Source organism: Catenovulum agarivorans YM01 (assembly GCF_000281085.1).
Taxonomy (GTDB): domain Bacteria; phylum Pseudomonadota; class Gammaproteobacteria; order Enterobacterales; family Alteromonadaceae; genus Catenovulum; species Catenovulum agarivorans.
On record NZ_JH767522.1, the window covers coordinates 229,918 to 345,260 of the forward strand.

Below are 115,343 nucleotides of genomic sequence, written 5' to 3' on the forward strand. Positions count from 1 at the left end.
GGATACTGTGAAGTTTGCTGCTGTGATATTACCCAAGGCAATCGCATCTGTTTCATCTACATCAACTGAGCCAGTGCCAGCATTAACCGCTAAGCTATTTAAGCTGTGGGTTGCATTATCTAGGTCGATATTGCCGTTGGCGACTGATGTGTCTAAGTCGGTTGCACCTGTCACTGTTAATGCGCCTGCATCAGTAATGGATGAGGCTGCACTAACGGTTAAGCTCGACATTGAACCTGCATTTAAGGTTAATGCACCCACTGTATCGACTGTCACTGCACCTGCATTATCTACTTGCAGTGTTAATGCGTCGGTTTCGGCTACATCTAATGTACCTGTACCAGCATCCACCATTAAGGTGCCGATTGAATGGGTATTGTTATTTAAGTCAACGTTACCATTGTTGGCTGAGGTGTCGATATCTGCTGTGCTAGTGATACTTAACACACCTGCATCTGTGACTGAATCTGCATCTGTCACTGTTAAGTTGGCCATTGAACCTGCGTTTAAGGTTAATGCACCGACTGAATCGACTGTTACATCACCCGCACCATCTACTTGTAAGGTTAGTGCGTCTGTTTCATCTATATCTACATTACCTGTGCCTGAATCGACCACTAAGGTATTTAGGCTATGGGTATTGGTATTTAACGTAATTGCACCATTACCTGCTGAGGTGTCTATATCTGTTGTGCCTGATACAGTTAAGGTACCTGAATCAGAGACTTCACCGCCTGCAGTTATGGTTAATGCTGATGTAGTCGTATCACCTAAATCAAGTGCGTCTGTTTCATCTATATCAATTGCACCTGTTCCTGCATCTGCTGTGAAGGTATTTAGGTTATGTGTGAAGGTATCTAATACTATTGCACCATTGGCGGTTGAGGTGTCTAAATCGGTTGTACCTGTAACGGTTAACGCGCCAGCATCTGTAATTGATGTAGCATCAGCCACTGTCAGGTTCGCCATTGAACCTGCATTTAAGGTTAATGCGCCGACTGAATCTACCGTCACGTCACCCGCACCATCTACTTGCAATGTGAGTGCATCTGCTTCGTCTATATCGACCGCACCTGTACCTGCATCTACCACTAAGGTTGCTAGGCTGTGGGTGTTGGTATTTAACGTGATATCTGCATTACCCGCTGAGGTATCAATATCTGTTGTACCCGATACAGTTAAGGTACCAGAGTCAGATACCGCACCGCCTGCAGTTACTGTTAATGCTGACGCTGTGATATTGCCTAGGTCTAGTGCATCTGTTTCATCCACCATTACTGTGCCTGTACCTGCTGCGACAGTAAACACATTTAAGCTTTGCGTATTATTGCTTAAATCAACATTGCCATTGGCTGTTGAGGTATCAATATCTGTTGTACCTGTTACTGTTAGTGCACCTGCATCTGTCACGGATGCCGCTGCGCTAACTGTTAAGTTGCTCATTGAACCTGTATTTAAGGTTAGTGCACCAACTGAATCGATTGTTACATCACCTGCGCTATCAACTTGTAGGGTTAATGCATCTGTTTCGTCTATATCAACTGCACCTGTACCTGATTCAACAATTAAGGTGTTTAAGCTATGAGTGTTGGTGTTTAACGTGATAGCTGAGTTATTCGAGGCTGTGTCTATATCTGTGGTGCCTGATACGGTTAATGTGCCTGTATCTGATACCGCACCGCCTGCTGATACTGTGAAGTTTGCTGCTGTGATATTGCCCAAGGCAATTGCATCTGTTTCATCAACATCAACTGAGCCTGTTCCTGCATTTACCGCTAAGCTATTTAAGCTGTGGGTTGCATTATCTAGGTCGATATTGCCGTTAGCGACTGATGTATCTAAGTCGGTTGCACCTGTCACTGTTAAGGCACCTGCATCAGTAATGGATGAGGCCGCACTAACGGTTAAGCTCGACATTGAACCTGCATTTAAGGTTAATGCACCCACTGTATCTACCGTCACATCACCTGCATTATCTACTTGTAAAGTTAATGCATCGGTTTCGGCGACATCTAATGTACCTGTACCAGCATCCACCATTAAGGTGCCGATTGAATGAGTATTGTTATTTAAGTCAACGTTACCATTGGCTAATGAGGTGTCTATATCAGCTGTGCTAGTGATACTTAATACACCTGCATCTGTGACTGAATCAGCATCTGTTATTGTTAAGTTGCTCATTGAGCCTGCGTTTAAGGTCAAATCACCGACTGAATCTACAGTGACATCACCCGCACCATCTACTTGTAAGGTTAGTGCGTCTGTTTCGTCTATATCTACATTACCTGTGCCTGAATCTACCACTAAGGTATTTAGGCTATGGGTATTAGTATTTAACGTAATTGCGCCATTGCCCGCTGAGGTGTCTATATCTGTTGTACCTGATACGGTTAAGGTACCTGAGTCAGAGACTGCACCGCCTGCAGTTATCGTTAATGCTGATGTAGTCGTATCACCTAAATCAAGTGCGCCTGTTTCATCTATATCTATTGCACCTGTGCCTGCATCTGCTGTGAAGGTATTTAGGTTATGTGTGAAGGTGTCTAATACTATTGCGCCGTTAGCGGTTGAGGTGTCTAAATCGGTTGTACCTGTAACGGTTAACGCGCCAGCATCTGTAATTGATGTAGCATCAGTCACTGTCAGGTTCGCCATTGAACCTGCATTTAGGGTTAATGCACCAACTGAATCAACTGTCACATCACCTGCGCCATCTACTTGGAGTGTGAGTGCATCTGTTTCGTCTATATCGACCGCACCAGTGCCTGCATCGACTATTAAGGTTGCTAGGCTGTGGGTATTGGTATTTAACGTGATATCTGCATTACCCGCTGAGGTATCAATATCTGTTGTACCCGATACGGTTAATGTACCAGAGTCAGATACCGCACCGCCTGCAGTTACTGTTAATGCTGACGCTGTGATATTGCCTAGGTCTAGTGCATCTGTTTCATCCACCATCACTGTGCCTGTGCCAGCAGCGACAGTAAACACATTTAAGCTTTGCGTATTATTGCTTAAATCGACATTACCATTGGCTGCCGAGCTATCGATGTCAGTTGTGCCAGTAACTGTGATCACACCTGCATCTGTTACTGTGCCATTAGCAGATAAAGTTAAATTAGCTGCAGACGTTGTACCTAAAGTGGTATTGGTTGTATTGGTCAGGGTTAAATTGCCGGAAACGTCTGAGGTTACAGTGCCAGAAATGAGGTTATTACCAGATAAATCAGCATTACCTGTAGTTGTTACATCTAAAGCAACTGCAGTAACAACAGCAGAGCCAGCGTTGCTAATGCTCGCGGCGTCAATATCTAAGTCATCACCTGAAACTGTGCCGACGTTTAAGGCGTTGGCAATTGATACCGCGCCTGCAGATAAAATATCAACACCTTGATGCGTCGTTGTGGTGGCTAAATCAGCACCATCAATAGTGACGGCCCCTCCACTTGATTTACCAAAAGTGATGACACCAGTGCCAGCTTGTAATAAATCTAACTCACCTTGGCTAATACTGACATCACCAGCACCATTGCCTAAACCGATAGTATGGCTGTCAGATAAACCACGGATATCCATATCGTTATTGTTGGATGTAACATTCGCATTTAACGCTAAGCCACCTGTGCCAGCTTCAATTAAAATATCACCAGTTGAGTCTGTATTGCTGTCAGAAGTGACGGCAGCCAAACTAACTGTATCACCTTGTAAAGTAACATGATCTGTCGCGGTTAATGCACCTGCTACTGTTAACGAGCCTGAAGCGGATAAAGTTAAATCGCCAGAGGTCACTGTGATTGCGTCAGCCCCTGTATTTAAATCTGTAGCATTTTGAACATCTAAACCCGTGACAGTTAATACATCATCTCCACCACCAACAGCATTAGTGAAACTTATGGTGTTAGTATTTGCGTCTATGGTGATAGCAACACCATCCGATAAACTATTGAAAGTTGCGCCACCCGAGGTATTTACATCAATATCAGCCGCAGCAGTTAATGCAATTTCACCTGAGCTTGCTTGAATAGAGGTGCTATCGTTAGAGCTAATACCACCAGCCGTAGATGTAATAGCAACAGCTGTGGTGTTGGCACTTGTAGTAACTATATTGTTGAGCGCAATTGCATCATCTTCAGTTACACTAATGTCGCCAGAGCCAGCATTAATAGCGGCAGAATCAACCGCTGTAATTAAGGTAGCACCTGTTGATGAGGTCACGGTTAAATCAGCACCAGAAACTTTTGCTGTAGTGGTGACTGAGTTATCTGACGTGCTTATGCTGACATCACCTGTACTGGTTAATGCAGCATCAATAGTGACTGCACCTGTGGTTGTGCTGATGCTAGTGTCATTACCAGCTGTGATGGTTTGATTAGTATCCACAGCGCCATCTGCAGTAATAGTTAAATCGTTACCCGCACTTAAAGCACCGTCAGTGGTAACTGTGCCATCAGAATTGACTATGATGTCACCAGAACTCGAAGTGATAGAGCCTAATGCCGACACAGCAAAATTGCCGGTCGCATTAATATTTGTATCCCCAGTCGTGACAACTGCAGCGTTAACATCTGCCGTACCAGCAGCATCTGCATCTATGCTATTTGCGGTAACGGCCGAGCCAATCGTTAGATTGCCTGAATTAATATCTAAATTAACATTTGAATTACTGATAGCGGAATTGATTGTCACAGCACCAGTATTGCTGTCGTCGCCTATTTTAACGGTTTGACTAGCGGTGCCTGCGGTTAAATTGGTGACACTGGTTGCATCTAAATTTAGTGTACCAACGGCTGTACCCAAATCTATTGCGGCGTTGTCCGTTACTGTATCTAGCGTAACTGTGCCGGTAGAAACTGCTGCATTTAAATCAACATTGTCTGCGGTAATATTTAACGTGCCCGAAGCACCAGAAACAGCGCCGTTAACTGTTACCACACCTGTAGTATCGGCTGTGGTTAAGCTTAAACTAGCACTGCTCGCAACCGCGACTGCATTACCCAAGGTAATATCATCACCGGCGTTTTTAGTGGAAATAGCCGTTGTGCCATTGATGTTTGACACACCAACAACTAAATCGCCTTCATTGCTAATAGTTAAACTACCAGCTTGAGTCATATTTAAGTTGTTAACGTCGGTATCAAAACTACCTGAATTAGTTGTACCAGTAATGACTAAGGTATCAGCGGTAAAATCACTTGCCAAAGTGCCTTCCCCGGTAATAGTACCAGTGGCATTAATAGTTAAAGTTTGACCAGACACATCAATAGTGTCCGCAATGGTTAAGTCATTTGCCTTTATGGTTAAATTAGCAGCATTGGCGACGCTTGGATCTAAATCATCCACATCTACGCCGGTAAAATCTAATGAAATTTCTTGGCCTGCTGCTTTGTTTAAAGTAACTGTGCCCGTTTGGGTTAAGGTTGAGGTTGCGCCACTCGCTTCACTAATTTGAATATCACCAGATGAAGTAACATCACCTAAATTTAAATCACCATCTACCGTGAAGTATAAATTGCCAACTTTGGTGCCAGAGGTGGTTAAAGTACCACCAGAAGAATTGATTTCAATTGCATTGCCGCTGGTGCCAATTTCCAAATTGTTGCTTGCTGTGTCATCAGCAGTAATGGTAATAGTCCCATCAGTGATTAAATTAGCATCGTCCGAGAAGCTGGTATTTTGACCAGTTTGTGAGCCAGTCGTGGCTGTAATAGGGTTATTAATCTTAACCAAGCCACCAGACAACGACTGCAAACTAGTTAAACTAATACTCGAACCTTCGACTTGACCAATTTCTAAAGTTCCAGCAGATTGATTTACATTAACCGTACCCGTTGCATCTATGTAAATAACACCCGCTTTTACCGACTCAATATCAACATTACCACCGGCACTGATTGATATCTCACCGTCTGCAGCAATTGCACCTGCAGAGCCATCTACATTGCCATCCGCAGTAATGGTTAGATAGTTTGCACCTAAGGTGTCTGTACCTGTACCTGAGTTACTGATAATCACATCATTTTCAGAAACTATATTGAGCTTTTTATCATCATTAACCGTTGCTCGAATCGAGTTAATAGTTATATCGGCGTTATTGCCACTATCGGTTAGGGTTAATCCAAAATCAGCTGCACCTTCGCTATAGCCAGACAAGCTCGAAACATCTTTGGTTGAGATCATCAAGTTGCTATTCAGTGCACCTGTATTGTTAAAATTAGACCCAACCGTCACACCATTTGGATTAACAAAAATAAGTGTTTCAACATTGCTGGTGTTAACCGAGCCATCCATTAAACTCGCGTCATTACCTGTCACTCGGTTTAAAAATACCGAATCAGCCGTCCCAGTAAAATTAAGCGTTTCGTCGCTGGCTAAACCTAAAGTTTCCCAATCTATGATAGTATTTTGCGTATTTGCAGTAATATTAGCTGTTGTGGAACCATCACCAACACCAGTAATAGTTGCACCACCATCACTATTGACTGCACTATCGTTTAGTGACGATGTAGTCGCAGCAACAGCTTGGGATGCCCATAAAGCAGTTGAAACAGCAATAGCGATTGAAGATTTAGCAAGAGGTTGAGCGAGTGTATTTTTGACTTGAGTACGGTTATTAGTATTTTTCATCTTTTGGATCCTTGGTCTGGCCAAATATGTTTTTAATCTCAGCGGACGGATGACTGATCAATAAAAGAGCTTAGTACACAAGTACAATAAATCAACAAAACGATTACAAATAAATCAAAGATTGTTTATTAATTAACAAAGACTTGCCGAACCAAGATGTCTAAAAAACAACCAATTAATGATTTTACCCAAGCGTACATATTGAGCAAAACCAGCTTTGATAGGCAAGGACAAGGCATTATTGAACTTTGGTTAAAAACCAAAACCAATGTTGTTTGTATTCACTACACAGAGCAAAAAAATTTATTTTTTATTGAGCAAGAGTCATTAGACCAGGTTCAACAGCTACTCAATACACAAAAAATAGCATTTGAATATAAACAACTTGAACATAAAAACTTTCAACACAAATCTGTTAGCTTATTACAATTTAACAACCTAGCCGCCGGGCAAAAAGCCAGCCGTTTATTAACTAAAAACAACATAGTCTGTTTTGAAGATGATATTAGGTTACATGATAGGTATTTAATGCCGCGCAATCTAAAAGGTGCAGTTAATATTGCAGCAAGCGGTTTGCAGCATAAACATTTGTACAAAGACATCCCGCTCTGTGCCAACGAACAAATAGACATTAAACTCAGTTGCTGCTCATTAGATATTGAATGCAGTGAATACGGTGAGCTTTACTCAGTAGCTTTGCACATGCCGCCTGTTGAGATAGTCATTATGGTTGGCCCACAAGCAAACGACACAAATGAGCTCGACATCATTTGGGTAGCAAACGAAGCTGAATTATTACAGCAACTGATAAAACAAATTAATTTGCTCGACCCTGACATCATAATTGGCTGGAATGTGATTAACTTTGATTTTAGGTTGCTGCTAAAACGTGCGGAAAAATACCGCATCAAACTCACCTTTGGCCGCAATCATTCAGAGATGCGCTGGCGCAATCATCCAACTGAAAAAAACCAGGGTTATGTAACTATTGCTGGCCGTATGGTGATTGATGGTATAGACGCTTTAAAAACCGCCACCTATCAATATGAAAGTTTTAGCCTTGAATATGTTGCACAAAAACTTTTAGGTAAAGGGAAACTCACCCATGATGTTGACAACCGCATGGCGCAAATTAACTATGATTTTGAGCACAATAAAGTCGCGCTAGCAAAATACAATTTACAAGATACCAAACTGGTCACTGAAATATTTGAGCACACCAAACTCATCGACTTTTTAATGTTGCGCAGCCAACTTACCGGATTAGATTTAGACCGAGTGGGCGGTTCAGTCGCTGCATTCACTAATGTGTATTTGCCCAAACTACACAAAGCAGGTTATGTCGCACCTAATTTGCCAATGGGCGGTGGCTTAGCCAGCCCAGGTGGATATGTAATGGACTCCAAACCTGGCTTGTATTCCAACGTGTTAGTACTCGATTTTAAAAGCCTGTATCCATCCATCATTCGTACATTTAAGATTGATCCACTTGGGTTAATTGAAGGATTGCAAAATCCAGACGATGCAATAGAAGGTTTTAAAGGTGCCAAGTTTTCGCGCGATAAACATTTTTTGCCCGATATCATCACTCAGCTGTGGGCACAGCGAGACCAAGCCAAACAACAAAAAGATCAAGCGCGCTCACAAGCAATAAAAATACTGATGAATTCATTTTATGGTGTGCTAGGCTCTGGTGGCTGTCGTTTTTACGATACCCGCTTAGCCAGCTCAATTACCATGCGCGGCCACCAAATAATGCAACAAACTGCCAAGTGGATTGAAGAGCAAGGTTATTCAGTTATTTATGGTGATACCGACTCTACTTTTGTCTGGTTAGAACAAATAAACGATAGCGAGCAAGCACGTGAAGTTGGCCTGCAGCTGCAAGAACTAATCAATCAAAAATGGCAAACTTGGACCCAAGATACATATCAACTCGATTGCCATTTAGAAATTGAATTTGAAACCCTATTTAGTCGTTTTTTAATGCCAACCATTCGCGGCTCTGAAGCCGGCAGTAAAAAACGTTACGCAGGTGTGATTGCACAAGCAGATACCACAGAACCTAAGCTGGTTTTTAAAGGATTAGAAACCGTGCGCAGCGACTGGACAGATTTAGCCCGTGAATTCCAACAACAGCTGTATCTACTGGTGTTTACTGAAAAAGAGCCAAGCGAATATGTGCAAACTTTTGTTCAACAAACTTTAGCTGGTGAGCGGGATAGCCAGTTGGTCTATCGCAAACGTTTACGCAGAAATCTAGCTGACTATCAAAAAAACATTCCACCACAAGTGCGTGCCGCGCGTTTAGCCGATGAAGAAAACCAAAAACGCGGTAAAAGCCCGCAGTATCAAAATAAAGGCTGGATCAGATATGTATTAACCACAGCTGGACCACAACCAGTTGAATATCAATTTAATCCTATTGACTACCAACACTATATCGAAAAACAAATTAAACCTATCGCCGATGGCATTTTGCCCTTTGTAGGTTTGAGTTTTGACAAAATCAGTTCACAGCAATTAAGTTTGTTTTAATCCAGCCCTATGTTGTATAAATAAACAAGTTTAGAACCGTTTTTTATTTTGCAGTTCTAAAGCTATACTAAAATAAATTTAATAACATGCTGGATGCATAAATGTATATAAAAACATTAACTTATCTGATTGGTGTTGTATCCGTTACCATAATCTCACTACCTAGCTTCGCGGGTGCATTAAAAAGCAAAATCAGCTACCAATATTCGCACAATAACAATGTAATGAATGCCTATAAACAATCAGAGCAGTTAGGTGACCAACAACACAGTTTAAGCGCCAGTACTAGTTATGCATGGCAAATATCGCAGGGCAAAAAACTCAATTTATCAGCAGAAATCAGTCGAAATCAGCAACAAAAATATTCTATGTTGGACAATACCCAAGTTGAGTTGGGTTTGTGGTATGGCTGGCAAAATAACTTTTCTTACTTAGCGCCATTTTATATCGCCAGTGTAAAACTGAGTAAAATTAACAGTGAGAGTTACGCACGCGACGCCAATAAAATTGATTTGACCTTCGTCTGGAACAAACGAGTAACAGATTTAACTCAAATTAGGGCTGGTTTATCGCACAGTTACCAAGATGCTAAAAACAAAGTTTTTGAGCAAAATATTAGCCAATCATTTGCTCAATTAGAGTACCAATTAACCAATAGTTGGCAGTTACATAGCCGCTTTAATTACGCGATTGGAGAATTAATTGGCAGTAAATCAACCGCTTATTGTAAAGACGGAGAAGAAGTTTCAGCGGCAGATTACCAAGGGGACTATAATTACCAATGGTACGACTACCACATAAATCAAAATTTATGTGGCCACTGGTATAGTTACAATTACGACGGTCGCTATTATGCAGGACAACTAACAGCTCAGTACCAGCGAAACGCCCACAAACTTTCAGCTAAATTTAAACGTTATTGGGTTCATGCTGATAACTCAAACACTTCGTATCAAAAAAACGAAGTGTCGTTAAGTTACACATATAAATTTTAATGTTGCCACTCTGATTCAAGTAATTCAGCTTGGCCATTGGCATATTTAACTTCGAACTTGGCTTCTTTACCCGCTTTGTCGACTGTATAAAATTCGTAAATGACCTCACCTGTGGTTTGTTCACTTTCGATTATTCGCTTGGGGTTAATTTGTGGATGAATATTAGTTAATGCTTGCACCACTTCAGCTGGGCATTGAGCAAGGACTAAATCTCTTTGGATCTCCACTATTTGCCATTTGCCGTTTTGCTCTAGCATGTCAAATTCGATTTCATTACCGTCGGCATCTAAACCCTCTACATCAATATATACATGACCATGTTTAAATTCTTTTTCTGCTTGTTGTGCGGTAAACCCTGGCCGTGCCTGTACAATAATTTTCATCACCTCAGCTGGTATATCACTTACTGCTATATCCTCTTTATGATTTAAGCTAGCACCAACCTGTTTGCCTGCAGACATAACACTAAATGCACTGAGCAAGAACATAGATAAAACTAAACTTTTAAACATAATTGCCTCTATTTGATTAAATATTCCAACCCAATCAAATTAGCAACAAGTGTTAGACAACAAAACAAAATATCAATTACATTCATGTATTACAAAAATAACTAAGAAATATAGTTCGAGTTATTGCATTCGAATTCATAGCGCTATTTTTTTGCAGAATGAACAAGCTGATCCATACTCAATACTATTACGAACAATAACAACTAGTGGCAGCTTACTTATGACTTTGCGAGAAAAGCCGTATTTAAACTTTTGGCAAATCTGGAACATGTGTTTTGGCTTTTTAGGCATCCAAATTGGCTTTGCCTTGCAAAACGCCAATACCAGTCGAATATTTCAAACCCTAGGTGCAGATTACAATAATCTACCAATCCTCTGGCTTGCAGCGCCAATAACAGGTTTGGTCATTCAACCTATAATTGGCCATATGAGTGATAAAACTTGGGGCAAACTGGGTCGCCGCCGCCCTTATTTTTTATGGGGCGCTTTGCTCGCTTCCGCTGCACTGATAATCATGCCTAATTCACCGACACTATGGTTTGCCGCCAGTATGCTGTGGATTATGGATGCATCGATTAATGTTTCTATGGAGCCCTTTAGAGCTTTTGTTGGTGACATGATGCCACAAAAGCAACGGCCAAAAGGCTACGCGATGCAAACCTTTTTCATTGGTGTTGGTGCTGTCTCAGCTTCTATGCTGCCGTGGATTATGACCAACTGGTTTGATGTTGCGAATACAGCTCCGCCGGGTGAAATCCCTGACAGTGTTAAGTACGCGTTTTACGTTGGTGGTATTAGCTTTTTCTTGGCCGTCGCTTGGACTGTGTTCACAACTAAAGAATACAACCCAGAAGAAATGGCCGAGTTTGAGAAATTTGAAAAAATGCAACGCGGCTTAGCCGAAGATCACCAAGTGGTAGCGGATAGATCAATCAGTAAGTTTGTTGCACATGGCGTTTTGTGGTTCCTCGCCGGGCTCATTTTAACGGCCTTTTTTGTTGGGCTAAATCTAGACAAACAACTGTATATTTTGTCCGGCGGCTGCATGGTTTTCGCTTGTGTACAATGGGCAGTTGCTCTATTGAAATCGAAAAATTGCACCGAAAATGGTTTTGTTGAAGTGGTTGAAGATTTATTTGCTATGCCAACAGCTATGCGCCAACTTGCCGTTGTGCAATTTTTCTCTTGGTTTGCACTATTTGCAATGTGGATTTATGGCACGGCAGCAGTTGCCGAACATCATTTTGGTAGTGGCGACCCAACATCCGCTGCTTTTGCTGAAGGCGCTGATTGGTGGGGCGTTTTATCCGCCGCTTACAATGGTTATGCCGCGATTGCCGCAATTATAATTCCAATTATAGTTGCTAAAGTTGGCGTAAAACTTGGCCATATGATCAACCTATGGATTGGTGCACTGGGCTTTTTATCTTTCCTCGTGGTTGAAGATCCAGCTTGGTTATTGCTATCAACCGTAGGTGTCGGTTTTGCTTGGGCATCAATCTTATCGCTACCCTATAGTATGTTATCTAATGTTTTGCCATCACATAAATTAGGTGTGTATATGGGTATATTCAATTTCTTTATTGTGTTGCCTCAAATACTTGCTGCAGCCGTGCTTGGTTTTATTATCACCGAGTTATTGGACGCAAAACCAATCTATGGTTTTGCGATAGGTGGCATTAGTTGGTTTATTGCTGGCTTTACCGTGTTGTTAGTTAAACTGCCAAATGAGGATTAAGCTGAGTTTGTTTGCTTAAGTATATGGGGTGGAATACCTGCCTTCAGAGTTGAAGCCCCATATAGAATGAAGGAAATGTCAGTTTTAAAGGTTCTGTGCACCTTTGATTATGTGCAACCAAGCATACTCAAAGCATGATTTTCTAAAACTTCAAAAGATATGGATATCTTTTGGGAGCGGCCAGGGACTGGCGAAAAGCGTTTTTAGAAAATTATGCTTCAAATGGGCTTATGTGCACTAATTCACAGCGGTTTTGCGAAAGTTATGCTCTCGCTCTTTTGGCCATATTGCACATGCCGAACAGCGCTTTTAGAAAATTATGCTTCAAATGGGCTCTGTTGCACGTATTCACAGCGTTTTTGTGAATAATACCTCATTCACGTTTTGACTTCTCTGGCACAATTTTTCTAGCGATAAAACGGCCAACACCTACTTAATTTGATAAGTATAAACCCCATCCCAATTATCCGGCGGTGGTGACTGTTGATAACCACTTATGCGCTGCATAAAAAGCTGATACAGCGCATCAGAAACCAATTGTTTATCCAATAAACTGCGTAAATGCCTGACAGCCTCAGACCAATTTTGCTGCCGATAAGCCGACAAAAACTCGGCAAATTCAGAAACAATTCCTTTAGCATAATCCCCTTTATTCGATGGCAAACAAAGCTGATAAATAGCCACTGCTTGTTGTTTACCTTTAACCCTAACCGCATCAATTTCACGGATCATCCAAGGGCTGCTCGCCACTAGCTCAAAAGTATGTTCACCAAGCAAAATCTCACAACCATATTGCTTAGTTAACCCCTCTAAGCGTGATGCTAAATTAACTTCATCGCCAATCACTGTATAAGCCATTCTAAACTCAGAGCCCATATTGCCGACATGCATCAAGCCAGTATTAATACCAATACCAGTTTGCAGTTGTGGCCAATTTTTGCTGGCAAAATCTTTATTAACTTTATCTAATGCTTGCTGCATTTCAACCGCAGCAGCCACAGCTTCAAACGAATGATTAGGGTTATCCACCGGTGCACCCCAAAATGCCATAATCGCATCCCCCATATACTTATCTATGGTGCCATTGTGCTTGTGGATAATACGGGTCATCACAGTTAAATATTGATTCATCAAATCAGATAAATCATTGGCCGATAACTGCTCTGAGATGCGGGTAAAATCACGAATATCGGTAAACAATACAGTCAGCTGCTTTTGTTGACCCTGCAGTTGATATTTATCTGGCGATTTCGCCATATCCGCGACTAAACTTGGCGGCACATATTGACCAAACCTTCGAACAATAAAATCTTTTTGTCTATGCTCCATAATCAACTTATAGGCAATTAACAAAACAGCTGTTAAAAACCAATAACTGGTTTGACTCGCCAGTGGCATATATATTTTTTGCGACCACAAAACAAAACTGACCACAAATAAACCAACTAAAACAGACAAGGCGTAAACAATCTGCCAGCTTGGGTTATTAATGCGATACAACAAGATTAATAACAAAGACAATAACAAGAACAAACCAAGCTGCATCACCAAGGGCTGATGAATTGGAGCGACAATTTGTTCGGTTAATAAACCATGAATAATCGACGCATGCACCTCAACACCAGGTACAGCTTTAGCAAATGGCGTGGTTCGCAAATCTAATAAACCAGCTGAATCTGTGCCTAACAGCACCAACTTACCTTTAAGCTCCTCAACTGGAATTTGCTGTCGCAGGATATCCACTATCGAATAATAAGCAAATTGATACGCTCCACCTGTGTATGGCACTAACACAGCGGCTTGTTTATCTACTGGAATATCGTATCCGTTTAACTGAATACCTGCCAGTTGATTCACCTCAGTTCCATCCGTTTGTTTTACTTGTGCAAAATTAGCGATTATTTTTTGTTGTTTAGCCACTCTGGCCATTTCTAATGCAAGTGAAGGATAAACATAACCTTGATATTGCTGCAGTAAGGGTACGCGCCTAAATACTCCATCTTCATCTAACAATGAATTATCGAAAAAACCTGCACCAGAAGCGGCTTGGTGAAATATTGGCAAATTAGCAATAAAAGACTGCGCAGCCACCAAACTAGAATTTCGTGTTTGCGCCAAAGGCACAGGAAGATTGTTTTTATTCGCTTGTTTATTTTGTGCAAAAACCAAACCAGCAACCACTTTGTGCTCTGCCATTTGTTCTGCAAACATTTGGTCAAATTGCAGTTGAGGTTTAAAACTTTGGTAAGCTTGTTGAAATAACGCTTGTTGCTGCAACTCAGTTTGATTAAGAATATCCAACACTTCGATTGCTGTTGTATCTGAGCTTTCAGCAAACACAGTATCAAAGCCAATTAGGTTAATTTGATAATGGTTAAACAAGCTTTCGAGCAACTGCGCCAATACATCTCGCCGCCACGGCCATTGGCCTAATTCAGCTATGCTTTTTTCATCAATATTAGCGATCACGACTTGCGGCTTGCCTAAATCAGCTGCTTGATGAGTGATTTGCCAATCGTACAAAGCATGTTCGAGTTTGGACAATAAACGTAATGACGCAAACTCGCTAATATGGGTTAAATGGCCAAACAAACTCGCTAAAATACAAATCCAAAATAGCCACTTACGCATAATAATAATCTTTAGCTTGATGCTGTATGTTAATAGTCTAAATCAATATCCGAATAATCGTTTAACGCTGAAAAAGGGGTTGGTAAACCCAATATTGCATTAATTAGCATAATCTCGTCATCACCATGATTTAGCATAGGCGCAGGTTGAATTAACTGACCTTTTTCACCATTGGCAAGGACAAAACGAGGAGAGTCATGATGTGTTGTGCGGATCGCTTCAAAACTAGTTGAATCTTCACTGGCGGTTAAATCAACTTTACCATAACAAGTACAGACATAACTCCGATCATGCTCAGACTCGGCATAAACTGCTGTGCCGCGTATTCCGATTGTTGCTGTGGTTGTTGTGGTTGTATGCTTTTCAGCACCTTCACGTTTACCAAACACAGACATCAATTTACCTTTTAATAACTGAGCACCGGTTTCTATCTGCTGAGCGTCGGATGATAAAATAACTTCACTATTTTCACGTAACAAATGTGCATCTTTACCGACAACAAATATCAATTCGCTATTTTCACTGGTTTCTATTGCTGCATTGGTGGGAATTTTTGTTTGTTGATTGGCTAGCTCTCCGTTAACTCGTACTTTTCCTTTCAAACGAAAGATAGATTCACCTTCTTCCATAGGTTTTGGCACTTTACCTAATGCATAAACAATTTGTGAAAAAGCTAAATTAGAAAAAGTTCCAGCACCAGCAACCGCAATTAGCTTTTTTAATAATTGACGTCTAACCATAGACGTTTTAATCGCTGAATTCATCCCTACCCCTTGTAAATCTCAGATATTATTTTTAGATTAGACCAGATATGTGCAAAATGTATTTCAAATTCACTGCGGGTGAAGACTTTGGTTAATTTTTAAACAAAAGTCAATTTAAATATTAGCGGCAAACCAATCTGGGTACTATTGTTTGACTAGATAACATGAGTTTTTGCTTGGCGCTTTACCCTTTTTATAGGTAACCGGATGATGCTTGTTTACAGTCGAAATTAATCGGCCACTCTTATTCTCACGATATACATAACGCCCATTTTTTTCGCTAATAAATTTTCCTATTAACTGCGTATATATGTTCTCAGGTGTTTTAAAAGTAGACGCTACATCAGCAGCACATTTATTTTCCAGCGGATCGTGTAGATCAAATAACATTAAATCTATAGTTTCAACTACTGCATGGTTTAATGTTTCAATAAACAATTTTGCATCATCATCCGCCCAACGTCTTAAAGAGTCGTCTCGACCGCTGCCAGTCGATAAAGACTCGTAATAGAATTGGTTGTAGTAACTAGGTTGCGGCTGCTTATCCAAAGTCTTTGCGTTTTTCGTATAAATTCGTGCTTCAGTTACTAAAGTTAGGCTTTTAGCTCGGTTTACAAATCGATATTCTGACGACAGCAATAACAGAGCCTCACCCTCTTTTAACTCTGAAATTCGTTGCGATAAAGCTTGATTTGTTAGAGGTATTTTTGTTGCCTCAGTACCCTCTACACTCACCGAATATTTACGCGATATAGTAGTCATCAGTAGTTTCTGATGCTCTTTCCTAAAATCATACTCTCCAACATATCGATAAAGTTGCTGCATCGCTCCTGCTGCTGCATCCTTTTTATTAGCGTTGATACTACTTTCAACTATAGCAGACACTGCATAACCTAGAGCACCGCCATTCATCACTGCATATGTATGATCAATCCTTTCTAACTCTACGTCTGGGTAGATCTGATCTTGAGCCACAAAGTTATAGATAACCAGATTTTTAATGCTGTCGTTATTTGTCAAAGGCACATGTTTTGGGGCAGATGTATTAGCGCAAGCTTGCAATAATATTGCCATTGTAAAGATTACAAAGTATCGTTTATTCATCTCAAACCTTGATTTTTATAATATGTTCCGAGTGCAGCGCAAGCTATGCTGTTACGCACCAAGCAAAAACACAATATTATATTACTTCCAGATAACTTTTAACAAAATATCAACCAATGCCTAATTTGAATACGTATGCACCAACAATTAAATTAACTAAAAATTTACAAAACATAGCAATTTTAAGCCCAAATGGCGGTGGCAAACAGATGTTTGCTAAAACCCTCATAGAACAACTACAACTGCAAAATAAACAAGTTGGGTTAGTTTCGTTTGAAAGCCAGCAGCAAACTTATGAACATGAATTAAAAATAGATTTATCAGATATTACCAACGAAGTTGACCCTGGCACACTCGCCAAAGACTTTTTACCGGCAGATAAACTTAACCACCCGCTTATCAAAGCACTTCATTTAGAGCATAGACTCAACACAGGTTATCGTAGCTTAAGCTCGGGTGAAGGGCGAAAATTATTACTGCTAAAAGAAATATTTGCCGGCAGCCAAGTGCTGATTTGTGACAACCCGTTTGATAGTTTAGATACCAACTCATGCGATGCCTTATCCAGCGCCCTAGAACAAGTTAGCCACGCTGGCGTGCAAGTTATATTAATGCTAAGCAATCTGGTTGATTTACCCAACTGGATTGAACAACTAGCTTGGTTAAATCAACAACAATTTGAAGTATTGGGGGCAAACAACTCAAGCAATCAACAAATCATCAAAAACCACTTTGCTGATTTAGTTAAACAAGATGGGCAGTGGCCACAAAACTATAAACGCCTAGCTGATTATCCACATACTAATATTGCCGAGTTGATTGACTGCCAAGTCATTTACGACGGCCAAGCTATATTCCCAGCACAAAGTTTAACCATTAAACCACTGCAACATACCTTGATAACAGGTGCCAATGGCAGTGGCAAATCAACCTTGTTACAGCTAATAACAGGGGATTGCCCACAGTGTTTTAGCAATAATGTAACTGTGTTTGGTTTTAGGCGTGGCAAAGGAGAAACTATTTGGGACATTAAAAAGCACATTGGATTAGTAAGCGCCGACTTACACAGAAACTACCGAGTAAACTGCAATGTACTCACAGTGGTACTATCAGGTTTATTTGATTCTATTGGTGTGTATAAACAAGTTGAAGCCAGCCAAATACAAATAGCAAAACAATGGTTGAACAAAGTAGGCTTAGCCGATAAAAGCCAAATATTATTTAACCAACTGAGTTTTGGTGAACAAAGGTTAGTATTAATCGCTCGGGCACTGGTTAAAACACCACTTATGTTGGTATTAGACGAACCCACATTAGGTTTAGACGAAAGTAACCGTCAGCGCATTCTGCAGTTTTTACAAAGCATAGAGCAACAACAATACTCAACCATATTGATGGTCAGCCACAGGCAAGATGAACATTTAGCTTTATTTAAACAAAGAATCCATTTGGCGGCTGATAGCTGAATTTGTTATTATCCGCGCTTGATTTTCTTCCAACCAATGCAGGAATAAATAAATGAGCTTAGCGGACTCTGTTTTAGCGGTAAACGACGATTTACCAATACGTACCGACAAACCCGTACACAGTGGTAAAGTACGTTCGGTTTATTGGTTAACTGAAGCCGACTCAAAACGACTAATTGCCGAAAAAGGTTACGATGTGCGTGCAGATGCACCTTTAGCCATTATGGTAATTAGTGATCGTATTTCTGCATTTGATTGCATTTGGCATGGCGAAGAAGGTTTGCAAGGTGTGCCGGGCAAAGGTGCCGCGTTAAACGCAGTTTCAAACCATTGGTTTAAATTATTTAAAGAAAATGGTTTAGCCGACAGCCATATTTTAGATATTCCACACCCATTTGTCTGGATAGTGCAAAAAGCCAAACCAGTAAAAATTGAGGCAATTTGTCGCCAATATATCACTGGCTCTATGTGGCGCGCTTACAGCAAAGGTGAACGCGATTTTTGTGGTATTCAATTACCAGAAGGTTTACAAAAAGACCAAAAATTACCTGACTTGTTAATGACACCTTCTACCAAAGGTATCTTAACTGGCATTCCAAACGTACCAGAGCAAGACGACGTAAACATTACTCGCGAAGACATTACCAACAATTTTGCTGCGTTTAACTTTTCGTCAATTGACGATGTTGCATTGTACGAAAAATTACTCAAAGAAGGATTTGGTGTAATTAGCGACGCACTTGCGGCCATTGACCAAATATTTGTTGATACCAAATTTGAATTTGGTTACGTAGAAGATGCTAGTGGCAATGAAAAACTGATTTATATGGATGAAGTAGGCACACCTGATTCATCACGTATATGGGATGGCGCAGCTTACCAAGCAGGCAAAATTGTTGAAAACTCAAAAGAAGGTTTCCGCCAATTATTGTTAAACCACTTCCCAGATCCTGACATCTTATTAAACAAAGACAGAATGGATGAGCGCAGTGCATTAGCACGTGACAACGCATTACCGGTAGAAGTATTAATGCAAGTATCGAAAACTTACATTGATATTGCTGAAAAGATAACAGGCGAAAAAGTACATTTATCAGATAATCCAAAAGCAGAGATTATTCAAATATTGCGCGAGCAATATAGTTTGGTGGATTAACCACCAAACCCTGTAGCTTGAGTTAGCTAGCTCGCAGCTACACCACTACTCTCATCTTGAAGAATTTGGTCGATGACTATGCAAGTACATAGTATAGATACAATATCTTCACCTTCAGCAATATCAACTCCGTAGCTGTCGGTCCATCCCCAAAAATCTTTGCTAATTGTTGCAACTACTTTGCCCTCGCGAACAAATTTAAATTCGTGCTGCCAGAACGAACCTTCAATACTGTAATCATTTGGCCCTGGCACATCTAATGAAAATTTTTGTTTAAACCAAGACCACTCTTTAACAATTTCAGCAAATTGTTCGCCGTCGATAAATATCTGATATCTAGGTTTAAGTGATAGTAGTTTTTGCGCGATGAATGCTAGTTCATTTCTGTCAGCATCTTGAAAAGATAGTTTGTCGCCGAAACTAAAAGCTTTTCCATCAACATAAAAAGCAGGGTTGCCCGCTTCATCGGTAATTGAAAAGTCATTTCCCCAAGACCAAAATTTTTCTTTTATTCGATAAATCATAATTCCTCTGATTGTTTGTTTTTGTTCCTTATTTAAAGCTTATATGCAGACGACAAACAAAAACAAGCAGCAATCTAACTTAGCTCCGAAAAAACTCACAAAATTTTAAATATTTTTATACATCCCCTTTGATAAATAATACTACTATAGTATGTTATAAATACTTTTAGAAAAAGCTTTGCAACTAAATTGCTTTCACTCACACACAAAATTTGGAGGCTTTATGCTCTCAGCACGCAGTAAAATATTAGGTTTAGCTTGTGGATTATTATCATTAGCAAGCTGGCAATCATATGCAATAGACAGCGGCGTTTATACAATAGCTTCAAAACACACAGGGCAGTTAGTAGAAGTAGGTGGCGCAAATGCAAGCGACGGCGCAAATATCAATCAATGGCCAAGCAATGGTCACAACACGCAAAAATGGTTAATTACCCCAACTGACGACGGCTATTACTCACTGATCAACTTAAGCAGTGGTAAAGCAATGGAAGTGTACAACTTTGATACCGAAAACGGCGGTAACATCACGCAATGGGAATACTGGGGCGGCGATACGCAAAAGTGGCAAGTTAACGACCTTGGCAATGGCGAATATTATTTAATTAACAAACACAGTGGTAAAGCACTCGATTTATTAGGTTTTGATACTGCTAACGGCGCAAATATCGGCCAGTGGTCTTACTCAGGTAACAATGCACAGCGTTGGGCTTTCACTAAAGTTGCTAATATTGAAAGCGCACCTTGGGATCCATCTACTACTAATGGTGCTGCCAACCATTGGGCGCTAAGCGGAAATTTAGTAACCCATGATCCAACCATAGGTTACGAAAATGGTACTTGGTGGATTTTCCAAACAGGCCCAGGTATTTATGGTAAATGGTCATCAGACGGTGTGAACTGGAATGGCGCTGCAGCTATTTTCCCGAACGGCTTAAGTTGGTGGCAACAATACGTACCAGAGCATGATGGTATGGATATTTGGGCGCCTGAGTTAAAACATTACAATGGTCGTGCTTATTTATACTATTCAGTTTCTACCTTTGGTTCACGCGTTTCAGCTATTGGTTTAGCTTCAGCTTCTAGTGTTGCAGCAGGCGATTGGCAAGACGAAGGTGTAGTGGTAAATACTACTAACAGCAACAATTACAACGCAATTGACCCTGATTTAGTATTAGATAAAAACGGCGCACCTTGGTTAGTATTTGGTTCGTGGAACTCAGGTATTAAATTAAAACGCATCAATCCAATTGCTATGAAACCATATGGCTCGTTATATTCGTTAGCTAGCCGCTCAGGTGGTATTGAAGCACCTACGGTAATTTATCGCCAAGGTTACTACTACTTATTTGTGTCAATTGGCAAATGTTGTGCCGGTGTAGACAGCACTTATCAAATCGCTTACGGACGTGCAACTGACATTCGTGGTCCATACTTAGATAAAAATGGTGTGGATATGATGAACAGCGGTGGCTCTATTTTAGACGCAGGTAACAATGTTTGGGTTGGTCCAGGTGGACAAGATATCTTAAACACTGACGTAATTGTTCGTCACGCTTACGATGCAAATGACAATGGCACTCCTAAGTTATTAATCAGCACTTTGAACTGGGATTCAAACGGCTGGCCGCGTTACTAGCTTGTTGTTAGACGCAATTTTATGGGCGCTTTATGCGCCCTTTTTTGTATTCACTCTAGAGTTAGTTGAGCTTACTCACCATTTCTTTGATAACCAAATAGATAATTTCACGCAGCATTTTTAACTCGCCAGCTTTATACGATGCTGGAATGGTGCTATCGACTTCTACCTGTTTATATAACGTAATAGCCTCTGATTCGATTTTGTTTAACTGGTTCGTGATTTCTCTCTGCGCAACTGTTCTATGTATACCCAGCGATTTTGCGGTAACAATTAAATCGTCTTGAGTAACATCCGCTAAATACAGTTTGCCATTGAGTATTTGTGATAACACTGAGTCAACTGGTTGCCCATCTGAATAGATAGCGGTAGAGACTAAATCATACATTGGAGCTACTGTTACTCCAGTGTGATTATAAAATACTGAAATGTTCTTTAGATGTGCATCGGTATTACCAACCAAGGTATTAAAAATAATCCAGCGAAATATTGTTATTCTAGCTAGCGCAGACGCACGACAAGCTTGCGCGACCTGATTTAACCGCTCAATAGAACTTTCTCGATACTTATATGTATGGCTCAATCCAAGTAATTGACACGCATCTAAAGTGTGTATACGCCCTTGATCATCCCTATCAAATCTTTTAACTATGTACGCTGGTTGTGGGAAATAACACACTGAAACATCAGGTGTTGTTAGTCCTAATTTTCGTGCCAAACACATTACAAACCATTCGTTGCGCACTGTTTGCCAGTATAAATCTGGCTTTGAATGCTGTGGCTTAAGTATATGGGTAGAAATCGCGTTGTTTATTGGTTCAAAAATATTGCCATTGTTATCCAATGTCACCAACATTTTGTGTTGAGCTCCTGCCAATGACATACGTTTAGCATCACGTCCATTTAATGGAATATCCGGCAATAGACTAATTCTTTGGTTTATTTGTTGCTCGGTTAACGGTCGCAACTCAGCTTGTAGCGAGTTTAAATCTAAGTTGGTTAAGGTGATAGCCCCTGCAGATTCGGCACCAGCAGCTTCCAATAAACCAAATGCATCAGATATAGTTACCTTGGTGTCTTGCGCTAATAATTCTCTAGCCCCCTCTTCTGGTAATAGATTGTCAAAAAACCATTGAATCGGCCTATTTGTTGCGCCATCTATCTGAATTTGTTGACTAAGTGGAATATCGGGTGATAACGGATAATTGTCCTGAGTATTCAGCCAAAACTCTGTATATTTAAATTGCCAAATATTGTTCAGCTCAGATAAAATACCGATAAAATTTAAGTTAATGTAAACCTTTAATGTCCTCATCCATCAACCTTATTTAGCATGGCCTTGATAGCTGATTCGTCAACGCCGTCAGGCAAGTCTAATTGCACTTGAATACCAAGCGAGTGTAATAAATTTAACACTCGAGCAATTTCACAAGACGGTTTGCCATTTTCGACACTGCTCGCAAAATTAACTCCGTTGCCAGATAACAAACTAACGGTTTTTTGATCGAGCCTTTGTTGCTTTCTAACTGCTTTAGCAACTAAACCAATTGATTTAACAGATTGCACCTTAATCATACGCACCTTTATTTTTCACGCTATCGCGTAAAGACTAGCACAAAATGGTAATTTTAAAAGGCATTAACGCGAACGCGTGAAAAACAAAAGGGAGCGTATAATCTCGATAGAAATACACGCGAACGTGTGAATGGGGGGGAATGTCGAAATTTATATTTAGCTAGTTTGAGCGACAGTAGTTTCTGCGAAATGAATGCCAGTTCATTTTTATCTGCATCTTGAAAAGATAATTCATAAATTTTCTTTATTATTGATGGAATTTGTTTTCTGTTTCATCCCCATACGGCAAGACCTTTTGCTGTATAAGAACACACTTCCGATAATCAACTAACTAGCCTTGCTGTCATACCAAAATACTTAGCTTTCTCTGCAGCTAGACTTTGATGCTCTCTTTCGTCTTCAAGAATTTTTGAAACCTCGTTTGCAAGCTCTGGACGTATAGGCATTAGCGTTTGAATAGACAGAGTCATCTCTTTATCAACAATAGATTCAATTGTCGAAGTACTAACCCTAATGGCATTTCGTCCTAATATACCAACCACCAAACCGTATAAAATTCCAGTGCCACACCAGAGCGTTGGAAACAAAACAGATGAAAATTTTCTTTGCGCTATGTACTGCCCAAATATTTTATAATGCTCGACCTCATGACGATGCATTTCATCAAGTTCAGGGATAATGTCTTGATAAAGTAGTTTGGCAACAAGCCTATGTCCATAATAAACCCCAGTAGCGCCTTTTTCACAGGCATGCATTATTTTTAATTGTTTGTCGATTTCATCCACTAACCCTGACCCCTAATCTTACTTCCATTAAACACACGCTAGCGAATTCGAATCGAATCCAACTTACAGATACATTTTCTTAATCCACCTTAACCAACTGCAACACCTTATTGTCACTACCCTCTCTTACCGCGATAAATATCTCACCTGCTGGTGATACGGCAACATCGCGAATGCGGCCTTGGTCTTTAACCAATAGCTCGTCGCTAATTACTTGCTGGTCTTTGACCACTAAACGGCGTAATTCTTGTTTTGCAAGTGATGCTAATAACAGGTTATTTTGCCATTTTGCGAAGGTTTTACCTCGGTAGAATTCCATACCTGCAGTGGCGATGGATGGTACGTAATAATGTTTAGGTTGTTGCATACCCTCTTGATGGGTTTTATCTGAGATAGGTTGGCCGTTGTAGTTTATGCCATAGGTAATTACCGGCCAGCCGTAGTTTAAGCTTGGCTCTATTAGGTTAATTTCATCACCACCGCGCGGGCCGTGTTCGCTTTCCCAAATTTCATTGGTTACTGGGTGTAAAGCTAAACCTTGTGGATTTCTGTGACCATAACTCCAAATAGTTTGCAATGCGTCTTTAGTGTTGATAAATGGGTTGTCGCTAGGAATTTTACCGTCTTCAGTTAAGCGGTGAATTTTACCATTGGCTTTAGATAAATCTTGCGCCATGTGCATACGGCCGCGATCACCTATTGAGAAGTATACATAACCGTCGCGAATAACAATGCGCGAACCAAAGTGAGCGCCCGATGCTATGTGTAAATCATGTGGTGCACGGTAAATAACTTGTTGATTCACCCATTTGTTGTTGATGATTTGTCCACGCACCAGTGTAGTCATGCCAGCGTTTTTACCGTCTTGTTTTGCGCCTGTGTTTTCAGCAAAAGTTAGGTAAATCCACAGTTTTTTCGGATATTCTGGATGCACCAATACATCTAACAAACCACCTTGGCCGTTCAACCAAATTTTCGGTGTATCGGCTATTTTGTATTTTTCACCTGTGCTTTTTAACAACCAGACATCACCAGCTTTTTCGGTAATTAAACTGTCGCCATTTGGCAAGAAGCTCAAGCCCCATATTTCTTCGTCAAACTCACCGACTGTTTTCAGCGAATAAGCATAATCTTGGCTTTGCAATACCTCACCTTTTTGGGTTACTTGTTGTGGTTGTTGATTACCTTTTTGCTCTTGAATGTATATAGCTAAACCTTGAATCAATTCATCGGATAAAGCGTGTTTCCACGCCGGCATACCCATTTGTGGATTACCGTCGCTAATACTTTTGGCGATATCAGTTGCTGAGCTGCCGCCTTTCCATTCGTCATCAATTAAACTGGGGCCCATGCCACCTTGTAGTTGTTTGCCATGACAACTGGCACAGTTTTCTGCATATACATCTTCCACAGAAGTTGGTTTAGCTGTACACGCAGCTGAAAATGCAGCAACTGTAAGGGCGATTAACTTTAATTTCATGGGGTTCTCCTAATATTGATAACTCACCTGAGCAAATACCCTACTCGGCTGCCCAACAAAATACCTATCATTACCAAAGGCAAAATCAGCACGCTCGGCATAAGCTTTATCAGTAATATTCAACCATTGCACTGCCAAATGCCAATTGTCGGCCACAGCAAAACTCGCACGGATATTATGTAACAAATGGCCAGCATAACTATGCTGATTTTCAGCATCCGCGTAATAGTCTGACATATAAACAGACTCGAATTCCAAGTTAATTCTATCTGCCCAAGTATAGGCCAATTGTTGGCTAGCGATCAGCCTAGGTGCTGTATCTATATCATTGCCAGCAAATTGTTTTTTATATTTATGCCTAGCCCAAATAGCTTGCAGTGAATACTGCCAATTAGAGCTAAGTTGGTAGGCAAAATTAGCCTCTAAACCTGAATGTTGCGTGCGCTCGTCATTTACATACAAACGCTGTGAATTCTGCGCTATCACATTGTGTTTATGCATATTAAACACAACTGCAGTTAGCTTAAGCTTATCGGTTAAATACTCAATACCCAGCTGAGTATTGTAGGCAGTTTCGGCTTCAATCGCTTGTTGTTCGGCATTTTGTAAACGGTACAACTCCATAATATGCGGTGCACGGTAGGCTTTATCAAACTTAACATGTGCGCTGGTTTGTGCATTAAACTGCCATACAGGCATTAAACTAAAACTCACATCGGCAAAATTGTCATCGCGACTGGCAGGGCGATAATAACGACAAGGTGCCATGCCACATGGTTCACCGTTTTGTTGGTTATTGCCATCATCCAAGTAGTTAGTATATTGATAATTTATTTGTTCAAAACGAATGGCATTTTGCCAATAAAAATTATCCGACCAAATCCAACTCCAATCGGCCGCTAACGACAGTGTTTGCATATCCACGGCAAAATCATACTGCTGTCCCTGTGGCAAAATTGAGTTTAAAAATGCTGAGCTAGTTTCCGTCGGCCAAGGCTGGTACTGTTTAACTTCGCCTTGGGTGCTTTCTAACTGACTAGAAAAATCTATATGGTGATTACCCAACTCCACCAGCCAATGGCCTATTACACCTAAACTTGTGTGCTGATTATTTTCAATTGGTGTACCCGGCAAATAATGCATTAAGAAGTCCATTTTATTGTTGCGTAGATAAGGGGATAGTTTAACCAAGCTGCCATCCGCTAACTGAGTTTGCGCGTGCATAGTTAAACGCTGACTTTGTGCTTTGCGATAGGCATTGTCTAAACTATTTTGTTGGCTAAGTTCTCTGTTTAAATAAGCTTTGTCACCCGCTTGAATATAACCAGCAGTGATTTGATCTAAATCTTGCACTGATAAACTTGTATCTAACTGCCAATCACCTAACTGGCCTTGGTGTTTGGCCAGCAATTTATACTGTTGATAACCCGAATTCTGTTGGTAGCCATTAGTATCCACCCAATCACCAGCAAATAAAAAATCACCAATATTCGATGCTTGATTGTGCTTAATTTGTAATTTGGTTAGCTGATTTGCCCCCAAACCGAGTTTTACTTGATTAGCTTGCTCAAACGGCCTAGGCGTAACCACATTAATCATGCTGTGAATCGCATTACTACCGTATCTTGCTGAATTCGCGCCGTTAACCACTTCTATAGTGCTTGCCAGCTCAAAAGCAGAGTCAAATAACTGGTTAACATTACAAAAACCACTGGCGCGCAGTGGAATGCCATCTTCAAGCGTTAAAAACTCACCACATGCGCCCGCGCCAGTAAATACAGGTGAGCGCATAGCCAATAAGGATTCTTGACCATTTCCTCGGCTTAACCAAGTTCCAGCTGTGCGTGACAATACTTGGTTTAAATGTTGTGCTTGTAAAAGCTCTAAGGACTGTGAGCCAATTTGCTGATAATCCGCCAATTGCATAATCGACGCATTACTTTTTGATGAAATAACCTGAATGCGTTCAATTGGTTTTTCTGTAGTTTTAGCTGTGACTTGCTGACATAAGAGCAAACAAATTAAACAAGTTCTAAATATATTGAGCATGAACAAAGCGGTTTAGAAGAATTTGCGACATTCTGCCAGTTAAATGTCGATAAATGAAGGTATGAGCAGTAAGGGATTAAGGCGGAATAACATTCCGCCTTAGACAAAACTAAAGTTACTTAGTACCCCACACAGAAACACCTGCGCTAGACAAAGCACTAAAGGTTGGTACTAATTGGCTAGTTGCCGCATTGTATTGCCAGCTCGCAACACCATTGAAAGTACCTAAACCATTTAACGTGATTTGGAATTTATTCCCACTTTGGATCCACCAAGTACCAGATTGAGAGCCAGACACTGTGCCATCCGGATTTAACTGAATGTTAACTGACTGCTTAGCTGTGGTGTTGATATCTTTCTCGTGATTAACAAATTTAAAGCTGCCAACCATATCGTAGAAATCAACCTTATTTGCGCCATTTAATTGCGCGTATCTTTGTGGCGCAACCACCGGCCAACCGTCCGCATTCATAAACATTTCATGCACACGAACTTGGTGGAATTCACCAGAATTTGGGAAGCGAGTATGGAATACTAAGAAGTATTGGCCTGTATCTGAGTTATACACAGTTGATTGATGGCCTGGCGCTAAATAACCATATTCACCAGCAAACTCAAAACCGCCCATAAGTTTCATACCATATGGTGCAATTGAGTTGCGATCACCACGTACATTCGCCATGTTGTTGCCTTGCGCATCATAATATGGGCCGTCAGGCGAAGTTGCACGAGCAACACGTACGTTATAACCACCGTCTGATGCTAAACCACCAAACGAGCTAAACAAATAGTAGTAACCTGTTTCTGGGCTGTATTGAATAAATGCTGCTTCAATATGGCTGTGATCACCACCTAATAAGTGTTTACCATAACCTTGACCTGCGTATGGTTTACCTGTTGCTGGGTTAGCTTCTAAAATAAAGATACCACCAGAATACGAACCATAGACTAACCACATTTTGCCGTCTTTGTCGTAAAACGCGTGTGGATCTACTGCATTTGGATGAATAGTCGGGTCGTAAATTTCACCGGCATTTTCACTTTCTTGACCCCACATACCTGATTTTAAGATCAAGCCTGTGTTTGAATACGCACCTTCAACATTCCAGCTAGTCGCAACACCTGTGTAACCGCGTGGCTCTGTCATTAAACTTTGATTGTAATAATAAGCGTATTCACCTGTGCTAAGTTGTACAACATCCGCTGCCCACAAGGCTGTATTGTCGCCAGTCCAAGCAAAACCTTCAGCAAGTTCATTGGTGAGGTTATAGCCAAATAAAGGGTTGTTGTTATTCACGCCTTCAGATACTAAAGTCCAATTCATTAAATCGGTCGATTTAGCCGATGCTGCGAACGAGCCAAAAATGTAGTAAGTTTTTTGACCATTGACTGTGGTTTCAAAAATTGACGGATCGTGCACTGTAACATCAGTAAATTGCGAGCTAGCAAGGGTTGGGTTTGCATAAGTTGCATGCTCTAATGTCCACTGTTGTGGCGCACCAGCCCAATAAGTCCACTGGGCAATATTAGCGCTGTTAGCTGTTGAAAAATTATAAACTTCAGCCGCTTTACCTGAGTGTTGATTGATTAAACCGTAATTACCGTTAGACAAAGCATCTAATGTCCACAACTGTGTAGGTCCACCCCAGTAAGCCCATTGGACAATGTTGGCACCATCAGCTGAATCAAAGTTATATACTTCTAATGCTTTTTTGCTATAAACTGAAACAATCGAATAGTTACCATTTACATTGGTAACATCCCATAACTGGTTGTTTGCGTTGGTTTGAGTGTATTGAATAATGTTAGCGCCATCTGCTGTTGAACGACCCGAAACGTCCATAACCTTGCCACTATGGGCATTTTTTAATACATAAGTACCGTTAGTTAAAGCCGCTGCGTTAAAAGCGCTGCCAGCACCAATAGCTAATAAGATACCCGCTGCTAAATTAGAGTATTTCATAGACCTACCTTTTTGTTGTGTGTGTATAAACCAATTTGTTGTCGTGTTAGTGCAAAACAACAATACAGTAATATTATATTAATTTAAAAGGTAAATGAAACTCTTTTTTAACATTTCACAAACTAACAGTTTACCACAAGTACATCTAAACCCTGCTTGAGTAGTTTTTCGGCAAGTTGTTTGATTAATTTCGGCTCTGTTGAGCTTTTGCTATACACGGCAAATAAACTGCCGTGTTGTTTAATTTCAATGCCAATACTGAGCAAATCATCAGAAATAAAGGCTTTTAATCCTTGCGGAATATTACTCGCTTGTTTGTAAACAGCCAACTGCACCTTTTGGCAGCCGGTTTGTGCTGTCTTGATTTGTTGTTTAGGTAACAGTGGAATTTCTGCAACTATTTGTGTTTCGCTGGCAAAGTGCGCTTGCGTTTGGCTACAAGCAAACAGCAAACCCACCGCAGTTAATTTAGCTAAATTCATAACAACTCCTAAATTGAAAGTTAGTGTGCTGAATAGTTATGAAATCTAACTTGCGATGGCCCTGAAAACGCCTGATCAGCCACAAAATAAGGCACAAAACCTTTAGACGCTGCAAGTATTTGATTACTGTTTAAGTCGATGATTCTAGCGTTAATCACTAAACCATTTTGATGCCACACCATAGTGCCAGATAGTACATGCTCTATGCCTTGCATTTCGCGCAGTTCGCGAGCTTGACGGCTAAATACAAAATCACCTCCCTGACTCACTTTAATAAAACCCGTCGCTTTAAAATCAACAACTGGCAAACCGAGCTGACGCATTTCAGTAATAAATTCTTCGGCTATTTGATTACCGGCTAAATTACTCGATTGCAAAGTAGAATCTAAGTTAACAAAAGAAGTTACAGCCATGCTACGCACATAATAAGGTTGTAAATTCGCAACTAGCTCTTTGGCGATCCTTGAAATGTAATTGGTTAAAACTTGGTGATTCGCATAAGGGTTTTGCGGCCCAGCCTGCCAAACAGAATTATACGTTGGTACAGGCGCAGTACCTGTTGGCATTGTGTGCACATGGGCTGGCTCAGGTGCAGGTGCGGCTACTACTTGTTGACGCGTCATACAGTCAGCCGCACCTTCTTTTTTACCATAAATAGACATATCACAATCGTTAATACGTGAATCTTTAATCGTCATTGTGGTACAAGCAGACAATAACACAGAACAGCTTAGCAGTTGAATTAATTGGCGAGTTTTACGCATTTTATGAATCCTTCAAATCAATAGTCTTGTTATGATCTTCGACTCCTTCGCCAATATTTAAATAAGAAAAATTCCTAGTGTTTTTATTAGACATTGTGTTGGATATAGTGTTTTTAACATTTATAATCTGGCACTAACTATCGGATATATTTAAATAATTAAAGCTAAAGGGATTTATGCCGTACTCTGCGCGCCCGTGTTTTATCACCCTATTCATTCTACACATTTTCTACAACAACCAAGCGCTAGCCAACAACATTACTAGCCAGCTACGAGGCGTGGTTGATGATACAAATTGCCCATGTGAGCTGATATTAACCAATGCGCAGCAACAGCTTAAACTGCAAAAAGATGTTAATAGCCAACAAACCTTCAGCTTTAACAACTTAGCTGCGGGGCAAGAATATAAACTGACAGTACACAACCAACAGCATGTGATCTTTGAAGAAAGTTTTACCTTAGAGCTTAATCAGGATAAGTGGTTAACCATAGCTCCTGCTAACAACAAAGAAGTCATTCAAGTAGTTGGCCGACAAACAGTTAATCCAAACCAATTTAATGCCAAACAGCTACACAATTTAAGTGTGTTTAATCGCGACATCAAACAAGCATTAAATCAGTCGGTTTATGTCATTAAACAACTTGGCACAGATGCACCTTTATCTATTGCCGGGCAACATCCAAAAATGAATCAATTTTCGGTTGATGGTTTGGCACAAAATGACAACTTCGGCTTAAATTCCAACGGTTACCCAACACAAAGATTACCGATACCTTTTGCTGCGTTGGCCAACGTAAGTGTCAGCCCTGCACCATTTGATGTGCGCTTTAATAATTTCATCGGTGGTGATATTAATGTCACCACCAAATCGGGTGCAGAGAATTTTTCTGCGGGGGTATTTTATCAATATGGCAATGAACAATTATCTGGCAAATTAATTAAAGACGATGGCAGCAAAGCTGAGTTAGATCATTTCACCCACAAGTTTTTTGGCTTTGATTTTAGCGGCTCATTGTCCGAGCAATTTTATTATTTTGTCGCTTACGAGGCTTTTACTAGCCCGAAAACTTCAGTTTGGGTTCCCTTAGGGGAAAATGGCGCCAATAATGCTGATATAACACTCGAAGATGTGAATAAAATTCAACAAATCGCATTAAACACCTATCAAATAAACATTGGTGATTGGCTTACACAGCCGCAAGAGCAAGATGAAAAATGGTTAATCAAATTCGATTGGTTTGCCAACCAACAACATAAACTGTCTACCACTTTACAATATAACCAAGGCAACTTAACTCGCAATACAGGTTGGGGCGCAACTGATTTGTATTTGAGTAGCCATTGGTACAATAAAATTGAAACGCTCAAATCAGCTACCAGCTATTGGCATGCTGATTGGACAGATAATTTAAGCAGCGAGTTTAAACTGGCTTATAAAGAGGTAACGACAGAACAAACATCCTTGTCAGACTTCGCCGATATCACAGTTTATAGCCAAACCAACGGCAATCGCCCCACAGCTGCGGTTTCTTTTGGCTCAGATATTTATCGCCATGCTAATCAATTGTCAAATCAAACATTTATTAGCCAATTTAGTTTTGACTATCAGTGGCTTGAACACTCATTGTTAGCTGGTATTGAATGGCAGCAACAACAAACTAAAAACTTATTCGCGCCAAATTCTAAAGGCAGTTGGCTGTTTAATTCGATAGAAGATTTTGCTAATCAGCAAGCGAGCAAATTTAGCTACGCCAATGTTTACACTAACAATCCAGCAGATGCGGAAGTGGATATAAAACTAGCTACGCTCAGTTTATTTTTGGCCGATAACTGGCAAATAAACCAAGCACTCAATGTAGAACTGGGTTTGCGTTATCAGAAAATGTATATGGCGAATGCCCCCAAATTAAACCCTAAATTTGTCCAAAGATTTGGCTTTAATAACAACCACACACTTGATAGCCTTGATATTTTATTACCGCGTGCTCAACTCATTTGGCAAATTAACCCTCAACACAAATTGAGTTTAGGCGCAGGTTATTTTAGTGGTGGCCAACCTTTGGTTTGGCTGGCAAACAATTATAGTAACGATGGCATCACTTATACCCAATTTGATCCAGCAAGTGTCGATAGCGCCATTTATCTAACTTATGTCAACTTACAAGTACCCAACCAAGTAAAAGCCAGCTTACAGCAGGCAGATGGCTATACAAATTCACTATCACCTAACTTTAAATTACCTTACAGCGCAAAAAGCTCAGCAACTTATCAATACACACCACAAAACACTTGGTTAGGCGCGAATTGGCAACATCAATTAGAGTTTCTCTACCAACAAAATCGCCATGATGTTATTTGGCAAGAACAGATCCGTACCCCACAAACCAATACGGATGGCTCGGTAAAAACCACTCAAGATGGTGGTCGAATTTTGTATCAAACTTTAGATCCATTAACAGGCGAACACACCAGTAGATACGATATTGCGCTGACAAATTCAGGGCAAAATACCCATAGCCAGATATGGAGTTTATCCAGCCAAGCGAATTGGCTGGATAAACTAAAACTGTCTATGCTGTACGCTAATCAAAACATTGATGAAATTCAACCAGGTTACGGCTCAACCGCAGGCTACAACTATACAACGGCGCCAACGATCAACCGTAATAATCCACCTGTTGGTACCAGCACATATCAAGTAAAACATAAACTCGCGGTTAATCTAACCTATCAATTTAACTGGTTAAAAAACTATGCCAGCGAACTTAGCTTGCAGTTTGAACGCCGCAGCGGCACACCATATAGTTGGACGTTAGAAAGTTACTATTCAACAGACTTTGGCGACCAAAATGATCTGTCGTATTACTCAAGTTACCTAGCCTATATTCCAACAGAAAATGACACCAACGTGCTTTATCAAGACTTGAATTATGCTGAGTTAGCTGAATACATGAAGCAATTTAATCTTGAGCAATATGCTGGCGGCTACACAGCTAAAAACCAACATTTTGCGCCGTGGCAAAGTTATTTAGATTTAAATTTTCGCCAGCAACTGCCAGCCTTTAGCAGCAACCACCAAGCTGAAGTTTATCTGACTATCAAAAATCTACTTAATTTTTTCAACTCTGATTGGGGCAAAATAAAGAATAGAGGAGATTCCGACAGGCCATTAGTTGCATTTAATGTAGATGAGCAAGGGCGATATGTTTATCGTAAACCTTATTATGGATTTAGTGACAACTCATGGTTTTATGCCGACCTCAACGCATCCGTTTGGCAAATGCAAATTGGCCTAAGTTATAGGTTTTAAACTATGTTAGCCAATAAACAAGCCGTTACCAGAAAACTGCTTATATCAACTTGTTGGTTGATGATAATTATTGGAGTGGTTGAAACATTGCTGGGTAGAGTATTTTACCATACTCTGCGGCCTCACTTAGAAATAATCTCTTTTTTAACTCAACCCTGTTACGCAATACTCTGTTATTGGATTATGCCGCGTGTATTTTGGCCTCAGCAGCAAAAATTACTGCATAAACTCGCGACACTAAAACAAAACTTATTATCGAAATACACCTTAACAGCAGTCATTAAACAAATTGTGGTTTGTGTGCTGTACACAGCAAGCTTTTACCTACTGTATTTTTTTGCAAAAAATTGGTTTAGCTTTGAACACAAAATTACTTGGTTTTTTCCAAGCGGTTTACAATTTATTGCACTACTTTTATTGCCATATAGATACTGGTTTGCCGTTTATCTTGGTACTTGGGCAGGCTACCAACAAGTACATTATTTTTACCAAGGTGAATATTGGCCTTGGTATTCGTTACTCTACAACTTAGTCAATAACTTTGTATTCATCTATCTACCCATGTATATAGGTCGCAGAATAATAGCGCACAATTGGTTATGGTCGGTGCGTGGTTTATTAGTATTTTTTCTATTCTTAATTATCTATCGCTGTATAGACGCAGCTAAATACGTTTTTTGGGACAATTACAATGTAGAAATAGTTACTTTAGGCTTTTATTTATCCGCAGTCGTGGGTGGATTAGTGGCTATTTTGTTAATTACCCCAAGCAGTTTTTTAGTTATCTATCTTGTGCAGTTATGGCGTACTAATAAAAGTGCGCTTAAACACGTTAATTTTCAATCAATAAAAGTACCCATCTTGGTTGTAGCTAGCCTAGTTGTTGCCTCTAGTATTATCTACAAATTGCAGCCTAATTTAGTCAGCTTTTTATATTGTTTGTCGTTTTTACCCATAATTTGGTTTAGCTATCGTTATGCTTGGGTGGGCGCGGTTGTTACCACCAGCTTAGCCAATGTGCTTATCTTAGTTAGCACCTACCAACAAGCGCCAGAAGTTTTACAAAACGCGCAGTTTTATTTGTTGGCGGTTAACCTAACAGGTTTGTTTATCGGAGCGGTGATCACAGAACACAAACGTGTAACCAATGTCCTAACCCATAAACACTCACAACTATTGCAACACAGTGAAGACTTAAAAAAACTCGCAAGAAGCAATGCAAAACTGGCTGGCAAAGTAGTTGCAGTACAAGAGCAAGAGCGCAAACAATTATCGCAAGAATTACATGACGAAGTTGGTCAAAGTTTAATCGCACTAAAAACGGAACTAGAAATTATGGACAGACAATACAAACGTGGATTAATCCAACCCGAGCAAGTAAAAGAGTTAAATAGCAGTGCCGATAAAATTTATCAGTCTGTCTATCAACTCATGCATTGGTTGCGCCCTCGAGTGCTTGATGACTTAGGTTTGCATAAAACTATTGAAGGCAATTATTTTGCTGGCCGATTACACAAACAGAATGTGCAATATTGCCCAAATGTGGTTGGTGATATCAATCAACTAGCTGAGAAATATCAAATAGCTGTGTTTCGTATCGTGCAAGAAGCCATCAACAACTGTATTAAATACGCCAACGCCAACAGAGTACAGGTGTTTATTTGTTTGGAAAACAACCAACTACATTTGCAAATAAGAGATGACGGTGTTGGATTTCACCTAGATGATCAATCAGCGGGTTTTGGTTTAGAAGGTATTAAAGACAGAGTCGCAAGTTTACAAGGTAGTTGCGATATCAGCAGTAACAGCCAAGGCACACAAATAATTGTCCACTTTGATTTAACACAAGGGAATAACTAACTATGAATATCGCGATAGTGGAAGATCATCAACTGGTTTTAGATGGTTTTAGTCGGTTATTAACCAGCGAGGGTTATAAGGTAATTGCAGGCTTTATCGACTTTCATAGTGCCTTAGCACAATTGCCGAAAACACCAGCCGATATTTGCATTGTGGATATTTCACTACCTGGTGGTAATGGCATTAATTTAGTTAAACAGCTCAGTGCAAAAATGCCAAACTGCCAATTTATTATGGTAAGCATGTACGACTACAACCCATATATAAGTGATGCGTTAGCTGCGGGAGTTGCTGGCTATTTATCTAAACGAGTTGCCGCGGCTACTTTAATTGATGCAATTGAATCGGTTGCCAATGGTGATAATTATTTAAGCGCCGACATTCAAAACAAATTAGAAATATCCAGCCAACAACGTCCATCTCAGCTAACCAGCCTAACCGAGCGTGAATTTGAAGCTTTTATCTGTTTTGCCCGCGGCTTCAACCCAAAACAAGTTGCTAGCCAACTCGACATGATGCCTAAAACAGCGCATGTGCATCGCGCCAACATAATGCAAAAACTCGAGCTAAGAAATCAATTTTCCATGCTCAAAATGGCTTTAGAAGCAGGCTTGATTAGCTGCAATGAAATAGCTATGAGTTGATTTATAGCTCCAAGAAAAAGCTACAGCTTACAACAAACGCATAAGTTGGTGAGCTCAACGGATAAATCAGTTTTACTGAATACGTATTCATGATGTTGTCGCTTACCCTAGCCAAAATTAAAATGCCCCCGAAAGAATGGCCAATAAATTACACACAAAATAAAGGTAAAGGAAATCATGTTTAAAAAATCTCTTTTGGCGCTTGCGTTGTCATTAACTAGTATTGGTGCGAGTGCAAATTGGGTTGGCGGGATCAACTACACTTCTGTGAATGAAGATCTTGGTTATATTGGTGACGTCAATATAGATACTATCAATCTAGAACTAGGTTACAAATACAATACTGCTGAGCAGTTTAAGTTAATACCCAGCCTTAGATTCGGTTTTGGTATTTCCAACGACAGTGGCCGCTCTTATTGGTCTAGCGTCGAATTTTCTTTACCTATTTACTTTGCGCGGCCAATACGAATACGACAATGGTGTATATTTATATGGCGCTCCGAGTGTAGGCACCTACAACCTGAGTGTTAACGACACCAGTGACAGCAGTAACAAATTTGGTTTTGGCGCTGGCATTGGTTTTAAAGCCAACGATGCTATGGCTTTTGAATTGAGTTTAGAACGAGTTGATGATGCTGACCTCATCAGCGCCGGTGTTAAGTTCGGTTTCTAAAACTCTCAAAAACACTAGCTTATAGCGCGGCACAGCTGCGCTATTGCCCTACCTAATCCACAGCCAAAAAATTTCCATTTTTATGCAATTTTTTATTTGTATTTTGCAAAAATTGCGATAAATTTCGCTTCGCTAACGTGTGCAAAATCAGCCCTTCTGCATTTCTCTGGCCCACCACTTTAGCTTCCAATTAACACTTTGTTTTTATTTACATTTTGGAGATTTAGCGGTTGAACGATTCAGTTGCTTTATTACAGCTGCGTGGGCTGGAAAAGTCTTACGCTGGGCACTCGATCCTGTCTGGCTTCGATTTAACTATTTTTGATGGTGAATTTTTTACTTTATTAGGCCCGTCTGGTTGTGGCAAAACCACTATTTTGAACATGATCGCTGGCATGGAAATGCCTGATGCGGGCAGCATAGTATTACTGGGTAATGATATCAGCCAAGTGCCCGCCGAAAAACGCCCAATCAATACTGTATTCCAAAGTTACGCACTATTCCCGCATATGACGGTATTCGACAATGTTGCATTCGGTTTGCGTATGCAAGGTGTGGAGAAAAAACAAATTAAACCACGTGTGCTTGAAGCACTAGAAATGGTGCAACTCGCCCATTTAGCCGATAGAAAACCTGCACAATTGTCTGGCGGTCAGCAGCAACGTGTGGCTATTGCCCGTGCTGTAGTTAATCAACCTAAGGTATTGTTATTAGACGAGTCTTTATCTGCGCTTGATTATAAATTGCGTCAGCAAATGCAGTTAGAGCTTAAGCGTTTACAACGCAAACTCGGCATTACTTTTATTTATGTAACACACGACCAAGAAGAAGCTTTATCTATGTCTGATCGCATTTTAGTTATGCATCAAGGCAAAGTTCAGCAACTTGGCACACCGAGACAAATTTACGAAAACCCAGCCAACCTGTTTGTCGCGCGCTTTATTGGTGAGATAAATCAACTCGACGGTGAAATTGTTAGTGTTGATGGTGACCACACATACGATGTTAAAGTCGAAGGTTTGCAATGGACATTAAAAGCACAGCATAACTTCACTGCCGGTGACAAGGTGCATGTTTTGTTGCGCCCTGAAGATTTACGCGTTGAATATATTGATGATTTTCATGCTAGCCAGTACCTAGTCGGCACTGTGGTTGAGCGTAACTACAAAGGCAAAACCTTAGATTCATTAATTCGTTTAGGCTCAGGTATAGAGGTACTTGCCAGTGAGTTTTTCAACGAAGATGATCCATCATTTGATTACAGGCCAAATCAAAAAGTCGCATTAAAATGGGTGCCCGGCTGGGAAGTGGTTATGCCAGCTGAAAAAAGTGAAGCTGCAGCATGAAGCTGAATAACTTCACCTTCAACTGCGGCATCTTTAAATGCCTTGCTATTGGTTTAGCCAGTTTATGGTTAACCTTGTTTGTGTTTTTTCCAAGTGTATTGGTGATGATCACCAGTTTTTTAACTCGTGATCCACAAAACACAGTCGCACTACCAGTTAATATCGCTAACTACCAAAAAGCCTTTGATCCTCTGTATCTACAAGTGTTTCTCGACTCACTGACTATGTCGATACTGGCGACTATCTGCTGTTTGTTAATCGCATATCCGTTTGCTTTAGCAATCAGTAAGTTAGATAAACGCTGGCAAGCAATTGCGTTATTTTTGATGATAGTGCCATTTTGGACCAACTCGCTAGTGCGGACCTATGCCATTCAATTTATTTTGGGTAAACAGGGGTTAATCAACAAAGCTTTATTAGCGCTGGATGTGATTGATAAACCTTTACAACTTATGTACACCCAAGGCGCTGTGATAATTGGCCTATGTTATATCTTGCTGCCCTTTATGGTGTTGCCGCTGTTTTCATCTCTTGAAAAACTCGACAGCAAATTAGAGTTAGCTGCTCAAGATTTAGGTGCAAATGCATGGCAAAGGTTTTGGCACATCACTATTCCGCTAACTATGCCTGGCATAGTCGCAGGTTGTTTAATGGTGTTATTACCTTCAATGGGCATGTATTACATAGCTGATTTATTGGGTGGTGCGAAAAATTTATTGCTCGGCAATGTGATTAAAACCCAGTTTTTAAATACGCGTGATTGGCCATTCGGCTCTGCCTTTAGCGTATTACTTATGTTGTTATTAGCCTTTATGTTGTGGCTGTATTTTAGAGCGGCGAAGTTTGCCAACAAACAAGGAGGTTTAGGTGATGCGAATTTTTAGTAAATTGTATATCGCGCTCATTTTAAGCCTAATTTATCTACCTATGTTTGTGTTGGTGATCAACTCATTTAACCAATCTAAATACGGGGTTAAATGGGGGGGCTTTACTACCAGCTGGTATACAAAACTATTTAATAACGATGGATTAATTCAAGCTGCGCTTAATTCGTTAACTGTGTCAGTAATTGCAGCGACAGCCGCAACTGTAATTGGCACATTAGCCGCGGTTGCTTTGCATAGGTATCAATTTAAGGGCAAAGCTTTGTTGTCGTCTATGGTGTTTGTTGCCATGTTAACGCCTGAAATAGTTATGGCGATTGCACTGCTAATTGTTTTTATCAGCTTAGGTATCACTTTAGGTTTTGTCTCTCTGGTCATCGCACATATTACCTTTTGTTTACCTTTCGTCATTGTGGCTGTGTACGCGCGCCTTAAAGAATTTGATATGCGTATGCTCAATGCCGCGAAAGATTTAGGTGCAAGTGAGCTACGTATATTTATTGAAATTATCCTGCCATTAATTTTACCTGCGGTGATTTCTGGTTGGTTACTAAGTTTTACCCTGTCGCTAGACGATGTGATAGTCAGCGCATTTGTCACAGGGCCGGGCTATGAAATATTGCCGTTAAAGGTGTATTCCATGGTGAAAGTGGGTGTTTCACCCGAAGTTAACGCCATTTCAACGCTACTGTTGGTGGTGTCACTGACTATTGTCATTATTTCTCAACTACTTATTCGTAAGGATAAAACCCAATGAAAAAATTACTTTCAGTAATGATGGCAGCAGTTATCGGTGCAACTGGTTGCTCTGAAAAACCGGCTTCTGAACAAACTGCAGCTGCTAAAGCTAAACCACAAGAAAAAGTGGTTATTTACAACTGGACTGAATACATTCCGGCAGATGTATTGGCTCAATTTACCGAGGAAACAGGCATTGAAGTTGAGTATGCTACATACGAAAGCAACGAAGCTATGTATGCCAAAATCAAGTTGTTAAAGGGTGAAGGTTACGACATCGCTGTGCCTTCTACTTTTTACGTGGAAAAAATGCGTAAAGAAGGTTTATTACAGCCAATTCAAACAGCTAAGTTAAGCAACTATGCAAACTTAGATGAAAACATGTTGAACAAAGATTATGACCCAAATAATCAATTCAGTATCCCTTATTTATGGGGTAGCACAGCGATTGCTGTAAACAGTGAAGTAATAGACCCTACGTTAATTACCAGCTGGCAAGATTTATGGCGCCCAGAGGTAGCTGGCGAATTAATGTTAATGGACGACGTTCGTGACATTATGGGTGTTGGTTTAGCCGTTAAAGGTTTTGATGATAACACCACTAACGAAGCTGAAATTGAAGCAGCTTATATGGCGTTACAATCGTTGTGGTCAGGCGTGAAAATGATCAACTCTGATTCACCAAAAACCCCATTAATTCAAGGTAACGTAAATATTGGTGTTATGTGGAATGGCGAAGCTTATATGGCACAGCAAGAAATGCCGAGCATTGAGTTTATTTACCCATCAGAAGGTGCAATTGTTTGGGTAGACAGCTTTGTTATTCCTAAAGGTGCAACAAATGTTGAAAACGCGCATAAATTTATCGACTTTATGTTACGCGCACAAAGCGCTAAAGCCGCTATTGAAGAGTTAGGTTATGCTGCACCAAACAAAGCAGCTATGGAATTGTTAGCACCTGAGTTACGTGACAATAAGATCATCTTCCCTGATGCGGAAGATATTCAAAAAGGTCGTATTCACAAAGATTTAGGTGAATCAATTTTAGTATTTGAAAAATACTGGGAAAAATTAAAAGCGGGTGTTTAATTCTTACGTTGCTAAAAGCAGCACTAGTGCCTGATGAAGATGGGAATTGTGAGCAAGTGAACCAACCTTGAATTGCATGGATGCAATTCGAGAGCGCTCAGGGATGACTTGCAGCGTTTGGTGAACTGTTCACGATTTTCAGCTGATTTGCACCGTTAACTTGTGCCCTATAAGTCGAAGTCAAATGGGGTATTACCCACAAAAACGCTTCAAGGCTGTCCCTAGCTCGCTCGCACAAGATATCCCTCTCTTGTGAAGTTTTGTTCGCAACACACCCATTTACCTTCTCAGCTATTGTGTCGCGGCACTGTTTTAGGCGGCTTAAAGTTACTAACACAACCAAAATGTCTAAAAACAATCCTAATCAGCTTGACCTTCTTTGCCACAAACCTTGCTGCATTTGTAAATTATCTGTAAACCTCTATCCGCGCTAATATGCAATGCACAATTTCAATGATATAAATCGCACCAATAACCAAGCGCGATCACATCAATTCTGGTTAGATTTTTAATACCACACAAATAGGTAAATCTAATGAAAAAAGTAATTTCTAGTTTAATCGTGTTAACCGCTTTATTTGGCCAAACAGCTTTTGCTGGTGAAAAAATTAGCAAAGAAGAACGTCAGGCTTTATCAAAAGAATGCCGTGCTGAACTAAAAGCGGCAGGTACAGATTTAACCGATAAAGAAGCAGTCAAAACTTTGGTTAAAGAATGTGTCAAAGGCAAAATTAAAGCGAAAAGCTAACAAATAACTAAACCAGATTTCTACAGTCAAATTGCATTGGTGTAATTTGACTGTTTACTTACCATTTTCCAGCCAATTCGAAATTACAATTAAAACCTCCAACATCAACTGACAAATTTGCTGCAAAAAGCAACTATTTCTTGTCTGAGGGCCGATTGTATGCTATTTATACGCCCCTAAATGCAAATCGTCTCTTTTGCAGGTATCGAATTAAGATGAATTTCCGAATTATGATTAAATTAGTCGTCGTCAGCGTGGTGGTGCTTCTCACTTCACCGCGGGGGTATGACTCGGTTTAATTATAATTAACCAGACTAACATAAACCCTCGCGTCGCAAGACTCGGGGGTTTTTTGTTTTAGTCGTTATTAAAAGATAAAGGGTAAGTTATGACCGGCGCTGAACTGGTTTTAAAAGTTTTACAACAACATGGCGTTAAGCACATTTTTGGTTACCCAGGTGGTGCCATCATGCCAATTTATGACGCTTTGTACGACTCAGACGTACAACACTTCTTATGTCGTCACGAACAAGGTGCGGCATTCTCAGCTATTGGTTATGCACGCTCTACCGGTAAAGTTGGTGTCTGTATGGCAACTTCAGGCCCAGGCGCAACTAACCTAGTAACAGGTTTAGCTGATGCTATGATGGACTCAGTCCCTGTTGTCGCTATTACAGGTCAGGTATTCAGCAGCCTGATCGGCACTGATGCATTCCAAGAAATGGATGTTTTAGGCATGTCTTTGTCTATTACTAAACACAGCTTTTTAGTGCAAAGTTTAGATGAGCTAGCTGATGTATTACATCAGGCGTTTGAATTAGCTCAGTCTGGCCGTCCGGGTCCTGTGTTAGTTGATATCCCTAAAGACATTCAAATTGGCAGTGTTGATTTTGAACCTTACCCAATTAATGACAAAAAATTCCCTGCAATCGACCAAGATGCAGTCACTGCAGCACGCGATTTAATTGGCGCTGCGAAAAAACCACTATTCTACATAGGTGGTGGTGTTGGTTTAGCCGACGCAATTGACGAGTTACAAGACGTTTTGGAATATAGCCAAATTCCAGCAATTTCTACCTTGAAAGCTTTAGGTACAGTACCGGGTGATTATGCTTACAACCTAGGTTTTGTCGGTATGCATGGTAATCAAGCTGCCAATTTAGCTGTACAAGAATGTGATTTGTTAATTTGTACCGGTGCGCGTTTTGATGACAGGGTAACAGGTAAGTTAGATACCTTTGCGCCGAATGCGAAAGTTATTCACTTAGATATAGATCCGGCAGAAATCAGCAAATTGCGTACCGCAGATGTAGCGATTTTGGGTGATTTCAAACAAATTTTGCCGCAGTTAAAAGTTGCACCACATACACCAGAATGGTTAGAGCGCGTTGGCGGTTTAATCACTGAATTTGCTTGGCGTTACGACTACCCAGGCGAAAATATTTATGCGCCAAAATTGTTAAATCAATTAAGCAAAGCATTACCAGAAGATCACGTAGTTAGCTGTGATGTTGGCCAACACCAAATGTGGGTTGCACAACATATGCTATTTAGCTCACCACGTAATCACTTATCAAGTGGTGGTGCTGGTACTATGGGCTTTGGTTTGCCATCAGCAATTGGTGCACAAGTAGCGCGCCCTGATGCAACTTCAGTCGTAGTATCAGGTGACGGTTCATTTATGATGAACGTACAAGAATTAGGTACAATTAAACGCTTTAGCTTGCCAGTTAAAATTGTTCTATTAGACAACCAGCGTTTAGGCATGGTTAAACAGTGGCAAGAATTATTTTTTGAAGAGCGTTACTCAGAAACAAATTTAAGCGATAATCCCGACTTTATTACGCTTGCGAAGGCTTTTGACATACCAGCCATCAGCATAAGCAAAGCAGATGAAATTGACCAAGCAGTTGAACAATTTGTTCAAAGCAAAGGGCCAATTTTATTACATGTACAAATTGACGATAAAGACAACGTTTGGCCGTTAGTTCCGCCAGGTAAAGCAAACCACGACATGATAGAGGGCAACTAAGATGACACATACCATTAATTTGATCGCACAATCTCGACCAGAAACAATGGAACGTGTATTGCGAGTCGTCCGCCACCGTGGTTTTGCACTAAACGCTGTTGAAATGAAAAATTGCGATAAAAACAATACAGTCAATATTCAATTAACTGTATCGGGCGAGCGCCCTATCAGCAATTTAGAACATCAATTGAAAAAATTATACGATGTGACTGAGTTAGAATTAAACTCTGCACTTTCACAATCAGCCGTAGCAATGAATGCATAATTTTCAGGACATTAACAATGAGTAAATCTAATTATCCAGAACTAATTTGGTACAATGGCAAGGTTATTCCATGGCAAGAAGCAACAGTGCATATTGTTTGTCATGCAATTCATTACGGTTCATCAGTATTTGAAGGTGTGCGTTGTTACGACACGCCAAAAGGCCCAGCTATTTTCCGCTTAAAAGAACATACACGTCGTTTGTTCGATTCAGCTAAAATCTACCGCTTTGAAATTCCTTTCACCCAAGAAGAAATCAATCAAGGCTGTAAAGACATCATCAAAGAAAACGGCTTAAAAAGTGCTTATTTGCGTCCGTTCGCATTTATGGGTGCACACGGTTTAGGTTTAAACCCACCAAAAATGCCATTAGAAACTTCTATTATGGCGTTAAACTGGGGCTCATATTTAGGTGACGAAAGTTTAGAAAGTGGTGTTGATGCTGCGATTACCTCATGGAATCGTTTAGCACCTAACACTATGCCAACTGGCGCAAAAGCTGGTGGTAACTACTTATCTTCAATTTTAATCACCACTGAAGCAAAACGTCATGGTTATGTTGAAGGCATAGGTTTAGACCAAAACGGTTGTATCTCTGAAGGTGCGGGCGAAAACATCTTCGTAGTACGTGATGGCGTAATCTGCACACCACCATTAACCAGTGGTATTTTGCCAGGTATTACCCGTAATACCTTAATCACCTTAGCGGCTGAATTTGGTTACACAGTACGTGAACAAGCGATTCCGCGTGAAGCGCTATACTTAGCAGATGAAGTATTTATGTGTGGTACTGCGGCTGAAGTTGTACCTGTACGCAGCGTAGACCAAATTACTGTGGGCAACGGTAAACGTGGTCCAATTACTGAAAAGATTCAAAAAGCTTACTTCGACCTAGTCAAAGGTGTAGGCGATGACAAGTGGGGTTGGTTAGATTACGTAAACGAATAAGCGTTTATTTACAGTCAAGTTAACCCACTTATCAAGCAGGCTACTCGCCTGCTTTTGCATATATAAATTGAATAGAATTTGTTGTGTTGGCAATTAACCAACTCAACCCACCCAACCAAAAATGGGAGACAGAACAATGCCAAAATTAAGATCAGCCACTACAACCCAAGGCCGTAATATGGCGGGTGCACGAGCGTTATGGCGCGCGACCGGCATGAAAGATGAAGATTTCAACAAACCAATTATCGCAGTAGCTAACTCATTTACTCAATTTGTCCCAGGTCACGTACATTTAAAAGATATGGGTCAATTAGTTGCACGTAGCATTGAAGCAGCAGGTGGTGTTGCTAAAGAATTTAATACCATTGCGGTAGACGATGGTATCGCTATGGGTCACGGTGGTATGTTATACAGCTTGCCATCACGCGACTTAATTGCCGACTCAGTTGAATACATGGTTAACGCCCACTGTGCTGACGCAATTGTGTGTATTTCCAACTGTGACAAAATCACCCCGGGCATGTTAATGGCGGCTATGCGCTTAAACATTCCAGTGATCTTTGTATCAGGTGGCCCAATGGAAGCAGGTAAAACTAAGCTTTCAGATCAAATCATCAAACTAGATTTAGTTGATGCCATGATCCAAGGTGCTGATCCTACTGTTTCTGATGAACAAAGTGATGAAGTTGAACGCTCAGCATGTCCAACTTGTGGTTCGTGCTCTGGTATGTTCACCGCCAACTCAATGAACTGTTTAACTGAAGCTTTAGGTTTATCCTTGCCAGGTAATGGTTCAATGTTGGCAACTCATGCTGATCGTGAACGTTTATTTAAACAAGCAGGTTCACGCATTGTTGAGTTATGTGAGCAATATTACAAAAACGATGATGATTCAATTTTGCCACGCAATATCGCAACTTTCGAAGCGTTTGAAAATGCCATAGCCTTAGATATTGCTATGGGTGGTTCAACCAATACAGTTTTACACCTATTGGCAGCAGCGCAAGAAGGTGATGTTAACTTTACTATGGCCGACATAGACCGTATGTCACGCAAAGTACCTAACTTAAGTAAAGTTGCACCAGCAACACAAAAATACCATATGGAAGACGTGCACCGTGCAGGTGGTGTAATTGGTTTATTAGGTGAATTAAACCGTGCAGGTTTACTTCATGCTGATACTAACCACGTTTTAGGTGGCAAGTTAGCAGACGTTCTAGCTAAGTGGGACATTATGGTAACCGAAGACGAAGCGGTTAAAACCTTCTACCAAGCGGGCCCTGCAGGTATTCGTACTACTCAAGCTTTCTCACAAGATTGCCGCTGGCCTTCATTAGATAATGACCGTGAAAACGGTTGTATTCGCAGCAAAGAACACGCGTATAGCCAAGACGGTGGCTTAGCAGTGTTAGACGGTAATATTGCAGTTGACGGTTGTATTGTAAAAACTGCCGGTGTTGACGAAAGCATCTTAAAATTCTCAGGTCCCGCCATTGTATTTGAAAGCCAAGAAGATGCAGTAGACGGCATTTTGGGTGACAAAGTTAAAGCCGGTGACGTGGTAGTAATTCGTTACGAAGGTCCTAAAGGTGGTCCTGGCATGCAAGAAATGTTGTACCCAACTACTTTCTTAAAATCTAAAGGTTTAGGCAAAGCTTGTGCACTAATCACTGATGGTCGTTTCTCTGGTGGTACATCTGGTTTATCAATTGGTCACGTTTCGCCAGAAGCGGCAAGCGGCGGTACTATCGGTTTAGTTAAAGATGGCGACATCATTGAAATTGATATCCCTAACCGTGGTATCTCATTAAAAGTTGGCGAAGCTGAGCTTGCTGAGCGTCGTAAACAACAAGATGCAGTTGGCTGGAAACCTGTTAGCCGTGAGCGCGAAGTTTCTTTCGCATTAAAAACTTTTGCTATGTTTGCAACCAGCGCCGACAAAGGTGCAGTGCGTGATCGCAGCAAATTAGAAGACTAATAAAATGAGTGACAACCAAACTAAACATTTATCTGCGCAGGAATACCTGCGCAAAATCTTAGTCGCCCCTGTATATGACGTGGCCAAAAATACCGACCTCAATTACATGGGTGGGTTGTCGCAACGTGTACACCACGATATTTGGTTAAAACGCGAAGACCAACAACCGGTTAAATCGTTCAAACTTCGTGGTGCTTACAACAAAATTGCCAACCTTAGTGACAATGCCAAAGCACGTGGTGTTATTACCGCATCTGCGGGTAATCATGCCCAAGGTGTCGCGCTTTCAGCTAATCGCATGAAAGTAAAAGCAACCATAGTCATGCCAGAAACTACACCTGATATTAAAGTGGAAGCTGTGCGTAACTTTGGTGGTGAATGGGTTGATATCATTTTAATTGGTCGCAGCTTTGATGTTGCCAGCAACCATGCTCAAGAGCTGGCAAAATCAGAAGGTTATACATATGTACCCCCTTTTGATGATGAAGATGTAATAGCTGGCCAAGGCACAATTGCCAAAGAATTATTTGATGCTAAACGCGACTTAGATGTGGTATTTGTTGCTGTTGGTGGTGGTGGTTTAGCTGCGGGTATCGCTGTTTATTTAAAACAGCTTAAACCTAATATTAAAATTGTTGCAGTTGAATCAGACGAATCAGCTTGTTTAAAAGCAGCAATGGAACAAAACCAACGCGTTATGCTCGACCAAGTTGGTATCTTTGCCGATGGGGTTGCAGTAAAAATTATTGGTGAAGAAACCTTCAGACTATGTCAGCAATATGTTGATGAAATTATCACAGTTAACAGTGATGAAATATGCGCGGCAATTAAAGATATTTTTGATGATACTCGTGCAATTGCTGAACCTGCAGGGGCACTATCGGTTGCCGGTATTAAAAAGTGGTTAGCAGCCAATAAACCAACTGAAAAACTGCAATTTGCCGGCATTTTATGTGGCGCAAATATTAACTTCCACACACTTAGATATGTGTCTGAGCGCGCTGAGTTAGGTGAGAAAAAAGAAGCCATAATTGCTGCGACTATCCCAGAAGAAAAAGGCGCATTCCGTAAGTTCTGTGAAATTTTAGGTGGCCGCGCCATTACTGAATTTAACTACAGATACGCACCAAGCACAGCTGCACATATTTATGTGGGGTTAAAACTGCGCCGTGGTGAAGACGAGCTGCAAGAAGTATTAGCTGAGCTTAAACAAAACAATATAGATTGGTTTGATTTATCTGATAACGAAGTAGCTAAACAACATGTCCGCCATATGGTGGGGGGTCGCGCACCTGAGTTAACCAATGAAAGATTGTTTAGTTTTGATTTCCCTGAATATCCGGGCGCGTTACTCAACTTCTTACAAACATTAGGTCAGCGCTGGAACATCACTCTATTCCACTACCGCAACCACAGCGCCGCCAGTGGTATGGTGTTAGCGGGTTTTGATGTAAATGAAACCGAACTTGCAGAGTTCACCAGCCACTTGGATAAAATTGGTTATCGCTATAACGACCAAACCAACAATCCAGCGTATAAGTTCTTTTTGAAGAGTTAATTTAATTGCTGATTAGTGGTTATTTGGGTTTATTATCTTTTCAGGGTCAGCTCTAGACCCTGATTAAAATTCAGCCAAAAAACTGCGCTAATCTTTTGTTTTATTCCAGATTATCTTCTATCCTAAAAGGGAAAGGGTTATATGGATCAAGGATAAGATGACCGCACTTCCACTCAAAACCATAGCGAGAACCTTACATAGTTGGCAACAGCGTCTTGCTATTACTATTTCCATTTTTGTGATCTTTTTCGCCACTGTTTGGTGTTTTACCATATCGCAGAGCGCCAAACTGCATAGTGATGAACTTATAACCAGTGTGCTGCAGTCACAGCCCAACATCAAATTAGCTCAACTACCTAAATATCTAACTGCGAATAACTCGATTGTTGCGGTAACAAATGGGCAGAAACAACAGCAGATAAATATTCGCCCCAATGTCTGGTTAAATTGGACAGGGACAACCAAAGCTTACCAATTAAAAGACAACAGTCAATTTCAAGTTAAATACCTTATTTTGAGTGGCAAACACATCATTTTATTGGTCACTATAACCTGCTTATTCTGGCTAGTTGCATTATTACTAGCTTGGGCTGTCGGCAAAAATATCGAACATAAACTTTATCACACAGAACGCAAAGCTCGACGTTTATTCCAGAGTAATCGCAACCAGAACAACCTTAAACACCCTGATTTATTTGAAGTGTTAAACGTACTACTTGAGGAACTCGCGATAGCTCGGACAGAACAAAATAGAGTCGATAAATTTATTCGTGCACAAACCTTTTTAGATCCAGATCTGGGAATTGGCAATAGAGTATTCTTCGAAAACCGCCTTGAAGCTTTGTTAAACGTAGAAGAGCAGGTCGAGCAAGGGTTTGTGATTGGTTTAAGAATCGAAGAGCTAGAGCAACTGCTAGAACGCAATAAAAAAGCAGCGAATGATATGCTCGGCCAATTCACGCAAATTTTAGAACAAAGTTTAAAGCGCCATCCGTCAGCATTGTTGGCAAGATATTCAGATCGCGACTTTGCTATCTTACTGACTAATGTGTCGGTCAAAGATATCGAGCTGCTATGTAAACATTTATTAAAAGCTCTATTGCATGTGCGTGTGCCACCACCACTTGATCCAGAAAGTTTATACCATATGGGCGTCGCAAGTTTTCGCTCAGGTGACCAGCTTACGCAAGTATTACTCGAAGCCGACATGGCGATTCGCGCTGCACAATTGCAAGGTGGCATCAACTGGTTTATGTACCAAGAACAAGATAAGGTAAAAACTGTCGCTATGGGCTCTTTGCAATGGCGCACGCTATTGGAGCGAACCTTAATGCAAAACGGATTCATCTTGTATTTTCAGTCGGTGATGCAGCAGTCCCCGCGACAAGTTCATCATCAAGAGGTGCTGGTCAGGCTAAAAGACAATGACGGTAAAATTCTCAAAGCCAGCTTGTTTATGCCAATGGCGCAAAAATGTGGATTAATAATTCAAATTGATAAACAAGTGGTGCTAAAACTCTTTCGTTTATTTGAACAAGATACCAGCAGCCAAGCGCGATACAGCATCAATCTTTCGCAAGAAGCGCTACTCAACGCCGAGTTTAAACAATGGTTTATCAACGAGCTAACGCAGCAGCCCAAACAAGCTCAGCGTTTGATTGTCGAAATATCTGAATACGCTATTGTCGAATATTCAGAAGATTTAACACTGTTTCTGCAACAACTGGATAAACTGCATGTCTCTATTTTGGTTGATCAAGTGGGTCAATATGTTTTGAGTTCGGGATATATAAAACATCATCCAATCTCTTATTTGAAACTGCACAGTAGCATAGTGCGCAATATCCAAAGTAAAAGTGAAAACCAATTATTTATCCGTAGTTTACAAGGTACTTGCGCTGACACTTCAGTCAAAATATTTGCTTTTGGTTTAGAAACTGAAGCTGAGTGGCAAACATTAAAACAACTGGATTTAGCCGGTGCGCAAGGGCAGTATTTTAATCTCCCTGAGGCAGGCCTATCTTTGTCAAATAGTCACTAGTCACTTTGTTTTGTTGTAACAAACCACGCCAGCCTTGCAGTCCACCTGTATGCAGTAATAACACTTTGCTACCAGCTCTAAAATAGTTTTGTGTGATTAGCTGATTAAATCCTAACCACATTTTACTGGTATAAATAGGGTCTAAAGTAATGCCGTGTTGCTGATAAACTTCGACAACCAGCTGCAATATTTGCTTAGGCACTTTACCAAAGCCACCGGCATGAAATTCAGTCAATAAATGCCAGTTTTTATTCTTAATTGACGGCCCAACTAACTCCATCACACGTTGACGTAAATAGTTCGCTTGTTTTAGTGCTGCAATGCCAACAATGGTTTGTTTGTTATCCGATGCTTTTATCAATCCAGCTAAAGTTGTCGCTGAGCCCACTGGACACAGAATATAATCAAACTCATGCTGTTGTTCAGACAAAATTTCAGCAACGCCGGTTAGTGCAACTTGAGCACATCCACCTTCAGGGATGAATAAAGTCTGCTCTGGATACGCTTGTAACAACTCTTTTTTGAAATCTGCATCATCTTTGCGTCTATAGGTTGCGCGGTCAACAAAGTGCAATTGCGCTTTGTTATGCAAACAGTCTGCAATTGTTGGGCTTAAACGCTCTGGCCTGTCTAACCAAGCTTGTTCACCTCGAACATAAATGCTTAGTGGTATTTGATAGTTCGCGGCAACAAAACTCAGCGCATGAATATGGTTGCTATAAGCACCACCAAAACTGACAATATGTTGCGGTAAATCGCCTGTAAAAAAATATTTAAGTTTGCGCCATTTATTGCCACTAACAATTGGATGTACAAGTTCGTCGCGTTTAACAAATACCTCAAGCCCTGCACCTGTAAACAATTGACTAGTAATTTTGCTGATTGGAGAAGGTATGGTAAACATTAAAGTTGGAAAATAACGAATCTTAGTTGATAATTAAGTAACTGATTTTACTAAACCGTCAGGCTGTAACCTTGTGTTGAACGGATAGTATACCCCAGATAAAAGTGACCCATGCTTAGTCTAAAAACAATATTACAGAAATTCAGTAAAAACAAAAACAGCCTTTATTACGCATCTTTAATGATGACCAGTACAGCTGCCTATCTGTTAGTGTATAAAAAAGGGCAAAAAAATCCTATCCACACCGCAGAACAAAGCCTTGATGGCTCTGAAGACTGGCTCAATTGCATAACCCAGATTTTAGATAGCACACCTCTGCTAAAACAAGCATCACTCAATGTTGTTTTACCCGGCTCTCAATATCAACTTTTTGTCGCCGACAAACCAGATGTTGCAGAAAGTGAGATGGCGGCAGCAATAAAATACGCAGCAGCAGACTATATCAACAGCCCGTTAGATGAAGTAATTACTGAATATTTTGATATTCCTGTGCAGCAGCACGGCCAAAACAAAATCAACTTAGTGGTTGCCAATAAAAATTTTGTTTTGATGGTGGCTAAAGTATGCCGTCAAAAATGTCATCTGCTTAAGCGCATCACTATAGACGAACTCGCATATGAAGACCTATTTTTGCAAGACCACGAAGCATCGTTATTAGTTGTCCATCATCCAAACGAACAGTTATTAGTGCAAATTGTTAAAGAAGGGGAAATTTATTTCTTCCGCCGTATTCGTGGTTATGACAAGTTAGATACCTTCGCTGAATTAGAAATAAAACATGGTGCGGCAGATGGGTTAAGTTTAGAAATTCAACGCTCTCTCGATTATTTTGAAAGCCAATTGCGCCAAGCCCCGGTAAAACGCATTTATATTTCAGTGCAAAATAAACATGAAAATCAGCTTATTGAGCAAATAGGCGAAAACTTTGATGTACCTGTTTTGCCATTAAAAAATCGTTTAATTGACGAGTTACCAGAATCAGACAACCACGCCTACTTCCCAGCTGTTGGCGCAGTGCAAGAGCTCTTGTACGAGCACAGCAAATCAGCTCAAGGGGATGCGGTATGAAGCGCGATATCAATTTATACTTAGAAGAGTTTCAGCCTAAGCCAGATCCACTCAGTTTGCCCCGTGTTATGGGTATCTGGTCAGTTTTATTGATTTGCCTAATTGGGTTATCAAGCTGGATAAATAACAAAGCCGCAGTGACAGCTGCTGAACATAAAAAAATTAGCCAAGCAATCAATCAGCAACAAATGTTGGTCACTGAGTTTGAGTCAGCTTTATCTGAGCGCAGCCAAGATCCACAATTAAAAGACACCATAGTCAATTTAAGCCGTGAAATAGCACAAAAAAATGCCGTGCGCCAACTTGTGACTAGCCGCAAACAACACAATTTTAAATTCTCACCACTTATGGCCGATTTAGCTCAATACCATGAGTCGGCTATTTGGTTAGAAAATATCATCTATCAGCAAGAGCAAATCGTTTTGCAAGGTGGTGCAGCCAAAGTGTCAGTTATTCCGCAGTGGCTCGCCGGGTTAAGCCAGTCACAATATTTTGCAGGCAAAACCTTTAAAGATTTAAGCTTAAACGCTTCACAAAACGGTCTGTACACTCAGTTTAGTGTTGCGAGCCAAAAACCTACGGCAAATAGTCAGGGCATAAAACTACAGCCAAGCATTGGCAAGTTGCCTGTAGTGGGGCAATTATGAAACAACAATGGCAACAACTAACAGAAAAATACAGCCAAATCAGTAAACGCGAAAAACTCATGATATGTTTTGGTGTATCTGGTTTATTGATTTATGTTTTTGTTATGTTGTTAATTGAGCCAGCATGGGCAAAACACCGCAAACAACAACAAGAGCTAAACAACCTCAAACAACAAATTATTGCCTTAGAATCAAGCTCGGAAGATTTAAAAAAAGCGCTCCGTGTAGATATAAATTTGCCATTAACCCAACAAATACAGCAGCTAAGCCAAAGATTAAATGATATGGATATGGCACTTGAGCACATATCAGCAGAATTAGTTAATACCGAACAAATGACCCGGTTACTGCAAGATATGCTCAAACAAAGTGATAAAGTTAAGTTAATCAGTTTAACCGCTAAACCCGCAGTCGACTTGATGGCGAATCCAGCACAAACAACCAATAAACAAACAGCTATGCCTGTTAGTTTATACCAACAAAATTTACATTTGGTTATTGAAGGCCAATATCAAGACATCTACCAATTTTTGCAAAACATTGAATCTTTACCTTGGCAGCTCAATTGGCAAAATTTCCATTACCAAGTTAAACAATATCCGACCGGTCAATTAAGTGTTGAAATAGCGACACTGAGTTTAACAGAGGATGTGCTTAAGCTATGAAAATGACAAATTCTTGTTTGCTGAGTTTAGTTACTTTAACAATCAGCTCAGTGTGTTTTGCCTTGCCAACCGACCCAACACGACCAAATTTCAGTTTATTGGGTACAGCACCAACTAGCTCAGCAACAGTTACAAAAAATAATTCAGCGAATCTACAGGCGGTTATGTTCAATAATCAGCAAAAGTTTGCCATTATTAATAACAAGACATATCAAGAAAAACAGTGGCTTAATTCCGAAACTCAAATAGTAAAAATTATGCCAAAAGCCGTTATACTCAATAAAAACGGCGAGCAACAAACTCTCAATCTGAATTCAGTGCAGATTAAAACAGCAAGTAAATTGGACGACCATTAGACCATGAGCATAAAACTCAGATTAAGCTTTGTTATCTCAATCTTTTTATTGGCAAGCTGTCAGTCACGCCAACTCTCACCTGAGATAGAGCAGGCGTTAACTAATGAGCCACAAGCTGCCGAAACACAAATTCCAGATGAAGTCTGGGCTGATTTAACCCCTGAACTGAGTCAGCTCAGCCAAGATCCACTGGCCGACGACAAACGTTATGATATTGAAGCGCAAGCTGTTGCCATTGAACCCTTTTTCCGTAACCTAGTTGCCGACACAGCACTTAATTTAGTCGTCCACCCTAGTGTCGCAGGTGACCTCACCTTGTCGTTAAAAGGCGTCACCCTAGCGGAAGTTGTTGAGATAGTGAAAGACATTTATGGTTACGATATCCGGTTAAAAGGTCGCTTACTACAAATATTCCCAGCAGGTATGCGCACTGAAACCATTTCGGTTGATTATTTAGCAATGCAAAGATTCGGCGCATCTTTTACCTCAATTACCTCAGGCGGCGTGAGCAATTCGCGCAATGCTACCAATAACAACGGCAATAACTCTAATTTAGGTTTATCCGGCCAACAAGCAAATCAAAGCAACGGCAACAATTTGGCCAATAGCAGTGCCAATGGCACCAGTATAGTTTCCAATACCCAAAATGACTTTTGGCAAGAGCTCAGAACAGCGCTAAATACCTTGTTAGCCGCACAAGAAGGCCGCAGCATAATAGTTAATCCACAAGCGGGTTTAGTAACAGTGCGCGCCTTTCCTGACGAAATTCGTAATATTCGCCAATTTTTATCAGCAACCGAACAACAAATGCAACGCCAAGTGATCCTTGAAGCTAAAGTGATTGAAGTCAGTTTAAATGACGGTTATCAACAAGGAATAGAATGGGAAACCGTATTAGGCAGCATAGATACAACCACTATAGGCTCAGTGCGTACAGGCGCAAACTTAGGTGACACTATTACTAACGTATTAGGCGGTATTACCAGTTTATCTTTTAATAACGGCGACTTTGCTGGGCTGATTCGTTTATTGGAAACCCAAGGCAATGTGCAAGTGTTATCTAGCCCAAGATTAACCGCAGCGAATAATCAAAAAGCTGTGATCAAAGTCGGTACCGACGAATATTTTGTCACTGAAGTCTCCACTACAACTGTCACAGGCACAGCCACGACCTCAACACCAAATATTGAACTAGAGCCATTTTTCTCAGGTATTGCATTAGATGTAACCCCACAAATCAATTCAGATGGCCAAGTTATTTTGCATGTACACCCATCGGTTATTGATACCACAGAACAAGTCAAAGTAGTGACCCTTGATCAGCAAAGTTTTACCTTGCCACTAGCCCAAAGCAATGTGCGCGAATCAGACACAATAATTAAAGCCAACTCGGGTGAAATTGTTGTTATCGGTGGTTTAATGCAAACCATAGAAAGAGACAATGATTCTAAAACACCTATTTTGGGCGATATTCCAGTATTAGGAGAATTATTTAAATCCAAGTCTAAATCTCGGCAGAAAAAAGAACTGATCATTATGATTAAACCAACAGTGGTTGGTAAAGGCACTTGGCAGCAACAATTGCAGCGGTCATCTAACCTGCTGAAACAATGGTATCAAGCGGAGTAATCTGTGTATTTATATCATTTTGGTTTAAAAGAACTACCATTTGCACTCACTCCAAATACCCAGTTTTTTCTAGGTTTGCCAAGCCATCACGAAGCTTTGCAAACGCTGATCACAGCGTTAAAAATGGGTGAAGGATTTGTCAAGGTAACAGGTGAAGTTGGCACAGGTAAAACCTTATTGTGCCGCAAACTCATGAATGATTTAGATGAGCAATTTGTCACAGCTTACATTCCAAATCCTTATCTAACGCCGGATGAATTGCGCCATGCGGTTGCACAAGAACTATCTATTGATAGCGACAACTGCCCTAGCGCTGCGTTAACGCAAAAAATTCAGCAAAAACTGATTGAAATTAGCGCTCAAGGCAAACAACTCGTATTGATTTTAGATGAAGCTCAAGTATTACCAGACGAGAGTTTAGAAGCACTCAGATTATTTACTAACCTAGAAACCGAAAACAGTAAACTGATGCAACTGGTGTTATTTGCCCAACCCGAATTAGACTCGCGATTAGAGCAGCATAACTTTCGCCAGTTAAAACAACGTATTACTTTTTCTATTCGCTTAGACCAATTGCACTCTGAGCAAATACAGGCGTATTTGCATCATAGAATGACAATTGCTGGGTATAAAGGCATGCCGATATTTACCTTGCCGGTTTGTAAACTCTTATATCAAGCTTCCCAAGGCACACCAAGAATCATCAATATTCTCGCGCATAAATGTTTAATGTTAGCTTTTGGTCAAGGCACCAACGACATCACTACAGAGCATGCTAAACAAGCAATTAACGACACTGAATCGACACAAAAGATCAACAGCAGCTTAGCCACAACCCAAGTTTTAACTCAATGGTTTGCTGATAAAAAAGTCCAAAAAATAGGGCTAAGTCTAGCTGTGATGCTTGCCATTACAACCAGCTTTTGGCTTGGGGGCAAACTATGAGCGTAATCAATCAAATGCTCAAAGACCTAGATAGCCGCCAGCATCAAGGAAAAAGTGCCGACAATCAAGATTACCCACAAATTCCAGCACAAACGGCGCAACAACCTCAATCAAAGCGCAAGCTGATTTGGTCTTTGCTGGCAGTCATTGTTCTTGTGTATGCCGTTTGGATGTTTTGGCCACAAATCCAGCAACAATTCCCGCAATTAAGCCAAATAAAACAAACTGAAGTAACAGCGCCTGTTGCAACAACACAAAACGACACTAAACCAGCAGCGCCAGTTGCTGTTGCCAAACCACAAAAAATTATTAGTGCAACTTTAGCTACACCTGCCGCGCCGACTGCATCTAATTCAGCTAACGCCAAACAACAAAATACGCCAGGTGCTCAGCCATCCAAGTTAGCTTTACCACCAGCACAGCCAGTTAACAAACAGCCTCAAGCAACATCGCAGAAAGTACAAAACGTTAAGCCAACTGTACCAACAGCAACTGCTGTCGAGCCACCAGCACAACCAGCAGACAAAAAGCCAAGCAGTTTACAAATTCAAAACACGCAAAAATCGCCTGAAGAAATTGCATATAACAAATTTGAGCGCGCACAAGATTTACTCAACAAAGGTCAATTTATTACAGCCGAACAACAAATTATTTCAGCACTGCAACTTAAAAACGATTTTCACCAAGCACGTATCCTATTAGTGAGCATGTTATACAGTGGCCAAAACACAAGCAAAGCATTAGCTACGTTAAAACAAGGCATTCAACAATATCCTAAACATTGGGACTATTATTTTATCGCAGCGCGAATTTTAAATGAGCAGAACCAAGCATCAGCTGCATGGCAAGTATTGAGCTCAGTGCCGAATATTGGCGAAGTTGCGAGTTACCACACCAATATGTTTCAGTTCAAAGCAAACTTAGCCCAGCAATTAGAGCTTTGGCAACCAGCGTATCAAGTATGGCAAACCTTATTAACACTTAACCCTAGCCACGCTAAATGGCATCTAGGGGCAGCCATTTGTGCAGAAAAAGCTGGGGAAAAAACCATAGCGCTACAACACTACCAAACAGTTGCTAATCAAGGTGGCGTAAGCGCGGCTTCCAATAAGTTTGTTGAGAATAAAATCATGGAGTTACAGCCATGATTAAACCTAAGTTAAAAAAACGTCTTGGTGATTTGCTGGTTGATGAAGGTATCATCAGCGAAGGCCAGTTAATGGACGCTCTCAAACAACAAAAAGAAAGCGGCCGTAAACTCGGTGCCACTTTAATCGCATCCGGCGCTATATCCGAACGCCAGCTGTTAACCTTCTTAGCGCAGCAGTTAAATGTGCCTTACTGGGATATTTCACAAAAGCGCATAGATCCCAATTTAGTCCAAAAACTGCCGGAAGTATTTGCCCGTCGCAACCGTATTTTATTACTCGAAGAAGAAGCCGAACACTATGTACTCGGCATGAGCGACCCTGCCGACATCAACGCAATTGATGCGGTTGCGTCACGTTTAACCGACAAAGAACTAAAAATAGTCGCGGTAAAAGAAAGCCAAATATTAGACAGTTTCGACGGTTTATATCGCCGTACAGCAGACATCAAATCGTTCGCATCACAATTACAAAATGAATATGCTGAAACCGAAGATTTTAATACCAGCATGTTCGCCACAGATGGCGACGAAGAAGAAGCAACAGTCGCAAAACTACTCAATACAATTTTTGAAGATGCGGTACAGGTTAAAGCTTCGGATATCCATATTGAACCAGATGAAAGAGCGCTGCGCATTCGCCAACGGGTTGATGGGGTATTGCAAGAATCTATTTTAAACGAAGCACATATAGCGCCCGCGCTGGTTTTGCGTTTAAAGCTAATGGCTGGGTTAGACATATCGGAAAAACGTTTGCCACAAGATGGTAGATTTAACATTAAAACCCATGGCAAGAGCATAGATGTACGTATGTCGACCATGCCAATTCAGCATGGTGAATCTGTGGTTATGCGTTTATTAGACCAAAGTGGTGGTGTACTCAGTTTAGAACAAACCGGCATGCCCGAAGATATTCTAAAACGCTACCGCAATGTCCTACATAGACCAAACGGTATGATACTGGTGACTGGGCCAACTGGTTCAGGTAAAACCACTACTTTGTATGCATCCTTAAGTGAACTCAACCAAGCTGCGTCGAAAATAATCACAGTTGAAGATCCAGTTGAATACAGATTACCGCGCATCAACCAGGTTCAGGTAAACACCAAAATCAACTTATCTTTTGCCAGCGTATTAAGAACCGCGCTACGGCAAGATCCCGACATTATCATGGTCGGTGAGATGCGTGACCAAGAAACGGTCGAAATAGGTTTACGCGGTGCACTAACAGGTCATATGGTGTTATCAACTCTACATACCAATGACTCAATTAGCAGTGCGGTACGTTTATTAGATATGGGCGCAGCAGGCTTTTTAGTTGCAAGTTCATTACGCGCAATAATTGCCCAACGCCTAATTCGCAAAAACTGCGATAACTGTACAACAGACTACCAACCCAGCAGCAACGAACATATTTGGTTGTCGGCACTTTCGGGTAAATCAAGCAAAGAATTGCAATTTAAAATCGGCCAAGGCTGCCAATCCTGTAACTATTTGGGCTATCGCGGCCGTATTGGTGTATTTGAATTTTTAGAATTAGATGAAGCTATGGTTAATGCGTTAAAACGCAGTGACATAGAAGATTTTGCCACTCAAGCGCGTAAAAGCCCCTCTTTCCAAACCTTGGCACAAGCAGCATTAACTTTTGCCAGCCAAGGTATCACCTCTGTCCCAGAAGTTTTAAGGTTAGTCGAAAACATGGCTGAACTTGAACGCATGGCGCAAGAGTTGGAGGTAGAATAATTGGCAAAATATCACTACCAAGGCAGCGCCGCTGGCAAAAAAGTAGATGGCACAATTGAAGCGGCTAACGAAAGTGAAGCAGCGCAAGCACTGAAACGCCGCAACATAGTGCCTTTGTCGATTCAGCGAATACAAGTAGAAAATAATAAACCTGCAAGTAATGACGCCAGCAACAAACAAAGCATATTGCAGATGCAATTGTTTGTGCCGCAAGTCAGCTTGTCCGATTTAGTAATGTTTTCACGGCAAATGTATTCGCTGCTAAAAGCAGGCATTCCAATTATTCGTGCAATCCAAGGATTAGCCGAAACAACCACATCAATTCGCTTACGCGATGCATTAACTCAGGTCGGTTCAGAGTTAGAAAAAGGTCGGCCGATTGCCAATGCTATGGCGGCGTTTCCCAAAGTATTTTCACGTATGTTTATCAGTATGGTCAATGTTGGTGAAAATACTGGTAAGTTAGATGCAGCCTTTTTGCAGCTAGCGCAATATTTAGAAGATGAACAAGAAACCCGTAAACGCATCCAAGCAGCCACGCGTTATCCAATGTTTGTTATCGCCGCCGTATTTATTGCGATTTTTCTGATGAATATATTTGTTATTCCAACCTTTGCTGACATGTTCAAAAAGTTTGATGCCGAGCTACCATGGACAACACAATTACTTGTCGCAAGTTCCGATCTTTTCGTTAACTACTGGCATTTAATTATAGCGGGTCTAGTTCTATGTATGTTTGCATTAAAAAAGTACCTGACGACACAAAAAGGCAAACTAATCTGGGATCAATACAAACTAAAAATGCCTGCGGTCGGTTCTATTATTGAAAGATCAACTTTATCCCGTTTTGCTCGTTCATTTTCTATGATGTTGCGTGCCGGTGTCCCCTTAACCCATGCGTTACAAATGACCTCTGAAGCGGTCGACAATGCTTATGTCGGTGATAAAGTTGTGCAAATGCGCCGCAGTATAGAAAAAGGTGACAGTATGCTGCGCACCGCCAATGCAACTAAAATGTTCACCCCTTTGGTAATGCAAATGATCGCAGTTGGCGAAGAAACCGGCCAAATAGACAATATGCTTGAAGAAGTGGCAGACTATTACGAACGTGAAGTTGATTATGATTTAAAAAGTTTAACCGCCAAAATCGAGCCAATATTGATAGCGATTGTCGCTGGCATAGTCATGATTTTAGCCCTAGGTATATTTATGCCTATGTGGGATATGATGAATACAGTAAAAGGTTAGACATGAAGCAACATATAACAGGATTTTCGCTCGCGCAATTTGTCATTGTAGTGTGCATTATTATGTTGCTGTGGACCATTTGGCTGGGTTACTTAAAAAAAACTGATAACGAATCAAACACTGTTGCTTTTAGCATGGCTGCAAACCAATTTAACGAAGCAGTTCATTTAGCTCATGTTGAATGGTTACGCCAAGCAAGGCCGGACAAAATATCCTTGTTAAGTGTTATTGAAACTGAATCATTACAACAACGACAGTTTCCACAAACGCAGCAAAATAGCATCAATATGACAAAAAATGGTTGGCCAAAAATAACTCAATATAACAGTCAAGGATGCAAACAACTATGGACAGATTTATTAAATAAATCGACTAAACTAATAACAGAAGAGCAGCAGCAAAATTTTCAGCGAATCAAAGGACAAGCCACTTGCGTATACAAATACGGCAACAAAACTTTGACCTACTTTGAAAATAGCGGAGAAGTCAGCAGCAAGCTTACAGAGGAAAACAGTAATTATGCGAATGATTAGAGTTAAACAACAAGGCTTTTCTTTGGTCGAGTTGGTTATTGTAATTATTATTCTAGGTTTATTAGCCGCCACAGCTTTGCCTAGATTATTAAGTGTTACAGATGATGCCGAAGACGCCACAGTGGAAGGGGTTGCCGGTGGCTTTGCAACCGCCGTAGGTTTAGTCCGCTCACAATGGGAATTAGACGGTCGTCCTACTAATAATGGTGGGACTAATGTTGCTATCGTCAATTTAGATGGTGTTAATGTTGCAGTCGACCCAACTAAAGGTTACCCAACCGGTGGCGAAGACGACAATAACTCAAGTGCCAATTCACTTACAGCCGAAGACTGCCAGCAAATATTTGTGCGTATTTTGCAAAGCTCACCAAAAATTACCACCAGCTTTGCCGGCAACAATAACCAGAGTTTCGCTGAAAACGATTATTACACCATAACCAGTAGCAGTAATGGCCAAAGCACTTGTTTATATTATTTGGTGCAAACGATTAAAAATAGCACAGGAGCGCCAAATGGCACAGGGTCAGGTAATGGTTTTGAATATTTGCCACTAACAGGGCAAATAAGCGTTTTTAGTAATAACCAATAGTCAGCTGTAATTGGTTTGTTTATTTTTTGTGCAAAATCACATTTCGTAAATATATATTCACGACTTTAACCTTTTTGCCATGGTAAAGATTTAAAAAATCATCTAAATTTAACTTATACGTTTAACACGAGGTAAATTATGAAACGATCGCAACAACAAGGCTTCACTCTGATTGAGTTGATAGTAGTAATCGTAATATTAGGTATTCTAGCAGTAACAGCTGCACCTAGATTTATCGACATTCAAGATGAAGCGGATTTGTCAGTAGCAGAGGCTATTGAGGGTTCAATTGTCAGCGCAGTCAATATGGTGCATGCCAAAGCTTTAGTACAAGACGCGTTAGGAAACAATGATGAAACAACAGTTGCGACAACAGTAGTAGCTGATGGCCACGTTGATACTGACTTTGGTTATCCTGAAAGTACAGCCCAAGGTATTGGAGCTATTATTGATTTGCCTTCAGATTGGGCTATCGCTTACTCTGGTAATACAGCGACCTTCTCAAAAGGCGACTGTAGTGTTGTTTACACCCAAGCAACTAGCTTGGCTGAAGTGGGTCGAATTACCGGTAATGCAGAATGTGACCCATAAACATACTCAGGTCAGTTGAGGCTCCAATGAGCCTCAATTCTGACTTCGAAGCTCCCACAAACTTCCCTGATATGCTAAAGCCCACTCAAAACACCGGCTTTACTCTCGTAGAACTTATTGTTGTTATTCTTCTTATTGGTATTTTGGCTGTTACCGCATTACCCAAAATGGGCCTGGTACAAAACGATAGCCACACTCTCGAATATAGAGATAGACTAATCAATGTGTTACGCCACACCCAACTGCAGGCTATGCAGAATACAAATATAATCCTACCGGACTGCCATCGAGTACTCATAGAACAGACTCGCTTTGGACAAAACAATAACTGCGGTAACAATACATTACCAAACACCTTTGAAAACGACTTTTTGGGCATAAGCAGCGCAGAGGCCAGTGAAGGAAACTTAACCATTTCAGCGACCAATCAAGCCAACGATCCTGTATTTGATATTCGCTTTAATGCTTTAGGCCAACCCCAACAAGATTGCAATGGCGGCTGTAGTATTCAAATATCTGGCACCTTAACAGCTACAATAACGATAGAATCGCAAGGATATATCCACAGATGAATAGATATATCCAACAAGGTTTTACCCTAATAGAAATAGTTATCGGCATAGTGGTGTTGTCTATCACTTTTAGTTATTTCACTCATGTACTGACCAATAGCAATAAATTTATTGCAGACCCTTGGTATCAAGTGCGCGCCTCTGAACTTGGTTCAGCTTTATTAAATGAAATTTTAGCTAAATCCTTTGATGAAAATTCAGATAGAGTCAGTGGCACAACACGCTGCTCAAGTGCTGATACAGGTGCGCCAACTTGCACAACTGCCGCTAACTTTGGAGCGGATACCAACGAAGATAGCCGCGATGATTATGATGATGTTGACGATTATCACGGACTTAGTTCTACAGGGGGGGATATTATTGAGTTAAGTATGCCAACCAACACTGCATTGGTGCAAAACTACGCCAGTTATCAATTATCCGTCACTGTTATTTATGATGCTGACTTTGACGGTGCGGCTGATGGCAGCATAGGTGCACATAAACTGATTCAAATTAGTGTTACCGACCCAATAGGTAATCAAACTGTGTTTAGCGCATATAGGAGTAACTTCTAATGCGTAAACAACAGCTTAACAAAGATGCTGGTTTCACCTTAATTGAATTGGTTATGGCGATTGTTGTACTAGGTATAGTTGGTATTACCACCAGCAAATTTGTTGGTTGGGGCGCGACTTATTATGTTGATGTCAGTGAACGCCAACTGGTATTAGATGATAGCCGCTTTGTGATTGAAAGACTCACACGCGAATTACGTAGCGCTGTGCCCTATAGCTTGCGCACGCTTAACGACACAGACAACAACACAGCATGTATTGAATACATACCTATAGTCACAAGTGCAAAATACCTAGATGCGCCAATATCCCCAACCAGCAGTAGTTCACTTAAATTGGTTAGTCCGACTTCAGGCACTATCACAGCTGGCAGCCAAATAAGCATATATCCAACAGCAGTTGCTGATGTGTATAACTCAGCCAATCAGCAAACATTCACAATTGACTCAGTAGATGCGGTCGATGAAGACACCGAATCGCAAGTCATTCATTTTGCAGCGAGTATTAGTATAGGCCAAGGCTCACCAGCAAGCCGTTATTATCAATGGACGACGCCTGTCAGTTATTGTTTAGAAAACAGTAAAATTTATCGCTATCAAGGTTATCCAGCAGCAGTTGACCAATTTAATCCAACTGAACTAAAAGCAGCAGACGACGTAAGTTATAGTTTAATGGCAGAAAATGTCTCAAATTCAGTTTTAACTGAAGCACCTTTCCATGTTGATTCACATGCCAGTTTGTTACGCCACGGCCAAGTGGCAATTTACCTAGAGTTTTCTCGCCTAACCGACAATAATGAAAGTATGTTCTTTCATCACTTAGTGCAGATACCGAATGCGCCTTAACCAATATCGAACTCAAAACAAACAGCAAGGCAGCAGCTTAGTTATCGCACTGTTTGTTTTAGTGTTTTTGTCGATTTTATTGGCTGGCGTTATGCGTTCGTTAAGTGTTTCTAATATTAATGTTGCTTACGAAATTGTTGGTTTACGAGCGCTCAGCAGTGCTCAAAGCGGTATTCAAATTGCATTAAGCCGCTTATACCCAACCAGTTCAACAGATGTAGGCGACTGCGATGACGTAGGCGACCCGGTTACTTTGCCCAATATCAATGGTTTTCGCGGTTGCAGTGTTAAATTGCAGTGTGATCGCCGTGCAGGTGTTGTTAATGGCAAGGACTTATTAACCATAACCAGCACAGCAACTTGTACTGTGAGTGATCTAGAAACCACTCGTTCGGTTAGTGTCGAGGCGGTTAATTTATGAGAACTATATTAGCAATTCTACTCTTTAGCCTACTGGCTTTAGCGCATAACCCGCTATTAGCCGCCACTTGTGATGATGTATTTGCTGGCACAGTAAACTCAAATTATAACCAAGGCCAGTTAACCATGTATAACTCGGCGCGTTTGAGCAACGAGCCAAATCCAACTGAATTACCGTTTAAATCCTTAGTTGCTGCTCATTCGAATTCGTGCGGAACAGGGGTTAGCTGTGATGTCAGTGGTTCAAGCGCAGATTCTATTAGTTTGCCAACCTTCCAAAGCTCAAATAGCTCAACGTATGTTGGTGTTTATAGTGGCCAAAGTTTTGAGTTTACTGCAAGCAACTATGGCAGCGTTGGTTTTAGTTCCGATGCAACCGGAACTTTTGCTAGTGCAAATACCAGTTACCACTTTAAAAATTTTGATTTATATGGCACCTCACAAGTTTCTTTCCCCCCAGGTGATTATTATTTTGATAACTTATCTTTATCTAGCGATAGTAAAATTCTGTTAGATAGCAGTAAAGGCACTGGCAGTGTCAGATTTCATATAAACGGACGCTTATCTGTATACAATCAAACAAGTATTAATCTCAATGGCGATCCAAATGATTTTGTCATTTTCATTCACTCTGACAACAACCAAACAGGTTTATCCATAAGTAGTACAGGGCAAATTTACGCTTTTGTGTATGTTAATGGATTCAAAAAACAAAGTAGTGTCTATGGCTCGACAGAACTGCACAATAACGCATATATCAAAGGCAGGCTGTCAACCGCCAACCTAACCATGACCTCTGACGCTCATATAGAGTATGCAGGAGACGTAAACCAAGCAACGCTAGGCGACACTTGTACACAAAGCGCAAGTTTTACCTGTCCAGCTTTAAGCCCACACAGCAGTGATGTCACTCTTAATGAGTTTCATATTGAAAATAACAACAACTGGATGGAGCTATATATTGATGCCGATGCAAGCAATTCGATAAATCTTAAAGACTGGAAATTGTTAGCCAATGGAGTAAATTCACCAAGTAAATTTGAATTCACACTATTTTCAGTCGATGCCTACTATCAAGCCGATGACTACCTTATATTTGCAGAAGACGCGAATAATTCAGATTTTGCCCATCTAACAAGCAACTATTTAATCAGTAAATCCGAAGTAGATTGGCATAACAATTTTCAAGAGATATTGTTATTAGATGAAAATGGCGAGTTTGTTCATTACCTTCGCTCACCATCGGACGGCCACAATAGTAACGATTGGACTGATTGTGAAAGCCAATATCCAAATGCAAGCACCATAATTGATTCACCAGGTAATAATTCCACCGCTTGTGCTACAACAGATGGCGACAAAACAAGTAATCAGTGGGATACAGGCTGTGCAAACCAAACCCCTGGGCAATCGAACGCTGGCACATCGGTCAATCACTACGAAATTACCCATGACACCAGTGCACTAACGTGCAGCACAGCCTCAGTAGTAGTTAAAGCCTGCGCCAATGCCAGTTGTGATTTATACACACAAGTCACCAGTGCAACTTTAACTAAAACCATAGGCGCAACAACCACAACAGTCGACGCCAATAGTTTTACTGGCAGTAAAAGCATCAGTATCAGTCAAAGCAGCGCCGCAACCTTAACCCTAGGTTTAAGCAATTTATCCCCTTCTGCGCCTGTAACTTGCAACGGTGGTGGCAATTGCCAACTAGTGTTTAGCGACTCAGGTTTTGTAGTCAGTGATGCCAATATTGAATCATGCAGCTCTGGCAGTATTACAATTCAGGCGTTAAAGACAGATCAAAGCCAAAACTGCGCCCCAGCTTGGACAGGCTCCCGCACTGTGCAAATGTTATTTAGCCATAGCAATAAACAAGGCAGTGTAAATATGCAAGTAGGCGATACTAGCTATGCTGTTGGTTCTACCCATAATATATCCGCTAGTTTTAATGCTTCAGCACAAGCGACACTAAACATAAGCTATGCAGACGCTGGCGCTGTAACAGTGCAAGTGTCTGATCCCAACTCAGTGCTAAATAGTGATACAGCCAATATCAATTTTTATCCGAACAAGTTAGCAGTAAGCTCAAGTTCAACCACTAATAATATGGCGGTGAACAGCGACTTTAATCTAAACATATCGGCTCAATGTAGTGACAATACTGTTACCCCAAGTTACCAACCCAGCCAACTGCAGTTAGATTTAACCCGCGCGACCCCAGCCCCTAACCTTGGTGGCGAAGAAGCAAATTTAACTTATAGTGCTTCAGGCCAAGTCACCTCACAAGCAGGCTTCAGCAACTCAGTCGGCACTAGCTTTAGCAGTGGCTCGTATGCCTACAACCAAAGTAAAATTGACGAATACGGGGTTTATCAGTTGCAAGTGCAAGATGTAAATTATTTATCACTTGGTAATATCACTTCCAATGTTTTATCACTCGGTACTTTTATCCCTGTACAATTGAATATTTATGCCGCGGATGAAAGTTATCCAGCAGGCTTTACTGACAACCGAGCACAAGGCCAATATCAAAACGTCAATTTAACCAATACATACCTAGGACAAACATTCTCATACTCAACTCAGCCAGCAGTGGCGATTATTGGTGTTGACGCATTAGGCAATGCACTCAAAAACTATACTGCCGCGTTAGGTACAGCCAATTTAAGTGCGGATCCAGATAAAATCACAGTAAGTGCAACAGATAACAGTATTAACTTAACCAGCAGCCTGAATGCAGGCAGTTTGGCTGACAACAGCGATGGCAGTTTTACTTATCTATTTTCAGCCGACGACAACTTCCAACATCAAAAAACCGCAGCAAATCAAACAACAGCCCCATTTAACACCAATATCAGTTTAGCTTTTGCAAACGGGGCATTTTTTGATAGCAACAATGGTTTAATTGCCAGCGTCGCCGACAGCTTTGTTCCAACCTCGGCTAATATAGTCAGCGCTCGATTAGTGTTGGGCAACAATTATGGCCCAGAAACAGATGATCTTACCCTGCCAATCAGCATAAAAATATATGATGGCGGCAACTGGAATACTTCGTCAGCCGACAATACTACAAGTTTGCCTTCATCAATTTTTACCATAGGCTCACAAACTCATGCCATTGGCGAAAATTGGTTTAACCAATACAGCTTAGCCACAGGAGCCACCAGTAACTTGTTATACCCAGCTACCACGACCAATATGATTAATGCACAAAGTGGACTATTAAATTTTTTATTTGCAGCACCAGGTGAAGGAAATCAAGGCTCATTAGCTCTACAGGCAACATTAAGCAGTTATCCATTTTTACAGTACGATTGGGATCAAGATGGTAATTTAGACACAAATATAACAACTGAATTAGTTTGGGGAATTTATCGAGGCAATGATCGGATTATTCATTGGCGAGAGATTTTTCAATAAACCAAACTAGATAAATATACAAATTACGCAAAAGTCTGCTACTGTTAAGTCTTATGCGGAAGGAGTCTGTTATGCTATCAACGCAATCGAGCGTGGCAACATCCACAAGAGATATTGAGTTTCTGCAACGCAGCATATCGCTTATATTAGCTTTGACTAAACAGCTAGACTCACTCTCATTAATTGACACCTTGTTTTTACGCTTATTTCGTTCAAGGTTGGTCTATCACGCCTGCATGTATGAAGTGCATCACAAACAAGGCTTAGAAATAAATCAAGCTGCAGATGGAAAACAACTCTTATTTAGGCAAATAGTTGAAAAACCTTGGCAAGCAAAAGATTCAAATGAACCAGCGCAGATAGTTGTAGAGAGTTTTTTATCGCAAAAACCCATGACTCAAGCGATTGAAGGCAAACGTACTAAATACTTAATCTTCCCGATTGTGCCCAGCTCAGGAAAAGTCGGCCACGCTCTAGAGTTACAAGCCATAGATGTTAGGGCTGTGCACAATTTTTTAGCCGGTAATGTTATTTCTGTTTTCACCAATTTGTTGAAAATTTTTGAAAATATGGAGCGAGATCCGTTAACCGGTTTATACAATAAACAATGCTTAGAAGTCTCATTGATTCGCTATGCACAACATGCATTAACTTGTGCTAATGACGCGAATAGAATGGATGAAAAAGAATGGTTGGCCTTTATAAAAATCACCCCCAAAGTTGATGACAATCTTGAGCAACTACAAATATTGTTCGGCCAACAAATGCTTAAAACTTTTCGAAATACCGACTTAGTCTTTCGTTTTGCTGAAAATGAGTTTGTCGTTTTGCTTGTATGTAATGAAGAACAAGGCGTAAACTCAGCTGTCGACCGACTCACTCAAGTGATCAATAGCAGTGATAACGAGCAACTTCATACCCTTACAATATCAATGGCTTGTGCACAATTTATCGACAGCGCGTCCGTAAAAAACACGATTAATAATGCACGGTTATCACTGACTTAAAATATAAACGTAACAGCTCACAAAATTACGAGTTTAACCACCAGCTAATTTCACTTTATAGCCGAGCTTTTCAAGTTCGGCTTTAATCACGTCGCGTTTATCGCCTTGAATTTCGATAACACCGTCTTTGACTGAACCACCTGTGCCACACTTTTTCTTCAGGTTTTGTGCTAATTTTTTCAGTTCATCGCCAACTAAAGGTAAACCCGCTACGGTAATCACCCCTTTGCCTTTACGCCCTGAAGTTTCACGACGAATACGCACAGCGCCATCAGCAAAAGTTTGTGCTTGCTCTTGAGGTTTGTCTTCAGTAATTCGACCTTTATCTGTGCTATAAACTAATGCCATGCTTTACTCCCAACTGATGTAATTTGTATTAATTGATTGGTGCGATAGAATGCGCGGTTACAATAGCCCAGCACCAAAGCTAATTTTAACCACTTGCAGAATAAGATACAAAACTATATGGCTTCATTGCAGCAACAAACCGAATTCGGCGACTTAGTAATTAGTTGGTTTCACCAACATGGTCGCAAACACTTACCGTGGCAACAGAACAAAAGTTTATACAAAACTTGGTTATCAGAAGTCATGCTGCAACAAACCCAAGTAACCACAGTTATCCCCTACTTCGAGCGTTTTATCTCAAGCTTTCCGACTGTAGAAGCCTTGGCTGCCGCCGAGCAAGATCAGGTTTTGCAACACTGGACCGGCCTAGGTTATTACGCCCGCGCACGTAACCTACATAAAGCGGCACAACAAATTGTCGAGCTGCATGGTGAGTTTCCAACCGACTTTGAGCAAGTATTAGCATTACCTGGCATAGGCCGTTCAACCGCTGGTGCAATCTTATCATTAACACTAGAACAGCCTTACCCAATTTTAGACGGCAATGTTAAACGTGTGCTCTGTCGTTATTTTAAAATTGAGCAATGGTCGGGTGAAAAGAAAGTACAGGACAAACTTTGGCAATTAGCCGAGCAAGTAACCCCCGCTATCGGCGTCAATCACTTTAACCAAGCTATGATGGATTTAGGCTCAGCGATTTGCAGCCGCAGCAAACCAAAATGTGATGATTGCCCACTGCAACAAAGTTGCCAAGCATATCAAGACAACTGCGTTAATCAGCTGCCAGTCCCTAGACCGAAAAAAGACAAACCTGTTAAACACACTTTTATGTATTTGCTCAAGCATGGTCAGCAGGTATTGTTAAATAAACGTCCACCTACGGGTATTTGGGGCGGTTTGTACACACTACCTGAATCTGAACGCCAATTAACCTTAGGTGAAGTTGAGCATTTATTTGCTTTGGTTGGACGCAAACAAACTCAACTTGAAGCGTTTCGACATACTTTCACCCATTATCATTTAGATATTCAGCCAATTTTAGTTGAGGTTGAGCAGGTTAACTCAAGCATTAAAGAATCTGACGATGTTTGGTTTGATTTAAATAGTGAAGCTGAGTTTGGTATGGCGACTCCCACTAAGAATTTGTTAGCTGAAGTGATAGCAGGCAAATTCTAGCTGTGAAAATTGGGTAATTGATGTTGGTTAATAAACAGGCTAATATTACGCCAACAAATGTAAACGTTATCAGTGATTGTGCGAAATAAGTCGTCTTATATTTCGAGGTGCAAATACGTTGCAAGTTAAGTGCAATATAATCGAGTTGCAGTAATAAAAATGCCAAGAAGGTGAATGGATGTGTTGCGAACAAAACTTCACAAGGAAGGGAAGCCTTGTGTGAGCGACACAGGATGTGCTTGAAGCGTTTTTGTGAGTAATACTCCATTTAGCTTCGAATTATGTCGCTCCTTTAAAATAGCGCAGTAACCCAAGTGCCATATAGACGGCCTAGGCTAAAGTTTCTAACACAGACACGCGGTAAACCCATCCCTGGGCGCTCGAGACAAATCTTCCACGATTTGTACGGTCTGTTTTTAGAAACCTCAACCTAGTCCTCAGCACAAAGTTGCTTGCTAGTATTTTGGATTTTAAAAACAATAATAACGAGGAACACAAATGTTTGACTTACAACTCACAACAGCAGCCATAACAGCAATAATCGCCTTGCTGATCATGGTGATAAAACTGCGCGTACCTGCATTTATCGCCCTACTACTCAGCTGCTTGCTGCTCGGCCTAACCACAGGTATGCAAACTCAAGACATCATCAACTCAATTAAAAACGGCATGGGTGGTACACTTGGATTTGTCGCTGTAGTCGTAGGGTTAGGCGCAATACTTGGGCAAATTCTCGAAGCCAGCGGCGGTATAGAACAAATCGCCAAAGTACTAATGAACAAATTTGGCGAAAAAAACATTCAATGGAGCTTAGGTTTCACCGGTTTTTTAGTCGCAATACCAGTATTTTTTGATGTTGCATTTATCATACTTGCACCTTTGTTATACGGTCTTGCCAACAAAAGTGGGCGCTCACTATTATATTACGCAGTGCCGCTGCTAGCCGGTTTAGCAGTAACTCATGCGTTTATTCCACCAACACCTGGGCCAATTGCAGTAGCTGAAATTATTGGTGCCAATTTAGGTTGGGTGATTATCTTTGGAGCAGCCGCAGGTATTCCATCTATGATAATTGCGGGGCCATTATTTGCGCGCTATATAGCAAAACGAATTCACGTAGCAGTGCCTACAGCGCACCAAACAGACAATGAGCAACCAGCACAAACACTGAGTTTTAATCTAGTTATTAGCCTAGTATTACTGCCGCTTGTGTTAATCATGTTAGGTACACTCGCACCTTTCTTATTTGCCAAAGACACTCAGTTATACAATACAGCGCAATTTATCGGTCATCCATTTGTTGCACTTAGTTTAACCACAGTGCTGGCGATGTGGGCGTCTGCCAAATATTGCCAATTCAACAAAAGCCAATTGCTTAACCTAGCCAACAAGGCACTTGAACCTGCAGGCATCATAATTTTAATTACCGGCGCAGGTGGCGCATTTAAACAAATATTAATCGACTCAGGTGTTGGGCAAATGTTAGGCAATAGCATGGCAGATAGCGCAATGCCGCTGGTATTACTGGCGTTTTTAATTGCAGCTATTACGCGGGTTGCCCAAGGTTCATCCACAGTTGCCATGATCACAGCAGCAGGTTTAATGGCACCTATTTTACAACTACAAACATTAACACCTGCTTATTTAGGTTTATTGGTGATCGCCATTTCATCTGGCGCAACCATAATGTCACACGTAAACGATTCAGGTTTCTGGCTAGTCAGCCGTTATTTAGGCATCAACGAAACCGACACCTTAAAATCCTGGACAGTCTTAACCTGTTTAATCGCACTAGTAGGTTTAGCCTGTTGTTTGATAATTAGTGCATTTTTATAAATGCACTTGACGCCGCAATATGCTTTTTGTTGAATAAGCTTTCAACAACCACAGAAGCGATTTTAGATGCAGCAGCTAATTGACTTAATCACTACCAATACCCTAAAAATTCCCATGCTGCCCTACGCTGCTTACACCTCAGTGCAAACGCAAAATTTGCGCAATGTACCGATTGTAAGTCCATGTTTTATTGCCGTATTGTCAGGTGAAAAAGAACTCGCAATACAAGACACCTTTAACTGTAACGCAGGCGAATTTGTCGTACTGGCGGATAACAATAATGTGCATATGCGCAATTTGCCTACCGAAGCAGATTACTTTGCGCTGTTTATTGAATTTGAAGCAGATGATTTTGTCGATTTAGATATTTCACCAACAACACAAATGCCAAAGAATAAATATATTCATGGGCAGCTAAATCAACAACTTAAGACTTGCTTACAACAGTTTGTTGAATGGGCAGCCATAGTGCCTGAAAACCTTTGGTCGCAGCGGCGCAAAGAATTATTGCAAGTACTGATTTATCTTGGTTATCCACAAGTAATCGGATGCCTATCGGCTCAATCTACCATTAGCCGCTGCAATGCTGTGTTACGCCAACATCCATACAGCATAACCAGCAGTGCTTTTGTTGCTGAACAACTTAATATAAGTGAGTCGAGTTTGCGCCGCAAACTCGCAGCTGAACAAAGCTCATTTCAACAGCTAAAAGATCAAATACGACTTGGCACTGCGCTGCATTTACTGCAAACCACGCAACATTCAATAACCTATGTTGCAGAACAGTCTGGTTATCAATCGCCGTCTAAATTCGCCAGCCGATTTAAACAAAGGTTTGGGTTAACACCTACACAATTGCGTAAAACCAAAGAAACCAACAAAGCTGTGAAAATCGATTGAGCGTATTTGGCGATTAGTTGCACGAAAAAGGGCTAGCGACTGAATGTAATCAAGCTAGTATATTTGTGATTCATCAATACTAAGGAGCAGCAATCATGTTAAACAAAATAATCCTAGCAGCCGCATTAATTGGCTTATCCAGCAGTGCTTTGGCTGATAATTTTAAACTCACCAGTACAGACATCAGCCATGGTAACTTTATGCCTAAAACACAAGAGTTTAATGGTTTTGGTTGCACTGGCGAGGACAAATCGCCACAACTGAAATGGACTGGCGCACCCAAAGGCACTAAAAGTTTTGCCGTGACTGTGCACGATGCTGACGCGCCAACTGGCAGTGGCTGGTGGCATTGGCAAATTGTTAATATTCCAGCCTCTATCACTGAACTTAAAGCCGGAGCCGGTGATAAATCAGGCAAATTTAAACCAGCAAGCAGCCAACAAATTGAAAACGATTATGGCGTAGCTGCATTCGGCGGAGCTTGTCCACCACCTGGACATGGTGCACACAAATACAAATTTACTGTACACGCCTTGTCAGTAGAAAAATTAGAGTTACCACAAAATGCATCGGGTGCGTTAACAGGTTATATGATCAACGCTAACTCAATCGACACAGCTACGATCGAAGCTTTATATAAAAGAGATTAAGCCTTACACCTAAGTTACTGCGGCTGAAATCTGGCATCTACCAGTAGCTTGGGTATACAATAGCGCCAATTCTAGTTTTAAATAATAGGTTTATTATGGCTCGCACCGTATTTTGTCAGCACTTAAACAAAGAAGCAGATGGCTTAGACTTTCAACTATACCCAGGTGATGTTGGCAAACGCATCTTTGACAACATCTCCAAAGAAGCTTGGGCTTTATGGCAAAAGAAACAAATCATGCTCATAAACGAAAAAAAGCTCAATATGATGAACCCAGAAGACCGCAAAATGCTTGAAGGCGCTATGGTTGGTTTTTTATTTGAAGGCCAAGACGTAGAAATTGAAGGTTATACCCCGCCAGAGAAGAAATAAGCCACTATAAGTTTCTCAACTAAAATGTAACCAAGTTAGGCCATGCCGATTTTTTTATTAATGGCCTAGCTCTGCTTGACCCCGCACTGCTATAACTAATTGAAGTACTGATAATTCAACACAATATGGATAAAATAAAACACCTAAAGTATCGCCCTGAAATAGATGGACTCAGAGCAATAGCCGTATTGGCTGTAATAATGTTCCATGCGGAAATGCCTTTGTTAGCTGGCGGATTTGTTGGTGTTGATATTTTTTATGTTATTTCTGGTTACCTGATTACTAAAATCATCATAGGGCAGCTGACAACCCACAGTTTTGATTTTAAGCAGTTTTACGCCAGAAGAATAAAACGCTTGTTTCCCGCTGCATTTTTCTTAGTGCTTGTAACACTGCTGATAGGCAGTTTTATGCTCAGCCCAGGGCAATATACAGAGCTTTCCAAAAGTTCTTTTTTTTCGAGCCTATTTTTAGCTAATTTTTGGTTTTCTAATCGCTCTGGCTATTTTGATCAAGCCACCGAAATATCACCTTTAGTACACATGTGGTCGCTGGCAGTCGAAGAGCAGTTTTACCTAATCTTCCCTGTTATTGTTTATTTTGTGCATAAACTATGGCGGATAAAAGGTGTAAAAGTTTTGATTATCAGCTTATTTTTGTTGTCTTTGGGGTTAAGTATTAGCTTTAGCGCAAGCCACCCTAATTCTTCATTCTATTTATTGCACACCTGAGCTTGGGAATTATGCCTTGGTGCAATAATGGTGCTTTTCCCAATATTTAAATCAAATAAGCGTCAGCTAAATTCAGCCTTTTCAGCTGCAGGTATTCTGTTACTGGTCGGCAGTATCATATTAGTTTCAACCGCAGTGCCTTACCCAAGTTACTGGGCTTTATTACCAACACTGGCAACTGTGCTGATAATTAATGCATCGCACAATCAAGGCAATTTGGCCAACTTAATTTTGTCGCAAAAACCTCTGGTATTTATCGGTAAAATATCTTATTCAGCCTATCTGTGGCACTGGCCAATGATAGTCTACTATCGTATTTATATCTCAGAACGACATTTTACTCTGCTTGAAAGCATCAGCTTAACCTTCCTGAGTTTAATACTCGGTTATCTATCTTGGCGTTTTATCGAAGAAAAATTTAGGCACACACAAGCTGCTAATGGCAAAGTGCTTAAGCTAGGTTTGGCATCAACAGTTCTGATAATAGCCGCATCCTTTTCGGTTTATTTAACCAATGGTTATAGTATGCGCTTCGCAGATGAGGTATTGGCGTATACATCTAAAGCTCCAATGACTAAAACAAAATGTTTAGAGAAAATTCGAATTTCTGATCAGTTGGATGAAAAGTTTTGTGTCGTTGGCAACAAGTGGGACGAAAGCAAATATAAAGGCGTAATATGGGGCGACAGCCACTCACAGCATTGGTCGCAAGCTTTTCAGCTTATCGGTGAAAGATTAGACATAGCTTTTGCAATTGCGCCAAAACAGTGTCCGCCGTATTTAAATGCAAACTATGTCAAAGAGTTTTATCCTAAATACCCTGACTTCACCGAACGTTGCAGCAACAAACAACAAATTACCCTTGATTGGCTAAACAAAAGCCCTGAAGTGGGTTTTATTGTAATGTCATCAGCATGGTCGAGCCATATTCGAAAACTCTACAATGACCAACATACAGACAATTACCTTAATACCAGCCCAATAACAAATAGGGACTCAAGCATAGGTAAAAATTTAAGTGCCCAAGCTTTAGCAAAAACAATCGCCAGTTTAGATTTAACCGATAGAAAATTATTGTTATTAAGTGATATTCCGCGCCCAAATCGCTCATTAAATGACAACTATTTTAGTGCTACAACGCCTGTTTTAAGAGCCAACAAAAGCGACAACTATTCTTTTTTAGATGAAACAACCACCAAACAATGGCACTTAGATAGCGATTTGGTTTTGAGTGACATTGCCCAAGAGCATACGAATGTTAGTGCGATTATTTTAACGGATAAGCTATGTGATGCTGGTACATGCCCAAGCTTTATCAATTCAGAATTAATCTATCGCGACGACAACCATTTACGCTCGAATTTGCAAAAGAAAACAGTTGAACAGCTAACGAAAAAGTCTGGTCTGTTTGAGTATTTTCAACAGCAACTAAAATAACCTGAACTCGGGATAAATTTGACCTGTTTATATACACAGTTATACTTATTCACATCTAACCGTTTTAGTTTTGAATAATGCAGCTGTATATTGCCGAAAAACCATCGCTGGCACGTGCTATTGCCAGCGTTTTACCTAAACCACAAAAGAATCAACAAGGTTATATTGAACTCGCCAATGGTGATTGTATAACTTGGTGTATCGGCCATTTACTCGAAAACGCACAGCCCGAAGATTATGATGCACGCTATAAATCTTGGCGCATGCAAGACTTACCTATTTGCCCAGACAAATGGCAATTAAAAAGTAAAAAACAAACCAGTAAACAACTGACCGCGGTAAAAAAACTAATCAAACAAGCAGCACATATTATTCATGCGGGCGACCCAGATCGTGAAGGTCAATTACTGGTTGACGAAGTTATCCACCACTGCCAATACAATGCCAACAAAGGTGTTTCTCGTTTATTAATTAGCGACTTAAACCCGAGTGCGGTTAAACAAGCTTTAAATAAACTACAGAACAATCAAAATTTTAAAAACTTATCCACCTCAGCATTAGCGCGTAGCCGCGCTGATTGGTTGTACGGAATTAATTTAAGCCGAGCATTTACGATAAAAGCTAAACAAGCTGCTTATTCGGGCGTAGTGTCAATCGGCCGTGTGCAAACTCCGCTATTAGGGTTAATCGCGCGGCGTGATGAAGAAATAGATGCTTTTGTGCCACATCCGTTTTACCAAGTAAAAGCACATTTATTAAGCCCAACTCAGCAGCCTTTTATTGCCTGGTGGCAACCGAGTGAAGCTTGTGTCCCACATCAAGACAGTGGAGGTCGAGTAATAAATAAAAAGCTCGCTGAGCATGTAGTTGGCCGCATTCAGCAACAAAACGCGACAGTGACTAAAACCACGGCACAAAACAAAAAACAAAATGCACCACTGACGTATAATTTATCCGCACTGCAAATAGACGCGGCCAAAGCGCTGTCGTTAACTGCGCAACAAACTTTGGATATTTGCCAAAGTTTGTATGAAAAACACAAGCTGATCACCTACCCAAGATCAGACTGTCGATATTTACCTAAAGAACACTTTAGCCAAGCCGCCTCAGTTACTCAGGCTATTGCTAACAATTTGCCGGATATGCAAAACGCGGTAAACAATGCCAACCTTAAACAAAAAAGTGCTTGTTGGAATGATAAAAAAGTCACAGCGCATCACGCGATTATTCCCACAAGCAAAAAAACTTCAGCACAGTTAACAGCACAAGAAAAAGCGGTCTATCAATTAATTAGCCGCCAATATTTAATGCAGTTTTATCCAGCCTACGAATACAAACAACAAAAAATAGAACTGGATATTGCAGGTGGCGTTTTTATTGCAAAAGCCAATACGCCAACTCAACTAGGCTGGAAAGCGCTATTGCCAGAAAAAAAGCAGCCACAAAAAAAACAGTCAAATAAATCAAGCTCGAATAACAGTAATGCAGAAGCAGAAGAACAAACTTTGCCCGAGCTTAAACAAGGCGAAATCTGTTTTTGCCAACAAGGTGAATTGGTTGAAAAAATGACCTCTCCACCAGAGCATTTTACTGACGCAACCTTGTTAGCCGCGATGACTGGCATTAGCCGTTTTGTTAAAGATGCTGAAATTAAAAAGATCCTCAAAGAAACTGATGGTTTAGGCACAGAAGCGACTCGTGCAAGCATGATAGAAGTGCTACAAAAACGCGGATTTATTCAGCGCCAAGGCAAACAAATTCGCGCTAGCCAAACAGGGCGAGATTTAATCAAACAACTACCCGAACAACTAACCCTGCCAGATATGACAGCTCAATGGGAAGCAACCCTTGAGCAAATTTACCAAGGCGAAAACAGTTATCAAAACTTTATCAGCCCATTACAACAACAGTTAGTTTCTTTAGTTGGACAATGCCAAAATTTAGCTGAATTTAAGTTAACTCAAAGCGAGCAGAAAAAGCGTTTTTACAATAAAGGGAGCAAAGCTAAAAGCACTAGATCCGCTAGTGGCCGCAGCGCTCGTTCAACTGCAAAATCAAACAGCAATAATAAAGTTAAGCTGCCGAAAAAAGCCAAGAGTCAGCAGAAGTTGTATGGGTGATAACAAGCTATACTGAAATTAACAAATATATCTTAAGGACAATCACACATGCTCTACCCTATGTTTTTTATGGTAATACTCACTTTTATAATCGGCGTAATTACTCTTGCAGTACGTGTGAATAGTGTGCGCAGTGGGCAGGTAAAAATAAAATACTACAGAGCCATGCAAGGGCAAGAAGTACCAGATATTGTTAATCGCACATCCAGATGTTTTAGCAATATGTTTGAAATACCCGTGCTGTTTTATGTTGCTGCGAGTCTTTTCCTCAGCCTGAATATCCACAGCCAAACAGCGATTATTTGTGCTTGGCTATTTGTTGTTTTTCGGTGCCTACAAGCGCTAGTGCATTTAACCTATAACAATGTATTGCATCGTATGTTGATGTTTTGGGGCTGTGTAATTGCTATGTTGGTTATGTGGGTAACTTTATTAGTTAAAGCTGGCTAACAACCAGCTTTAACTAACGTATAGTTCAATTAAGTACAATTACTTAGCTTTAACCGCCTGCCATTCAACTTTATACAAATCAGTACGGCGATCTTTTAAATTGGTCACAGCACCTTCGGCATGTAACACTTTTAACGCGGCTAAATCTAAATCAGCGAACATCAACATTTCAGTATTTGGTGTAGTTTCAGACAATACTGCATCGTGTGGGAAGGAGAAGTCACTCGGGGTAAATACCGCAGATTGTGCATATTGCACATCCAAACTATCCACCGACGGTAAATTGCCGACACTACCAGCAATAGCAACATAACATTCGTTTTCAATTGCACGCGCTTGTGCACAATGGCGTACACGTAAATAGGCGTTTTTGGTATCAACCCAAAATGGTACAAACAAAATATCCATACCTTGTTCAGCTAATAGCCTAGGCAATTCTGGAAATTCAACATCGTAACAAATTAAAATGCCGACGCGGCCAGCGTCAGTATCAAATACTTTTAGCTCATTACCACCTTCAATTACCCAGTCCCATTTTTCATGTGGGGTTATGTGTAATTTGCGCTGCTCTTCGACTGTGCCATCGCGGTGACACATATAACTGACGTTAAACAAACGGTTGTTTTCAACCAGCGGCATAGAGCCTGTAATGATATTAATGTTGTACGATACCGCCATGCGCGACATCTGAGTTTTAAATTCTTCAGTAAAACCGGCTAAAAAACGAATGGCATCGGTACGGCTTTTTTTCGGCGACAATCCCATTAATGGCGCATTGAAAAACTCAGGGAAAAGCGCAAAATCACTTTCGTATTCAGACAAAGCATCAACAAAATATTCTACTTGCTGCATTAACTCTTCAACACTGCCTACTTCACGCATTTGCCATTGCACAACGCCAATACGTGCTTGTGTTTTGGTGGTATCCACCACCAAAGCTTCAGGCTCGTATAAAATGTTGCTCCACTCTAATAAAGTTGCATAACCAGCGGATTTTTCATCTTCAGGTAAATACTGTTTTAATAAACGTTTTACTTGAAAGTCGTTCGACAATTGAAAGGTTAATATAGGGTCGTAAATTTCTTTGCGGCTAACGCGTTTTATATATTGAGTCGGCGTTAGGTCATCACTGTATTTGTGATAAGCGGTAATACGACCACCGGCCAAAATCGCTTTAAAATTGTATTGGCGACACAACTCTTTGCGCGCGTCATACAAACGACGACCTAAACGATAACCTCGATAATCAGGGTGGATCAGCATATCTAAACCATAAATAGCATCACCATCTGGGTTATTTAAAATCTGACTTTGTGGGCCAATTAAATCATCGTATTTGTGTGGGTTAGAAAAACGGTCGTAAGCAACTTGCACAGACAGGGCTATGCCAATTAGCTTATCATCATCCATTAAGCCAATTTGCCCTTCGGGGAAATCTTCAATTAGCTGTTTAATGGTTTCTTTTGGCCAAGCGCCACCAATATCCGCATACACCAAGTCCATCAGATTCTTAACTTGTGGATAATCGGCAACTTGTAAATTAGCTAAGCTTAAATGTAGATCTTTAGTGCTCATAAACCACACTCCTAGTTAAATTGATTCACCCAAGCTCAGGTTAGTTGACCTGCTTACGACGTTTATGAATGTCGCTGCGTAAACTAATGCCCGGCACTTGCAGATAATGCGTGGCTGTTTGTAAGTACTTGCCTACTTTCCCCAATTGTTTTTGATATGGGTTAAACAGTAACTCGTCTAAGTTAATACTAATACCAACAAAGGTTTCAGTGCTACGAAAATCAGTATATGGGCGATCATCTTTGCTAAAACCTCGGCTGAAATAACCTAACTGCAACTCGAAATATTTCAGTGGGGTATTTTTCAGCGCATCAATACCATTTAGTTTAGCAACAGCCATATATTTCATCCCAGAATAATCAGTAACCGGATGAAAACCTTTCATACCTTTAGAAGGTGTATATTCAATGCGTAAGTCGAGCGTATCACCCCAAGTGTCTGGGTAAACGGTTTTTAAATAAGATACGCCTGCGCCTAAACTATTGGCAATTAAATCTTCATAACTAAAACCATGGTCAGCTGAGTAACCATCAAATACTTCAACATACAGCATTAAAGCCCATGCAGCGGAAGCACTATATAAGGCGGAAGATTCTGCGCTATAACCTTTGTCCATCATGTTATGTGCTAAATATTCTGTCATTACGTAACTAGAATATAAATGGCCAAGTTTGTCGGCGCCACCGCTGCCGGTGTCCATGCCAAACCAACCTTCGTCGTTAAATTTAAAGCTGGAGCTGCCCCATTGCCACTCTTTTAACCCTAGGTAAGTTATGCCACTAAATACCAAACCAAGTTCGAACCAATTTTCTTCGGCGGCATGCCAAAAACTTTGATAATCAGGCGCTATGCTTGCTGGTAATTTTTCAGAAGAATTTAATGCGGCTTGCTGTGCGGCGTTTGCTGAAAAGCTTGAAACAACTAACAATAAAATTGATAAATAACGAGTGTAACTGAACAATAGGTATCCCACCCTAATAAATTGCCCCTGTGTGGGCTGCTTAAATAAGCGCGCAATTTTCTATGAGTGGGATAATAAAATCAATAAATTGTACTTTTAATAACAATTAACAGCACAATTTACGGCACATTGTGTCCGTTTGATGCAACCCAAACTCTAAACCATTGTTCATTGGTTAATTTTATTGCTGATGACTCGACTGCAGTTTGAATACGTTTGATATTACCAGAGCCGATAATAGGCAGTGGATTACATGGCATTTTCAGCACCCAAGCATAGATAACTTGGTCGATACCCGCGCCAACTTCTTCAGCAATTTGTGTAAGGGTGGCTCGTACTCGATTCGCTTGTGCGCTGTCTTCACCAAAAATGCGTCCACCAGCTAAACAAGACCAAATCATAGGAGCAACCTTGTGCATTTGTAAGTGCTCAAAAGTACCATCTGCACTGCATTGCATATTCATTGGGTTAAACTCAACTTGATTGGTTACTAGCTTATTGCTTAAGCGCGATTGCAACAAATCAAACTGCATGGGTGTAAAGTTAGACACACCAAAATGGCGCACTTTGCCAGCTTGTTGCAATTGATTAAACGCCTCGGCAACTTCGTCCGCATTCATAAGTGGATCTGGACGATGCAACAGCAGCACATCAATATAGTCTGTGTTTAAGTTAGTGAGCGAAGCATCAACCGAAGCTAAGATATGTGCAGCCGAAGTGTCGTAATGGCCAATTTGACGCTGTGGGCTTTTATCTGACACCAATTTAATATCACACTTTGTCACCAACTCAATTTGCTGACGCAACTCTGGTGCCAATTTCAAAGCCTGGCCAAACGCAGCTTCGCATTCGTAATCACCATAAATATCAGCGTGATCTATCGTAGTCACACCCAGCTCTATATGCTGTTTAGCAAAGTTGACCAATTGTACTGGGGTTAAGTCCCAATCGAGCAATCGCCAGTAGCCTTGAATAAACTGCGAAAAAGTAAAATTGTCGGCAAGCTGAATACGGCGCATATAAAACCTCTAAAAGTGAAAATCGAACCGGCAAATATGCTAATGGCGGAATGAGCAATCAACAACTATAGTTCGAAGTGTTTTCGAACTATAGTTCGCAAGTTAAAAAATAGCCAGTCGTTGAGCAGCTAGAGCATGATAAAATCTAGCTGCACACAACAAACACAGAGGTAATAGATATGAGCTTTGCAGCTAGGTTAAAAGACCTAATTGGCGAAGAAAGCGTCAGCGGTTTTGCCCGCCGCGTTGGTTTAAATGAAGCACTGATCCGCAAATATTTAAACGGCAGTGAACCAAGTTTAGCCAAAGCTAACCAAATAGCCGAGCGCGCCAATTGTTCACTAGAATATTTAGCTACGGGTTGTGGATATTTATATCGCCACGCTGAAGTGGTAGATTCAGAAGCAGCAAAACTGGCGTTTAAAATTGTTTATCAAAAAAATTTAGATGATCCACAGTTGCAACAATTGACCAAAATGGTTTCGGCATACCAATATTTACGCACACACAAAAAACACGATGGATATTTAGACCAAGCCGCCGCGGAGCGCTTTTTGCAGCTAGCCGCGAGCAAAGAACAGAATTAATCACAAACATTAATTAACGGATAAAACCATGCCAAACATCAATACTTGTGAACAACAGCTAACCGAAAGCATAAAACAACGCCAAAACGATTGGCGCTGCGGTGCGATTGTTTATCAGGTATTGGTTGATAGATTTGCCCCTGCCGCTAATTTAGCTAACAAACAGGATTTATACCCAGCGCCAAAAAAGCTTAAAAGTTGGCAAGACACACCCAAACACGGCCACTACCTTGAAGATCAAGGTTTGTGGAGCCATGAAATTGAATTTTGGGGTGGCGATTTAGCCAGTTTACAAAGCAAGCTGGATTATATTGCCGAGCTAGGCGCAGACATTCTGTATTTAAACCCTATTCATTTGGCTTACACCAATCACAAATACGACAGTTTAGATTTCCAGCAAGTTTCGCCTGAATTTGGCGACCGCCAAGATGTTAAAAACCTCACCCAAGCAACTCATGCCAAAGGTATGAAAATTGTGTTAGACGGGGTGTTTAATCATATGGGACAAAATGCACCGATTTTTCAACAAGCAGCTGCGGATAAAACTAGCCCGTATCGAACTTGGTTTGATTTTAATCCAGACTATCCAGCAGGGCATAGGTCATGGAGTAATGCGGTGAACTTGCCCGAGCTTAATTTAGAAAACCAAGCTGTACGTGAGCATATTTGGTTGAGCAAAGATTCAGTAGTGCAATCTTACCTAGCCGAAGGCATAGACGGTTGGCGTTTAGATGTTGCCCACGATATTGGTTTTGACTATTTAGCTGAGTTAAAAGCATCGGCTCAAACGGTTAAACAAGACGCGCTTATTGTTGGCGAAATTTGGTGTTATCCACAGCAATGGTTTCCAAGTGTGGATGGCGTGATGAACTTTACCGCACGAGAAATTTTTTGGCATGTATGTGAAGGCACAATAGCACCAGATGCAGCCAATAATATGTTAGCAAAAATGGTCGAGGATGCAGGTGTCGATAATTTATTAAAATCTTGGTTGGTATTAGATAACCACGATACTGCCCGTTTGCCTAACCTGTTACCAGACTCAGCCAAACAGCAACTTGCACAAGTTTTACACTTTACCTTTCCCGGTTCACCAACGGTTTATTATGGCTCTGAGTTGGGCATGACAGGTGGAGACGATCCGGAAATGCGCGCGCCAATGCGCTGGGATTTACTCACAGACGACAATCCAACCTACCAATGGCACAAACAACTTATTCAATTGCGCAAAGAGAATATTGCATTAAAAGTGGGTGAATTCCGGCCAATTATCAGTAAAAATTTAGTCGCGTTCGAGCGTTTTACCGACAAAGTTGCCGACAGTGTTTTTGTAGTCGTTAATCCAAATGATCAGCCAATAACTGAGTATTTAATGTTAACCAATTCAAAGCTAATGAATATGGGTGGTATGTTTGATTTACTCGGCAACATTAGCGAAGCCATTTATATAAAAGCGGGCGTAATTAAAGTTTCACTACCCGCCAATAGTGCTGCGCTTTTAAAGGCCGATACCAGTGCAACACATGGATATACCACTTATAAACGGGTTCGTTAAGCGCTGCTTGATTAGTGCAACAGAGCCCATTTGCAGCATAATTTTCTAAAAACGCTTTCCACCGTCCCTGGTCGCTCACACAAGGCTTCCTGCCTTGTGAAGTTTTAGAAAATTAGCATGCAAATAGACTCATAGCCAACATCACAACCGCGTAAAAGCAGGGTGCTAACTAACAGAGCTACTAGCTTGATATTGACTTAGCATATTTACCCAACACTCGATAAAATTCTTCTAAATTTATCGGTTTAGCTATGCATTCTGTCATGCCTGCTGCAAGGTAATCGCCAACTTCGTGAGTCATGACGTTGGCGGTGAGGGCAATAATAGGTAATCTCGGGGCAAATTCACGGATAGCTTTAGTTGCACTAACACCATCTAAATTGGGCATTTGAATATCCATCAATACCAAATCTGGTAGATTATTCTGGCACTCGCGTACAGCATCTAAACCATCTTCAACAAAAGTAATTTCCGCGTGAGTGTCATGCAACATAGCTTTCACCACTTCTTGATTAATCTCGTTGTCTTCCGCCACCAACACTCTATACCCAGCTAAATTAGGTCGAGTATTCGTCTCTGTATCTTGTGTTTTTTTGGTTTGTTCTGTTTTCAATGTTATTGGAATAAAAAATTCAAAAGTAGAACCGCGTCCAATACTGCTGGTAAAAGTTAAACCTCCACCCATCATTTGCGCCAAGCGCTTCGATATAGCTAAACCTAAACCTGTGCCGCCAAATTTTCTGCTGGTTGACTTATCGGCTTGTTCAAATGCAGTAAACAACTTGTCTTGCACAGCTTTGTCTATACCAACGCCTGTGTCGTAAACCTGCATATGTAATTGGTAAGATTTATCTTTTTGTTCGATTAAATCAGAAAAAACAATCACCATACCCTGCTGGGTAAATTTAATCGCATTGGCACACAAGTTATTAATAATTTGGATAATTCGTAAAGGATCACCTATTAAAGTTCTATCTTTCAGCTGACATTTTTTCACGTCAAAAGTAAGTCCTTTTTCTTTAGCAATATAACTATGAGTAGCTTCTATCTGCTTATAAATATCCGTCAGGGTAAACTCGATATGTTCAATTTCTAGTTTGCCTGCTTCAATTTTAGAAAAATCTAACACATCATTGATAATGGCCAGTAAAGAACGTGCCGACATAGACACTTTGCTTAAATAATCTTGTTGCTGCTGGTTCAATTCGGTTTGTAAACACAGCTGTGTCATGCCAATTACGCCATTTAGTGGTGTGCGAATTTCATGTGACATATTGGCTAAAAACTGTGATTTGGCGAAATTGGCAGCTTCAGCTTTGGTTTTGGCTTGTTGCAGCTCTTGGTCCGCCAGTTTTTGTACTGTGATATCTTCGTAAGTTCCGAGCACACCAACCACTTCGCCTTTACTATCATGCAAAGCTATTTTACTGGTTCGCACCCAAGCGACTGAACCATCTTGGCGGGTTTGCCGTTCAATAAAATTAATCTTAGAGGAACCATTTTGGATAACGACGGCATCATCTGCACGATATGCGTCTGCTTGATCACGCCACACTTGTTGATAATCATTTTGACCAATAAGGTCGCTTGGTGACTCTAAATTGGCATCAGACGCAAAAGCTTTGTTGCATCCCAAATATTTGAGTTGTTTATCTTTCCAAAACACTCGCACCGGAATATGGTCGAGCACTAATTGCAAAAAATCAGCGGCATAGTTTAGCTCTTCATTAGACTTTAATAATTGCTGATTTTGCGTTTCTATTGTTGCATCCGCTGAGCGCAACGCCGAGCCAAAGTGACTAATTTGCAGGCCATTGAGCAAAATAATTGCAGCACCAAAACAGCACAACATAAATGCTTCAAGCACCCAAGCAATATACATAACCTGCACTTGTGAATAATCTAAATCTAACCGCGTCCAACCGAGCTGCAAAAAAACTGCAGATATAAAATATCCGAAAGTAAACAAGGCTAAAAAAATATAGGCACGTTTGTATCCCCAAAAAATCGAGACCAAATACAAACAAAATAGAGAAGTTACGCCTGCAGAGCCCATCACACCAAAACGAATTAGGCCGGTAAAAGCAATTAGGAACATTAACCAAATTAAACTATGCGCTTTAATGGAATAAGCTAGATTATCCCGCAGCCAATAAACAACCCAAAAAGCTCCAACAAAAATCAATTGGATAATATTCACTAAATCGATTTCTATAAAACGTAAGCGAATAACAGCCAATAAAGCAGCAGGGATAGAAAATATCACCATTATGCTCATAGCTTTGTGGATAATTAAATCTCTGAAGACTGTTTTTGCAGATGGCTTCATAGCGCAATTTATCTACCTATTGATGTTTTAATCTTTTATGCCTTGATTAAAAACACCACATCTTTGTCTATTATTTCAAACGTCCAATTAAATTTAGACGCTAAATAAGCAAAGGTAAATTCTGAATAGAAACAAACATGGGTTAAATCGTTTTTATAATGCCAATTGGCAAATGCCTGCGCACGCAATACCCTCTTGGTCATAACAGCTAGCACACCCTTTTGGTCGAGCAGCCTATCCAACAACAGCCAAACATTATGAGCATCGGCGATATGCTCAATCACTTCAGTTGCGCTAATAAATTGATACTTTTGCTGTAAAACCTCAGTTTGTGGGAAATAATATAAGTCGTAGTTGCGCATGTTAAAACCGTCAGCTTGAGCCATTTTGCTTAACACAGCACCTTCGCCGCAACCAAAGTCTAACCCTTGAATAGCTTCAGTGAATTGGCGTTTTAACCTTGTTTTTAAAGGCGTCCAAGTTCTTGATAAAAACCTTTGATACCCTTGGTCGGCATACGAGTTATCGTGTTTATCGTATTCAGCTTTTTCAGCTTGTGCGGATAAGTGGAATTGTTGTGGCACAAAGACTAATTTGCAGTGACTACACTGCAAATAACTACGGAGTTTATCTTGATGGTAAAAATGCGTATCTAGCGAACAACACAAGGGGCAAGAGCAATTTTCAATTTCAGTCGACATAATAAAACCAGCATCACAAATTACCCTGTTTTTACTATAAAACCATAACAATTGATAGCTTGCGAGATAACCACTAAATATCTATGCTTAGCCGTATTGATATATTCAACATAAAACAACCATGAACTACTGGCTATTTAAAACAGAACCCGATGTATTCGGCATAGACCATTTAGAGTCGCGGCCAAGTCAAACCGAAATGTGGGACGGTGTGCGTAACTATCAAGCGCGCAACTTTTTGCGCGACCAAGTAAAAACCGGTGATTTGCTGTTTATTTACCATTCGAGCTGTAAAAATATCGGTATAGCAGGGCTTGCAGAAGTTGTTCAAGAAGCTTATCCAGATCCAACCCAGTTCAACCCTGAATCAAAATACTACGACCCTAAATCAACCACAGAAAACCCAAGATGGATTGCGGTGGATATCAAATTCAAGCAAAAATTCAACGAGGTTTTATCGCTGAAAGAGATTAAAAAAATGCCTCAAATTACTCAGCTAGGTTTAGTAAAAAAAGGTCATAGGCTTTCGATAATGCCCGTAATAGCAGAAGAATGGCAATTACTGCTCTCTAAGGTAAAAAATTAATTAGCAGGACTCGGCAACTGCTTGTCTATTTTAATAAAATTGAACTATATTCAATAAACTAAAGCCGACTGGTCAAACGTGGTTTTCTTGATTTTCAGAAAAATAGAATTAGCTTATATCACCCTTTTCAGCCTAACTGTGGCCATATTATTGTGGCACGGGTTAGCTATGGATAACGTTTGGCAGGTTAAACCAACAGATAAGACCAAACCAGAACTGATTACCGACAATGCTCAAGGTGGTCAATCTAAAGCTAAATATTATCCACAATCTCAATACTTTGATTTTGAATGTGAAATTAAAACAGGCTTAATTGCTCATGCCTATTGTGGGGTATTTATCCCAGTTTATGATTGGACCAACAGCGTGTATGTTCATACAGATGAATATCAATATTTGGAACTGGATATAGAACATAACAGCACATCCATGGACAATATCGCGATATTTTTAATCAACCAACATGATGCGACCAATGAACAAGGCGAAAAAGAGACGCGTAATTTGCAATTTGTTCATTATCATTATCCTCAACCTGGCAGGCAAAGCGTCCGTATACCACTAAGTAAATTTGATATGCCAGCTTGGAGTGCGTTTTATCACCATAAAGCTGGGGTAGACGTATCCAAAGCGTTAGAAAAAATTAACTTTATTCAAGTATTAACTGGCGATGCAGGCGATGATCGCAAGGTAAAAATAAAACTTCATTCAATTAAATTTACCGGCAAATGGATAGCAACCAATAAGCTCTACCTTTCAATTATTATTGTTTGGGGTGTAATTGTATTTTTACATTTGATCGGCATTACCTTTAACTCGCTCGAAAAGTTGCGTTTGCAAAATAAGAAAAATGCCAGCTTAAACAAACTCAATCGCCAATTGTTGGCGCAAGCAAGTCACTTTGAAAACTTAGCTTTATACGACGAGCTAACCGGCTTGCTTAACCGCAAAGGTTTATCCAGCGTGTATGAACGCGCCATTAGGGCTTATTTAGATGGCTCGCAAGCTTATGCTATGATCCTAATTGACATAGACCACTTCAAAAAAATTAATGACAATTACGGCCATGATGTCGGTGATGAAGCGTTAAAAAATGTCGCACGTACCATTCAACAACAGCTTAGAGCCGAAGACACTATCGCACGCTGGGGCGGTGAAGAAATGATTGTGATAACGCCAGTGTTTAACTTGCAAGCAGCTTGTGCTCTAGCTGAGCGGATACGCGAGCAAATTGAAAAAACCCGCATTATTAACAACCATGTGATCACTGCTAGTTTTGGTGTGGCTATGTTAGATAGTGATGATATAGATGTTTGGTTTAAACAAGCCGATTTTGCGCTGTATCAAGCTAAACACAATGGGCGTAATAGAGTTGAAACGGGTGAAACAAAACCAATACACAATCAACAAGTTGTAGGTCTAAGGCTGTGATATTTAACATCAGCTAAAATCAGCGGATGATTCGTTGTGTATTTTGTTTTTATTACTATAATTTGAAGCACTAACTGAATTAACCAAGTTAATCCTTGCGCACTTTAACCATTAAATTTATTTGTTGTATGGCTTTAGCTAGCCTGCTGTTGAGCAGCTTGTTGCAACCTTTTGTTGCCAGCGTTCACAGCCAACAAGCACAACAATATGCTAATGATGACACTGTACTAATTTGTACCGGTGCACAATTTCAATGGATTTCCTTATCCGCCACTCAATCTGCAGGGCAACTTGTATTTGTAGAACCACCACAAGATGCACCAACTGAATTAAAACAAATAGATTGTAGTTGGGGTTTATTAGCCGAGCCTGCGTATCATGCTGATATTTCAGTAACTGCCAAAGTGAGTTTTACCCAGTATCAAGCTTTGCAAACTCGCTTATATCAACAAGCTTATCGCACTTTTAACTACCGCCCTAACCTATCACGCGCACCACCCGCTTTCGTTTAATTTTTAACTTTTTGCCGCCTAACTTTAGGCAGTGTTTATCTTTATTCGAAAATTAAACGGACAATTTTATGCAAACTCGTTTCTATCTAGCACCGATTGCTGCGGTGTTATGTGGTCAATTTGGCGCACATGCCAATACAACAACACAACAAAATTTAGCTGAACAAAACCAAGACACCATAGTGGTAACAGGTACGCGCGAAGCACAAAGCAAACAAGATGTTGCTGAATCAATTAGTTTATTGTCGCAGCAAGCGTTAGAAAACATTGGCGCATCACACCCAGCTGAAGCGCTTAATCGCCTTGCAGGTGTACATATCAATAATTTGGGTGGTGAAGGCCACATGTCGTCGATTCGCCAACCCATCACCACATCAGCAGTCTATCTATTTTTAGAAGACGGTTTACCCATTCGCCCAACTGGCTTTTTTAACCACAATGCTTTGTACGAAATTAATATGCCACAAGCAGGCCGTTTAGAAGTGGTTAAAGGCCCAGGTTCAGCTTTATACGGTAGTGATGCAATAGGCGGGGTGATTAACGTTTTAACCGCAGCTGCACCACAACAAACCTTGTTAAAAACCAATCTTGAATTAGGTAAAAATGACTGGCAGCGTTTGTTGGTTAGTTTCGGTGATAAGATAAATAAACAACATGCAGGCAAGCTTGATATCAACTTAACTGACAACCAAGGTTTTCGAGATGCCGCTGACTATTCACGTTACTCTGTTACGGCGCGTGTTGATAGTAATTTGTCTGATAACCTCAGCGTCAAAACCTTATTAACCGCATCCGACATCCAACAAAGTGGGACCTCAGATTTAAGCGAAAGCCTGTACAAAGCGCGTTCAACTTTTAACGCTTACCATGGTGACATTGGTTATCGTGAGGTATCCGCATTGCGTTTTTCTTCCGATATATCTTGGTATGTTAATGAACAAACACTGGTGAGTGCAGTGCCTTATTATCGCAACAACTCAATGCAAATGATGCCAAGTTGGATGATTACTTATGATCCGAATATACGTGATTACCAGTTTGAATCTTACGGGTTAATGCTCAAATATCGTCAGCACGTCAATCAAGGCACAGTGATCGTTGGTTTAGATACAGACGTTACCCCGTCTGACTATGTTGAAGAGCAAATCAGCTTAACTAAACAAGATGATATTTATACTGATTACAGCCGCACAGGCCAATTTAATTACGACTTTAGCGCGACGCAAACATCAATATCACCTTATTTACATACAGAGTGGGATTTAACCGACAATTGGCGCTTAACCGCTGGTGTGCGTTATGACTCGTTTGAAGTTGACTATACCGACAATTTAACAGCCCAGGCAGAAGACACTAGCCATCTACGACCACAATCACAAACCAAAAGTTATCAACACACTAGCCCTAAATTTAGTTTGTTGTATCGCTTAGCCGCGGATCACACTGCCTACTTTAACTACCGCAACGCTTTTGTTGCACCTTCAATTGGTAGTTTATTCAGGCCGGGCAGTTCACAAGGCAGTGAAAACTTACAACCAACCGAAGCAGACAGTTTTGAACTTGGTTTACGTGGCCAGTTAGCAAAAGATTGGTTATACGAATTAGCCGTGTACGACTTGCAAAAATCAAACGATATTGTCAGCGTGATCAGCGGCAGTGATCGCATAGTGACCAATGCTGGCGAAAGCCGTCATTTAGGTTTTGAAGCAGCCATTCAAGGTAAATTAACTGATGAGTGGTCTTTGTCGACATCCATCGCCATCACTAATCAGTATTACCAAGACTTTGCTTATTTATTCCAATGTTTTAGCCCAGCTTGTGGTGGATTCAAAAAAGAAAACCGCAACTATGCAGGTTTTAAGGTGGGCAAAGCACCAGCAGAAATGGCCAATTTAACGGTTAAATACCAGCCGACTTGGCTACAAGGCTTTAGCAGCGAGCTGGAAGTTGAACACTTGGGTGAATATTTTACCGACGAAACCAATACCCAAACCTATGATGGCCATACGTTAGTGAACTGGCGCAATCACTATCAAATCAATGCAAACTGGCAAGTGTATTTGCGCATTATCAACTTAACCGACAAGTTATATAGCGTGTACACCAGCAACCAAGTGGGCAATCCAAACTTAGGCTACCGCCCAGGTACGCCGCGCAGCATTTATGTGGGGGCAACATGGCAATTTTAAAACGCAGCACAAATCACTTTGCCAACTGGGCGCACAAGTTTTTCTTGTGGCCTGCTTTGTTTGCCTGTTTTGTTTGGTTAATTAGTGGCTTTACCCACCCGTTAATGACTTGGGTGGGCCCACAACCAGTAAACTTTCGCGCACCTGTTGTTAAGCAAATAGATTACGATGTGCAAACCACCAGCAATTTGTTAACCCAAACAAGCCAGCAATCAGCCAGTTTAGTAAAAGTAGTTGCCAGCGAAAACGGCGCTTTGTTGCAAGCCACCTATGAGCAAAATCAACCACGCCAGTATTTTGATTTAACCACAGGTGCGCGAATAGCAGAGCAAGATAAACAACAAGCCATTTGGTTAGCCGGTTATTATTCAGGTTTACCCGCTGAACAAATTGAGCAAGTTGAATTTATTAATGAGTTTAGCGCTGAATACCCTTGGGTTAATCGCTTATTGCCTGTATATCGTATTCGTTATAACGATGACGCTGGCCATATTGCCTTTATTTACACAGAAACCAATACATTAGCGTCACTGACGAACGATACCCGCATCATGTTGCAAAGTATTTTTCGCGCTTTACATACTTGGAATTGGTTAGAATTTACTGGGCCATTTAGAGTGCTGATTATTGGCTATCTAATGTTGGCGTTATTGGCTATGAGTGTGTCTGGGTTAATATATTTAATTAATCGCTCATGGCGCAGAATGCCAGCGCACAACAAGCTACATAGAGCAAGCGCTTACTTAGTTGTTATCCCATTATTTATGTGGAGTTTTAGTGGCTTTTATCATTTATTAACCGCTGAATATGCACCAGCCAGAGCTGGATTAAAACTCAGCACAGACCTGCCGCAAACACCCGTGTCTGAACAAGCAATAAATTTAGTATTGGCACAAATTCAACAAAGCAGTCAGGTAAATTCGCTCAATTTAATTGCCGCACCCAGCAATGAACAAAGCAGCAAAACCACGCCAGTTTTACGCTTGTCTTATCAAGCTGAAGGCGCACAACAAAACAAAGCGTTAACTAAAGAAGATAAATATAAAGGCATTAGCCAAGAAACTAAGGTCGTTTATTTTGATGGAAAAACCGGCCAAGCCTTAACCGACTTTAACGATAAAGAATACGCCATGTGGTTAGCCGAACAATACAGCGAATCCGCCACAGCGACTGATGCCCAAGTAGTACGTTTTTTTGGTATGGGTTATGACTTTAGAAATAAACGCCTGCCCGTTTGGCGCGTTAGTTTAAATGACGCGGATAAAACTCAATTGTTTATTGATAGCCAGTCGGGTGTATTAGCCGATGCCAGTACTGCAAGTTCACGCTTAGAGTCGCTATCTTTTTCTATGCTGCATAAATGGAACTTTTTAGTCCCCTTAACTGGCCGGGAAGTGCGCGATTATTTTATTGTTGCCTTTATCTTTTTCTCAGTTGTATTAACTTATTTTGGCTTGAAGTTACAGCTTGAGCGAATGGGATTGTTAAAGCGAAAACAGCGATAAATTGATTAAAGTGTTTTAAACTAAGTCTATCTAAAGTGCGTTATTGAGGCGCGGTTAAACTATGTTGGATTTACTATTTCTCTTTGTTGGTATTGCTATGCTCACCCTAGGTGGTGAGGCCTTGATTAAAGGCTCTTTGGCGACAGCAAACCGACTCAAAGTTTCTCCGTTACTCAGCGGGCTGGTTATCGTTGGTTTTGGCACCTCTTCGCCCGAATTAGTGGTGTCAGTAAATGCAGCCCTCGAAGGCCAACCTGATATTGCAATTGGTAATGTTGTCGGCAGCAATATTGGTAACATCCTATTAATTCTTGGGTTATGTGCAGTTATCACCCCCTTGGTAGTAAAACCATTAGCGCTGAGACGCGATGCCGTAACTATGGTAGCGGCCAGCGCCTTATTCCCAATTTTAGTCGGCGGCAGTGCATTAGGGCATGGTGATGGCGTGTTATTCTTAACTTTGCTCATTGCCTATCTCGTTTGGGCATATTGGAGTGAAAAATACCAGGCAGCCCCTTCTGCAGAACTGCATCAAGCTGAAGCAGAAGAAGTATCAATAGGTAACAAATCAACCCTGTGGACAGTGACAGCTGTGAGCTTAGGTTTAGTATTGTTGATTGCAGGTTCACAAGTACTCTTGATTGGCGCAACAGGTATTGCAAGCTACTTTGAAGTGCCAGAGTCGGTTATCGGCTTAACCCTTGTTGCCGTTGGCACATCGCTTCCGGAGCTTTCAATATCTGTTATAGCGGCGATTCGCAAACATGCTGATGTGGCAGTTGGCAACATACTCGGCAGCAATATTTTTAATTTACTCGGTATTCTTGGGTTATCGGCTTTGCTGCAACCACTACCTGTTCATCAAAGAATATTGCAGTTTGACCAATGGGTGATGCTTGGTACATCTATACTGCTACTGTTTTTATTGCTCAGTGGACACCGTTTAAACCGAGCTGAAGGTGCTATGCTGCTAATTGGTTATTGTGTGTATATTTGGTTGAGCTTTAGCATATTCGGTGGCTAATTAAGAACTGTATACAGGCGGGCTAGCTCAAGTTTTGCTCTAGCCCCATAATCACTCGAAACTCTGCTGCCGTTACTGCCGCAGTTCTTGCATATCCGCAATCAATTCCTCTAATTTTTTGAACTGGCGACCATAAATAATATTAAGATCTAACCTATATAAAGCATCTGAAAATCGAGTGACAATCAGGATTATCCCCACAATAATTAGCAGCAGATAATAAGGTACACCCCAGAGCAATAATTCAGTTGGCCATATATTCACGATCAAACCAATTATTTTTCCACCGGCATCGCTTACCAAAGCTTGTGCCGCCATGCCAATAAAGAGTAATGGATAGAAAAATTTGTAATAGCGCGCATACACAGCAATGGAGTGTTGCAGCCAAGCATTAAAACTCATGATGTAGTCATAACTGCTCTGCCCTTTAGATAATTGATGTGAATTTCGCAGCTCTTTTTTAGCAATAATCACCAGTGGCACAAGCAAAAGGCAAATATACAAACCCAAAAAAGGCGCACCGATCAGACTAAACATAAGCAGTGCCACTAAGCTGCCGCCTATAATGGCTTTAATGTTTAACGCAAACATCTGCTGTAATTTATCGACTATATTTTGCGATTTTCGGTTATACAAGTCGTTAATTTTTGGCGCAGTTAGTTGCGTTTCGTTTACAAAACCTTCTTTCCACATTTGTTCAATTGATTTACTCATTATCCCACCCTCTAGTTAATCTAGTTGATTAATAAATTTGGTTAATCTGCTTTTAATTCGCGTAATGCGCACACCTATATTGTTGCTATTGCTCCCAATAATGTCGGCAATTTCTTCATAGGTTTTCTCTTCCAAATACAGCAAAATTACCGCTCTATCTGTTTCGGAAAGATGTTTAATCGCGTTGTACAACAAGTTAATTTCGTCATTGGCAAAGGCTTTGCTGTCGTCGATAACCTCATCAGGCAAAGAGTCAGAAACAATATGTTTATCGCCGTTTTTGCTTTGTTTGAGATAAGTTAAACAGACATTAAGCGAAATGCGGTAAATCCAAGTAGGCCACTGACATTGCTGATTAAAATTGTCTTTGCTGCGCCAAATTTGCAGGCAAACTTCTTGGTAATAATCTTCAAAATCTGCTTGGCTATTGGTATAAGCCCGACAGATTTTGATGATGATGCCCGCATGCGGCAAAATGTATTGCAGATAAAAGTCACTACCCATAAAAAAGTAATATCCTAAATTATGTTATGACTGGTTAGTGGTTGGACGGTTAAGTTTATTACAGGCTAGTTCAAATTATTTATCACTAACATTCTAATAATCTGATTCATGGGCTGTTACATTAGGAAATGTCAGTTCTCCGGACGGAATAAGGGTAGGACCGCCAAAACAAATCGGTAATGGCTCACCATCGGATACGTCAAACTGGCTTAAACTCAGCACAGCATCATTCTTCATTAATACAAATAAAGTACTGGTAATATCCACTTCGTAAGAAGAAGGGCCACTGCAACCTCCAATTACAGAAATAGCAACTGAACTGAAATTAATATCTGACCCGTTTGAATTAAAATAGTCGACATTTTTTAACTCAGTTAAACTTGTTTCCAATGCAAAACTATAGGTTAGTTTATCATCTTCAATAGACAGAGCTTGCTCGCCAGCAAAGTCTGCATAAGTTAAGTTTTCGGTGGTGATTCTATTGTTGTCACCAAACCCTTCTTCTTCATCTAGAATAGATGACTCCATCGCAAAGTTTAAGTTAGACCAATAATCACTTGAAAAGTTAGTGTGCGGGATCTCAATAGAGGTAGATTGCAAACTATTATTCTGCTTAAAGTCAGCCAACCATTGGGTTAAATTGTTTCTGACCGAAGCAAATTTATATGGGCTGGTTTGCACCACCAATATTTTCCACTCGGAGTTAGTTGGCAACAGGTTAACTATTTTTACACCATCTTGTTCAAATAACTGCATATCGCCGCCAATCTCAAGGGTTGCGATTCTCCAATAATCATTGGCGCTATTTTTAAAAATGCGATCTGTTAACGGTGTTACTGAAAAAGTATCGGTTAGCGACAGAGATAACTCAAAGCTATCCAACCAGTACAAGCGTGTAGCAATAGTGGTGATTAAATTAGGCTGATAAAAGTGGAACAATTCAGCTAATTTTGCATTTTTTAGCTTAAGTGCATTTTCGGGATCCGTATAAAAATCAATTACTTCACTATCACCCAAATAATTGTAAACATCCTGCTGAAAGCTGAACTTGTAAGGGTAATTAGCTTGCAGAGCCAACCAATGTAATTGATTGCTCGTTAAGTATGCTGATTGTTCAAACTGCTCAAAATAACCCGTTAGGTAGGGCGCATAATCTGCTAGCTCAACGTCAGCTAATAAAGGTAGTTGCCAATACACATCTTTAGGCTGAGCAGCGACTGATAAAAAGTGTAATTGTTTTAAGCGACTCCAAGCGGCGTAGTGAACGTTTGTTTCAGAGCTAATGCTGTTGCTAAAACTTTGTAAGAGTGCGCTGTTAACGGCCTGATTAAACTGGATTAGTTGCTCTGCATTAACACGAACAGCAGGTTGAACATCAGTTTGCGCTAAGGTGATATTTTGTTCTTCAATCGGCTGGCTGTCGCTTCCTTTACAGCCCAACTGAGCTACAAATAGAATAGCAATGAAGAAATAGCGAAAAAACATAAGTCCATTTCCATAGGAACTTTTAGAGATAGGTTAAATTATGCCCTATATTATCCTTATTTAGTACTACCATTTAAATTAACTCAGTCACACAATGAGTGCTTGGGTTAGGGATAAGCTCCCTAACCCCACTCGAGCATCACTTGAGCCATGTGCCAGCAAATCTGTTTCTATACAAACAAACGACCAAACAAAAACAGATAAATGCGAACGGCGTAGACCCACCAGAACTTTCATCTTCGGAAGCATTATCTTTAGGGCTGCCAAAACTCACTTGCTGCTCCAATACAGAGATGTTCTCCACATCGTGGGGAAATGCTAGCAGTGAAGGCTCGTTGCCATTGTTGGTTAAACGAAATTCAAGATCGGCCTGTTGCCCTTGCACATAGGTAGTGTCAACCAGAAATTGACTAGTCGCATTGTGTATATCGGCCAAATCAGAATAAACTTCTACCAAAGAACCATTAAAATATACTGCGATTTCATTGCTTGCCAATTCACCTTCAAACAGCAAAGGAACAATAGTTGTTGCATACTCTACTGAAAAGTTATTGAACCTAACCGAAGCTGTATTTTGCGAATCGGCGGGTGAAGTTTCAAAGCCATAGTATTTAATTTCAACTTGGTCTGCTGCAAACAAATGGCTAGAGATAAGCGTTAAACATACAACAATAACACGTGTTAGTTTTTTCATCATACTACCCTCTTGGCCCAATAGATGCTGTTTTGCTAAACACTTTACTTTGGCTGGTATCTACTCCATTAAACCTTTCTCTAGCCATACTCATCAACCAAACATAAACTTCACCAAATATATCTTTGCCTTCTTGTTGCACCTCTAGGTTTTCGAACGGAACTTTTAGTTTTCCAACAATCTTGGCCACATGCTCACAACCTGTTTCATTTTGAAACCTAACTGTGCCTGAAAGTTCCTGACCAACCTGTTGAGAATTGAACCTACCAACAAAAGTTGAAGTCGCTCCAAAATCATCTGTTACTTTAGCCTTAATCGCACCTAGATACTGTCCATTAGGCCTTTCATCGTCTCGATTAGCATACACATCGGTATATTCGCCAGCTGCACCTGTGGTAAAAGTCGACAACATGACACCTGTGCTTTCATCTAAATTAAAGTTAGATTGCCAGCTAGTGTCGGAGGCATTGCACAACTCTAAACCAGAGCCTTGCTCTTTTACCGAATTTTGACTGATTATGGTTTGAGTTATGGTGAGGTCTTTGGTGATATTGCGCGTTTCTTCCGCTTGAGTGCTATCAGCTGCTTGAATGGTAAAAGCACACAACATGGTTAATACACTTACTGAAGGTACGAGTGTTTTCATATACTTATGGCCTATACTGCTAGATAAAATCTTATAGTATTTTTGATACTATCCAATTAATCCAGCAGAGTAAACCGCTAACACTTACAGATGTGAATAACCCGTATCTTTGGCTATAAAGTTAATATGCACAAACGGAGTTACTTGTAAAACGCTTCAACAGTGCCTTTTAATTTAATCAACAAAGGCTGGCCACGGCGGTCTAACGCTTTTGGTGATGGTACCTTTACCCAACCTTCGCTGATGCAGTATTCTTCAACATTGTTGCGCTCTTTGCCGTTTAAACGAATGCCAATTTCGTGTTCAAAACATTCTTTAACAAAAAATTTGCTACGTGAATCACTGGCTAAACGGTCTGGTAATGCTGGTTTGTTATCACTCATTTTAGAAACCTAAAAGTAAAACTGAAAAATAAAAGTGCGTTATTGTATACCTAAGTCACTAGAATATAACAATGCTTTATGCGCACACATTGGTTATTTGCGCCTTAGCCAAAATAATGAGCCAGACACACTTTGCCAAGCTTGTTTACCGCCAAAGATCAAATAATAAATAGCTTCATTTTTATCACCCAAACCAAACACATGCGGATTTTCTTTGGGCATTTTGGCTTGGCCAGTTAAAAATTTTTCTATGTATTTATTGTATTTTTTCAGTTGATTTTTCGCATCGCGCGCTTGTTTACTGTCTTGCTGCTGGGCAAATAACATCAAAGCTTGGGTTGCCAAAGTAAACGCAGATTGCTCGTCAAAACGCGTTAATAGAGTTTGTACCTTATCCCATTGCTGTAACAGCACATAACAATTTAGCAAGCGGTATCTGTTGGCTTGATTATCATTTGGGTTCAGCTCTAACAGCTCAGCTAATTCATCCGCACAAGCTTGGTAGCGCTTTTCACTAAAAGCAAACTCAGCACGACGTGCGCGCAACATCATATAAGCACGAGTATCTTGAATTAACCAAAAGTGTCCTTTGTTTTCTTCAATAAAACCTTCACCAAAACTTTGGACAAATAAATCGATTACCCCACTAATCGCCTCACGAATCGCAGGTGAATCATCGTTTAATAAGATATCGACCATCTCATTAAGCTCGTCCATTTCTTGCTGCTCTTGCTCTGTATATTCAGGTTCGTCATACATGTTGGCATCGAAATTAGAGTTGGGCTGTGCATCTTCATCAAAACGCATTGCAAAAATGGTGTTGTGGATATAAGTAGATAAGTATTTTTTATGATGCAGTAAAATATCAACAAACATGCGCTCGCTGTCTATTTCTTTGCGCGCCTGTTTAAGGCCTTGGAATATTTTTAATGCGCCAGTTAATTCTTTAAGCTCACTTTTTTGCTTTGAATTGAGCGAGGTCTTATCGATTAACTTTAACGCTTGCAACATGCCTTTTGTCCAATTCGGTAACGGCTTATTAGCAGCTAATGCTTCTTCGTAGTTATTTTTAGATAGCGCACACTGAGTTGGCAGCTTAATTTGCTCCTGCATTATGCTTTGCATTTGCAAGTTATACAGCTGCATCAAGGCATTAATTAACTGTGTATCTTCTTGTGATTCAAAATTAAATTCACCAAACAAATCGCCGTACCATTGATTCGGCATCACCATGCCTGGGTTAACCCCCAATCCCAATAAATACCCTTGGATATAATAATAATCAGGTTGTTTATCAGAAAATTTCGCCAGTTTAATAACTTGCGCGCGAATTTGTTGTTTGCTTAAGGGTTGCACAATGAAAAACCTGATTGAACATAAAAATTGCGCTAATGCTAACCTAGATGGCCGCTGCAATAAACTTTTGTTTGCTTATAGGCTAAATGCTAAAGTAATAGACAAGCTAGCGCATGATCTGCGCACTGCATTTCCAGACATGAAAGGGTCTTCACCAAGAAATCTAAAATACATGCGCTCTTTGCAGCTTCATGGCCTAGTGCAGAATTTGTGCAAGCGGTACTTGCACAATTACCTTGCTATCACCAATTTGCGCAAAAATATCTTAAAAATAACTAAACGAGTATTGAGCAGATCGAGAAGGCGATTCGTCATGTACTATTTAATTGAGCACAATCGCACCAGTAAAGAAACACAATTGGCGGAATACAGCGACTATGCCGGTGCACAAATGGCGGGTTTGCAAAAAGAGCAGCAACATTTTCAAAATAACCATCACGAAATGGAAGTGGTTGTATTTGAAGCCAACTCAATTGATGACCTTAAACGCACTCACAGCCGTTATTTTGTCAAAGCAAAAGAAAAAGACAACACAGCAGGCGCTTTGCTTGCGGTGGGGTTAGTAGGTTTGGCTGTTTATTTGTTAAGTAAGAAATGAGTTGGGATAACAACAGATAAAACCGGCCATTGGCAAGTGCAAGAATAAAGCAAAGGGCTCATGGAGCCCTTTATATTATTTTCCAGTTGCGGATAATGCCCTACTCAACTGTCACTGACTTAGCCAAGTTTCTTGGTTGGTCAACATCCGTACCTTTAATCACAGCCACGTGGTAGCTTAATAACTGTAGCGGAATTGTGTAGACGATTGGCGCGATAATGTCGTCAGTTGGTACAACGTTGATCACCCGCTGGGTTTCGTCACTTTGGAATTTAGCGTCGTTGTCGGCAAACACATATAAAATACTGCCGCGCGCACGCACTTCTTCAACATTTGAATGCAGTTTTTCTAATAATTCGTTGTTTGGTGCAACAACTATTACTGGCATTTCAGCATCAATTAACGCGATTGGGCCGTGTTTTAATTCACCTGCTGCGTATGCTTCTGCATGAATGTATGAAATTTCTTTCAGTTTTAACGCACCTTCCATCGCTATCGGATACTGGTCGCCACGGCCTAAGAATAATGCATGGTTTTTGTCGGCAAATTCTTCAGCTAAATCTTCAATTTCTTTATTGGCTAATAAAGCTTGCTCAATTTTGCCCGGCAGTTGCATTAACGAAGCACAAATTTCTTTCTCGTTTTCAGCAGTTAAACCTTTTTGTTTGCCTAAAGCTAATACCAAAATAAGCAATGACACTAACTGGGTGGTAAATGCTTTAGTTGAAGCCACACCAATTTCAGTACCTGCGCGAGTCATAAAGTTGAAGTCTGATTCACGGACTAATGACGAGCCTTGCACGTTACAAATAGTTAATGACGACAAATAACCTTGCTCTTGCGCTAAACGCAACGCTGCTAATGTGTCAGCCGTTTCACCTGATTGTGAAATAGACACAAACAAGCTACCTTCGTGCACATAGAATTTGCGGTAACGGAATTCAGAGGCAATCTCAACACTACAGCTTACGTTGGCGTATTGTTCAAACCAATATTTAGCCACCATACCTGCGTGATAACTGGTGCCACACGCAACTATAGTTACGTGTTTAATTTTTGGAATAACTTCTTCAAAACCATTACCAAAAATACCAGCTTCTACACCTGCTGAAGTTAAACGACCTTCTAATGTTTGACGCACACAAGTTGGCTGCTCGTAAATTTCTTTCATCATGTAGTGGCGGTATTCACCTTTGTCAGCCGAGTCTGCTTTGGCATCTACAAGGTTTACTTTGCGCTCTACTTGCTCACCATTTTTATCAAAAATTTCTACCGATTTACGGGTAATGCGTGCAACATCACCTTCTTCTAAATAGATAAAACGGCTGGTTACAGGCAATAAAGCTAATTGGTCAGACGCAACAAAGTTTTCGCCAATACCTAAACCTATAACAAGTGGGCTACCAGAACGTGCAACAACCATTTCGTCTGGGTTTTGTTGGTCGATAATTGCGGTGCCGTATGCACCTGTAACAGTTTTTGCAGCTTTTTGTACCGCAGCAAATAAGTTGTTACTTTCAGCTAAATATTTGTGGATAAGGTGGGTCAAAACTTCAGTGTCGGTTTCAGAAACAAACTTATAACCTTCACCTTCTAGCTCTGCTTTTAATTCACGATAGTTTTCGATAATACCATTGTGCACAACTGCAATGCGTTCGTTCGACATATGTGGATGGGCGTTGCGTTCACTTGGTTCGCCATGGGTTGCCCAACGTGTATGCGCCACACCAGTGCCACCGGCTAAAAATTGCTCTTCCAAGCTGTCAGATAAGTTTTTAACTTTACCAACGCGGCGTAATCTTTGTAATTGGCCGTTGTCGATTACCGCTAAACCGGCTGAATCGTATCCACGATATTCTAATCGGCGTAATCCTTCTAATAAAATTTCTGCTACATCACGTTGTGCTACTGCACCGACTATTCCACACATTGTTATTTTCCCGCTTGTTGTTGATTTGTTTTGGCGACCACTATAGTCACACCCATATTTGAAATTTGTTCGATTGCTTGTTTACTGATGCCGTCGTCGGTCACCAAATAAGTAATTTGTTGCCATGTAAGTTCTAGGTTTGGAATACGTCTGCCTATTTTGTCTGACTCTACCATAACAATCACTTCGCGTGCTTGTTCTGCCATTACTCGGCTTAAACCTATTAGTTCATTAAAGGTAGTCGTTCCTCTATTTAAATCAATACCATCGGCGCCTATAAACAATTGGTCGAAGTCGTAACTACGTAAAACTTGTTCGGCAACTTGCCCTTGGAAAGACTCTGAATGTGGATCCCAAGTGCCGCCTGTCATTAAGATAGTAGGTTCGCGCTCTAATTCACGTAATTGATTGGCGACTTCTAATGCATTTGTCATCACTACTAATCCCGCCTTTTGGCTTAGGTGAGAAATTAAACTAGAAGTTGTGCGGCCGCTGTCTATGATAATGCGATTGTGATCACGTATAAGTTCAGCGGCTTTATTGCCAATTGCTTGTTTGGCCGCGGATAAGGCTTTTTCGCCATCTGTGATCACTTCTTGCGGCAATGGCACTGCGCCACCGTAGCGGCGTAATAATTGGCCACTTTTTTCGAGTTCAGCTAAGTCTTTTCGAATCGTAACAACTGAGGTATCGAATTGACTCGCCAGCGCTTCGACTGTCACTTCACCTAGTTGATTGACTTGTTGGACGATTTTGTGTCGTCGCTGTTGAGTATTTCGTTTTGACAAAGTTTCGGTTTCTTAAAATTTGTTTTTATAAGTTTCGTTTCGAAAGTTTGTGCATTTTAAACGAAGCTTTTTGTTTTGTGCAATATAAAGGTGAAATTTTGTGCGTTGGTACTCAGGAGCAAAGTTGCGCTGGATAGTTTGTGCAACAAAGCCCATTGGAAGCATAATTTTCTAAAAACGCTTTTCGCCAATCCATGGCCGCTCACAAAAGGCTTCCTGCCTTTTGAAGTTTTAGAAAATCAGCATTCCAACAGACTTCTATCTGACATTTTTATCGCCAATTAGTCACACGCAGCAATAAATTTGCTTAGTAAGGATGGGAATTTCGAATAAACGAACCAACCTTGAATTGCATGGATGCAATTCGAGAGCGCTCAGGGATGACTTGCAGCGTTTGGTGAGTTATTCGGGATTTCCAGCCCGTTTGCACCAACCTCGAAGCGCTTTTGCGAGTAATACTCCATTTAACTGCTGACTTCTAGACTATGGTTTTGCTGCGCTAGCAATAAAACCCGCAAAAGACACCGGTAGCATTTCACTCGGGTTACAATTCGTTACATTAGTGCGCATCAAGCAACAATATAATGCAAAATAAGATCTAAATATCCGCATAAAAACGGACTAAAATGCCCCCATGTTATTTAAAAGGAAAACAGTTATGTTTAGCCACAGCAAACAAACTCAAAATATAGTTAAAACAATTGGAAGTTTACTATTTGCAACCATGCTAGCTGTGTTCGCATTTAGCGCCAAAGCAAACAATGCAGATCCTAACCAGTTACTCAGCCAAGTAGGACAAAACCTATTTAGCGAAATAAAACAACTGCAACTAGACGACAGCCAAAAACGTTTAGCCCTGCGCGATATCATCAACAAACAGCTGATGCCACATATAGATGTGGATTTTGTCTCGTATAAATTGCTCGGTAAACACGTGCGCAAAATAAATAAACAGCAGTTCCAACAGTTTTCCCAAGCAGTAGAACACTATTTATCCGTTACCTATGCCAATGCACTTATGGCTTATAAAGGACAAGAAGTTATTTTTGAACAAAACGGTCAAGTGGAAGACAAGTACACGACAGTGAAAACACGTATTGTTGACCCAAGTGCACCGGCGATTGATTTACATTTTAAAATGCGTAAAAACGGCAAAGGTGAATGGAAAGTTTACGACATGGTTGCCGAAGGTATTTCATTGTTAAGTGCTAAACAAAGCGAAATAACCAAACGAATTTCCGATGCAAATATCGAGAAAGTGATTGCTGAATTAAACAGTTAATAAACTCTATTCCCCAAGTAACAAAGTTGTTGGCGCTACTTATTTGAACTAAGCTTTTTTAATAGCAAACAAATAAGTTAGCACCCAATGCGACCAGCATCATTCCGAACAACACTCATTATATTTAGCCTGTTCTGCACATGCTGGTTTATACTGCTATTGCCATTGAAATTGTTAGCGTTAGACAAGGTAATGGCCTATTCGCCTGAACAAAATTTTGATAAACGCGAAGAATATCACCTCGCACTACTCAAAGCCGTTTTAGTGGAAACTGAGCAAGAGTTTGGTCTTTTCGAGTTAACTCGCTCTGCAGTGACAATGCCAAGAAGTCGCCAAGCACTCGAACTCACCAAAGGAAATATCATTAATGTCATCGCGTCTCCACCATTCAAAGGCCAGCTTAACAACAACCTAAGAGTAGCTTTTCCTATTCGCCGCGGCTTGTCGAGTTATCGAATATTTCTAGTTATGCAGCAGAATGTAGATTTATATAAAAACGCCAATACGCTCGAACAAGTGAAACAATTTAAAACCGGGCAAAAGCAATACTGGTCTACCGAGAAAATTTTACTCCATCACGGTTTTAACGTGGTTTCAACGGCAAACTATAAAGGTTTATTTAAAATGTTAGCTTTAGGTAGATTCGATAGCTTAAACCGCGATATTGCCGAAGCTTATATAGAACTCGAAACGTTTAAAAAGGAAATTCCACAACTAAGTTACGACCGTCATATAGCACTCTATACCTACTTGCCTTACTATTTTTATGTGTCGCCAAAACAATTGAATTTAGCCAAACGTTTAGAATTTGGTTTGTTAAAACTACACAAATCAGGTCAGTTAGATACTTTATTATTTAACTATTTTGCTGCTTATTTACACTTAGCGAAATTAGAGAACCGTCGGATCTTTTATATAGATAATATAAATTTATCCCAGGATATGTATAGCCATGACCAAGCATATTTATTAGATTTAACAAAAAGCCAGCAGTCTTTCGAACAGGCTGCTGGCTTTTAAACAAACAAAAAATAGACTTGTTATTTAGGCACAGAATTTAACGTGTAATAAGCTTTGTTATGGAACACATCTAAGCTTTTGCCGAAATCAGTTGCAGATAAATCAAACTCATACACTCGATTTGTCGCTATTGCAGCTTTAGCTGTATCCACAGCAAAATCAGCCAAGGTAAAAGTTAAACTTTTGCCATTGTTCGACCACTGCAAATTACCAATCACTTCATCGCGTAAACCTTTTTCTGCCGATCCGTAATTAAAGTCTTCTTGATAGAACCAAGAACTCACTTTTAATTTGGCAAAACTAGCTTGCTGCGCTTTGTTAATCGGCTGAGTAAAGTTAATGCTATAACCACTGCTAGTAACATTAATTGAATGGATAGATTGTGGAATGGTTTTGCCATCCCAGACTATACGCTGCAGTGCAGTTAAATTACCACCTTTGGCCCACCAGCCACGGCCGGTTTGTCCTACCCATAAACTATTGTCTTCAGGAGAAAAGGCTAAGCGCATGACACCTGAGGCTGTGCCCGTCATAAATGGCAATAGCGCAGATTGCATCACCCCGTTTACTTCTTCAATATGCACACGGAATATGTTCGATTGAGTTTGGTCACCAACAAACATCTGCCCAACATAGGGGCCAAATTTAACTTTAGCTGTTTGCCATACAGGGTTGCCCGGTGAGTTCATTGCGCGGCCATGAGGTAATAAACCGACAGGCAAAGCACGTTTGTCTTTAAACTGCTGCCAATCAATTGCAGCATCACCTAGTACTTTCCCCGGTAAATCGACAAGTGACGCAGGGTGCCCATAATATTTATCTTGCTCTAACAGATAAAGTTTAGAGGTGCCGTGATAATCACCTTGGTTGTCGGTATAAAATACTTTGCCATCATCTCTGACCGCAATACCTGCTGGACTACGCAAACCATAAGCATAAGGTTTGGTGATACCATTTTTATCGACCTGCATAGCCCAACCACGATATCCACCCGTTGTGCCCATAATGCCACCTGCGGTATAACCACTTGGCATACCATGACCTAAATTAAGGTTATATAACAAACTACCATCTAATAACTTAACTGGCCCGTGCAAATAGGCGTGATAGTTAGCGTGAAAACGGAATTGATCCGACACTACTTCGCGCTGTTCAGCCCAACCGTCGTTATCTTTGTCGATTAAACGAGTTAAACCGGCTTTTTCACCAACAATAATTTGGTTTTCGTCTTCTACTACTAAGCCCATTGAATCAAAAGTACCTTCAGCAAATTGTTGCCATTTGCCATCAGTAATTTTCCAAACACCAGCAGTACGGGTACTGACATAAGCATTACCTTTGTCGGTAAATGTAATACCTAATGGTTCAAACAACACACGGCGGCCAAATAAGTCGTTTGGATCGAGTGCACTTTCAATTGCATACCCTGCAGGTAATACAGCCTCACCATTAAACTCGCTCCAAATCAGCGGTTGTGGTGAATTTTTTTGCGGCGGAATATTCTTGTCGACCAATTTAACTTGCGGCGCATCTGCAACCAATGCAGTGAAGGTCACTTTGTTGTGTTTACCCGCAGGGATCTGCCAAACATCACCGGTAATTTTACCGTGATTTACTTGGATTTGGCTTAATCCTGTAGCTGGTAAAGCTAAGGTCAATTCGCTGCTATTATTGAAAGTAAATTCAGCGGCAATTTTGCCTGATTGCTCAGTGTCTAATTTAACCGAAACATAATTTTGGTTAACGCGATAACTAAAAGTTGGAATTTGTTTAGTTGGCGTTGTCACACCAACAAATTCAGCATCAACTTTGGCTAATTTTGCCGCGAAGTCTTCTTTGTCAGCTAATAGTTGTTTAGCTAAATCTTTGGTTAATTCCGCAGATTGTTTAAAACTAAAATCTAACCAATCACCCGATGCGAGTTTAGGTTGAAATAAATTAGCAGTATGCTCACGCGGCCAAAATTTTGCGCCACGGCCAATATTACTTGGTGCATCAGCACGGCCTTGTTTTTCGTGTTTTAAATCTAAAAATCGCCCTGACCAAATCATTTCAAAAGCGAAAGTTCTTGGATCAAAACTATAGTTAGTTTGATTGGGTAAACCCACATGATAAGCACGGCCAGATACGTATTCACCTATGTTCACACGTGCAAGTCTTGGTTGGTCGCTGACTAACTCAGCAGTTAAATCTTCAACCAGTACATAAGGTTTTTCTGGCTGAGCTTGCCAAACATAAGCAGCACCTTGTTCGCCGTTATCATTGAGCGTATGTAAATAAGCAAGTAAGGCATCAATTTCTAACTGATTAATCGCCTGCGCGTTATAAGACGGCATAATTGGAAAGAATTTCTGTTCAGTGCCATCAGCCTTGGTGCGAGTTGCAATTTGCAAGGTTGAAGCACGTATAGAATCCAACAAATATTGCGCATCAGCGGCTATTTGCTCTTTATCACCTTTAGCGCTTATCACTGTATGCTGTTTAATATTCGGACTAAATACGCCATACAAGTTTGGCCCAGTTTTAACCGATTGCGCATCTTTCTGGGTTTCGTGACATTCTTTGCAACCTTTAGCGGCAAAAGCTTTTTTGCCGAGCTCAACTAAGTTGAGCATAGGTTTGCCAAGCGTATCGTCTAATGGCGCTTGGTGCTCTTTAGCCACAGCTACTTTTGGCGAATAATCGCTAAAATCACGTGGGGTAATTTTAATATTGCGCAGCGCCAATGGTCCTGCATTACCTAAAAAGACCACGGGACCTTTGCTAACTTCGTTTTGCGTCAACGCGCCTTGGCCCGGGCCAGTTGCAATTTGGTTTTGGTGGATAGTTACACCGTTAAATTTAACTTGCATCAACTCGGCATAAGCGGTTTTTAAACCATGTTGATCAAACCTAGGTGCACGAAATTCTATGCTTAGATGTTGCCATTGCTCAATTGGCTGACTCGGGTTGGCTTTAGCAACCACACCATCATAGTGTTTCCACTCTCTGTCGTCGTCAAACCTTGGGTGTAACCCACCCATAGCACCATTCCACAGTTCAGTTTTGCCATAAGCGTCATTTAAATTAATCCGATAACGTCCAAGCAAATAAACGCCTGACCAAGTATTTTTCGCTAGTTTAAAATCAAATTCTAACTGAAAGTCGCTAAACTCTTGTGCTGTGATCAATTTACTTGCAGGGTGATCATTGCCTTGGCTCGAAATATTGACCAACACGCCTTTTCCCTGTTGTGGCACAAAAGCTTGTTGGGTTGCATTCAGCTCAACTTCTTTTACCAGATGCCATTCATCCGCCAAACTAAAATCAATACCTTCAAACTTGAGCTGGCTCGTTTGTGCAGCTACTGCAGACTGCTGCTCAGTTGAACTCTGTGATTCTGTTTCTGAGCAAGCAAACAATCCCTGCAGCGCTGCAAGTACAAATAAGTATTTATTTAAATACGCACTCATAGTGGCCTTACCCAAATATTCCTATAACTAACAGGGTTACCATGATCTTGTAAGTGAATAGACTCACAACCATGCGCTTCAGTATATCTAGGGTAACCACGGAAAACCGTTGGACCTTGAATTTGTGTATGGTTTTGCACTAATACACCATTGTGCAATACAGTTACATAAGCTTTTTGATCGATACGACCCTCAGAGTCAAACCTTGGTGCGCGGTAGATAATATCGTAAGTTTGCCACTGCATATTTGGTTTGCTGGCATTTACTAAAGGTGGGGTTTGTTTATATACAGAACCCGCTTGGCCATTTGAATAAGTGCGATTTTGATACGAGTCTAATACCTGAACTTCGTAGCGGCCTTGAATATAAATACCACTGTTGCCAGAGTTTTGTCCCACTTGCCAATCTTCTTTGCCTTTAGGTGGGGTGCGCCATTCAATATGTAATTGCATATCACAGAATTTTTGTTTGCTATTGACGCCGCTGGTGCCAGCTTTTACTGTCATAACACCATTATCAAAAGTCCATTTGGCAGCTTCACCTTCTTTATGTTGCCATTGTGATAAACCTGTATCTTTGCCCAATAAAACAATTGCATCTGACGGTACTGGGCCAGGGGTAACAACTCTTGGTTCAGGCTCCCAATACTCAGTCCATTCCGGCGCAGGTTGTTCAACGCCATTGGCGTTAACTAAACTGCTCGCGCATGTACATGCCGTTAAAATAACAGCTGATAAATATTTATTATAAGTTTGCATGTGTGGCTTTACTCCTAAAATGACCAACTGTCAGGCTGGTTAGTCCGCTATTTTGGTATGTTTATTGTTAAATTTCTTTTATTTTATTTTTAAATTATTTTACTTAATCTACTTGGCAAGCATAAGTATTACAACTACCCAACATTAACAATTGTTATAGAAAATTGCTCTGAATTACGGAATTGGCTAGCTACAATCCCAAATAAAACAATGATTAGGGATAACACATGCAAGTCAGCCGACTTTTTCTATTACTTACAATTAACTTATTTCTGAGCTGCTACTCAATCAACGTACAAGCAACTAACGCTTTACCAACAGCAGCTTTTGCTAGTAAACCCGATGCAGTGAACGTGAGACTTTCACCCGATGGTAATAAAATCGCTTACATGGTCGCGATTAAACGACCCAATCAATCCGGTACAGCCATAGCGTTACACGATTTATCCAACAACAAACGCAGTTATCTAGCTTTTACCGATGACAAAGAATATAGATTCTCCGATTTAGTCTGGGCCAATAATCAATACTTATTAGTAGATGTTGTTTATCCACAATTGCGCAAAGGTTTATTGGTAAACGAATACCGTTTATTAAAACTCAATGTCATCAATAAAAAAATGACAGGTACCTTATCCGCATCATTTTTGAACGACTTACATTATGTGCCTAACGTTCAATCGGTCATTTTAGATCTATTACCAAATGAGCCAGACCACTTTTTAATTGAAATTGGCGGACGAATGTACAACGCAGAGCCTTCAGTGGTAAAAATATCGCTAAAAGATGGTGAGCGCGAACAATATGTGCAAATGCCATATGAAGATGTTAGAGGTTGGCTAACAGACCAACAAGGTAATGTACGCATTGCCACAGCAAGGAACAAAGACGAATACACAATTTACCAAGTCCCAGCCAACAACAAATCCATTAAAGATTTTACCAAACTATGGTCGTACCAAGCATTCTCAGAAGACGTTATTACTCCACTGGGTTTTGCCAAAAACCCGAACATACTGTATGTACAAGCTTACCATCAAGGTTATTTAGCTGTCTTTAAAGTTGACTTAAGCAGCAATGATAAACAATTGCAATTAGTGCAAGATGCAAACAAACGCGACTTAACGGGCAAAATGCGCTATTCAAACAAAATTGGTGATTATGTGGGGAAAGGCAATACATACTGGCATCCACAAGCTAAAGCTTTTAAACAAGAATTAGATTCAGCGCTGCCTAATTTACGCAACCGCATTATTAGCAGCAGCTTGGATGAAAACCGTTATGTTTTATATTCCACCTCAGACACCAATGCAGGCGTCTATTTTTTAGGGGATAAAACCACAGGATCACTCAGCAAAATTGCCAACAAATATAACGAATTGAAACCAAGTTTAATGGCAGAAAAACAGAAGCTTAGCTATCAAGCAAGAGACGGGTTAAAGATAGATGCATATTTGACGCTACCTCTTGGAGACAAACAAAAGAATTTACCAACCGTCATATTTCCCCATGGCGGCCCTATTAGTTTTGATAATGACGACTTTGACTATTGGACACAGTTTTTTGCCAATAGAGGGTACGCTGTGTTTCAAATGAACTTTCGTGGTTCGTACGGCTATGGTTACGACTTTATGCACCAAGGTATTCAAGCTTGGGGGCAAAGCATGCAAGATGATGTTGAAGACGGTACGCGCTGGTTAATCAAACAAGGCATAGCTGACCCACAAAAAATTTGTATTGTTGGCAGTAGTTATGGTGGTTATGCTGCTTTAATGGGTACAGTAAAAACACCTGATTTATACCAATGTGCTATTAGTTTTGCAGGCATTAGCGACATTGAAAAATTAGTTAAATCACACAAAAAGTTTATTGGATACGAGATAGCAAAAAAACAAATAGGTGAAGACCGCAACCAATTATGGGATAACTCACCGTTAAAATATGTCGACAAAATCACCACGCCTATCTTGTTAATTCATGGAGACAAAGATCGCTCTGTTAAAATAGAGCAAAGTGAAGATATGTTTCAAGCACTGCAGAGCGCCGATAAACAAGTGAATTATTTACCACTGCCAGACGCGAATCACTATCTATCAAATGCCCAAGATAGGCTAAAAGCCTTCCAGGCTATGGAAGATTTTTTACGTCAGTATTTGTAGAAGCTCCCGAAACCAAATACCCAAAACCAGCCCCAGTGACAAACATCAATAAACTATATGTGATGGCTGGGGTGGTCATTAAAGGATTTTGCAAAATACTATTCGCCACCAGCAAAGCTAAAGTGCCGTTTTGAATGCCAACTTCAATGCCAATACTGATCGACTGAGCTTTGTTTAACCCCGTCCATTTGGCAATAAAAAAACCTAACGCCAAGGTGCTAACATTTAAAATAAAAGTGGCTAAACCTGTGGTTAAGAAGTAGTCCGCCATATTAGCCCACTCATTAGCGACTATGCCGGCGATAATTACAAACAAAAATACCAACGACAGAATTTTCACTGGTTTGTCTGCCTTTGCGGAAAAGCTTGGCCATTTCGCATGTATCCACATACCGATTGCCACTGGCACTATAGTGATCACTACCAATTGAGCTATGGTTTTGCCTAACGGTAAAGAGAAGGCTTGTGATTCAGCCATAAAGATATCCATCATCCACACGGTTAACAAAGGTATGCTAAATGGTGTGATTAAACTGACCACAGCGGTTAGACTAATAGATAAAGCCGTATCCCCTCCAGATAAATAACTATACATGTTGGAGGTAACACCACCAGGGCAAAAGGTTAATAACATTAAACCAACCGCTAACTCTGCAGTAAAACCAAACAGAATCACCATAATGTAACCAACCAAGGGCAACAGCAGCATTTGGCTAGTGATGCCAATAAATGCAGCTTTTGGGTAGGTTATCACCCGGCTAAAATCGGCTAACTTTAGCGACAAGCCCATACCGAGCATAATAATAAATAACGAAGCAGGTAAGATTACTTGCGACAAAACAGTTGCTTGCATATACACACCTAAAAACAGATAAAAGTTTATTAACAAGCATAGTCAGGGTTTTATTAAATAGCCTGTTTGGCTTGGATAAAACACAAGTGCCACCGGTAGTAACACTGTGCTAAAATACAAAAGTTGGTCTTAAATAGGATCTGATAATCGGGAGTTTAATTATGCACAATTCATCTTCTGCTAGTTTAGCGGTACAAGTACATCCAAATGACAATGTTGCAGTTGCGGTTGCACCTTTAAGTAAAGGCCAAACTATAGAAATTTCAGGTACGCAAATAACATTGGCGGAAGATATCAGCCAAGGGCATAAACTCAGCTTAACGTCCATCAAACAAGGTGACGACATTTTTAAATATGGTTATAGCATTGGCCAAACAACCGCAGATATAGCTGCCGGCCAGCATGTACATAGCCATAATTTACGCACTAAACTCGACGGTTCTGAAACTTACCAATACCAAGCTCAGTTAGTTGATACACCAACACAGCAAAATATCCCAACTTTTAACGGTTATTTACGCGGCAATGGCAAAGTAGGGATTCGCAACGAAATTTGGATAATAAATACAGTCGGTTGTGTAAACCAAGCAGCGAAAAAAATCACAGACATTTGCAAACAAAAATATGCTGGCCAAGCAGATGATTTTATTGCCCTCACTCACCCATTTGGATGCTCACAATTAGGTGACGATTTATCCAACACCAAAACCTTATTATCTAGCTTAATGCAAAACCCTAATGCTGGCGGTGTAGTAATGATAGGTTTAGGCTGCGAAAACAATCAGCTAAAAAAATTAATCGCTGATTTACCAGATATCGACACCTCAAGATTTCGCTATTACAACTCCCAAGAGGTCATGGACGAAATTCAAACTGGCGTAGATTATGTAGCCGAATTACTCGAATTAATGGCGACAGATAAACGTACCA

At 40.6% G+C, this 115,343-nt stretch carries 93 protein-coding genes and 1 pseudogene (1 of these 94 running past the window's edge); 61 read left to right on the forward strand and 33 right to left on the reverse strand.

Annotation, left to right across the window (positions count from 1 at the left end):
- Window positions 1–6,627: filamentous hemagglutinin N-terminal domain-containing protein (locus WSC_RS0103705; RefSeq protein ID WP_016954559.1), on the reverse strand; the 6,627-nt coding region annotated here is incomplete at its 3' end.
- A 156-nt stretch (window positions 6,628–6,783) separates the two neighbouring features.
- Here WSC_RS0103705 and WSC_RS0103710 point away from each other — a divergent pair.
- Window positions 6,784–9,165, forward strand: a complete 2,382-nt coding sequence (locus WSC_RS0103710; RefSeq protein ID WP_016954560.1) for a DNA polymerase II — start codon at window positions 6,784–6,786, stop codon at window positions 9,163–9,165.
- 101 nt (window positions 9,166–9,266) lie between these two features.
- Window positions 9,267–10,160: a TonB-dependent receptor gene (locus WSC_RS0103715; protein ID WP_016954561.1), complete on the forward strand. Its 894-nt coding sequence runs from the start codon at window positions 9,267–9,269 to the stop codon at window positions 10,158–10,160.
- Here the strand turns inward: WSC_RS0103715 and WSC_RS0103720 are convergent.
- Window positions 10,157–10,672: a hypothetical protein gene (locus WSC_RS0103720; protein WP_016954562.1), complete on the reverse strand. Its 516-nt coding sequence runs from the start codon at window positions 10,670–10,672 to the stop codon at window positions 10,157–10,159. The two genes, WSC_RS0103715 and WSC_RS0103720, sit on opposite strands and share 4 nt — an antisense overlap.
- Window positions 10,673–10,892: 220 nt before the next feature.
- On the opposite strand from WSC_RS0103720, the gene WSC_RS0103725 reads away from it, so the two are divergent.
- A complete protein-coding gene (locus WSC_RS0103725) occupies window positions 10,893–12,410 on the forward strand; it encodes an MFS transporter (protein ID WP_016954563.1) in 1,518 nt (505 codons plus the stop codon).
- Between the two features lie 429 nt (window positions 12,411–12,839).
- Here the strand turns inward: WSC_RS0103725 and WSC_RS21770 are convergent, their stop codons facing one another.
- The 3 genes from WSC_RS21770 to WSC_RS0103740 form a co-directional block, all read right to left on the reverse strand.
- Entirely contained in the window at window positions 12,840–15,041 is a 2,202-nt protein-coding gene (locus WSC_RS21770) for a CHASE2 domain-containing protein (RefSeq protein ID WP_016954564.1), read from the reverse strand.
- A gap of 29 nt (window positions 15,042–15,070) precedes the next feature.
- Complete coding sequence (locus tag WSC_RS23905) at window positions 15,071–15,805, reverse strand: FecR domain-containing protein (RefSeq protein ID WP_016954565.1); 735 nt, start codon at window positions 15,803–15,805, stop codon at window positions 15,071–15,073.
- A gap of 144 nt (window positions 15,806–15,949) precedes the next feature.
- Window positions 15,950–16,909, reverse strand: a complete 960-nt coding sequence (locus WSC_RS0103740; protein WP_026016642.1) for a hypothetical protein — start codon at window positions 16,907–16,909, stop codon at window positions 15,950–15,952.
- 116 nt (window positions 16,910–17,025) lie between these two features.
- On the opposite strand from WSC_RS0103740, the gene WSC_RS0103745 reads away from it, so the two are divergent.
- Window positions 17,026–18,375: an ATP-binding cassette domain-containing protein gene (locus tag WSC_RS0103745; RefSeq protein WP_016954567.1), complete on the forward strand. Its 1,350-nt coding sequence runs from the start codon at window positions 17,026–17,028 to the stop codon at window positions 18,373–18,375.
- 52 nt (window positions 18,376–18,427) lie between these two features.
- On the forward strand, window positions 18,428–19,531 hold the full coding sequence (locus WSC_RS0103750; RefSeq protein WP_016954568.1) for a phosphoribosylaminoimidazolesuccinocarboxamide synthase: 1,104 nt from the start codon (window positions 18,428–18,430) through the stop codon (window positions 19,529–19,531).
- Between the two features lie 26 nt (window positions 19,532–19,557).
- On the opposite strand, the gene WSC_RS0103755 is transcribed toward WSC_RS0103750, so the two are convergent.
- Window positions 19,558–20,055 (reverse strand): LURP-one-related/scramblase family protein, encoded by a 498-nt coding sequence (locus WSC_RS0103755; RefSeq protein WP_016954569.1) that lies wholly within the window; start codon window positions 20,053–20,055, stop codon window positions 19,558–19,560.
- Window positions 20,056–20,278: 223 nt separating this feature from the next.
- Between WSC_RS0103755 and WSC_RS0103760 the strand changes: the two genes are divergently transcribed.
- Window positions 20,279–21,694 carry a family 43 glycosylhydrolase gene (locus WSC_RS0103760; RefSeq protein ID WP_016954570.1) on the forward strand — a complete coding sequence of 472 codons (1,416 nt, stop codon included), beginning with the start codon at window positions 20,279–20,281 and terminating at the stop codon, window positions 21,692–21,694.
- A gap of 61 nt (window positions 21,695–21,755) precedes the next feature.
- On the opposite strand, the gene WSC_RS0103765 is transcribed toward WSC_RS0103760, so the two are convergent.
- The 8 genes from WSC_RS0103765 to WSC_RS23910 form a co-directional block, all read right to left on the reverse strand.
- Window positions 21,756–23,009, reverse strand: coding sequence for a HipA domain-containing protein (locus tag WSC_RS0103765; RefSeq protein ID WP_016954571.1), 1,254 nt, complete (start codon window positions 23,007–23,009; stop codon window positions 21,756–21,758).
- Window positions 23,006–23,269 (reverse strand): helix-turn-helix domain-containing protein, encoded by a 264-nt coding sequence (locus WSC_RS0103770; RefSeq protein ID WP_016954572.1) that lies wholly within the window; start codon window positions 23,267–23,269, stop codon window positions 23,006–23,008. Before WSC_RS0103770 ends, WSC_RS0103765 begins: the two co-directional genes overlap by 4 nt.
- Window positions 23,270–23,592: 323 nt before the next feature.
- Window positions 23,593–24,054 carry a demethoxyubiquinone hydroxylase family protein gene (locus tag WSC_RS21780; protein ID WP_016954573.1) on the reverse strand — a complete coding sequence of 154 codons (462 nt, stop codon included), beginning with the start codon at window positions 24,052–24,054 and terminating at the stop codon, window positions 23,593–23,595.
- 79 nt (window positions 24,055–24,133) lie between these two features.
- Window positions 24,134–25,534, reverse strand: a complete 1,401-nt coding sequence (locus WSC_RS0103780) for a PQQ-dependent sugar dehydrogenase (protein WP_016954574.1) — start codon at window positions 25,532–25,534, stop codon at window positions 24,134–24,136.
- Window positions 25,535–25,543: 9 nt separating this feature from the next.
- Window positions 25,544–27,583, reverse strand: a complete 2,040-nt coding sequence (locus WSC_RS21785; protein ID WP_016954575.1) for a TonB-dependent receptor — start codon at window positions 27,581–27,583, stop codon at window positions 25,544–25,546.
- A 115-nt stretch (window positions 27,584–27,698) separates the two neighbouring features.
- Complete coding sequence (locus tag WSC_RS0103790; RefSeq protein WP_016954576.1) at window positions 27,699–29,546, reverse strand: RICIN domain-containing protein; 1,848 nt, start codon at window positions 29,544–29,546, stop codon at window positions 27,699–27,701.
- 122 nt (window positions 29,547–29,668) lie between these two features.
- Window positions 29,669–30,028, reverse strand: coding sequence for a hypothetical protein (locus tag WSC_RS0103795; protein ID WP_016954577.1), 360 nt, complete (start codon window positions 30,026–30,028; stop codon window positions 29,669–29,671).
- A gap of 20 nt (window positions 30,029–30,048) precedes the next feature.
- Window positions 30,049–30,792, reverse strand: coding sequence for a FlgO family outer membrane protein (locus WSC_RS23910; protein ID WP_016954578.1), 744 nt, complete (start codon window positions 30,790–30,792; stop codon window positions 30,049–30,051).
- A gap of 176 nt (window positions 30,793–30,968) precedes the next feature.
- On the opposite strand from WSC_RS23910, the gene WSC_RS0103805 reads away from it, so the two are divergent.
- The 15 genes from WSC_RS0103805 to WSC_RS21795 all read left to right on the forward strand — a co-directional run bounded on the left by WSC_RS0103805 (window position 30,969) and on the right by WSC_RS21795 (window position 50,906).
- A complete protein-coding gene (locus WSC_RS0103805) occupies window positions 30,969–34,103 on the forward strand; it encodes a TonB-dependent receptor domain-containing protein (RefSeq protein ID WP_016954579.1) in 3,135 nt (1,044 codons plus the stop codon).
- A 183-nt stretch (window positions 34,104–34,286) separates the two neighbouring features.
- Complete coding sequence (locus WSC_RS0103810) at window positions 34,287–35,963, forward strand: ATP-binding protein (protein WP_169315453.1); 1,677 nt, start codon at window positions 34,287–34,289, stop codon at window positions 35,961–35,963.
- 2 nt (window positions 35,964–35,965) lie between these two features.
- Entirely contained in the window at window positions 35,966–36,607 is a 642-nt protein-coding gene (locus WSC_RS0103815) for a response regulator transcription factor (RefSeq protein ID WP_016954581.1), read from the forward strand.
- 403 nt (window positions 36,608–37,010) lie between these two features.
- Window positions 37,011–37,280: a hypothetical protein gene (locus WSC_RS0103820; protein ID WP_016954582.1), complete on the forward strand. Its 270-nt coding sequence runs from the start codon at window positions 37,011–37,013 to the stop codon at window positions 37,278–37,280.
- A gap of 230 nt (window positions 37,281–37,510) precedes the next feature.
- Window positions 37,511–38,626 carry a spermidine/putrescine ABC transporter ATP-binding protein PotA gene (gene potA / locus WSC_RS0103830; RefSeq protein WP_016954584.1) on the forward strand — a complete coding sequence of 372 codons (1,116 nt, stop codon included), beginning with the start codon at window positions 37,511–37,513 and terminating at the stop codon, window positions 38,624–38,626.
- On the forward strand, window positions 38,623–39,510 hold the full coding sequence (potB, locus tag WSC_RS0103835; protein WP_016954585.1) for a spermidine/putrescine ABC transporter permease PotB: 888 nt from the start codon (window positions 38,623–38,625) through the stop codon (window positions 39,508–39,510). Before potA ends, potB begins: the two co-directional genes overlap by 4 nt.
- Complete coding sequence (gene potC, locus WSC_RS0103840; protein WP_016954586.1) at window positions 39,497–40,267, forward strand: spermidine/putrescine ABC transporter permease PotC; 771 nt, start codon at window positions 39,497–39,499, stop codon at window positions 40,265–40,267. The genes potB and potC overlap by 14 nt, the downstream gene beginning before the upstream one ends.
- Window positions 40,264–41,337, forward strand: a complete 1,074-nt coding sequence (locus tag WSC_RS0103845; protein WP_016954587.1) for an extracellular solute-binding protein — start codon at window positions 40,264–40,266, stop codon at window positions 41,335–41,337. Before potC ends, WSC_RS0103845 begins: the two co-directional genes overlap by 4 nt.
- Window positions 41,338–41,872: 535 nt before the next feature.
- Window positions 41,873–42,085 carry a hypothetical protein gene (locus WSC_RS0103850; protein WP_016954588.1) on the forward strand — a complete coding sequence of 71 codons (213 nt, stop codon included), beginning with the start codon at window positions 41,873–41,875 and terminating at the stop codon, window positions 42,083–42,085.
- Window positions 42,086–42,473: 388 nt separating this feature from the next.
- Window positions 42,474–44,117 carry an acetolactate synthase 2 catalytic subunit gene (gene ilvG, locus WSC_RS0103855; protein ID WP_016954589.1) on the forward strand — a complete coding sequence of 548 codons (1,644 nt, stop codon included), beginning with the start codon at window positions 42,474–42,476 and terminating at the stop codon, window positions 44,115–44,117.
- Window position 44,118: 1 nt separating this feature from the next.
- Window positions 44,119–44,382: an acetolactate synthase 2 small subunit gene (gene ilvM / locus WSC_RS0103860; protein ID WP_016954590.1), complete on the forward strand. Its 264-nt coding sequence runs from the start codon at window positions 44,119–44,121 to the stop codon at window positions 44,380–44,382.
- A gap of 17 nt (window positions 44,383–44,399) precedes the next feature.
- On the forward strand, window positions 44,400–45,329 hold the full coding sequence (locus WSC_RS0103865) for a branched-chain amino acid transaminase (RefSeq protein WP_016954591.1): 930 nt from the start codon (window positions 44,400–44,402) through the stop codon (window positions 45,327–45,329).
- 136 nt (window positions 45,330–45,465) lie between these two features.
- Window positions 45,466–47,307, forward strand: a complete 1,842-nt coding sequence (ilvD, locus tag WSC_RS0103870; protein ID WP_016954592.1) for a dihydroxy-acid dehydratase — start codon at window positions 45,466–45,468, stop codon at window positions 47,305–47,307.
- Window positions 47,308–47,311: 4 nt separating this feature from the next.
- A complete protein-coding gene (ilvA, locus tag WSC_RS0103875) occupies window positions 47,312–48,865 on the forward strand; it encodes a threonine ammonia-lyase, biosynthetic (RefSeq protein WP_016954593.1) in 1,554 nt (517 codons plus the stop codon).
- Window positions 48,866–49,022: 157 nt separating this feature from the next.
- On the forward strand, window positions 49,023–50,906 hold the full coding sequence (locus tag WSC_RS21795) for an EAL domain-containing protein (protein WP_016954594.1): 1,884 nt from the start codon (window positions 49,023–49,025) through the stop codon (window positions 50,904–50,906).
- On the opposite strand, the gene WSC_RS0103885 is transcribed toward WSC_RS21795, so the two are convergent.
- Window positions 50,863–51,810, reverse strand: a complete 948-nt coding sequence (locus tag WSC_RS0103885; RefSeq protein ID WP_016954595.1) for a 1-aminocyclopropane-1-carboxylate deaminase/D-cysteine desulfhydrase — start codon at window positions 51,808–51,810, stop codon at window positions 50,863–50,865. The two genes, WSC_RS21795 and WSC_RS0103885, sit on opposite strands and share 44 nt — an antisense overlap.
- A gap of 111 nt (window positions 51,811–51,921) precedes the next feature.
- Between WSC_RS0103885 and WSC_RS23915 the strand changes: the two genes are divergently transcribed.
- From WSC_RS23915 to WSC_RS0103975, 18 genes are all read left to right on the forward strand, one after another.
- Window positions 51,922–52,878 (forward strand): type IV pilus biogenesis protein PilM, encoded by a 957-nt coding sequence (locus WSC_RS23915; RefSeq protein WP_157447177.1) that lies wholly within the window; start codon window positions 51,922–51,924, stop codon window positions 52,876–52,878.
- Window positions 52,875–53,525 carry a PilN domain-containing protein gene (locus tag WSC_RS0103895; protein WP_016954597.1) on the forward strand — a complete coding sequence of 217 codons (651 nt, stop codon included), beginning with the start codon at window positions 52,875–52,877 and terminating at the stop codon, window positions 53,523–53,525. Before WSC_RS23915 ends, WSC_RS0103895 begins: the two co-directional genes overlap by 4 nt.
- A complete protein-coding gene (gspM, locus tag WSC_RS0103900) occupies window positions 53,522–54,190 on the forward strand; it encodes a type II secretion system protein GspM (protein WP_016954598.1) in 669 nt (222 codons plus the stop codon). Before WSC_RS0103895 ends, gspM begins: the two co-directional genes overlap by 4 nt.
- Window positions 54,187–54,546, forward strand: coding sequence for a general secretion pathway protein GspB (locus WSC_RS0103905; protein ID WP_016954599.1), 360 nt, complete (start codon window positions 54,187–54,189; stop codon window positions 54,544–54,546). Before gspM ends, WSC_RS0103905 begins: the two co-directional genes overlap by 4 nt.
- A 3-nt stretch (window positions 54,547–54,549) precedes the next feature.
- A complete protein-coding gene (gene mshL, locus WSC_RS0103910; protein WP_016954600.1) occupies window positions 54,550–56,175 on the forward strand; it encodes a pilus (MSHA type) biogenesis protein MshL in 1,626 nt (541 codons plus the stop codon).
- 3 nt (window positions 56,176–56,178) lie between these two features.
- Window positions 56,179–57,120 (forward strand): ExeA family protein, encoded by a 942-nt coding sequence (locus tag WSC_RS0103915; RefSeq protein ID WP_016954601.1) that lies wholly within the window; start codon window positions 56,179–56,181, stop codon window positions 57,118–57,120.
- On the forward strand, window positions 57,117–58,268 hold the full coding sequence (locus WSC_RS0103920) for a tetratricopeptide repeat protein (protein ID WP_016954602.1): 1,152 nt from the start codon (window positions 57,117–57,119) through the stop codon (window positions 58,266–58,268). Before WSC_RS0103915 ends, WSC_RS0103920 begins: the two co-directional genes overlap by 4 nt.
- Window positions 58,265–60,010 (forward strand): GspE/PulE family protein, encoded by a 1,746-nt coding sequence (locus tag WSC_RS0103925; RefSeq protein WP_016954603.1) that lies wholly within the window; start codon window positions 58,265–58,267, stop codon window positions 60,008–60,010. The genes WSC_RS0103920 and WSC_RS0103925 overlap by 4 nt, the downstream gene beginning before the upstream one ends.
- Complete coding sequence (locus WSC_RS0103930) at window positions 60,011–61,258, forward strand: type II secretion system F family protein (protein ID WP_016954604.1); 1,248 nt, start codon at window positions 60,011–60,013, stop codon at window positions 61,256–61,258.
- A gap of 2 nt (window positions 61,259–61,260) precedes the next feature.
- The gene (locus tag WSC_RS0103935) at window positions 61,261–61,791 is read left to right on the forward strand and encodes a hypothetical protein (RefSeq protein ID WP_016954605.1); all 531 of its coding nucleotides are present in this window, start codon (window positions 61,261–61,263) and stop codon (window positions 61,789–61,791) included.
- Window positions 61,784–62,380: a type II secretion system protein gene (locus WSC_RS0103940; RefSeq protein WP_016954606.1), complete on the forward strand. Its 597-nt coding sequence runs from the start codon at window positions 61,784–61,786 to the stop codon at window positions 62,378–62,380. The genes WSC_RS0103935 and WSC_RS0103940 overlap by 8 nt, the downstream gene beginning before the upstream one ends.
- Before the next feature lie 138 nt (window positions 62,381–62,518).
- Entirely contained in the window at window positions 62,519–62,971 is a 453-nt protein-coding gene (locus WSC_RS25470; protein ID WP_016954607.1) for a type II secretion system protein, read from the forward strand.
- 26 nt (window positions 62,972–62,997) lie between these two features.
- On the forward strand, window positions 62,998–63,543 hold the full coding sequence (locus WSC_RS23920; protein WP_016954608.1) for a type II secretion system protein: 546 nt from the start codon (window positions 62,998–63,000) through the stop codon (window positions 63,541–63,543).
- The gene (locus tag WSC_RS0103955; protein WP_016954609.1) at window positions 63,540–64,100 is read left to right on the forward strand and encodes a type IV pilus modification PilV family protein; all 561 of its coding nucleotides are present in this window, start codon (window positions 63,540–63,542) and stop codon (window positions 64,098–64,100) included. Before WSC_RS23920 ends, WSC_RS0103955 begins: the two co-directional genes overlap by 4 nt.
- Window positions 64,100–64,945, forward strand: coding sequence for a type II secretion system protein (locus tag WSC_RS21810; protein ID WP_016954610.1), 846 nt, complete (start codon window positions 64,100–64,102; stop codon window positions 64,943–64,945). Before WSC_RS0103955 ends, WSC_RS21810 begins: the two co-directional genes overlap by 1 nt.
- A complete protein-coding gene (locus WSC_RS23925; protein WP_016954611.1) occupies window positions 64,935–65,366 on the forward strand; it encodes a hypothetical protein in 432 nt (143 codons plus the stop codon). The genes WSC_RS21810 and WSC_RS23925 overlap by 11 nt, the downstream gene beginning before the upstream one ends.
- Complete coding sequence (locus tag WSC_RS0103970; protein ID WP_016954612.1) at window positions 65,363–68,791, forward strand: DUF6701 domain-containing protein; 3,429 nt, start codon at window positions 65,363–65,365, stop codon at window positions 68,789–68,791. The genes WSC_RS23925 and WSC_RS0103970 overlap by 4 nt, the downstream gene beginning before the upstream one ends.
- Window positions 68,792–68,862: 71 nt before the next feature.
- A complete protein-coding gene (locus tag WSC_RS0103975) occupies window positions 68,863–69,798 on the forward strand; it encodes a GGDEF domain-containing protein (protein WP_016954613.1) in 936 nt (311 codons plus the stop codon).
- Between the two features lie 33 nt (window positions 69,799–69,831).
- Here the strand turns inward: WSC_RS0103975 and yciH are convergent, their stop codons facing one another.
- Complete coding sequence (gene yciH, locus WSC_RS0103980) at window positions 69,832–70,146, reverse strand: stress response translation initiation inhibitor YciH (protein WP_016954614.1); 315 nt, start codon at window positions 70,144–70,146, stop codon at window positions 69,832–69,834.
- A gap of 117 nt (window positions 70,147–70,263) precedes the next feature.
- Here yciH and mutY point away from each other — a divergent pair, with 117 nt between their 5' ends.
- From mutY to WSC_RS0104025, 9 genes and pseudogenes are all read left to right on the forward strand, one after another.
- Window positions 70,264–71,322, forward strand: a complete 1,059-nt coding sequence (mutY, locus tag WSC_RS0103985; RefSeq protein ID WP_016954615.1) for an A/G-specific adenine glycosylase — start codon at window positions 70,264–70,266, stop codon at window positions 71,320–71,322.
- A 498-nt stretch (window positions 71,323–71,820) separates the two neighbouring features.
- Complete coding sequence (locus WSC_RS0103990; RefSeq protein ID WP_016954616.1) at window positions 71,821–73,158, forward strand: GntP family permease; 1,338 nt, start codon at window positions 71,821–71,823, stop codon at window positions 73,156–73,158.
- A gap of 66 nt (window positions 73,159–73,224) precedes the next feature.
- Entirely contained in the window at window positions 73,225–74,058 is an 834-nt protein-coding gene (locus WSC_RS0103995; protein ID WP_016954617.1) for a helix-turn-helix transcriptional regulator, read from the forward strand.
- 95 nt (window positions 74,059–74,153) lie between these two features.
- Complete coding sequence (locus WSC_RS0104000) at window positions 74,154–74,708, forward strand: YbhB/YbcL family Raf kinase inhibitor-like protein (protein WP_016954618.1); 555 nt, start codon at window positions 74,154–74,156, stop codon at window positions 74,706–74,708.
- A gap of 95 nt (window positions 74,709–74,803) precedes the next feature.
- Window positions 74,804–75,079 carry an oxidative damage protection protein gene (locus tag WSC_RS0104005; RefSeq protein ID WP_016954619.1) on the forward strand — a complete coding sequence of 92 codons (276 nt, stop codon included), beginning with the start codon at window positions 74,804–74,806 and terminating at the stop codon, window positions 75,077–75,079.
- Between the two features lie 125 nt (window positions 75,080–75,204).
- Window positions 75,205–76,197 (forward strand): annotated as a pseudogene (locus WSC_RS25230) (acyltransferase family protein); the annotation flags it as partial.
- A 183-nt stretch (window positions 76,198–76,380) separates the two neighbouring features.
- Window positions 76,381–77,247 carry an SGNH hydrolase domain-containing protein gene (locus WSC_RS25235; protein WP_237716284.1) on the forward strand — a complete coding sequence of 289 codons (867 nt, stop codon included), beginning with the start codon at window positions 76,381–76,383 and terminating at the stop codon, window positions 77,245–77,247.
- A 77-nt stretch (window positions 77,248–77,324) separates the two neighbouring features.
- Window positions 77,325–79,367: a DNA topoisomerase III gene (locus tag WSC_RS0104020; protein WP_016954622.1), complete on the forward strand. Its 2,043-nt coding sequence runs from the start codon at window positions 77,325–77,327 to the stop codon at window positions 79,365–79,367.
- Window positions 79,368–79,415: 48 nt separating this feature from the next.
- The gene (locus WSC_RS0104025) at window positions 79,416–79,817 is read left to right on the forward strand and encodes an MAPEG family protein (RefSeq protein ID WP_016954623.1); all 402 of its coding nucleotides are present in this window, start codon (window positions 79,416–79,418) and stop codon (window positions 79,815–79,817) included.
- A gap of 39 nt (window positions 79,818–79,856) precedes the next feature.
- On the opposite strand, the gene WSC_RS0104030 is transcribed toward WSC_RS0104025, so the two are convergent.
- The 3 genes from WSC_RS0104030 to WSC_RS0104040 form a co-directional block, all read right to left on the reverse strand.
- Window positions 79,857–81,392 (reverse strand): carbon-nitrogen hydrolase family protein, encoded by a 1,536-nt coding sequence (locus tag WSC_RS0104030; RefSeq protein WP_016954624.1) that lies wholly within the window; start codon window positions 81,390–81,392, stop codon window positions 79,857–79,859.
- Between the two features lie 40 nt (window positions 81,393–81,432).
- Window positions 81,433–82,353 carry a DUF2279 domain-containing protein gene (locus tag WSC_RS0104035; RefSeq protein WP_016954625.1) on the reverse strand — a complete coding sequence of 307 codons (921 nt, stop codon included), beginning with the start codon at window positions 82,351–82,353 and terminating at the stop codon, window positions 81,433–81,435.
- Window positions 82,354–82,472: 119 nt separating this feature from the next.
- Window positions 82,473–83,372: an aldo/keto reductase gene (locus tag WSC_RS0104040; protein WP_016954626.1), complete on the reverse strand. Its 900-nt coding sequence runs from the start codon at window positions 83,370–83,372 to the stop codon at window positions 82,473–82,475.
- A gap of 179 nt (window positions 83,373–83,551) precedes the next feature.
- Here WSC_RS0104040 and WSC_RS0104045 point away from each other — a divergent pair, with 179 nt between their 5' ends.
- Entirely contained in the window at window positions 83,552–83,959 is a 408-nt protein-coding gene (locus WSC_RS0104045; protein WP_016954627.1) for a helix-turn-helix domain-containing protein, read from the forward strand.
- 28 nt (window positions 83,960–83,987) lie between these two features.
- On the forward strand, window positions 83,988–85,514 hold the full coding sequence (locus WSC_RS0104050; RefSeq protein WP_016954628.1) for a glycoside hydrolase family 13 protein: 1,527 nt from the start codon (window positions 83,988–83,990) through the stop codon (window positions 85,512–85,514).
- Window positions 85,515–85,695: 181 nt separating this feature from the next.
- Here WSC_RS0104050 and WSC_RS23930 read toward each other — a convergent pair whose 3' ends face one another.
- Window positions 85,696–87,843 (reverse strand): ATP-binding protein, encoded by a 2,148-nt coding sequence (locus WSC_RS23930; protein WP_016954629.1) that lies wholly within the window; start codon window positions 87,841–87,843, stop codon window positions 85,696–85,698.
- Window positions 87,844–87,878: 35 nt separating this feature from the next.
- Window positions 87,879–88,544, reverse strand: a complete 666-nt coding sequence (locus tag WSC_RS0104060) for a class I SAM-dependent methyltransferase (RefSeq protein WP_040393923.1) — start codon at window positions 88,542–88,544, stop codon at window positions 87,879–87,881.
- 121 nt (window positions 88,545–88,665) lie between these two features.
- On the opposite strand from WSC_RS0104060, the gene WSC_RS0104065 reads away from it, so the two are divergent.
- The 6 genes from WSC_RS0104065 to WSC_RS0104090 all read left to right on the forward strand — a co-directional run bounded on the left by WSC_RS0104065 (window position 88,666) and on the right by WSC_RS0104090 (window position 95,791).
- Window positions 88,666–89,130 (forward strand): EVE domain-containing protein, encoded by a 465-nt coding sequence (locus tag WSC_RS0104065; protein WP_016954631.1) that lies wholly within the window; start codon window positions 88,666–88,668, stop codon window positions 89,128–89,130.
- Window positions 89,131–89,298: 168 nt separating this feature from the next.
- Complete coding sequence (locus WSC_RS23935) at window positions 89,299–90,561, forward strand: GGDEF domain-containing protein (RefSeq protein WP_016954632.1); 1,263 nt, start codon at window positions 89,299–89,301, stop codon at window positions 90,559–90,561.
- Between the two features lie 95 nt (window positions 90,562–90,656).
- Window positions 90,657–91,073, forward strand: a complete 417-nt coding sequence (locus WSC_RS21830; protein WP_016954633.1) for a hypothetical protein — start codon at window positions 90,657–90,659, stop codon at window positions 91,071–91,073.
- Window positions 91,074–91,141: 68 nt separating this feature from the next.
- On the forward strand, window positions 91,142–93,262 hold the full coding sequence (locus WSC_RS0104080) for a TonB-dependent receptor (RefSeq protein WP_016954634.1): 2,121 nt from the start codon (window positions 91,142–91,144) through the stop codon (window positions 93,260–93,262).
- Complete coding sequence (locus WSC_RS0104085; RefSeq protein ID WP_016954635.1) at window positions 93,250–94,767, forward strand: PepSY domain-containing protein; 1,518 nt, start codon at window positions 93,250–93,252, stop codon at window positions 94,765–94,767. The genes WSC_RS0104080 and WSC_RS0104085 overlap by 13 nt, the downstream gene beginning before the upstream one ends.
- 61 nt (window positions 94,768–94,828) lie before the next feature.
- A complete protein-coding gene (locus WSC_RS0104090) occupies window positions 94,829–95,791 on the forward strand; it encodes a calcium/sodium antiporter (RefSeq protein WP_016954636.1) in 963 nt (320 codons plus the stop codon).
- A gap of 72 nt (window positions 95,792–95,863) precedes the next feature.
- On the opposite strand, the gene WSC_RS0104095 is transcribed toward WSC_RS0104090, so the two are convergent.
- From WSC_RS0104095 to WSC_RS0104125, 7 genes are all read right to left on the reverse strand, one after another.
- Complete coding sequence (locus WSC_RS0104095; RefSeq protein WP_016954637.1) at window positions 95,864–96,505, reverse strand: hypothetical protein; 642 nt, start codon at window positions 96,503–96,505, stop codon at window positions 95,864–95,866.
- A gap of 15 nt (window positions 96,506–96,520) precedes the next feature.
- Complete coding sequence (locus WSC_RS0104100; RefSeq protein ID WP_016954638.1) at window positions 96,521–97,009, reverse strand: RNA polymerase sigma factor; 489 nt, start codon at window positions 97,007–97,009, stop codon at window positions 96,521–96,523.
- Window positions 97,010–97,102: 93 nt separating this feature from the next.
- Window positions 97,103–98,494, reverse strand: a complete 1,392-nt coding sequence (locus tag WSC_RS0104105; protein ID WP_016954639.1) for a serpin family protein — start codon at window positions 98,492–98,494, stop codon at window positions 97,103–97,105.
- Between the two features lie 139 nt (window positions 98,495–98,633).
- Complete coding sequence (locus WSC_RS0104110) at window positions 98,634–99,191, reverse strand: hypothetical protein (protein WP_040393821.1); 558 nt, start codon at window positions 99,189–99,191, stop codon at window positions 98,634–98,636.
- Window position 99,192: 1 nt separating this feature from the next.
- Window positions 99,193–99,834 (reverse strand): hypothetical protein, encoded by a 642-nt coding sequence (locus WSC_RS0104115; RefSeq protein ID WP_016954641.1) that lies wholly within the window; start codon window positions 99,832–99,834, stop codon window positions 99,193–99,195.
- 140 nt (window positions 99,835–99,974) lie between these two features.
- Entirely contained in the window at window positions 99,975–100,217 is a 243-nt protein-coding gene (locus WSC_RS0104120; RefSeq protein WP_016954642.1) for a DUF3297 family protein, read from the reverse strand.
- 93 nt (window positions 100,218–100,310) lie between these two features.
- Window positions 100,311–101,573 (reverse strand): UPF0149 family protein, encoded by a 1,263-nt coding sequence (locus WSC_RS0104125; protein WP_016954643.1) that lies wholly within the window; start codon window positions 101,571–101,573, stop codon window positions 100,311–100,313.
- Between the two features lie 313 nt (window positions 101,574–101,886).
- Here WSC_RS0104125 and WSC_RS24585 point away from each other — a divergent pair, with 313 nt between their 5' ends.
- Complete coding sequence (locus WSC_RS24585; RefSeq protein WP_026016652.1) at window positions 101,887–102,171, forward strand: hypothetical protein; 285 nt, start codon at window positions 101,887–101,889, stop codon at window positions 102,169–102,171.
- Window positions 102,172–102,271: 100 nt separating this feature from the next.
- On the opposite strand, the gene glmS is transcribed toward WSC_RS24585, so the two are convergent.
- The gene (gene glmS, locus WSC_RS0104135) at window positions 102,272–104,101 is read right to left on the reverse strand and encodes a glutamine--fructose-6-phosphate transaminase (isomerizing) (RefSeq protein ID WP_016954644.1); all 1,830 of its coding nucleotides are present in this window, start codon (window positions 104,099–104,101) and stop codon (window positions 102,272–102,274) included.
- A gap of 2 nt (window positions 104,102–104,103) precedes the next feature.
- Window positions 104,104–104,889: a DeoR/GlpR family DNA-binding transcription regulator gene (locus tag WSC_RS0104140; protein ID WP_026016653.1), complete on the reverse strand. Its 786-nt coding sequence runs from the start codon at window positions 104,887–104,889 to the stop codon at window positions 104,104–104,106.
- 658 nt (window positions 104,890–105,547) lie between these two features.
- Here WSC_RS0104140 and WSC_RS0104150 point away from each other — a divergent pair.
- Together WSC_RS0104150 and WSC_RS0104155 are read left to right on the forward strand one after the other, a co-directional pair.
- The gene (locus WSC_RS0104150; protein ID WP_016954647.1) at window positions 105,548–106,171 is read left to right on the forward strand and encodes an MlaC/ttg2D family ABC transporter substrate-binding protein; all 624 of its coding nucleotides are present in this window, start codon (window positions 105,548–105,550) and stop codon (window positions 106,169–106,171) included.
- A 165-nt stretch (window positions 106,172–106,336) separates the two neighbouring features.
- The gene (locus WSC_RS0104155) at window positions 106,337–107,191 is read left to right on the forward strand and encodes a hypothetical protein (protein ID WP_157447178.1); all 855 of its coding nucleotides are present in this window, start codon (window positions 106,337–106,339) and stop codon (window positions 107,189–107,191) included.
- 20 nt (window positions 107,192–107,211) lie between these two features.
- Here WSC_RS0104155 and WSC_RS0104160 read toward each other — a convergent pair whose 3' ends face one another.
- Together WSC_RS0104160 and WSC_RS0104165 are read right to left on the reverse strand one after the other, a co-directional pair.
- A complete protein-coding gene (locus WSC_RS0104160; RefSeq protein ID WP_016954649.1) occupies window positions 107,212–110,643 on the reverse strand; it encodes a 3-keto-alpha-glucoside-1,2-lyase-like domain-containing protein in 3,432 nt (1,143 codons plus the stop codon).
- The gene (locus tag WSC_RS0104165; protein ID WP_016954650.1) at window positions 110,640–111,401 is read right to left on the reverse strand and encodes a 3-keto-disaccharide hydrolase; all 762 of its coding nucleotides are present in this window, start codon (window positions 111,399–111,401) and stop codon (window positions 110,640–110,642) included. Before WSC_RS0104165 ends, WSC_RS0104160 begins: the two co-directional genes overlap by 4 nt.
- Before the next feature lie 353 nt (window positions 111,402–111,754).
- Between WSC_RS0104165 and WSC_RS0104170 the strand changes: the two genes are divergently transcribed.
- A complete protein-coding gene (locus tag WSC_RS0104170) occupies window positions 111,755–113,560 on the forward strand; it encodes an alpha/beta hydrolase family protein (RefSeq protein WP_237716279.1) in 1,806 nt (601 codons plus the stop codon).
- Here WSC_RS0104170 and WSC_RS0104175 read toward each other — a convergent pair.
- Window positions 113,529–114,413, reverse strand: coding sequence for a bile acid:sodium symporter family protein (locus tag WSC_RS0104175; RefSeq protein ID WP_016954652.1), 885 nt, complete (start codon window positions 114,411–114,413; stop codon window positions 113,529–113,531). The two genes, WSC_RS0104170 and WSC_RS0104175, sit on opposite strands and share 32 nt — an antisense overlap.
- A 161-nt stretch (window positions 114,414–114,574) precedes the next feature.
- On the opposite strand from WSC_RS0104175, the gene WSC_RS0104180 reads away from it, so the two are divergent.
- Window positions 114,575–115,343, forward strand: partial view of a UxaA family hydrolase gene (locus tag WSC_RS0104180; RefSeq protein ID WP_016954653.1) — the 5' portion only. It continues 740 nt past the right edge of the window; the window shows 769 of its 1,509 coding nt (coding positions 1–769); its start codon is at window positions 114,575–114,577; the stop codon falls past the right edge of the window.

What these genes read in the sequence shown, in the direction of transcription:
- ilvA (WP_016954593.1), top strand. Translation starts at nt 47,312, where the DNA reads ATGAGTGACAACCAAACTAAACATTTATCTGCGCAGGAATACCTGCGC.
- WSC_RS0103955 (WP_016954609.1), top strand. Translation starts at nt 63,540, where the DNA reads ATGAATAGATATATCCAACAAGGTTTTACCCTAATAGAAATAGTTATC.
- glmS (WP_016954644.1), bottom strand. Translation starts at nt 104,101, where the DNA reads ATGTGTGGAATAGTCGGTGCAGTAGCACAACGTGATGTAGCAGAAATT.
- WSC_RS0103935 (WP_016954605.1), top strand. Translation starts at nt 61,261, where the DNA reads ATGAAGCAACATATAACAGGATTTTCGCTCGCGCAATTTGTCATTGTA.
- WSC_RS0103770 (WP_016954572.1), bottom strand. Translation starts at nt 23,269, where the DNA reads ATGATTAAGGTGCAATCTGTTAAATCAATTGGTTTAGTTGCTAAAGCA.
- WSC_RS0104030 (WP_016954624.1), bottom strand. Translation starts at nt 81,392, where the DNA reads ATGAGCACTAAAGATCTACATTTAAGCTTAGCTAATTTACAAGTTGCC.
- WSC_RS0104045 (WP_016954627.1), top strand. Translation starts at nt 83,552, where the DNA reads ATGAGCTTTGCAGCTAGGTTAAAAGACCTAATTGGCGAAGAAAGCGTC.
- WSC_RS0104085 (WP_016954635.1), top strand. Translation starts at nt 93,250, where the DNA reads ATGGCAATTTTAAAACGCAGCACAAATCACTTTGCCAACTGGGCGCAC.
- WSC_RS23920 (WP_016954608.1), top strand. Translation starts at nt 62,998, where the DNA reads ATGAGCCTCAATTCTGACTTCGAAGCTCCCACAAACTTCCCTGATATG.
- WSC_RS0104120 (WP_016954642.1), bottom strand. Translation starts at nt 100,217, where the DNA reads ATGAGTGATAACAAACCAGCATTACCAGACCGTTTAGCCAGTGATTCA.
- WSC_RS24585 (WP_026016652.1), top strand. Translation starts at nt 101,887, where the DNA reads ATGTACTATTTAATTGAGCACAATCGCACCAGTAAAGAAACACAATTG.
- ilvD (WP_016954592.1), top strand. Translation starts at nt 45,466, where the DNA reads ATGCCAAAATTAAGATCAGCCACTACAACCCAAGGCCGTAATATGGCG.
- gspM (WP_016954598.1), top strand. Translation starts at nt 53,522, where the DNA reads ATGAAACAACAATGGCAACAACTAACAGAAAAATACAGCCAAATCAGT.
- WSC_RS0104000 (WP_016954618.1), top strand. Translation starts at nt 74,154, where the DNA reads ATGTTAAACAAAATAATCCTAGCAGCCGCATTAATTGGCTTATCCAGC.
- WSC_RS23930 (WP_016954629.1), bottom strand. Translation starts at nt 87,843, where the DNA reads ATGAAGCCATCTGCAAAAACAGTCTTCAGAGATTTAATTATCCACAAA.
- WSC_RS0103815 (WP_016954581.1), top strand. Translation starts at nt 35,966, where the DNA reads ATGAATATCGCGATAGTGGAAGATCATCAACTGGTTTTAGATGGTTTT.
- WSC_RS0104160 (WP_016954649.1), bottom strand. Translation starts at nt 110,643, where the DNA reads ATGAGTGCGTATTTAAATAAATACTTATTTGTACTTGCAGCGCTGCAG.
- mutY (WP_016954615.1), top strand. Translation starts at nt 70,264, where the DNA reads ATGGCTTCATTGCAGCAACAAACCGAATTCGGCGACTTAGTAATTAGT.
- WSC_RS23910 (WP_016954578.1), bottom strand. Translation starts at nt 30,792, where the DNA reads ATGCGTAAAACTCGCCAATTAATTCAACTGCTAAGCTGTTCTGTGTTA.
- WSC_RS0103740 (WP_026016642.1), bottom strand. Translation starts at nt 16,909, where the DNA reads ATGAATAAACGATACTTTGTAATCTTTACAATGGCAATATTATTGCAA.
- WSC_RS0104065 (WP_016954631.1), top strand. Translation starts at nt 88,666, where the DNA reads ATGAACTACTGGCTATTTAAAACAGAACCCGATGTATTCGGCATAGAC.
- WSC_RS0104115 (WP_016954641.1), bottom strand. Translation starts at nt 99,834, where the DNA reads ATGAAAACACTCGTACCTTCAGTAAGTGTATTAACCATGTTGTGTGCT.
- WSC_RS0103750 (WP_016954568.1), top strand. Translation starts at nt 18,428, where the DNA reads ATGAGCTTAGCGGACTCTGTTTTAGCGGTAAACGACGATTTACCAATA.
- WSC_RS0104020 (WP_016954622.1), top strand. Translation starts at nt 77,325, where the DNA reads ATGCAGCTGTATATTGCCGAAAAACCATCGCTGGCACGTGCTATTGCC.
- WSC_RS0103920 (WP_016954602.1), top strand. Translation starts at nt 57,117, where the DNA reads ATGAGCGTAATCAATCAAATGCTCAAAGACCTAGATAGCCGCCAGCAT.
- WSC_RS0104040 (WP_016954626.1), bottom strand. Translation starts at nt 83,372, where the DNA reads ATGCGCCGTATTCAGCTTGCCGACAATTTTACTTTTTCGCAGTTTATT.
- WSC_RS0104050 (WP_016954628.1), top strand. Translation starts at nt 83,988, where the DNA reads ATGCCAAACATCAATACTTGTGAACAACAGCTAACCGAAAGCATAAAA.
- WSC_RS0103940 (WP_016954606.1), top strand. Translation starts at nt 61,784, where the DNA reads ATGATTAGAGTTAAACAACAAGGCTTTTCTTTGGTCGAGTTGGTTATT.
- WSC_RS21770 (WP_016954564.1), bottom strand. Translation starts at nt 15,041, where the DNA reads ATGCGTAAGTGGCTATTTTGGATTTGTATTTTAGCGAGTTTGTTTGGC.
- WSC_RS0103715 (WP_016954561.1), top strand. Translation starts at nt 9,267, where the DNA reads ATGTATATAAAAACATTAACTTATCTGATTGGTGTTGTATCCGTTACC.
- WSC_RS0103790 (WP_016954576.1), bottom strand. Translation starts at nt 29,546, where the DNA reads ATGAAATACTCTAATTTAGCAGCGGGTATCTTATTAGCTATTGGTGCT.
- WSC_RS0104165 (WP_016954650.1), bottom strand. Translation starts at nt 111,401, where the DNA reads ATGCAAACTTATAATAAATATTTATCAGCTGTTATTTTAACGGCATGT.
- WSC_RS0103845 (WP_016954587.1), top strand. Translation starts at nt 40,264, where the DNA reads ATGAAAAAATTACTTTCAGTAATGATGGCAGCAGTTATCGGTGCAACT.
- WSC_RS0103850 (WP_016954588.1), top strand. Translation starts at nt 41,873, where the DNA reads ATGAAAAAAGTAATTTCTAGTTTAATCGTGTTAACCGCTTTATTTGGC.
- WSC_RS0104100 (WP_016954638.1), bottom strand. Translation starts at nt 97,009, where the DNA reads ATGGGTAGTGACTTTTATCTGCAATACATTTTGCCGCATGCGGGCATC.
- WSC_RS0103805 (WP_016954579.1), top strand. Translation starts at nt 30,969, where the DNA reads ATGCCGTACTCTGCGCGCCCGTGTTTTATCACCCTATTCATTCTACAC.
- WSC_RS23935 (WP_016954632.1), top strand. Translation starts at nt 89,299, where the DNA reads ATGGATAACGTTTGGCAGGTTAAACCAACAGATAAGACCAAACCAGAA.
- WSC_RS0103885 (WP_016954595.1), bottom strand. Translation starts at nt 51,810, where the DNA reads ATGTTTACCATACCTTCTCCAATCAGCAAAATTACTAGTCAATTGTTT.
- WSC_RS0103810 (WP_169315453.1), top strand. Translation starts at nt 34,287, where the DNA reads ATGCCGCGTGTATTTTGGCCTCAGCAGCAAAAATTACTGCATAAACTC.
- WSC_RS0104090 (WP_016954636.1), top strand. Translation starts at nt 94,829, where the DNA reads ATGTTGGATTTACTATTTCTCTTTGTTGGTATTGCTATGCTCACCCTA.
- WSC_RS21810 (WP_016954610.1), top strand. Translation starts at nt 64,100, where the DNA reads ATGCGTAAACAACAGCTTAACAAAGATGCTGGTTTCACCTTAATTGAA.
- WSC_RS0104080 (WP_016954634.1), top strand. Translation starts at nt 91,142, where the DNA reads ATGCAAACTCGTTTCTATCTAGCACCGATTGCTGCGGTGTTATGTGGT.
- WSC_RS0103970 (WP_016954612.1), top strand. Translation starts at nt 65,363, where the DNA reads ATGAGAACTATATTAGCAATTCTACTCTTTAGCCTACTGGCTTTAGCG.
- WSC_RS0103780 (WP_016954574.1), bottom strand. Translation starts at nt 25,534, where the DNA reads ATGAAATTAAAGTTAATCGCCCTTACAGTTGCTGCATTTTCAGCTGCG.
- WSC_RS23915 (WP_157447177.1), top strand. Translation starts at nt 51,922, where the DNA reads ATGCTTAGTCTAAAAACAATATTACAGAAATTCAGTAAAAACAAAAAC.
- WSC_RS0103760 (WP_016954570.1), top strand. Translation starts at nt 20,279, where the DNA reads ATGCTCTCAGCACGCAGTAAAATATTAGGTTTAGCTTGTGGATTATTA.
- WSC_RS0103710 (WP_016954560.1), top strand. Translation starts at nt 6,784, where the DNA reads ATGTCTAAAAAACAACCAATTAATGATTTTACCCAAGCGTACATATTG.
- WSC_RS0104110 (WP_040393821.1), bottom strand. Translation starts at nt 99,191, where the DNA reads ATGATGAAAAAACTAACACGTGTTATTGTTGTATGTTTAACGCTTATC.
- WSC_RS21795 (WP_016954594.1), top strand. Translation starts at nt 49,023, where the DNA reads ATGACCGCACTTCCACTCAAAACCATAGCGAGAACCTTACATAGTTGG.
- WSC_RS0103745 (WP_016954567.1), top strand. Translation starts at nt 17,026, where the DNA reads ATGCCTAATTTGAATACGTATGCACCAACAATTAAATTAACTAAAAAT.
- WSC_RS25235 (WP_237716284.1), top strand. Translation starts at nt 76,381, where the DNA reads ATGACTAAAACAAAATGTTTAGAGAAAATTCGAATTTCTGATCAGTTG.
- WSC_RS0103765 (WP_016954571.1), bottom strand. Translation starts at nt 23,009, where the DNA reads ATGAGGACATTAAAGGTTTACATTAACTTAAATTTTATCGGTATTTTA.
- WSC_RS0103995 (WP_016954617.1), top strand. Translation starts at nt 73,225, where the DNA reads ATGCAGCAGCTAATTGACTTAATCACTACCAATACCCTAAAAATTCCC.
- WSC_RS0103725 (WP_016954563.1), top strand. Translation starts at nt 10,893, where the DNA reads ATGACTTTGCGAGAAAAGCCGTATTTAAACTTTTGGCAAATCTGGAAC.
- ilvM (WP_016954590.1), top strand. Translation starts at nt 44,119, where the DNA reads ATGACACATACCATTAATTTGATCGCACAATCTCGACCAGAAACAATG.
- WSC_RS0104175 (WP_016954652.1), bottom strand. Translation starts at nt 114,413, where the DNA reads ATGCAAGCAACTGTTTTGTCGCAAGTAATCTTACCTGCTTCGTTATTT.
- WSC_RS0104150 (WP_016954647.1), top strand. Translation starts at nt 105,548, where the DNA reads ATGTTTAGCCACAGCAAACAAACTCAAAATATAGTTAAAACAATTGGA.
- mshL (WP_016954600.1), top strand. Translation starts at nt 54,550, where the DNA reads ATGAGCATAAAACTCAGATTAAGCTTTGTTATCTCAATCTTTTTATTG.
- WSC_RS0104005 (WP_016954619.1), top strand. Translation starts at nt 74,804, where the DNA reads ATGGCTCGCACCGTATTTTGTCAGCACTTAAACAAAGAAGCAGATGGC.
- potB (WP_016954585.1), top strand. Translation starts at nt 38,623, where the DNA reads ATGAAGCTGAATAACTTCACCTTCAACTGCGGCATCTTTAAATGCCTT.
- WSC_RS0103755 (WP_016954569.1), bottom strand. Translation starts at nt 20,055, where the DNA reads ATGATTTATCGAATAAAAGAAAAATTTTGGTCTTGGGGAAATGACTTT.
- WSC_RS0103925 (WP_016954603.1), top strand. Translation starts at nt 58,265, where the DNA reads ATGATTAAACCTAAGTTAAAAAAACGTCTTGGTGATTTGCTGGTTGAT.
- WSC_RS25470 (WP_016954607.1), top strand. Translation starts at nt 62,519, where the DNA reads ATGAAACGATCGCAACAACAAGGCTTCACTCTGATTGAGTTGATAGTA.
- WSC_RS23905 (WP_016954565.1), bottom strand. Translation starts at nt 15,805, where the DNA reads ATGAATTCAGCGATTAAAACGTCTATGGTTAGACGTCAATTATTAAAA.
- WSC_RS0103990 (WP_016954616.1), top strand. Translation starts at nt 71,821, where the DNA reads ATGTTTGACTTACAACTCACAACAGCAGCCATAACAGCAATAATCGCC.
- WSC_RS0104060 (WP_040393923.1), bottom strand. Translation starts at nt 88,544, where the DNA reads ATGTCGACTGAAATTGAAAATTGCTCTTGCCCCTTGTGTTGTTCGCTA.
- WSC_RS0104025 (WP_016954623.1), top strand. Translation starts at nt 79,416, where the DNA reads ATGCTCTACCCTATGTTTTTTATGGTAATACTCACTTTTATAATCGGC.
- WSC_RS0103895 (WP_016954597.1), top strand. Translation starts at nt 52,875, where the DNA reads ATGAAGCGCGATATCAATTTATACTTAGAAGAGTTTCAGCCTAAGCCA.
- yciH (WP_016954614.1), bottom strand. Translation starts at nt 70,146, where the DNA reads ATGGCATTAGTTTATAGCACAGATAAAGGTCGAATTACTGAAGACAAA.
- WSC_RS0103795 (WP_016954577.1), bottom strand. Translation starts at nt 30,028, where the DNA reads ATGAATTTAGCTAAATTAACTGCGGTGGGTTTGCTGTTTGCTTGTAGC.
- WSC_RS0104105 (WP_016954639.1), bottom strand. Translation starts at nt 98,494, where the DNA reads ATGTTTTTTCGCTATTTCTTCATTGCTATTCTATTTGTAGCTCAGTTG.
- WSC_RS0103975 (WP_016954613.1), top strand. Translation starts at nt 68,863, where the DNA reads ATGCTATCAACGCAATCGAGCGTGGCAACATCCACAAGAGATATTGAG.
- WSC_RS21785 (WP_016954575.1), bottom strand. Translation starts at nt 27,583, where the DNA reads ATGCTCAATATATTTAGAACTTGTTTAATTTGTTTGCTCTTATGTCAG.
- ilvG (WP_016954589.1), top strand. Translation starts at nt 42,474, where the DNA reads ATGACCGGCGCTGAACTGGTTTTAAAAGTTTTACAACAACATGGCGTT.
- WSC_RS23925 (WP_016954611.1), top strand. Translation starts at nt 64,935, where the DNA reads ATGCGCCTTAACCAATATCGAACTCAAAACAAACAGCAAGGCAGCAGC.
- WSC_RS0103720 (WP_016954562.1), bottom strand. Translation starts at nt 10,672, where the DNA reads ATGTTTAAAAGTTTAGTTTTATCTATGTTCTTGCTCAGTGCATTTAGT.
- potC (WP_016954586.1), top strand. Translation starts at nt 39,497, where the DNA reads ATGCGAATTTTTAGTAAATTGTATATCGCGCTCATTTTAAGCCTAATT.
- WSC_RS0104095 (WP_016954637.1), bottom strand. Translation starts at nt 96,505, where the DNA reads ATGAGTAAATCAATTGAACAAATGTGGAAAGAAGGTTTTGTAAACGAA.
- WSC_RS0103905 (WP_016954599.1), top strand. Translation starts at nt 54,187, where the DNA reads ATGAAAATGACAAATTCTTGTTTGCTGAGTTTAGTTACTTTAACAATC.
- WSC_RS0103865 (WP_016954591.1), top strand. Translation starts at nt 44,400, where the DNA reads ATGAGTAAATCTAATTATCCAGAACTAATTTGGTACAATGGCAAGGTT.